The 115,343-nt window shown below is 68.6% G+C and carries 106 protein-coding genes, 1 tRNA gene and 3 pseudogenes (2 of these 110 running past the window's edge); 76 read left to right on the top strand and 34 right to left on the bottom strand.

Annotation, left to right across the window (positions count from 1 at the left end; all coding sequences use genetic code 11):
- The 7 genes from BO226_RS10205 to BO226_RS10175 all read left to right on the top strand — a co-directional run.
- Positions 1-1,771, top strand: the 3' portion of a protein-coding gene (locus tag BO226_RS10205; protein ID WP_071935151.1) for an ATP-binding cassette domain-containing protein. Its footprint begins 509 nt before the window's first position; only the last 1,771 of its 2,280 coding nucleotides appear in the window; the start codon falls outside the window, past its left edge; the stop codon is at positions 1,769-1,771.
- Positions 1,772-1,843: 72 nt separating this feature from the next.
- Positions 1,844-2,578, top strand: coding sequence for a bifunctional 1-(5-phosphoribosyl)-5-((5-phosphoribosylamino)methylideneamino)imidazole-4-carboxamide isomerase/phosphoribosylanthranilate isomerase PriA (gene priA, locus BO226_RS10200; RefSeq protein ID WP_006554069.1), 735 nt, complete (start codon positions 1,844-1,846; stop codon positions 2,576-2,578).
- Positions 2,579-2,581: 3 nt separating this feature from the next.
- Positions 2,582-3,424 carry an inositol monophosphatase family protein gene (locus BO226_RS10195; protein ID WP_024101214.1) on the top strand — a complete coding sequence of 281 codons (843 nt, stop codon included), beginning with the start codon at positions 2,582-2,584 and terminating at the stop codon, positions 3,422-3,424.
- Positions 3,421-4,194, top strand: coding sequence for an imidazole glycerol phosphate synthase subunit HisF (hisF, locus tag BO226_RS10190; protein ID WP_071935150.1), 774 nt, complete (start codon positions 3,421-3,423; stop codon positions 4,192-4,194). Before BO226_RS10195 ends, hisF begins: the two co-directional genes overlap by 4 nt.
- The gene (gene hisI / locus BO226_RS10185) at positions 4,191-4,553 is read left to right on the top strand and encodes a phosphoribosyl-AMP cyclohydrolase (RefSeq protein ID WP_024101212.1); all 363 of its coding nucleotides are present in this window, start codon (positions 4,191-4,193) and stop codon (positions 4,551-4,553) included. Before hisF ends, hisI begins: the two co-directional genes overlap by 4 nt.
- A 60-nt stretch (positions 4,554-4,613) precedes the next feature.
- Complete coding sequence (locus BO226_RS28060; protein ID WP_071935149.1) at positions 4,614-5,027, top strand: PE-PPE domain-containing protein; 414 nt, start codon at positions 4,614-4,616, stop codon at positions 5,025-5,027.
- A 56-nt stretch (positions 5,028-5,083) separates the two neighbouring features.
- The gene (locus BO226_RS10175) at positions 5,084-5,263 is read left to right on the top strand and encodes a tautomerase family protein (protein WP_016935788.1); all 180 of its coding nucleotides are present in this window, start codon (positions 5,084-5,086) and stop codon (positions 5,261-5,263) included.
- A gap of 292 nt (positions 5,264-5,555) precedes the next feature.
- Here the strand turns inward: BO226_RS10175 and BO226_RS10165 are convergent, their stop codons facing one another.
- Together BO226_RS10165 and BO226_RS10160 are read right to left on the bottom strand one after the other, a co-directional pair.
- A complete protein-coding gene (locus BO226_RS10165; RefSeq protein ID WP_071935148.1) occupies positions 5,556-6,797 on the bottom strand; it encodes an IS110 family transposase in 1,242 nt (413 codons plus the stop codon).
- A 285-nt stretch (positions 6,798-7,082) separates the two neighbouring features.
- Positions 7,083-7,568, bottom strand: a complete 486-nt coding sequence (locus BO226_RS10160; RefSeq protein ID WP_024101210.1) for a MarR family winged helix-turn-helix transcriptional regulator — start codon at positions 7,566-7,568, stop codon at positions 7,083-7,085.
- 110 nt (positions 7,569-7,678) lie between these two features.
- Here BO226_RS10160 and BO226_RS10155 point away from each other — a divergent pair, with 110 nt between their 5' ends.
- The 10 genes from BO226_RS10155 to BO226_RS10110 all read left to right on the top strand — a co-directional run bounded on the left by BO226_RS10155 (position 7,679) and on the right by BO226_RS10110 (position 18,260).
- Positions 7,679-8,467 carry a dioxygenase family protein gene (locus tag BO226_RS10155; protein WP_071935147.1) on the top strand — a complete coding sequence of 263 codons (789 nt, stop codon included), beginning with the start codon at positions 7,679-7,681 and terminating at the stop codon, positions 8,465-8,467.
- Between the two features lie 44 nt (positions 8,468-8,511).
- Positions 8,512-10,095 (top strand): anthranilate synthase component I, encoded by a 1,584-nt coding sequence (locus BO226_RS10150; RefSeq protein ID WP_198040630.1) that lies wholly within the window; start codon positions 8,512-8,514, stop codon positions 10,093-10,095.
- Positions 10,092-10,757: a TIGR02234 family membrane protein gene (locus BO226_RS10145; protein WP_071935145.1), complete on the top strand. Its 666-nt coding sequence runs from the start codon at positions 10,092-10,094 to the stop codon at positions 10,755-10,757. The genes BO226_RS10150 and BO226_RS10145 overlap by 4 nt, the downstream gene beginning before the upstream one ends.
- Positions 10,758-10,848: 91 nt before the next feature.
- The gene (gene trpC / locus BO226_RS10140; RefSeq protein WP_016696041.1) at positions 10,849-11,658 is read left to right on the top strand and encodes an indole-3-glycerol phosphate synthase TrpC; all 810 of its coding nucleotides are present in this window, start codon (positions 10,849-10,851) and stop codon (positions 11,656-11,658) included.
- A 112-nt stretch (positions 11,659-11,770) separates the two neighbouring features.
- Entirely contained in the window at positions 11,771-13,033 is a 1,263-nt protein-coding gene (trpB, locus tag BO226_RS10135) for a tryptophan synthase subunit beta (RefSeq protein ID WP_006554060.1), read from the top strand.
- Positions 13,030-13,833, top strand: coding sequence for a tryptophan synthase subunit alpha (gene trpA / locus BO226_RS10130; protein WP_071935144.1), 804 nt, complete (start codon positions 13,030-13,032; stop codon positions 13,831-13,833). The genes trpB and trpA overlap by 4 nt, the downstream gene beginning before the upstream one ends.
- The gene (gene lgt / locus BO226_RS10125) at positions 13,830-14,867 is read left to right on the top strand and encodes a prolipoprotein diacylglyceryl transferase (RefSeq protein ID WP_071935143.1); all 1,038 of its coding nucleotides are present in this window, start codon (positions 13,830-13,832) and stop codon (positions 14,865-14,867) included. The genes trpA and lgt overlap by 4 nt, the downstream gene beginning before the upstream one ends.
- Positions 14,864-15,814 (top strand): TM2 domain-containing protein, encoded by a 951-nt coding sequence (locus BO226_RS10120; RefSeq protein WP_071935142.1) that lies wholly within the window; start codon positions 14,864-14,866, stop codon positions 15,812-15,814. The genes lgt and BO226_RS10120 overlap by 4 nt, the downstream gene beginning before the upstream one ends.
- Positions 15,815-15,957: 143 nt before the next feature.
- On the top strand, positions 15,958-17,379 hold the full coding sequence (gene pyk / locus BO226_RS10115) for a pyruvate kinase (protein ID WP_006554056.1): 1,422 nt from the start codon (positions 15,958-15,960) through the stop codon (positions 17,377-17,379).
- Entirely contained in the window at positions 17,376-18,260 is an 885-nt protein-coding gene (locus tag BO226_RS10110; RefSeq protein WP_006554055.1) for an acyl-CoA thioesterase II, read from the top strand. Before pyk ends, BO226_RS10110 begins: the two co-directional genes overlap by 4 nt.
- Here the strand turns inward: BO226_RS10110 and BO226_RS10105 are convergent.
- Both BO226_RS10105 and BO226_RS10100 read right to left on the bottom strand, forming a co-directional pair.
- The gene (locus BO226_RS10105; RefSeq protein ID WP_006554054.1) at positions 18,227-18,724 is read right to left on the bottom strand and encodes a MarR family winged helix-turn-helix transcriptional regulator; all 498 of its coding nucleotides are present in this window, start codon (positions 18,722-18,724) and stop codon (positions 18,227-18,229) included. The genes BO226_RS10110 and BO226_RS10105 overlap by 34 nt on opposite strands.
- Entirely contained in the window at positions 18,721-19,338 is a 618-nt protein-coding gene (locus BO226_RS10100) for a DJ-1/PfpI family protein (protein ID WP_019289699.1), read from the bottom strand. Before BO226_RS10100 ends, BO226_RS10105 begins: the two co-directional genes overlap by 4 nt.
- Positions 19,339-19,689: 351 nt before the next feature.
- On the opposite strand from BO226_RS10100, the gene BO226_RS10095 reads away from it, so the two are divergent.
- The 4 genes from BO226_RS10095 (at position 19,690) to BO226_RS10080 (ending at position 23,334) form a co-directional block, all read left to right on the top strand.
- Positions 19,690-20,718 carry an isopenicillin N synthase family dioxygenase gene (locus BO226_RS10095; RefSeq protein WP_071936406.1) on the top strand — a complete coding sequence of 343 codons (1,029 nt, stop codon included), beginning with the start codon at positions 19,690-19,692 and terminating at the stop codon, positions 20,716-20,718.
- Positions 20,719-20,796: 78 nt separating this feature from the next.
- A complete protein-coding gene (locus BO226_RS10090) occupies positions 20,797-21,633 on the top strand; it encodes a MetQ/NlpA family ABC transporter substrate-binding protein (RefSeq protein WP_071935141.1) in 837 nt (278 codons plus the stop codon).
- Positions 21,633-22,652 (top strand): methionine ABC transporter ATP-binding protein, encoded by a 1,020-nt coding sequence (locus BO226_RS10085; protein ID WP_006554050.1) that lies wholly within the window; start codon positions 21,633-21,635, stop codon positions 22,650-22,652. Before BO226_RS10090 ends, BO226_RS10085 begins: the two co-directional genes overlap by 1 nt.
- A gap of 13 nt (positions 22,653-22,665) precedes the next feature.
- A complete protein-coding gene (locus tag BO226_RS10080) occupies positions 22,666-23,334 on the top strand; it encodes a methionine ABC transporter permease (protein WP_016696053.1) in 669 nt (222 codons plus the stop codon).
- A 36-nt stretch (positions 23,335-23,370) separates the two neighbouring features.
- Here the strand turns inward: BO226_RS10080 and BO226_RS10075 are convergent, their stop codons facing one another.
- Positions 23,371-24,402, bottom strand: a complete 1,032-nt coding sequence (locus BO226_RS10075; RefSeq protein ID WP_071935140.1) for an iron-siderophore ABC transporter substrate-binding protein — start codon at positions 24,400-24,402, stop codon at positions 23,371-23,373.
- Between the two features lie 332 nt (positions 24,403-24,734).
- Here BO226_RS10075 and BO226_RS10070 point away from each other — a divergent pair, with 332 nt between their 5' ends.
- From BO226_RS10070 to BO226_RS27690, 17 genes are all read left to right on the top strand, one after another.
- The gene (locus BO226_RS10070; protein WP_228044523.1) at positions 24,735-24,983 is read left to right on the top strand and encodes a hypothetical protein; all 249 of its coding nucleotides are present in this window, start codon (positions 24,735-24,737) and stop codon (positions 24,981-24,983) included.
- 80 nt (positions 24,984-25,063) lie between these two features.
- Positions 25,064-25,468, top strand: a complete 405-nt coding sequence (locus BO226_RS10065) for a response regulator transcription factor (protein ID WP_080678464.1) — start codon at positions 25,064-25,066, stop codon at positions 25,466-25,468.
- A 259-nt stretch (positions 25,469-25,727) separates the two neighbouring features.
- Positions 25,728-26,087, top strand: a complete 360-nt coding sequence (locus tag BO226_RS10060) for an NADH-quinone oxidoreductase subunit A (protein ID WP_016935086.1) — start codon at positions 25,728-25,730, stop codon at positions 26,085-26,087.
- A 101-nt stretch (positions 26,088-26,188) separates the two neighbouring features.
- On the top strand, positions 26,189-26,743 hold the full coding sequence (locus BO226_RS10055) for a NuoB/complex I 20 kDa subunit family protein (protein WP_006554043.1): 555 nt from the start codon (positions 26,189-26,191) through the stop codon (positions 26,741-26,743).
- Positions 26,740-27,456 carry an NADH-quinone oxidoreductase subunit C gene (locus BO226_RS10050; protein WP_071935137.1) on the top strand — a complete coding sequence of 239 codons (717 nt, stop codon included), beginning with the start codon at positions 26,740-26,742 and terminating at the stop codon, positions 27,454-27,456. Before BO226_RS10055 ends, BO226_RS10050 begins: the two co-directional genes overlap by 4 nt.
- On the top strand, positions 27,453-28,757 hold the full coding sequence (locus BO226_RS10045) for an NADH-quinone oxidoreductase subunit D (protein ID WP_071935136.1): 1,305 nt from the start codon (positions 27,453-27,455) through the stop codon (positions 28,755-28,757). Before BO226_RS10050 ends, BO226_RS10045 begins: the two co-directional genes overlap by 4 nt.
- The gene (gene nuoF, locus BO226_RS26655; protein ID WP_083543614.1) at positions 28,754-30,940 is read left to right on the top strand and encodes an NADH-quinone oxidoreductase subunit NuoF; all 2,187 of its coding nucleotides are present in this window, start codon (positions 28,754-28,756) and stop codon (positions 30,938-30,940) included. Before BO226_RS10045 ends, nuoF begins: the two co-directional genes overlap by 4 nt.
- The gene (locus tag BO226_RS10030) at positions 30,937-33,405 is read left to right on the top strand and encodes an NADH-quinone oxidoreductase subunit G (RefSeq protein WP_071935135.1); all 2,469 of its coding nucleotides are present in this window, start codon (positions 30,937-30,939) and stop codon (positions 33,403-33,405) included. Before nuoF ends, BO226_RS10030 begins: the two co-directional genes overlap by 4 nt.
- Positions 33,402-34,703 carry an NADH-quinone oxidoreductase subunit NuoH gene (gene nuoH / locus BO226_RS10025; RefSeq protein WP_071935134.1) on the top strand — a complete coding sequence of 434 codons (1,302 nt, stop codon included), beginning with the start codon at positions 33,402-33,404 and terminating at the stop codon, positions 34,701-34,703. Before BO226_RS10030 ends, nuoH begins: the two co-directional genes overlap by 4 nt.
- Complete coding sequence (gene nuoI, locus BO226_RS10020; protein WP_064061995.1) at positions 34,703-35,248, top strand: NADH-quinone oxidoreductase subunit NuoI; 546 nt, start codon at positions 34,703-34,705, stop codon at positions 35,246-35,248. Before nuoH ends, nuoI begins: the two co-directional genes overlap by 1 nt.
- Entirely contained in the window at positions 35,245-36,039 is a 795-nt protein-coding gene (locus BO226_RS10015) for an NADH-quinone oxidoreductase subunit J (protein WP_071935133.1), read from the top strand. Before nuoI ends, BO226_RS10015 begins: the two co-directional genes overlap by 4 nt.
- Positions 36,036-36,335, top strand: coding sequence for an NADH-quinone oxidoreductase subunit NuoK (gene nuoK, locus BO226_RS10010; protein ID WP_006554035.1), 300 nt, complete (start codon positions 36,036-36,038; stop codon positions 36,333-36,335). The genes BO226_RS10015 and nuoK overlap by 4 nt, the downstream gene beginning before the upstream one ends.
- 57 nt (positions 36,336-36,392) lie before the next feature.
- Entirely contained in the window at positions 36,393-38,285 is a 1,893-nt protein-coding gene (nuoL, locus tag BO226_RS10005; RefSeq protein WP_071935132.1) for an NADH-quinone oxidoreductase subunit L, read from the top strand.
- A 13-nt stretch (positions 38,286-38,298) separates the two neighbouring features.
- Positions 38,299-39,990, top strand: a complete 1,692-nt coding sequence (locus BO226_RS10000; protein ID WP_071935131.1) for an NADH-quinone oxidoreductase subunit M — start codon at positions 38,299-38,301, stop codon at positions 39,988-39,990.
- Positions 39,987-41,591 (top strand): NADH-quinone oxidoreductase subunit NuoN, encoded by a 1,605-nt coding sequence (gene nuoN, locus BO226_RS09995; RefSeq protein WP_071935130.1) that lies wholly within the window; start codon positions 39,987-39,989, stop codon positions 41,589-41,591. The genes BO226_RS10000 and nuoN overlap by 4 nt, the downstream gene beginning before the upstream one ends.
- A 67-nt stretch (positions 41,592-41,658) precedes the next feature.
- Positions 41,659-42,180, top strand: coding sequence for a peptide-methionine (S)-S-oxide reductase MsrA (gene msrA / locus BO226_RS09990; protein WP_071935129.1), 522 nt, complete (start codon positions 41,659-41,661; stop codon positions 42,178-42,180).
- Between the two features lie 79 nt (positions 42,181-42,259).
- Positions 42,260-42,406 (top strand): hypothetical protein, encoded by a 147-nt coding sequence (locus BO226_RS27690; protein ID WP_024101189.1) that lies wholly within the window; start codon positions 42,260-42,262, stop codon positions 42,404-42,406.
- 93 nt (positions 42,407-42,499) lie between these two features.
- Here the strand turns inward: BO226_RS27690 and BO226_RS09985 are convergent.
- The 3 genes and pseudogenes from BO226_RS09985 to BO226_RS09975 form a co-directional block, all read right to left on the bottom strand.
- A pseudogene (locus BO226_RS09985) lies at positions 42,500-43,374 on the bottom strand (cyclopropane mycolic acid synthase family methyltransferase).
- A 179-nt stretch (positions 43,375-43,553) separates the two neighbouring features.
- Positions 43,554-44,966, bottom strand: coding sequence for a WS/DGAT/MGAT family O-acyltransferase (locus tag BO226_RS09980; protein WP_232238099.1), 1,413 nt, complete (start codon positions 44,964-44,966; stop codon positions 43,554-43,556).
- Between the two features lie 363 nt (positions 44,967-45,329).
- Entirely contained in the window at positions 45,330-45,869 is a 540-nt protein-coding gene (locus tag BO226_RS09975) for a potassium channel family protein (protein WP_006554027.1), read from the bottom strand.
- Positions 45,870-45,998: 129 nt separating this feature from the next.
- Between BO226_RS09975 and ppsA the strand changes: the two genes are divergently transcribed.
- Entirely contained in the window at positions 45,999-48,284 is a 2,286-nt protein-coding gene (gene ppsA / locus BO226_RS09970) for a phosphoenolpyruvate synthase (RefSeq protein ID WP_071935127.1), read from the top strand.
- A gap of 37 nt (positions 48,285-48,321) precedes the next feature.
- On the opposite strand, the pseudogene BO226_RS09965 reads toward ppsA, so the two are convergent.
- Positions 48,322-49,129 (bottom strand): annotated as a pseudogene (locus BO226_RS09965) (universal stress protein).
- A 237-nt stretch (positions 49,130-49,366) separates the two neighbouring features.
- Here BO226_RS09965 and BO226_RS09960 point away from each other — a divergent pair.
- Positions 49,367-49,906: a flavodoxin domain-containing protein gene (locus BO226_RS09960; protein ID WP_006554024.1), complete on the top strand. Its 540-nt coding sequence runs from the start codon at positions 49,367-49,369 to the stop codon at positions 49,904-49,906.
- On the opposite strand, the gene BO226_RS09955 is transcribed toward BO226_RS09960, so the two are convergent.
- Positions 49,897-51,003 carry a DUF4389 domain-containing protein gene (locus BO226_RS09955; protein WP_071935126.1) on the bottom strand — a complete coding sequence of 369 codons (1,107 nt, stop codon included), beginning with the start codon at positions 51,001-51,003 and terminating at the stop codon, positions 49,897-49,899. The genes BO226_RS09960 and BO226_RS09955 overlap by 10 nt on opposite strands.
- 142 nt (positions 51,004-51,145) lie before the next feature.
- Positions 51,146-51,718 carry a hypothetical protein gene (locus BO226_RS09950; protein ID WP_041803385.1) on the bottom strand — a complete coding sequence of 191 codons (573 nt, stop codon included), beginning with the start codon at positions 51,716-51,718 and terminating at the stop codon, positions 51,146-51,148.
- Positions 51,719-51,855: 137 nt separating this feature from the next.
- Here BO226_RS09950 and BO226_RS09945 point away from each other — a divergent pair, with 137 nt between their 5' ends.
- The gene (locus BO226_RS09945; RefSeq protein ID WP_083543731.1) at positions 51,856-52,728 is read left to right on the top strand and encodes a hypothetical protein; all 873 of its coding nucleotides are present in this window, start codon (positions 51,856-51,858) and stop codon (positions 52,726-52,728) included.
- 12 nt (positions 52,729-52,740) lie between these two features.
- On the opposite strand, the gene lexA is transcribed toward BO226_RS09945, so the two are convergent.
- The 3 genes from lexA to BO226_RS09930 form a co-directional block, all read right to left on the bottom strand.
- On the bottom strand, positions 52,741-53,403 hold the full coding sequence (gene lexA, locus BO226_RS09940; RefSeq protein ID WP_041803384.1) for a transcriptional repressor LexA: 663 nt from the start codon (positions 53,401-53,403) through the stop codon (positions 52,741-52,743).
- Positions 53,404-53,417: 14 nt separating this feature from the next.
- Positions 53,418-53,951: a hypothetical protein gene (locus BO226_RS09935; RefSeq protein ID WP_071935125.1), complete on the bottom strand. Its 534-nt coding sequence runs from the start codon at positions 53,949-53,951 to the stop codon at positions 53,418-53,420.
- Positions 53,952-54,030: 79 nt separating this feature from the next.
- Positions 54,031-54,107: transfer RNA gene (locus BO226_RS09930), tRNA-Leu, on the bottom strand.
- 107 nt (positions 54,108-54,214) lie between these two features.
- Between BO226_RS09930 and BO226_RS09925 the strand changes: the two genes are divergently transcribed.
- Together BO226_RS09925 and BO226_RS09920 are read left to right on the top strand one after the other, a co-directional pair.
- The gene (locus BO226_RS09925; protein WP_006554018.1) at positions 54,215-54,829 is read left to right on the top strand and encodes an ANTAR domain-containing response regulator; all 615 of its coding nucleotides are present in this window, start codon (positions 54,215-54,217) and stop codon (positions 54,827-54,829) included.
- A gap of 185 nt (positions 54,830-55,014) precedes the next feature.
- Positions 55,015-56,346 carry an ABC transporter substrate-binding protein gene (locus tag BO226_RS09920; protein ID WP_071935124.1) on the top strand — a complete coding sequence of 444 codons (1,332 nt, stop codon included), beginning with the start codon at positions 55,015-55,017 and terminating at the stop codon, positions 56,344-56,346.
- Positions 56,347-56,386: 40 nt separating this feature from the next.
- Here the strand turns inward: BO226_RS09920 and BO226_RS09915 are convergent, their stop codons facing one another.
- Genes BO226_RS09915 through BO226_RS09900 form a run of 4 tightly spaced genes read right to left on the bottom strand, consistent with a single transcriptional unit; the run spans position 56,387 to position 60,598 of the window.
- Positions 56,387-57,211, bottom strand: a complete 825-nt coding sequence (locus tag BO226_RS09915; RefSeq protein ID WP_071935123.1) for an ABC transporter ATP-binding protein — start codon at positions 57,209-57,211, stop codon at positions 56,387-56,389.
- Entirely contained in the window at positions 57,208-58,242 is a 1,035-nt protein-coding gene (locus tag BO226_RS09910; protein WP_071935122.1) for an ABC transporter ATP-binding protein, read from the bottom strand. The genes BO226_RS09915 and BO226_RS09910 overlap by 4 nt, the downstream gene beginning before the upstream one ends.
- The gene (locus BO226_RS09905; protein ID WP_006554014.1) at positions 58,235-59,224 is read right to left on the bottom strand and encodes a branched-chain amino acid ABC transporter permease; all 990 of its coding nucleotides are present in this window, start codon (positions 59,222-59,224) and stop codon (positions 58,235-58,237) included. The genes BO226_RS09910 and BO226_RS09905 overlap by 8 nt, the downstream gene beginning before the upstream one ends.
- Before the next feature lie 3 nt (positions 59,225-59,227).
- Positions 59,228-60,598, bottom strand: a complete 1,371-nt coding sequence (locus BO226_RS09900) for a branched-chain amino acid ABC transporter permease (RefSeq protein ID WP_071935121.1) — start codon at positions 60,596-60,598, stop codon at positions 59,228-59,230.
- A gap of 255 nt (positions 60,599-60,853) precedes the next feature.
- Here BO226_RS09900 and polA point away from each other — a divergent pair, with 255 nt between their 5' ends.
- Complete coding sequence (gene polA, locus BO226_RS09895) at positions 60,854-63,577, top strand: DNA polymerase I (protein ID WP_071935120.1); 2,724 nt, start codon at positions 60,854-60,856, stop codon at positions 63,575-63,577.
- A gap of 93 nt (positions 63,578-63,670) precedes the next feature.
- Here polA and trxA read toward each other — a convergent pair whose 3' ends face one another.
- The 3 genes from trxA to BO226_RS09880 all read right to left on the bottom strand — a co-directional run bounded on the left by trxA (position 63,671) and on the right by BO226_RS09880 (position 65,965).
- Positions 63,671-64,042, bottom strand: a complete 372-nt coding sequence (gene trxA / locus BO226_RS09890; RefSeq protein WP_071935119.1) for a thioredoxin — start codon at positions 64,040-64,042, stop codon at positions 63,671-63,673.
- A gap of 163 nt (positions 64,043-64,205) precedes the next feature.
- Positions 64,206-65,213: a GlxA family transcriptional regulator gene (locus BO226_RS09885; protein ID WP_198040629.1), complete on the bottom strand. Its 1,008-nt coding sequence runs from the start codon at positions 65,211-65,213 to the stop codon at positions 64,206-64,208.
- 233 nt (positions 65,214-65,446) lie between these two features.
- Positions 65,447-65,965, bottom strand: coding sequence for a 2'-5' RNA ligase family protein (locus tag BO226_RS09880; protein WP_033097659.1), 519 nt, complete (start codon positions 65,963-65,965; stop codon positions 65,447-65,449).
- Between the two features lie 19 nt (positions 65,966-65,984).
- Here BO226_RS09880 and BO226_RS09875 point away from each other — a divergent pair, with 19 nt between their 5' ends.
- The 4 genes from BO226_RS09875 (at position 65,985) to BO226_RS09860 (ending at position 69,819) form a co-directional block, all read left to right on the top strand.
- Positions 65,985-67,070, top strand: coding sequence for an isocitrate/isopropylmalate dehydrogenase family protein (locus BO226_RS09875; protein ID WP_071935118.1), 1,086 nt, complete (start codon positions 65,985-65,987; stop codon positions 67,068-67,070).
- A 108-nt stretch (positions 67,071-67,178) separates the two neighbouring features.
- Entirely contained in the window at positions 67,179-68,051 is an 873-nt protein-coding gene (locus BO226_RS09870; RefSeq protein ID WP_170318567.1) for an ABC transporter substrate-binding protein, read from the top strand.
- A gap of 11 nt (positions 68,052-68,062) precedes the next feature.
- Complete coding sequence (locus BO226_RS09865) at positions 68,063-69,049, top strand: amino acid ABC transporter permease (RefSeq protein WP_006554006.1); 987 nt, start codon at positions 68,063-68,065, stop codon at positions 69,047-69,049.
- The gene (locus BO226_RS09860; protein WP_019289663.1) at positions 69,046-69,819 is read left to right on the top strand and encodes an amino acid ABC transporter ATP-binding protein; all 774 of its coding nucleotides are present in this window, start codon (positions 69,046-69,048) and stop codon (positions 69,817-69,819) included. The genes BO226_RS09865 and BO226_RS09860 overlap by 4 nt, the downstream gene beginning before the upstream one ends.
- 7 nt (positions 69,820-69,826) lie before the next feature.
- Here the strand turns inward: BO226_RS09860 and BO226_RS09855 are convergent, their stop codons facing one another.
- The gene (locus tag BO226_RS09855; RefSeq protein ID WP_071935117.1) at positions 69,827-70,735 is read right to left on the bottom strand and encodes a class I SAM-dependent methyltransferase; all 909 of its coding nucleotides are present in this window, start codon (positions 70,733-70,735) and stop codon (positions 69,827-69,829) included.
- Between the two features lie 219 nt (positions 70,736-70,954).
- On the opposite strand from BO226_RS09855, the gene rpsA reads away from it, so the two are divergent.
- Positions 70,955-72,415, top strand: coding sequence for a 30S ribosomal protein S1 (gene rpsA, locus BO226_RS09850; protein WP_071935116.1), 1,461 nt, complete (start codon positions 70,955-70,957; stop codon positions 72,413-72,415).
- A 177-nt stretch (positions 72,416-72,592) separates the two neighbouring features.
- Here rpsA and BO226_RS09845 read toward each other — a convergent pair whose 3' ends face one another.
- Positions 72,593-72,805, bottom strand: coding sequence for a hypothetical protein (locus BO226_RS09845; RefSeq protein WP_016934979.1), 213 nt, complete (start codon positions 72,803-72,805; stop codon positions 72,593-72,595).
- Between the two features lie 294 nt (positions 72,806-73,099).
- On the opposite strand from BO226_RS09845, the gene BO226_RS09840 reads away from it, so the two are divergent.
- The 8 genes from BO226_RS09840 (at position 73,100) to BO226_RS09805 (ending at position 84,500) form a co-directional block, all read left to right on the top strand.
- Positions 73,100-74,557 (top strand): MFS transporter, encoded by a 1,458-nt coding sequence (locus BO226_RS09840; protein ID WP_071935115.1) that lies wholly within the window; start codon positions 73,100-73,102, stop codon positions 74,555-74,557.
- 81 nt (positions 74,558-74,638) lie between these two features.
- Positions 74,639-78,061 carry a BTAD domain-containing putative transcriptional regulator gene (locus BO226_RS09835; RefSeq protein WP_083543613.1) on the top strand — a complete coding sequence of 1,141 codons (3,423 nt, stop codon included), beginning with the start codon at positions 74,639-74,641 and terminating at the stop codon, positions 78,059-78,061.
- Between the two features lie 112 nt (positions 78,062-78,173).
- Positions 78,174-79,562 (top strand): FAD-binding oxidoreductase, encoded by a 1,389-nt coding sequence (locus tag BO226_RS09830; protein ID WP_016691433.1) that lies wholly within the window; start codon positions 78,174-78,176, stop codon positions 79,560-79,562.
- Positions 79,563-79,609: 47 nt separating this feature from the next.
- A complete protein-coding gene (locus tag BO226_RS09825; RefSeq protein WP_071935114.1) occupies positions 79,610-80,443 on the top strand; it encodes a DUF5602 domain-containing protein in 834 nt (277 codons plus the stop codon).
- A 47-nt stretch (positions 80,444-80,490) separates the two neighbouring features.
- On the top strand, positions 80,491-81,708 hold the full coding sequence (coaE, locus tag BO226_RS09820) for a dephospho-CoA kinase (RefSeq protein WP_198040628.1): 1,218 nt from the start codon (positions 80,491-80,493) through the stop codon (positions 81,706-81,708).
- Positions 81,709-81,805: 97 nt separating this feature from the next.
- The gene (locus BO226_RS09815; protein WP_019289657.1) at positions 81,806-82,948 is read left to right on the top strand and encodes an LLM class flavin-dependent oxidoreductase; all 1,143 of its coding nucleotides are present in this window, start codon (positions 81,806-81,808) and stop codon (positions 82,946-82,948) included.
- Entirely contained in the window at positions 82,945-83,607 is a 663-nt protein-coding gene (locus tag BO226_RS09810) for an FMN reductase (protein WP_024101166.1), read from the top strand. The genes BO226_RS09815 and BO226_RS09810 overlap by 4 nt, the downstream gene beginning before the upstream one ends.
- Positions 83,608-83,810: 203 nt before the next feature.
- Positions 83,811-84,500, top strand: coding sequence for a TetR family transcriptional regulator (locus BO226_RS09805; protein ID WP_083543612.1), 690 nt, complete (start codon positions 83,811-83,813; stop codon positions 84,498-84,500).
- 26 nt (positions 84,501-84,526) lie between these two features.
- On the opposite strand, the gene BO226_RS27005 is transcribed toward BO226_RS09805, so the two are convergent.
- The gene (locus BO226_RS27005) at positions 84,527-84,703 is read right to left on the bottom strand and encodes a hypothetical protein (protein WP_019289654.1); all 177 of its coding nucleotides are present in this window, start codon (positions 84,701-84,703) and stop codon (positions 84,527-84,529) included.
- An 85-nt stretch (positions 84,704-84,788) separates the two neighbouring features.
- Positions 84,789-85,309 (bottom strand): annotated as a pseudogene (locus tag BO226_RS09795) (RNA polymerase sigma factor); the annotation flags it as partial.
- 340 nt (positions 85,310-85,649) lie between these two features.
- Here BO226_RS09795 and BO226_RS09790 point away from each other — a divergent pair.
- On the top strand, positions 85,650-86,060 hold the full coding sequence (locus BO226_RS09790) for a LuxR C-terminal-related transcriptional regulator (protein WP_232238098.1): 411 nt from the start codon (positions 85,650-85,652) through the stop codon (positions 86,058-86,060).
- Between the two features lie 3 nt (positions 86,061-86,063).
- On the opposite strand, the gene BO226_RS28055 is transcribed toward BO226_RS09790, so the two are convergent.
- The 3 genes from BO226_RS28055 to BO226_RS09780 form a co-directional block, all read right to left on the bottom strand.
- Complete coding sequence (locus BO226_RS28055) at positions 86,064-86,195, bottom strand: putative transporter small subunit (RefSeq protein ID WP_006553992.1); 132 nt, start codon at positions 86,193-86,195, stop codon at positions 86,064-86,066.
- Positions 86,192-87,982 carry a sodium:solute symporter family protein gene (locus BO226_RS09785; protein ID WP_071936400.1) on the bottom strand — a complete coding sequence of 597 codons (1,791 nt, stop codon included), beginning with the start codon at positions 87,980-87,982 and terminating at the stop codon, positions 86,192-86,194. Before BO226_RS09785 ends, BO226_RS28055 begins: the two co-directional genes overlap by 4 nt.
- 462 nt (positions 87,983-88,444) lie before the next feature.
- A complete protein-coding gene (locus BO226_RS09780) occupies positions 88,445-88,987 on the bottom strand; it encodes a DUF402 domain-containing protein (protein ID WP_071935110.1) in 543 nt (180 codons plus the stop codon).
- A gap of 45 nt (positions 88,988-89,032) precedes the next feature.
- Here BO226_RS09780 and uvrB point away from each other — a divergent pair, with 45 nt between their 5' ends.
- The 3 genes from uvrB (at position 89,033) to BO226_RS09765 (ending at position 92,719) form a co-directional block, all read left to right on the top strand.
- Positions 89,033-91,192 carry an excinuclease ABC subunit UvrB gene (gene uvrB, locus BO226_RS09775; RefSeq protein ID WP_016692792.1) on the top strand — a complete coding sequence of 720 codons (2,160 nt, stop codon included), beginning with the start codon at positions 89,033-89,035 and terminating at the stop codon, positions 91,190-91,192.
- A gap of 45 nt (positions 91,193-91,237) precedes the next feature.
- Entirely contained in the window at positions 91,238-92,110 is an 873-nt protein-coding gene (locus BO226_RS09770) for an SCO6745 family protein (RefSeq protein ID WP_039584007.1), read from the top strand.
- A gap of 156 nt (positions 92,111-92,266) precedes the next feature.
- Positions 92,267-92,719, top strand: a complete 453-nt coding sequence (locus BO226_RS09765; protein WP_006553987.1) for a universal stress protein — start codon at positions 92,267-92,269, stop codon at positions 92,717-92,719.
- A gap of 4 nt (positions 92,720-92,723) precedes the next feature.
- Here BO226_RS09765 and BO226_RS26645 read toward each other — a convergent pair whose 3' ends face one another.
- The 4 genes from BO226_RS26645 to BO226_RS09745 all read right to left on the bottom strand — a co-directional run bounded on the left by BO226_RS26645 (position 92,724) and on the right by BO226_RS09745 (position 98,646).
- Positions 92,724-93,143, bottom strand: coding sequence for a DUF732 domain-containing protein (locus tag BO226_RS26645; RefSeq protein ID WP_037216868.1), 420 nt, complete (start codon positions 93,141-93,143; stop codon positions 92,724-92,726).
- Positions 93,144-93,254: 111 nt separating this feature from the next.
- Positions 93,255-95,573 carry a HelD family protein gene (locus tag BO226_RS09755; protein ID WP_071935109.1) on the bottom strand — a complete coding sequence of 773 codons (2,319 nt, stop codon included), beginning with the start codon at positions 95,571-95,573 and terminating at the stop codon, positions 93,255-93,257.
- A 173-nt stretch (positions 95,574-95,746) separates the two neighbouring features.
- On the bottom strand, positions 95,747-96,790 hold the full coding sequence (locus tag BO226_RS09750; RefSeq protein WP_024101156.1) for a DoxX family protein: 1,044 nt from the start codon (positions 96,788-96,790) through the stop codon (positions 95,747-95,749).
- A 161-nt stretch (positions 96,791-96,951) separates the two neighbouring features.
- Positions 96,952-98,646, bottom strand: coding sequence for an alkaline phosphatase D family protein (locus BO226_RS09745; RefSeq protein WP_071935108.1), 1,695 nt, complete (start codon positions 98,644-98,646; stop codon positions 96,952-96,954).
- Between the two features lie 192 nt (positions 98,647-98,838).
- Between BO226_RS09745 and BO226_RS09740 the strand changes: the two genes are divergently transcribed.
- Entirely contained in the window at positions 98,839-99,090 is a 252-nt protein-coding gene (locus BO226_RS09740; protein WP_024101154.1) for a hypothetical protein, read from the top strand.
- Between the two features lie 87 nt (positions 99,091-99,177).
- Here BO226_RS09740 and BO226_RS09735 read toward each other — a convergent pair whose 3' ends face one another.
- Positions 99,178-99,867 (bottom strand): MBL fold metallo-hydrolase, encoded by a 690-nt coding sequence (locus BO226_RS09735; RefSeq protein WP_071935107.1) that lies wholly within the window; start codon positions 99,865-99,867, stop codon positions 99,178-99,180.
- Between the two features lie 131 nt (positions 99,868-99,998).
- Between BO226_RS09735 and uvrA the strand changes: the two genes are divergently transcribed.
- Positions 99,999-102,992, top strand: a complete 2,994-nt coding sequence (gene uvrA / locus BO226_RS09730; RefSeq protein ID WP_006553981.1) for an excinuclease ABC subunit UvrA — start codon at positions 99,999-100,001, stop codon at positions 102,990-102,992.
- Positions 102,993-103,088: 96 nt separating this feature from the next.
- On the opposite strand, the gene BO226_RS09725 is transcribed toward uvrA, so the two are convergent.
- Positions 103,089-103,454 carry a DUF1844 domain-containing protein gene (locus BO226_RS09725; protein ID WP_016692782.1) on the bottom strand — a complete coding sequence of 122 codons (366 nt, stop codon included), beginning with the start codon at positions 103,452-103,454 and terminating at the stop codon, positions 103,089-103,091.
- A 317-nt stretch (positions 103,455-103,771) separates the two neighbouring features.
- On the opposite strand from BO226_RS09725, the gene infC reads away from it, so the two are divergent.
- The 13 genes from infC to argF form a co-directional block, all read left to right on the top strand.
- The gene (infC, locus tag BO226_RS09720; RefSeq protein WP_033097706.1) at positions 103,772-104,494 is read left to right on the top strand and encodes a translation initiation factor IF-3; all 723 of its coding nucleotides are present in this window, start codon (positions 103,772-103,774) and stop codon (positions 104,492-104,494) included.
- 71 nt (positions 104,495-104,565) lie between these two features.
- Positions 104,566-104,760, top strand: a complete 195-nt coding sequence (gene rpmI / locus BO226_RS09715) for a 50S ribosomal protein L35 (RefSeq protein WP_006553978.1) — start codon at positions 104,566-104,568, stop codon at positions 104,758-104,760.
- Between the two features lie 67 nt (positions 104,761-104,827).
- Positions 104,828-105,208, top strand: coding sequence for a 50S ribosomal protein L20 (rplT, locus tag BO226_RS09710; RefSeq protein WP_006553977.1), 381 nt, complete (start codon positions 104,828-104,830; stop codon positions 105,206-105,208).
- A gap of 38 nt (positions 105,209-105,246) precedes the next feature.
- On the top strand, positions 105,247-106,059 hold the full coding sequence (locus tag BO226_RS09705) for a TrmH family RNA methyltransferase (protein WP_071935106.1): 813 nt from the start codon (positions 105,247-105,249) through the stop codon (positions 106,057-106,059).
- Between the two features lie 84 nt (positions 106,060-106,143).
- Positions 106,144-107,214 (top strand): phenylalanine--tRNA ligase subunit alpha, encoded by a 1,071-nt coding sequence (gene pheS / locus BO226_RS09700; protein WP_024101130.1) that lies wholly within the window; start codon positions 106,144-106,146, stop codon positions 107,212-107,214.
- A 59-nt stretch (positions 107,215-107,273) separates the two neighbouring features.
- A complete protein-coding gene (gene pheT, locus BO226_RS09695) occupies positions 107,274-109,760 on the top strand; it encodes a phenylalanine--tRNA ligase subunit beta (protein WP_071935105.1) in 2,487 nt (828 codons plus the stop codon).
- A 50-nt stretch (positions 109,761-109,810) separates the two neighbouring features.
- Positions 109,811-109,948: a hypothetical protein gene (locus BO226_RS27000; protein ID WP_198040627.1), complete on the top strand. Its 138-nt coding sequence runs from the start codon at positions 109,811-109,813 to the stop codon at positions 109,946-109,948.
- Positions 109,945-110,445, top strand: a complete 501-nt coding sequence (locus tag BO226_RS09690) for a PspA/IM30 family protein (RefSeq protein WP_071935104.1) — start codon at positions 109,945-109,947, stop codon at positions 110,443-110,445. The genes BO226_RS27000 and BO226_RS09690 overlap by 4 nt, the downstream gene beginning before the upstream one ends.
- A gap of 59 nt (positions 110,446-110,504) precedes the next feature.
- Entirely contained in the window at positions 110,505-111,578 is a 1,074-nt protein-coding gene (argC, locus tag BO226_RS09685) for an N-acetyl-gamma-glutamyl-phosphate reductase (RefSeq protein ID WP_071935103.1), read from the top strand.
- Positions 111,575-112,825: a bifunctional glutamate N-acetyltransferase/amino-acid acetyltransferase ArgJ gene (argJ, locus tag BO226_RS09680; protein ID WP_039584034.1), complete on the top strand. Its 1,251-nt coding sequence runs from the start codon at positions 111,575-111,577 to the stop codon at positions 112,823-112,825. The genes argC and argJ overlap by 4 nt, the downstream gene beginning before the upstream one ends.
- Entirely contained in the window at positions 112,822-113,760 is a 939-nt protein-coding gene (gene argB / locus BO226_RS09675) for an acetylglutamate kinase (protein ID WP_071935102.1), read from the top strand. The genes argJ and argB overlap by 4 nt, the downstream gene beginning before the upstream one ends.
- Positions 113,757-114,944, top strand: a complete 1,188-nt coding sequence (locus BO226_RS09670) for an acetylornithine transaminase (RefSeq protein ID WP_033097677.1) — start codon at positions 113,757-113,759, stop codon at positions 114,942-114,944. The genes argB and BO226_RS09670 overlap by 4 nt, the downstream gene beginning before the upstream one ends.
- A gap of 6 nt (positions 114,945-114,950) precedes the next feature.
- A protein-coding gene (gene argF / locus BO226_RS09665) for an ornithine carbamoyltransferase (RefSeq protein WP_071935101.1) crosses the window boundary here: on the top strand, positions 114,951-115,343 show its start. 537 nt of this gene lie beyond the right edge of the window; only the first 393 of its 930 coding nucleotides appear in the window; its start codon is at positions 114,951-114,953; the stop codon falls past the right edge of the window.

Genomic DNA, 115,343 nt, shown 5'->3' with positions numbered 1-115,343 from the left:
GTCCCTCGCCGAGGGCGCGATCCTGGTGCCCGGCTTCGGCAACGGCGGGTACTGGTACTCCCAGTACGCCGACATCGGTTCCTTCGACGCGGACACACCCCTGCGCGAGTGGAGACCCGCCGAGCGGGAGGCACTGCTCTACGGCGGCGAGGCCGCCGCGGCGCTGGGCCATAAACCGCCGGACGGCTACGAGGGTGTCGTCGAGAGGTTCGAGCGCATCCACCTGCACACCTCCGACAACCTCTCCGAACGCAAACAGGACGTCATCCGGCGCTTCACCCGCGCCGAGACGTGCCCGGACTGCGCCGGAGAACGACTGAACGCGGCCGCGCGGGCGGTCACCGTGCGCGGCCGCACGATCGGGGAGCTGTCCCGCCTCGAGATCACCGAACTGCTCGAGTTCGTGCGCACGATCGACGACGAGCGCGCCGCACCTGTGGTGTCCGCACTGGTGGGCCGGCTCGAGGCGATGGTGACGATCGGCCTCGGCTATCTCGTGCTCGCCCGGGCGACCACCACGCTCTCGGGCGGCGAATCGCAACGGATCAAGATGGTCCGGCACCTCGGGTCGAGCCTGACGGAGATGACCTATGTCGTCGACGAACCGACGGTCGGTCTGCATCCCGCCGATGTGGAGTCGATGATCGACCTCCTCGAACGTCTCCGCGACAGCGGCAACACCGTCCTCGTCGTCGAACACGACCCGGCCGTGATGGCCCGTGCCGACCAGGTGATCGAGATCGGTCCCGGTGCGGGCTCGTCCGGTGGTCGCCTCGTATTCCAGGGCACCTTCGACCGGTTGCGAACGGCCGACACTCTCACCGGCCGATCGCTGCGGCGCGACATCGGCCGCGGTCACCCCGCCCGTGAGGCGACCGGTCGTCTCGCGATCGTCGATGCGTGTCGCAACAACCTCCGCGACCTGACGGTGTGGATCCCCACCGGGGTGCTCACCGTGTTCACCGGCGTCGCCGGATCGGGAAAGTCCAGTCTCGCAGCCGAACTCGTCGACCAGTACGACGCCACGGTGATCGACCAGCGGCCGGTGAGCACCAATCGCCGCTCCACCCCGATCACCTACGCCGGCATCGCACCCGCCCTGCGGCGGATGTTCGCCGAACACAACGGTGTGCCGGCGAGCCTGTTCAGCGCGAACTCGGCGGGTGCGTGCCCGACCTGCACGGGGTCCGGTGTCGTGTACATCGACCTCGCCTTCATGGACGGACACGAGGTCGTCTGCGACACCTGCCATGGCCGCCGGTTCACCGCCGAGGTGCTCGGGCACACCGTGAACGGCCTGTCGATCGCCGATGTCGACGACCTCACTGTCGGTCGCGCCCTCGAGGAACTGCCGCACCCGGAGATCGCGCGCCGACTGAGTGCGCTCGCCGGGGTGGGTCTCGACTACCTCCGCCTCGGGCAGTCGCTCGACACGCTCTCGGGTGGCGAGTGCCAACGGGTGAAGATCGCCAAGGAACTCGGACGAGTGAAGACGCCGACCCTCTACGTCCTCGACGAGCCGACCACCGGCCTGCACGCCGAGGACGTCGGCACCCTCCTGCACGTCTTCGACGGCCTCGTCGACCGAGGGCACACGGTCGTCGTCATCGAGCACCACCTCGACGTGATGCGCCACGCCGACCACATCGTCGACCTCGGGCCGGGACCGGGACGGCACGGCGGCACCGTGCTGTACGAGGGGTCCGTCGACGAGTACACCGGCCGTCCGACCCCGACCTGCCGGGCCCTCGACGCAGCACGGTCGGCATGACGCACGGCGCTTTCCCGGCGTCCCGGCCACGCGTTTGGCGATGTCACAGGTACAGGCACTAATGTGTACGCAGTGAGCCTGGTCCTTTTGCCCGCAGTCGACGTCGTCAACGGTGAAGCAGTTCGCCTCGTTCAGGGAGAGGCGGGCAGCGAGACCGGCTACGGTTCGCCCCGCGACGCCGCCCTCGAATGGCAGAACGCCGGAGCCGAATGGGTGCACATGGTCGACCTCGACGCGGCGTTCGGTCGCGGCGACAACCGCGCCCTCCTCGCCGAGGTCATCGGCGAACTCGACGTGAAGGTCGAGCTGTCGGGCGGCATCCGCGACGACGAGACCCTCGCCGCCGCCCTCGCGACCGGCTGCGCCCGCGTCAACCTCGGCACCGCCGCGATCGAGAATCCCGAGTGGTGCTCGCGCGTCATCGGCGAGTTCGGCGACCGCATCGCCGTGGGCCTCGACGTCAAGCTCCTCGACGGCCAGTGGCGGCTGCGCGGCCGCGGCTGGGTCTCCGACGGCGGCGACCTGTGGGAGGTGCTCGAACGCCTCGAACGCGACGGCTGCTCGCGCTACGTCGTCACCGACGTCACCAAGGACGGCACCCTCTCCGGCCCCAATCTCGACCTGCTCCGCGAGGTGTGCGCGGCCACCGAATCGCCAGTCGTCGCCTCCGGTGGCGTCTCGACCGTCGACGACCTGCGTGCCATCGCGACGCTCGTCGACGAGGGTGTCGAAGGTGCCATCATCGGAAAGGCGCTGTACGCGGGCCGATTCACGCTGACCGAGGCGCTCGACGCCGTCTCGCGCTGACCGATGACCGATCCCGCAGACCTGAACCGGCTGCTCGCCGTCGCGAGCGGTGTACTCGACGAGGTCGCGGAACGGTTCGTCGCCGGGCACGGTGCGCCGCGTTCCGTCGACAAGGGGCCGAACGACTTCGCGACCGACCTCGATCTCGAACTCGAGCGGCGGATCTCCGGTGCCCTCGCCGAGCGCACCGGTATCCCCGTGCACGGTGAGGAGTTCGGCGGCCCGTCCGCGGGGGAGGGCACCGTCTGGTTGCTCGACCCGATCGACGGCACCATCAACTACTCCGCCGGGCTGCCGATGGCCGGGATCCTCCTCGCTCTCGTCGAGGACGGCGAACCGGTCCTCGGCCTCACGTGGCTGCCGCTGACGAATCAGCGCTTCGCGGGAATCGCCGACGGGCCGCTGCTCGTGAACGGCGAGCCCACCGAACCGCTGCAACCGGCGCGGCTCGAGGACGTGATGATCGCGGTCGGCAGTTTCGACATCGACAGTCGCGGTCGGGTGCCCGGCACCCGGCGTCTCGCCGTCATCACCGAGCTGAGCCGGCGCGTCGCCCGGCTGCGGATGCACGGCTCCACCGGTGCCGACCTCGCGTTCACCGCGGGAGGCGCGATCGGCGGTGCCGTCGTGTTCGGCCACCACCCCTGGGACAACGCCGCTGGTGTCGCACTCGTGCGGGCCGCCGGTGGCATCGCCACCGACTTCGCGGGCCGGCCCTGGCGGATCGGGTCCGGATCGGTGGTCGCTGCAGCGCCCGGAGTGCACGGCGAGATACTGAAGATTGTGCAGTCGGCGACGGAACGGTCCGTGGCCGAGCAGTTGGGTTCCGAAGGAGATCGAACATGACGCTGGCCGTGCGGGTCATCCCGTGCCTCGACGTGGACGCGGGGCGGGTGGTCAAGGGTGTCAACTTCGAGAACCTGCGCGATGCGGGTGATCCGGTGGAGCTCGCCGCCCTCTACAACGAACAGGGCGCCGACGAACTGACCTTCCTCGACGTCACCGCGTCGAGCGGTGACCGCGGCACCATGCTCGACGTCGTCACGCGCACCGCCGAGCAGGTGTTCATCCCGCTCACGGTCGGAGGCGGCGTCCGCACCGTCGAGGACGTCGATCGTCTGCTGCGCGCCGGCGCCGACAAGGTTTCGGTGAACACCGCGGCCATCGCCCGGCCCGAGGTGCTGCGCGAGATGTCCGAGCGGTTCGGCTCGCAGTGCATCGTGCTCTCGGTCGACGCCCGCACCGTGCCCGCAGGGCAGGAATCCACGCCGAGCGGCTGGGAGGTCACCACGCACGGTGGTCGTCGCGGGACGGGCATCGACGCGGTCGAGTGGGCCCGGCGCGGCGAGGAACTGGGCGTCGGCGAGATCCTGCTCAACTCGATGGACGCCGACGGCACCAAGAACGGTTTCGACCTGAAGATGATCGAGGCCGTGCGCAAGGATGTGCACGTGCCCGTGATCGCCTCCGGTGGTGCCGGAGCCGTCGAGCACTTCGCGCCCGCGGTGCAGGCCGGTGCCGACGCGGTGCTCGCCGCGAGCGTCTTCCACTTCCGGGAGCTGACCATCGGTCAGGTCAAGGACGCGATGCGCGTGGAAGGGATCACGGTCCGATGAGCGGCATCCTGAATCCGGCGATCGCCGCCCGGCTCGAGCGCAACGACGACGGTCTGTTCGCCGCCGTCGTGCAGGAGCGGGCCACCGGCGCCGTGCTGATGATGGCGTGGATGGACGACGAGGCGCTCGCCCGCACCCTCGCGACCCGCAAGGCCACCTACTACTCGCGGTCGCGGCAGCAGTACTGGGTCAAGGGCGAGACGTCCGGGCACACCCAGTACGTGCACGAGGTGCGTCTCGACTGCGACGGCGACACGGTGCTGCTCGTCGTCGACCAGGTCGGCGCCGCCTGCCACACCGGCACGCACACCTGCTTCGATACCGACGTCCTACTCGAGGCACCGCAGATCGCCGAGTAGCCGGTCGCCGAACTCCACCGGCAGGTCGCGCGGGCGCAGACGGAGTGCCCTGAGGCCGCGGTGCGCATCGTCGGTTTCTCGCAGGGCGCCGCTGTGGCCGGTGACGTCCTCGCCGACCTCGCGCACGCCTCCGACCGACCGGCCGATCTCTCCGGTCTGCTCATCGCCGATCCGCGGACGTCCGGGACCGGCGCGGAGGTCGTGGTGCCCGCCGCCCTGCCCGGTATCTCGCCGAGCGGGGCGCGAGCGGGCTTCGGGGACGTTCCGGTGGCCACCCTGTGCGCCGCCGGCGACGCCGTGTGCGACATGGTCGATCCGCTGTCGGATCCCACGGGCGCCGCGGGCCGCATCGAGGGCTATTGCGCTCTGCGCCAGCACTATTCGACGCCGGTGGTCGACGGTGTCCCGTTCGTCGATGCGATGGTTGCGCTCGTCGAGCATCCGCGGACGACGGAGGTCCGGATCGTACCGTGACGGACACGGCGCAGGACCGATCAGCGGGTCGTGCGACGGGCTGCAACAATGCCCGCATGCCTCTCATCCAGATCAGTCAGACGCCGGGCCTGTCCGACGAGCAGAAGGCCGAGGTGATCTCCGCGGTCACCCGCGCGTACGCCGAGGCCTCGGGCAAGAATCCGTCGTCGGTGTGGGTGACGATCACCGAGGTGCCCCGCGAGAACTGGGGCGTGGGCGGAACTCCGCTCGGCTGAACCGACTCGGTCCACCCGAGTCCGTCCTCGCGTACCCGTTTCTTATCCGATGAGACTAGTGTTCTCTGTATTGAGAGTGCTGTCTTCTGGCGACGGGGTGAAGGGGCGTGCGGTCGCGACATCGAGCCCCGATGCGGACGAACTCTTCTGTGCCGCAACGGCCTACATCGGGCAGTACGGCAGCGAGTTGGTGCAGGACTGCATCCGGATCCACGACGGGATCGGCGTGACCTACGAACACGCGCGGGAGGGTCGTCGAGCGGCAGCTCAGACATCCCATGGCGTATCTGTGTCAAGCAGCAACTGCTGACGGGGCGTGTGGCCAGGCAGTGATCTCGTCGTAGATCGTGCCGGTCTTCAGACATCCGTGGAGAATCCCGACGAGCCGGTTACCGAGCTGACGCAGCGCGGCATGATGGCCGACCTCCCGGGCTCGCAGCGCGTCGTAATAAGCCCGAGCACCCGGCGAGGTGTTCATCGAGCAGAACGCCCATTGATGACACGCATCGGCCAGGTGCTTGTTGCGGGCGTAGCGCGCCGACACCGTCTTCCTCTTGCCCGACGCTCGGGTGATCGGCGAGGTCCCGGCGTAGTTCTTGCGGGCCTTGGCATTACGGTATCGGTGCGGATCGTCGCCGAATTCTGCCAGCACCCGGGCGCCCAGCACGTCTCCCAGTCCGGGACAGCTGCGGACGATCTCAGCGGCCGGGTGCCGACGAAAACTGCGCTTGACCTCCTGCTCGAGCTCCTCGATCTGCTCGGCCAGATGCTCGAGCATGCGCGCTTGCCCGGCGACGACGACCGCGTAGGCATGTTCGATCGCAGCCGGCTGCCGCAGCGCCGGTGCCCGCAGCGCATCGCGGATGCGGGTGACCTTGGTGGTGCGGTCCCCGCGCCGATGCGCCCGGGCCAGTTCCGCGGTGATCTGCCCGGTGGTCAGTCGTGCTGCGCGATCCGGATCGGGAGCTTTGCGCAGCAATGCCAGGGTGTCCGGGGCGGCGAGGTTGTCGAACGCGGTCAATGCGGCCGGGAAGTACTCGCGAAGCGCCGACCGCATCCGCTGCAGGTGCCGGGTCCGGTCCCAGATCAGGCCTTGGTGGGCCCGGGCAAGCAGTTTCAGGGCTTCGACCTGCGGGGAGTCCCCGGCGATCTGGCGGTGATGACCCCGGTCCAGCCGGACGATCTCGGCGAGAACGTGAGCGTCGCCGGCGTCGGATTTGGCTCCTGAGGTGCCGTGCCGTTCCCGATATCGTGCCGCCGACATCGGGTTGATCGCATAGACCTGATAGCCACAGGCCAGCAGCGTCGACACCCACACCCCACGATCGGTTTCGATCCCGACCACGACCGCACCCTCGGGGAGGTCACTGCTGCCGGTGCTGTCAGGATCGAGATGTTCGGCCACCACCTCGTGCAATCGGGCCAGCCCCTCGACGCCCTCCGGCAGCCGTATCCGCGCCAACCGGCGGCCGACGTCGTCTTCGACCTCGATGTCGTGATGGCCTTCCGCCCAGTCATCGCCGATGAACAACATGGCGTGAACCTCCGAACAGGCTGCTATCCACTATTTTTCGGTCCGGTAGCGGAGGAAAGCAGTCGGCGACCTAATGGCTCGAGTACTCACCGACACGCCACAGCATCGGGGTACGTCATCCCATCAGCGATCACCGCTTCCCTCACGACCGGCGGGTACACGGTCTGAGTTCAGGCATCAGCCCGACTGCTCGGGGACGGGGCCACGCCTGGTCTTGAGAGTGTTATCCCACCGGTCGCCACCTACACCGAACCTTGCCACAGTCGTGGGGGTCGGTAGCTCCCATTAGGCCTTGCCGATACCGCCGGCGATACCTTCGTCGATCTGCTCGACCAGGGCGGAGCCCAGGCGCGCGAGCGCGCGGACCTGGTTGTCGTCGAGGCCGTCGAACACGAGCCTGCGCACCGCCTTCACGTGGCTCGGTGCCGCTTCGACTACTGTGTCGTAGCCGGCATCGGTGAGCACTGCGTACGAACCGCGACTGCCCGGAACGGGTTCGCGTCGAATCCAGCCGCGCTTCTCGAGGCGCGTGACGACGTGCGAGAGCCGCGACAGCGACGCGTTGGCCTCGGCGGCGAGGGCGTTGAGACGCAGTCGACGCTCGGGGTTCTCGGAGAGCAGTGCGAGGACGAAGTACTCGAAGTGCGTCATGTCGGAGTCGCGTTGCATCTGGGTGTCGAGCGCGGCCGGCAGGCGCGTGACAACGGAGACGAGCGCTCGCCAGGCGTTCTGCTGCGCCGCATCGAGCCACTGCGGGTCCTCGTTGCTCATGCCTGCTCCTCGCTCGTTCGGTTTCGCTGTCGCACCCGGTCGGGGAATGGGAATGGCCGCGCGACGGGTTCTCCTCTATGATACTTGAAGCTTCAACTTGAGGGGATGTCATGACCATCGATTCCGCGACCACGCCCGCCCTGTTCCTCAGTCACGGCGCCCCGCCGCTCGTCGACAGCGAACTGTGGGTCTCGCAGCTGCAGCGTTGGGCGGCCGACCTGCCGCGACCCACAGCGATCCTCGTGGTCTCGGCGCACTGGGAATCCGCTCCGCTGACCATCGGGTCGACGACCACCGGCACCCCGCTCGTGTACGACTTCGGCGGCTTCCCGCGCCGCTTCTACGAGGTGACCTACACCAGCCCCGGCGCGCCCGAACTGGCCCGGCAGGTCGCGGCACTGATGCCCGACGACGAACCGGTGGTGCAGCAGCCGAACCGAGGACTCGACCACGGTGCCTACGTACCGCTGACCGTCATGTACCCGGACGCCGACATCCCGGTGCTGCAGATCTCCCTGCCCACCCTCGACCCGGAACGGCTGTTGCACCTCGGCGCCCGGCTGCGTCCGCTGCGTGAGCAGGGCGTACTCATCATCGGGTCCGGGTTCACCACGCACGGTCTGCCCTTCCTGCGCGACCCGCGGCCCGAGGCCGCCGCGCCGGGCTGGTCGTCGGAGTTCGACCACTGGACCGCCGAGCAACTCGCGCGCGGCGACGTCGACGCTCTGCTGGACTTCCGGCACCGCGCACCGGGCATGCCCTACGCGCATCCGTCGGTCGAGCACTTCGCTCCGCTGTTCGTCACCCTCGGTGCCTCCGACGCCCCCGGCCGCGGCATCGACCAGGTCGTCGACGGCTTCTGGATGGGCCTGGCCAAGCGCTCGTTCCAGGTCGCCTGACGGCGGCTGCAGAGCCGGACGAGGTCCCTGGGATGATGGGGCGCATGTCCGGCGAGCCCACCACCATTCCCGCAGCCACCACCGACTCCTCGGGTGGCGGCCGTTCCGATTCGACGACCACCCGCGAGCAGTTCCGCCAGCTGGCCGCCGAGCACCGCGTGGTCCCGGTGACCCGCAAGGTGCTCGCGGACGCGGAGACCCCGCTGTCGGCCTACCGCAAGCTCGCGGCCGACCGCCCCGGAACCTTCCTGCTCGAGTCGGCGGAGAACGGCCGGTCGTGGTCGCGGTGGTCGTTCATCGGCGCCGGGAGCCCGGCCGCGCTGACCGTCGTCGATGGCGACGCTGCCTGGTACGGCAACGTCCCGGCCGGCGCGCCCACGGGTGGCAACCCCGTCGACGTCCTCGGCGAGACCCTCCAGTTGCTCCACACCGACCGCATCCACGGACTGCCGCCCCTGACCAGCGGCATGGTCGGTTATCTCGGCTACGACGTCGTCCGCCATCTCGAGAAGCTGCCGACGCTCGCCGAGGACGATCTGCAGATCCCCGAGATGGTGATGCTGCTGGCCACCGACCTCGCGGCCGTCGACCACCACGAGGGCATGATCTGGCTCATCGCCAACGCCGTGAACTGGGACGGCTCCGACGAGCGCGTCGACGAAGCCTACGACGACGCCGTCGCCCGCCTCGACCGGATGACCGCGGCCCTCGCCGCGCCCGCATCGGCCACCGTCGCGACCTACTCGCGGCCCGAACCCGACTACCGCCGCCAGCGCACCACCGAGTCGTTCTGCACGGACGTCCGCAAACTGATCGGCGACATCGAGGCCGGTGAGGCCTTCCAGGTGGTGCTCTCGCAGCGCTTCGAGATCGACTGCGACGCAGAGCCGATCGACGTCTACCGGATGCTCCGCGCGTCCAACCCCAGCCCGTACATGTTTCTGCTCCACATCCCCAGCCCGGACGGTGAGACGGCCTTCTCGATCGTCGGATCGAGCCCGGAGGCGCTCGTGACGGTTTCGGACGGGGTGGCCACCACCCATCCCATCGCAGGGACCCGGTGGCGCGGCGCGAACGAGGAGGAGGACATCCTGCTCGAGAAGGACCTCGTCCACGACGAGAAGGAGAACGCCGAGCACCTCATGCTCGTCGATCTCGGCCGCAACGACCTCGGCCGGGTGTGCACGCCGGGCACCGTCGAGGTGCACGACTACCGCCACATCGAGCGGTACAGCCACGTGATGCACCTCGTCTCCACGGTCACCGGGCGACTCGCGGAGGGCAAGCACGCCCTCGACGCCGTCACGGCGTGTTTCCCCGCCGGGACCCTGTCGGGGGCGCCGAAGGTGCGCGCGATGGAACTGATCGAGGAACTCGAACCCACCCGCCGCGGCATCTACGGCGGCATCGTCGGCTATCTCGATTTCGCGGGCGACGCCGACACCGCCATCGCGATCCGCTCCGCGCTCGTCAAGGACGGCGTCGCCTACGTGCAGGCGGGTGCCGGCATCGTCGCCGACTCCGATCCGGAGGCCGAGGACACCGAGGCCCGCAACAAGGCCATGTCCGCCCTCGCCGCAGTGGCCGCCGCGTCCACCCTCACCACCTACGGCGGTGACGCACGGTGACCGCGGAGACGCCGGACGCCGGCCCCACCACCGGACGCCGGCGCCGGCCGACCGTGAACGCCGCCCTGCTGCTCGGGGTCGGTGCGGCCCTGCTCTGGGCGTCGAGCCGAATGACATGGGTCACCGCGGTCTCGTCCGACGGACTCGGGATCGACCGCGTCGACGACCTCGAGGGTGGCCGCTGGGCGGCGGCACTGACCCCGCTCGCTCTCGTGCTGCTCGCGGCGGTCGCCGCCGTCTTCGCGGTGCGCGGACTCGCGCTGCGTCTCGTCTCGCTCGTGGTCGCGGCCGTCGCCGTCGCCGCCGCGATCCCCGCCGTCCGGTTGCTCACCGGCGACGCAGACCCCGAGACCGCGGCCGGTGTCGCTGCGCTGCCCGACCGCGCGACCGTGACCGCCGTCGAGACCTATCCGTTGCCCGCCGTCCTTGCGATCGTCGGCGCCGTCGCGGCCCTCGCCACGGCGGTGACGCTGTGGCGCACCCCGCGCGAGGCGGCCGGATTGTCGTCGAAGTACGACGCCCCGGCAGCACGTCGCGAGGCGGCCGCCCGGCGCGCCGAGAACGACGAACCCCTGTCCGAACGCGGTCTGTGGGACGCACTGGACGCAGGTGAGGATCCCACCGACGACGGTGGCGAGGGTGATACGGGCACCCGCCGGTGACCGCTGTAAACCACTTCACTACTCTTCTAGACAGATCCGATGAGCTTGATCACATCGGGATTGAGCAGGGTGGGAAAGGACTCGAGCCACGATGACAGTTCTCGATTCGATTCTCGAAGGAGTGCGAGCAGACGTCGCCGCCCGTGAGGCGGCCCTCGATCTCGCGTCCGTCAAGGCTGCCGCCGCAGCCGCGCCCCCACCGATCGACGCCAAGGCCGCGCTGCGCGAACCGGGTATCGCGGTCATCGCCGAAGTGAAGCGTGCCAGCCCCTCGAAGGGTGCTCTCGCCGACATCGCCGATCCCGCCGAGCTCGCAGCAGCGTACGAGTCCGGAGGCGCTCGCGCCATCAGCGTTCTCACCGAGGAACGCCGATTCCACGGCAGCCTCGCCGACCTCGACGCCGTCCGTCGCGCTGTCCGTATTCCCGTACTGCGCAAGGATTTCGTGGTCGGTCCCTACCAGATCCACGAGGCGCGGGCACACGGCGCCGACATCGTGCTCCTCATCGTCGCGGCCCTCGAGCAGACCGTCCTGACGGCGCTGATCGACCGCGTCGAGTCGCTCGGCATGACCGCGCTGGTCGAGGCGCACACCGAGGAGGAGGCCGACCGTGCCCTCGAGGCCGGCGCCACCGTCATCGGCATCAACGCCCGCAACCTCAAGACCCTCGAGGTCGACAAGACGACCTTCTCGCGCATCGCGCCGGGCCTGCCCAGCAACGTGCTCAAGATCGCCGAATCCGGTGTCCGCGGCCCGGCCGATCTGCTCGCGTACGCGGGTGCCGGCGCCGACGCGGTGCTCGTCGGAGAGGGACTGGTGACCAGTGGGGATCCGCGCCAGGCAGTCGCCGAACTGGTGACGGTGGGCACGCATCCGTCGTGCCCCAAGCCCGCACGCTGACCGTCCCGGCCGGTCCGGACCCCCACGTGATCCGCGTCGCGTGGTGGGGCAGACTGGACGCGTGACTGCAGACGATTCCGCACTTTCCGCCAAGGGCCGAGGGCTTCCCTCGATGAGCGAAGCCCTCGCCACTCCGACCGCGCACGAACCCGACGTCCGCGGCCATTTCGGAGTCTTCGGTGGCCGCTATGTGCCCGAGGCGCTCATGGCGGTGATCGAGGAGGTCACCGCTGCCTACGAGAAGGAGCGCGTCGATCCCGGCTTCCTGGCCGAACTCGACCGCCTGCAGCGCGACTACACCGGCCGCCCGTCCCCGGTCTACGAGGCCACCCGCCTGAGCGAACACGCCGGCGGAGCGCGCATCTTCCTCAAGCGCGAGGATCTCAACCACACCGGCTCGCACAAGATCAACAACGTGCTCGGGCAGGTGCTGCTCGCCAAGCGCATGGGCAAGACCCGCGTGATCGCCGAGACCGGCGCCGGCCAGCACGGCGTCGCCACCGCCACCGCATGCGCGCTGCTCGGTCTCGAATGCCGCGTCTACATGGGCGAGGTCGACACCGAACGGCAGGCCCTCAACGTCGCGCGCATGCGTCTGCTCGGCTCCGAGGTCATCGCCGCCAAGACCGGCTCGCGCACCCTCAAGGACGCGATCAACGAGGCGATGCGCGACTGGGTCACCAACGCCGACAACACCTACTACTGCTTCGGCACCGCCGCCGGCCCGCACCCCTTCCCGGCGATGGTCCGCGACTTCCAGCGCATCATCGGCCTCGAGGCCCGCGCACAGATCCGCGAACTCACCGGTCGCCTGCCCGACGCCGTCGTCGCCTGCGTCGGCGGCGGATCGAACGCGATCGGCATCTTCCACCCGTTCATCGACGACCCGTCCGTCAAGCTCGTCGGCTGCGAGGCCGGGGGAGACGGGGTGGAGACCGGACGGCACGCCGCCACCATCGGCGGCGGCACTCACGGTGCTCTGCACGGCGCGTTCTCGTACCTGTTGCAGAACGAGGACGGCCAGACCATCGAATCGCATTCGATCTCCGCGGGGCTCGACTATCCCGGCGTCGGCCCCGAACACGCCTGGCTCGCCGACACCGGCCGGGCCGAGTACCGCGCCGTCACCGACAGTGAGGCCATGGAGGCCTTCGCGTTGTTGTGCCGCACCGAGGGCATCATCCCCGCTATCGAGTCGGCCCACGCCGTCGCCGGTGCCGTCGAGCTCGGCCCCGAACTCGGCAAGGGCGCCATCGTCCTGGTCAACCTCTCCGGCCGCGGGGACAAGGACGTCGACACCGCCGCCAAGTGGTTCGGTTACCTGCCGACCGACGAGTCCGCCGACCGGACCGGCCCCGAAGGAGCAGCCCAGTGAGCGCCCCGCATGAACGCCTGACCGAGATCTTCGCGACCTGCCGCGCCGAGAACCGCGCCGCACTGGTCGGTTACCTGCCGGTCGGCTATCCCACCGTCGAGCGCTCCGTCGAGGCGATGAAGACGCTCGTCGAGGGCGGCTGCGATCTCATCGAGGTCGGCATCCCCTACAGCGACCCGGTCATGGACGGCACCACCATCCAGAACGCGGCGTTCGAAGCGATCGCCAACGGCGTCCGGGTCCGCGACGTCTTCCCGGCCGTCGAAGCGATCACCGCCGCCGGCGGCGCCGCGGTCGTGATGACCTACTGGAACCTCGTGCTCAAGTACGGTGTCGAGAACTTCGCGCGCGACCTCGCGACCGCGGGTGGACTCGGCATCATCACCCCCGACCTCGTCCCGGACGAGGCGGAAGAATGGATCGCCGCGGCCGACAAGTACGGACTCGGCAGGATCTTCCTGGTCGCACCGTCGTCGACCAACGAGCGCCTCGCGACCACCCTCGACAAGTGCCGTGGCTTCGTCTACGCCACCTCGACCATGGGTGTCACCGGCGCCCGCGACAGCGTCGACAACCGCGCGCCGGAGATCGTCGCCCGGGTGCGCACGCACTCCGACATCCCGGTCGGTGTCGGTCTCGGTGTGCGCAACGGTGCCCAGGCCGCGGAGATCGCGGGCTACGCCGACGGCGTGATCGTCGGTTCGGCGCTGGTCTCCGCCGTCGCCGAAGGGCCCGACGCGTTGCTCGCACTGACTCGGGATCTCGCGAAGGGCGTTCGCTCCGCTAACGTGCACTCGTGACATCTACTGCGTCCGTTCTGGCCTATCTGCCGAGTCCGCCGCAGGGCGTCTGGTATCTCGGACCGTTCGCCCTCCGCGCCTACGCCCTGTGCATCATCGTCGGGATCGTCGTGGCGATCTGGTGGGGCGACCGCCGCTGGGTCGCGCGCGGCGGACAGGCCGGCACCGTCCTCGACATCGCTGTGTGGGCGGTGCCCTTCGGCCTGATCGGTGGGCGGCTCTACCACGTCGCCACCGACTGGCAGAAGTACTTCGGAGACGGCAACGACCCGGTCGACGCCCTGAAGATCTGGGAGGGTGGCCTCGGCATCTGGGGTGCGGTCGCCTTCGGTGCGCTCGGTGCGTGGATCGGGTGCCGTCGGCGGGGGATCCCGCTGCCGGCCTTCGGGGACGCTCTCGCCCCGGCGATCCTGCTGGCGCAGGCCATCGGACGCCTCGGCAACTGGTTCAACCAGGAACTCTACGGTCGCGAGACCACGGTGGCGTGGGGACTCGAGATCTACGAACGGAGCAACGACGCAGGGCAGGTCGCGCCAGGATTGGTCGACGGCGTGTCCACCGGCGAGGTGGCCTTCGTCGTGCACCCGACCTTCCTCTACGAGCTGCTGTGGAACCTCGCCGTCGTGCTGCTGCTGGTGTTCGTCGACCGGAAGTTCACGATCGGCCACGGACGCCTGTTCGCCCTCTACGTGGCCGGGTACTGCGCGGGCCGGTTCTGGATCGAGCTCATGCGCACCGACGCGGCGACCCAGATCGCGGGTATCCGGATCAACTCGTTCACCTCGGGCATCGTGTTCGTGCTCGCGGTCGCCTACTTCGTCCTCGCCCGCAAGGGCCGCGAGGACCCCGCGTCGCTGAACCCCGCCGCCGCGGGCGCCGGGGGAGAGCCGGCCGCGCAGGGCGAGGGCGGGGCGGGCGCAGACGAGGCCGCGCCCACTTCGGAGTCGGCGGATGCGGAGTCGGACAGCTCGTCGTCCGCCGCCGGTAGAGTCGACGAAGCGACGTCCGGAGACAGCAAAGGGGATCACTCGTGACCAGACAGGACCCGGGAGCTTCGGGAGCATCCGATTCGGAGCCTGCCAAGCCGGAGCCCGACACGACGGAGCCTGCCCAGCCCGACCTGACCAAGCGGAGCGAGTCCGCCTCCGGCGCCGACACGCCGGAGCGGTCCTCGGAGAGCGAGCACACCCCGCCGCCCGATCTCGGACGCGCGTTCGACTACGACGCCACCGCGCAGGCCTCGTTGTCCGCTCAACCGCCCACCCTCGACTCCCTCGGTGGCGCCACCGGCACTCCGGGACCGGGATGGGACACCTACTCGGGTGTCGGCAACGGACCGGGCTGGGGGACCACGCCCAGCTACCCGCCGCCGGCCGAGCACGAGTCCGACTATCCGTCCCCGGGCGACTACCCCTACGGCGAGCATCAGGGCCGGCCCGAGACCGGCACCGGACCGGTCTACGGGACACCCGACCCGCACTACCCGATCGGGTCCCCGCAGCAGGACCCGTCGCAGGGCCGGTACACCGGTCCGCAGGGAACGCAGCAGCCGGGTTACGGTCCGCCGCCGCAGGGCGGGCAGGGTTACGGTCCGCCTCCGCAGGGCGGGCAGGGTTACGGACCGCCTCCGCAGAGCGGACAGGGATACGGTCCGCCGCCCGGCTACGGGGTGATGCCCGCCTACGGCTACCCCGACCCGTCGAACCCGTACGGTCACGACGCCGCAGCGCCCTTCGGACGCGATCCCTACACCGGCGAGCCGTACTCCGACAAGAGCAAGGTCACCGCAGGTGTGCTGGAGATCCTGCTCGGCGCCTTCGGTGCCGGACGCTTCTACCTCGACCAGCCGGGCACGGCGGTCGCGCAGATCGCCGTCACCTGGCTCACCTGCGGTATCGGGGGCATCTGGCCGCTGATCGACGGCATCCTCATGCTCACCGGCAAGGTCCGCGACAAGAACGGACGCCAGCTCCGTCCGTGACATCCCGACGACTCCGTCGCCTGTGACATCCCGACGTCTCCGTCGCCTGTGACATCCCGACGTCTCCGTCCCATCGGCACCCCGGCGACACGCACCGGGGTGCTGGGATGGAGGGTCGCAGGCTCGGAGGCTAGGCTCGAAGCGTGACCCGACGCACCAAGATCGTTTGCACTATGGGGCCGGCCACCGCCGACCCCGATGTCCTGCGGAATCTCGTCGACGCCGGAATGGACGTCGCCCGCCTGAATTTCAGCCACGGTGAACACGCCGACCACGAGGGCCACTACAACCGGGTCCGCGCTGCGTCGGAGGCCTCCGGGCACGCCGTCGGTATCCTCGCCGATCTCCAGGGGCCGAAGATCCGGCTCGGACGATTCGCCGAGGACCGCACCGTGTGGGAACACGGTGAAGTGGTCCGCATCACCGTCGACGACGTGGTCGGAGACCACGACCGCGTCTCGACCACCTACAAGGAACTCGCCCAGGACGCCGTCGCCGGCGACCGGTTGCTCGTCGACGACGGCAAGGTCGGTCTCGTCGTCGAGGCGGTCGAGGGCAACGACGTCGTCTGCCGCGTCATCGAGGGCGGACCCGTCAGCAACAACAAGGGTGTCTCCCTGCCGGGGATGAACGTCTCCGTTCCGGCCATGTCGGAGAAGGACATCGAGGATCTCGAGTTCGCACTGCGCCTCGGTGTCGACTTCATCGCCCTGTCGTTCGTGCGGTCGCCGGCCGACGTCGAACTCGTTCACGAGGTCATGGACCGTGTCGGGCGGCACGTGCCGGTGATCGCCAAGCTCGAGAAGCCCGAGGCCGTCGAGAATCTCGAGGCCGTGGTCCTCGCCTTCGACGCGGTCATGGTGGCGCGCGGCGACCTCGGCGTCGAACTTCCGCTCGAGCAAGTACCGCTCGTGCAGAAGCGCGCGATCCAGATAGCACGTGAGAACGCCAAGCCCGTCATCGTCGCGACGCAGATGCTCGAATCGATGATCGAGAACTCGCGTCCCACTCGCGCCGAGGCCTCCGACGTGGCCAACGCCGTGCTCGACGGCACCGACGCCGTGATGCTCTCGGGTGAGACCTCCGTCGGCAAGTTCCCCGTCGAAACGGTCCGCACGATGGCGCGCATTATTGCCGCCGTCGAGTCGGATTCGACGGAAGTGCCTGCGCTGACGCACGTTCCGCGCACCAAGCGCGGTGTCATCTCGTACGCCGCCCGCGACATCGGCGAGCGTCTCGACGCCAAGGCGCTCGTCGCATTCACCCAGTCGGGCGACACCGTGCGACGACTCGCGCGGCTGCACACCCCGCTGCCGCTGCTCGCGTTCACGCCCGTCCCGCACATCCGCAACCAGCTGGCGCTGACGTGGGGCACCGAGACCTTCTCGGTCGAGCCGGTCGACACCACCGACCAGATGGTCGAACAGGTCGACGCGGCGTTGCTGTCGCTGGGCCGGTACCAGCGCGGCGACCTCGTGGTGATCGTCGCCGGAGCGCCTCCGGGACGCTCGGGTTCGACCAACCTCATCCACGTGCACCGGTTGGGTGAGAAAGACACCCGGTGACACTGTCGGACACAACGGATCTCGACGTTCTCCTCGGCCTCCTCGATCTGGAGCAGGTCGAGGAGAACGTCTTCCGTGGTGGTCATCCCGAGCAGGTCGGCAGCCGCACCTTCGGCGGTCAGCTCGTCGCGCAGGCGCTCATTGCGGCCGGACGCACCGTGGGTGATCGTCCTGTGCACGCGATCAACGCCCATTTCATCCGGGGCGGCGACGTCAAGCGGCCCATCGACTACCACGTCGTCACCCACCGGGACGGCCGCGACTTCGCGAACCGGATGGTCACCGCCTACCAGGACGACCAGGAACTGTTCGTCATGCTCGCCGCCTTCCAGCGGTGGGGCAAAGGCCTCGAACACTCGGTGACCGTTCCCGATGTTCCCCTGCCCGAAGCGCTTCCGCCGATCGGCGAACGCCTGCGCGGCTTCGAGGAGCAGTTGCCGCATTTCGTCGGCGCGCTCAAGCCGATCGACATGCGGTACGCCAACGACCCCGCCTGGGTGTTGCGGGGAACGGGGGAGAAGCTCGGCCACAACCGCGTGTGGATGCGCGCCGACGGGCAACTGCCCGACGATCCGCTGCTCCACGTCGCCACGCTGGCCTACGCGTCCGACACGACCGTCCTCGATTCGATCCTCACCACGCACGGCCTGTCGTGGGGACTCGACCGGATCGTGGCGGCGACGGTCAACCATTCGATCTGGTTCCACCGTCCGCTCCGCTTCGACGAATGGCACCTGTACGCCACGGAATCCCCGGTAGCGGCCGGTTCCCGTGGTATGGCGACGGGACGCTACTTCACCATCGAGGGCGAACTCGTCGCGACCGTCGTGCAGGAAGGGCTCATCCGTCACTTCCCGCCGCGTCGTCCGTCGGGGAGCTGATCGGCCGATCGGTCGAGGGCGGCCGACAGCGCGCGCATGCCCTCCACGATCCGCGCCAGGTTCTCGGATCCGGTCTCCTCGCACAGTGCCCGCGCGGCGTCGGCGTGAGCGGGGCCGATGGCACGGATCGCGTCGTGACCGGCCGGTGTCATCGCGACGAGCTTGGCGCGACGGTGCGCCGGATTGGGCCGGTACTCCGCCAGGCCCTTGTCGACGAGGAGATCGGCGATGCGCTGCACGCTCTGCCGGGTGATGCCCATCTCGCGGGCGATCGCGGACACCGGCAGCGGAGCGGAGGAGACCGCGCCGAGGACCTGCCACCAGGCCGCGGTCAGGCCCACCGGACGCGCCAGGGTCTCGGCCAGCGCGAAAAACTGGCCGTTGAGCCGGAAGGCCGTCAGTGCGGCCGCGCTGAGCAGTTCGGCCTCCGCCGGGTGCTGCTCGGCCGCGTTCTGCTCCGTCACGAGCCGGAGGACATGAGCTCGTAGTAGCCGCGCGGGTCGCGCTCGCCGTAGAGGGCGTACCAGGCGTCGAGGACGCGCGGTTCGTACATGTCGAGCCGGGTGAAGATCGCGCGGGCGAAGTCGACCGGGGCGATGCCGCTCGCGGTGATGAGATCGCCGTCCGTGACCGCGGGTTCGTCCCGGTACAGATCGGCGCCACCGTATCCGACGCTCTGCAGGAATTCTGGAGCGTTGCTCGTGTGCGGCCGCTCGTCGAGCAGGCCGGCAGCCGCGAGCGCTCCGGTCGCGCCACAGATCGCGGCCACCGGAACGCCGGCGTCGAGGAATTGCCGGGTCTTGTCGACGAACGGGGCGTAGGCGTCGGTCGGCCAGATGTCGTTGCCCGCGAGGATCAGCATCGCGCTGTCCTCCGGCGTGATGTCTGCGAGCACGGCGTCGGGAAGGATGCGGAGTCCGCCCTTGGTCGTGACCGGTTCCGTCGTGGCTCCGACGGTACGGACGCGGTACCGGCCGGGGCTGCGCTGCCATTCGGGATCTGCGATATGTGGCGTGACGTATCCGATCTCCCAGTCCGCCAGGGTGTCGTACACGGCGACGTGAACTGTTTCGGTCATGACAGTATGCTGACAAAACGACAGCCTGCTGTCAATGGTGTCGCACTGCCGGTCGAGGATGATTTGCCGGGTGGTCCAGGCGGCGATTAGCCTTGATCAGGACCACGTCGTGGCGCCACTGTCGTCGAAGGTCGCACGCGACCTCATCGGAGGAGAACATGGGCAACACTCACGCGCAGACTGTGAGCACACGCGCTCGAAGCGCCGTGGCTCCTGCGTGTTGTCGTTGCCGCTGATCACCCCTGTCGGGGCTGCTCGCACTGCTCTCACGATTCCCCTGGGTCCGCTGTGACCGACGATCCGGCGGTGACCGGGAATTCCTCGCATCCGATGCGGTTCGAAAGGCACATCATGTCCGATTCGACAATATTGCCCGTCATCGATCTGTCCGATCTCGACGGCGACGACACCACACGCAACGCCCTGCTCGATCGCCTCCGGGAGGCCACCCACGAGATCGGGTTCTTCCATCTCGCCGGTCACGGGATAGAGCCCGCGCTCGCCGACGGGCTCGTCGCGGCGGCACGCGAATTCTTCGCCCTCCCCGAGGCGGACAAGCTCGCGATCGAGAATATCCGCTCGCCCCACTTCCGCGGCTACACCCGTGTCGGTGGCGAACGCACCCAGGGCTATGTCGACTGGCGCGAACAACTCGACATCGGCCCGGAACGCGATGCCGTCGCCGAGGTCGACCCCGACCGCCCCTGGGAGGTGCTGCACGGCCCCAATCTGTGGCCCGAGCAGGTCCCCCGACTACGCGAACTGGCCCTGCGGTGGGTCGACGAGGCCGGCAACGTCGGACGCCGACTGCTCGGTGCATGGGCCGAATCCCTCGGTGCCCCCGCCGATCACTTCGAGGACGCCTTCGCCGATCCCGACCCGCTGCTGAAGATCGCGCGGTATCCCGGGCACGACCGCTCGGTCACCGATCAAGGGGTCGGCAGCCACAAGGACGTCGGCGCGCTGACGTTGCTGTATCCCGAACCCGGCAGCACCGGCTTCCAGGTCGAACGCGACGGACGTTGGGTCGACATCGACCCGCTCCCAGGGCATTTCATCGTCAACATCGGAGAACTCCTCGAGGTCGCCACCGGCGGTTACCTCCAGGCGACCGTCCATCGTGTGCTGCCGCCCCCGGCGGGCACCGACCGCGTGTCGCTGCCCTTCTTCCTCAATCCCGGTCTCGACCGCGAACTCCCGGCGGTGGAGTTGCCCGCAGATCTGGCCGCGGCCGCCCGCGGCGTCGGCCCCGACGCACACGGCGGCACGCTGCACGCCGTCTACGGCCTCAACGCACTCAAGTCCCGCCTGCGGGCACATCCGAACGTGGCGGAGCGTTTTCACGCGGATCTCCTCGCCCGCTTCGCCGCACCCCGATAATCGATCTGTCCGTCCCCGTATTTCCAACGTCCCCGTATTTCCAACGTCCCCGCATTCCGAACGGAAGGTATCCACCCGATGTCACTGCGTCGTATCGTCGTCGCGTCCGCCGCGCTCACCCTCGCTGCGGGTCTCGCGGCCTGCTCGTCGTCCGAAGGTGACGACACCACCCTCCGGATCTCGGCGTCGTCCACCCCGCACGTCGAGATCCTCGACCAGATCGTGAGCACCGGGGCGCTGGGCGACTACAAGCTCGACATCGTCGAGATCACCGGGGAGGTCGATCCCAACGAACTGCTCGAGGCCGGTGACGTCGACGCGAACTTCTTCCAGCACGAGCCCTACCTGACGGACTGGCAGAAGCAGAAGGGTATCGACGACCTCGTCGCCGTCGCCGACGTGCACCTCGAGCCCATCGGCCTCTACTCGAACAAGATCGCCTCGCTCGACGAGCTGAAGGACGGCGACACTGTCGCCGTGCCGCGCGACACCACCAACTACGCCCGCGCGCTGTACCTGCTCGAATCGGCCGGTCTGCTCGAGATGGACGTGCCCTTCGAGGAGGCCGACCTGTCGGTGGTCACCGAATCGAACATCACCGCCAACCCGAAGAACCTGAACCTCGTCAGCATCGAGCGTCCGCAGCTCGCCCGTCAGCTCGACGACGCGCAGATCACCGCCGCCGTGATCAACTCCAATTACGCGCTCGAAGCCGGCCTGAACCCGGCCGAGGACGCCATCGTCACCGAAGAGGTCGAGAACAACCCCTTCTCCAACCTGCTCGTCGTGCGGGCCGAGAACGAGAACGACCCGGCAGTGACCGCGCTGGCCGAGGCCCTCGAGTCGCCCGAGACGGCTGCCTGGATCGAGGAGACCTACTCCGGCGCCGTGCTGCCGGTCCACTCGGCGAACTGATGATCGTCGTCGAGAACCTCGTCAAGACCTTCCCCGGAGCCGGGCGCTCCGGGGAGGTCGCGGCGTTGCGAGGGGTGTCGCTCGAGATCCCCGACGGCGAGATCTACGGCATCGTCGGCCCGTCCGGATCCGGCAAGTCCACCCTTCTGCGCTGTCTGAACCTGCTCGAGCGGCCTACCTCGGGACGGATCCTGCTCGGCGGGGACGACCTGTCGACCCTGTCCGGCGCGGAACTGCGAGCGGCGCGTCGCCGGATCGGGACGGTCTTCCAGCAGTTCAACCTACTGCACTCGCGCACCGTGATCCGGAACGTCGAATTCCCGCTCGAAGTGGCGGGGATCGACAAGGAACAGCGCCGCAAGCGGGCGCTCGAGCTGCTCGATCTCGTCGGCCTGGCCGGCAAGGGGGAGAGCTATCCCTCGCAGCTGTCCGGTGGACAGCAGCAGCGCGTGGGCATCGCCCGCGCACTCGCCGTCGAACCCGAGGTACTGCTGTGCGACGAGGCCACGAGCGCCCTGGACCCGGACACCACCGATCAGGTCCTCGATCTCGTCGCCGAGGTGAACAGACGACTGGGCGTCACGGTCGTGGTGATCACCCACGAACTCGGGGTGCTGCGCCGGATCTGCAGCTCGGCAGCTCGGCTCGCCGCCGGACAGGTGGTCGAGACGGGCCGGATCGTCGATCTCGTCGCCGATCCCGAGTCGGCGCTCGGGCATGCGCTCGTCCCGGTCGGCACCGACCCGTCGACGGGTTCGGGTGCCGACACGGCTCTGGTCACCGCGATCGGTGATGCCGCGCACGGACCGTGGCTCGCGGAGATGATCCGCGCGATCGACGCCGACATCGCTGTGGTCGGCGGCCGGGTCGAACAGGTCGGCAGCGTCACCGTGGGCCGGATGCGCCTTCGGTTCACGGCGGGTACCGATCGGGCACTCATCGAGGGGTTCGTGGCCGAACGCCCGTACCTGAGCCTGGCGTGGGGGACGGAAGCCGAATTGGAGGGACTCACGGAATGACGGTGCAGGCGCGATGAACAAACTGCAGTGGTACGACGCCTTCCCGGAGGTGTGGGAAGCCACCCTCGAGACGCTCTACATGGTTGCGGTGTCCTTCGTGCTCACCGTCGTCGGTGGTGTGCTGGTCGGAATCGTGTTGCAGTTGACGTCCCCGTCCGGACTGTGGCCGCGCAGGACGCTCAACACCGTCCTCGGCGTGATCGTCAACCTCTTCCGGTCGCTGCCCTTCCTCATCCTGCTGATCGCGCTGATCGGGTTCACCCGCTTCATCGTGGGTACCGCGATCGGGCCGACCGCGGCGATCGTGCCGTTGACCATCGGTGCCATCCCGTTCTTCGGCCGGATCGTCGAATCCGCTTTGCGGGAGGTGCCCCGGGGCCGGGTCGAGGCGGCCCAGGCGATGGGGGCCACCAACGCGCAGATCGTGCGCAAGGTGCTGCTGCCCGAAGCACTGTCCCCGCTGATCGCCGGTGCCACCCTCACCCTCGTGCTGCTGGTGGGCTATTCGGCCATGGCCGGTGTCATCGGTGGTGGCGGTCTCGGCGACTTCGCGATCGTCTACGGCTACCAGCGGTTCAACACGCCGGTGCTGTTGCTCGCGGTGGTCGTCCTCATCGTGATGGTGCAGATCATGCAGTCGATCGGTGATCTCATGGTCCGCAGGCTCGCGCACCGGCGGTGACGCCCGAGAGCCGGGCGCACCACCGGTGCGTCCGGCTCAGCGGTCGAGCTTCGCGATCGCCTCGTCGACGAGCGGGACGTAGCGGTCGATCGACCACGGCACGGTGAGCGGATTGATCATCGACGATCCCGTGACGAACGGCTGTTCCTCCGGCGCGACGAGCGAGCCGCGCGCGATCGCCGGAATTTGCTGGTAGACGGCCTGCGATTCGATCTCCGCGCGGTTCGCCGGGTCGGAATAGAACGTGAAGATCAGATCCGAGTCCTTCAGCAGTCCGGCGTTCTCGAGCCCGATGACCGCCGAGTCGGTGCCCTCGGTCTCCTCGAGCGTCTCCGCGACCGGGTCGACCGTCAGCCCGAGTCCGCGGACCATCGCCACGCGCTGCTCGTCGGGCATGAACACGCCCAGCGTGCTGGGGCCGGTGTTGTAGATATACGAGAACGTCACCCCGGCGTATTCGGGATGCTCCGCCGCGGTGCGTTCGAAGGTGTCATCGATCCCCGTGATCAGATCCAGCGACTCGTCGTGCCTGCCGAGTGCGGTGCCGATGGTCTCGATCTGGTCCTGCCAGGTGATCGTCCAGGGCAGTTCGGGGTAGGCGACGGTCGGGGCGATCGCCGACAGCAGGTCGTACTGCTCCTGCGTGATGCCCGACCACGGCGCGAGGATGACGTCCGGGGCGAGTCGGGCGATCGCCTCGACGTCCACCTCGGCGCCACCGGTGAACTGCTCGGGCAGCGGCTCGCCGCGTTCGGTCAGTTCCTCGTGGATCCAGGGCAGATATCCGGTTTCGTCGCTGCCCCAGGGATATTCCTCCATCCCCACTGGGGTGACACCCAGTGCGATCGCCGTCTCGGCCGAACCCATCCCGAGCGTGACGACCCTTTCGGGCTGCGCGTCGATCTCGGCGGTGCCCAGTGCGTGCTCGATCGCGACGGGTTCGAAGTCGCCCGTCGGAGAACCGTTCGAGTCGTCGCCACTGCCGGACGAGCAGGCGGTGAGTGCGACGGCGGCGACGAGCGCGACTACCGCGCGTGACCCGAGGCGGCGCGGGGACAGAAATTTCATGGATACCTCTCACTGATCGGACGGTTCGAGAGGTGAGCCTAACCTTCTGAAGGGGATGCCGGTTATCGGCAGATTTCCGGGCCGTCCACAACTTCGTGATGTCCCACAAAAAGATCACGAGACAGATGTCACATTTGATAGTATTCTGTTATCGAAACCGCTCACGTCCCGAGCGGGAAGGGGACGGCCGCACTCGGCCACCGCGGGGGTTCGCTCATCACCGACAATTCGTCGACCGGGAACGATGAGTGGATGCGGGGGTACCGGATGCGTCGTTCCGGGGAGGAACGGAGATGCTCATGGTTGCATCCACGGATAAGAGGTCCGATTCGATGCCACGCTCGAACCGGCGGATTCTCGCGATCATCGCGCTCACGGGAATGCTCACGATCGGATTCCTGGCTGCGGTGTTCACCGCGTCGTATCTGATAGGTGCCGCATTCGCCATGCTCACCGGCGCATGCATCGTGCTGGCGCACCTGATGATCGCGCCCGCCTCGATCATCCACGACGACGTAACGGAGACGGCGATCCGTCCCGAGATCCGCGAGCGGTGGCATCCGCTCGGTAGCGGATCCTGAGCTCGTCCCGGCCCGCCGACGTCGCGGCGCCGCCGCGACACGCGGGTTCCCCGGACGGGCGGGTGTGCTCGGTTAGCATCTTGCCCGTGACCGACTCGCTGCGCATCCTCGTCTACAGCGACGATGCGACCGTGCGGCAACAGGTTCGTGATGCCCTCGGTACCCGGCTGCACCCGGATCTGCCTCCACTCGACTACGTCGAGGTCGCGACACCGCCGGTCGTCGTCGAACGCATGCACGCCGGCGACATCGCCCTCGCCGTGCTCGACGGTGAGGCCGCCCCCGCGGGCGGCATGGGCCTCGCGAAACAACTCGAGGACGAACTCGACTCGTGCCCGCCGATCATCGTGTTGATCGCCCGGGCCGACGACGAATGGCTCGCCCGCTGGTCGGGTGCCGAGGTGGCGCTGCGTCATCCCGTCGACCCGATTCGGCTCGGCCGGCAGGTCCTCGCGCTGCTCACCCCTCGCTCCCGCCCCTCCTGACCCTTCCGACGCGCGACCGCCCGGCCACGAACTCGTATGTGGGGCCGGAAAATCTACCCTCCTTCCCGTTGTCGAGCAGCCCGACACGCCGCCCCGAATCGAGGGCGTGAAATCGCGACAAGTCCGACGCGAACAGCACTAGTGTGTGCCGTGACTCACAACCCTGGGCCGGGACGGAACCGCCCGGTGCACGGCGGGGGTGGGTTCGCGGGCGACGAGCAGACCCGCGGCCGGATTCGCGCAAGCAACCGGAGGTCGCATGAACGCTTACGTACCGATCCTGGTACTCGGTGGCATCGCGCTTGCCTTCGCGGTCTTCTCCGTCGCGGTGGCGAGCCTCGCGGGCCCGAGCCGATACAACCGCGCCAAGCTCGATGCGTACGAGTGCGGCATCGACCCCACACCCCAGCCGGTGGGAGGTGGCCGCTTCCCGGTGAAGTACTACCTCACCGCGATGCTGTTCATCATCTTCGACATCGAGATCGTCTTCCTGTACCCGTGGGCGGTCCATTTCGACGCGCTCGGCGTCTTCGGTCTGGCGGCGATGGCACTGTTCATGTTCAACGTCTTCGTCGCCTACGCCTACGAGTGGAAACGAGGAGGCCTGACATGGGACTGACGACCCGCGTGTACGACGGGATGTCCTGCAAGCGAACGGGTTACGAGAGCGGACGACAAACGACCGGGCGTCCGGTCCGATTCCGGGGAAGGTGACGGGCGATGGGCATCGAGGAGAAGGTCCCCAGCGGTTTTCTGCTCAGCACCGTCGAGACCCTGGCCGGTTTCGCGCGCAAGGGCTCCTTGTGGCCGGCGTCCTTCGGGCTCGCGTGCTGCGCCATCGAGATGATGGCCACCGCCGGTGGCCGCTACGACATCGCCCGCTTCGGTATGGAGGCCTTCCGGGCCTCCCCGCGACAGGCCGACGTCATGATCGTCGCCGGCCGAGTCAGCCAGAAGATGGCTCCCGCCCTGCGCCGCGTCTACGACCAGATGGTCGAACCGAAGTGGGTGCTCGCGATGGGCGTGTGCGCCTCGTCGGGCGGCATGTTCAACAACTACGCGATCGTTCAGGGGGTCGACCACGTCGTCCCCGTCGACATCTACCTTCCGGGCTGCCCGCCCCGGCCCGAGATGCTCCTGCACGCCATCCTCATGCTGCACGAGAAGATCGCGCAGATGCCCCTGGGTGTGAACCGGGCCGAGGCGATCCGCGCCGCCGAGGAAGCGGCCCTGGCCCAACGTCCCCTCATCGAACTGACGGTGCCGCCGCGATGACCGATCTCGAACGGACAGGATCCGACCACGACGACCGCGCCGACGAGGTGATCGCCGTCCGACGCGGCATGTTCGGGGTGCGTGGATCCGGTGACACCAGCGGCTACGGCCGCCTCGTGCGCCGGGTGACGCTGCCCGGCAGCACCGAGCGACCCTACGGCGGGTACCTCGACGACCTCGTCGACACGCTCGAGGACGTCCTCGACGAGCGATCCGGCGACACCGGCGTCGGCTATGCCCAGGCGGTCGAGAAGGTCGTCGCGCACCGCCACCAGCTGACCGTCTTCGTCCGCCGCGAACATCTGCCGCTCGTGGCCCGCACCCTGCGCGACCATGCGGACCTCCGCTTCGAGCTGTGCCTCGGGGTCAGCGGGGTGCATTACCCGCAGGAGACGGGCCGCGAACTGCACGCGGTGTATCCGCTCGTCTCGATCACCCACAACCGTCGGATACGGCTCGAGGTCGCGATCCCCGACAGCGACCCGTACGTCCCCTCGCTCTACCGCACCTACCCGACGAACGACTGGCACGAGCGCGAGACCTACGACTTCTTCGGAATCGTCTTCGACGGGCACCCCGCGCTCACCCGCATCGAGATGCCCGACGACTGGCACGGACATCCCCAACGCAAGGACTACCCTCTCGGCGGCATCCCGGTGGAATACAAGGGCGCCCGGGTCCCGCCACCCGACGAACGGAGGGCGTACACGTGACGAGCGAACCCGCGACCGAGACCGTCTTCGACGCCGTCGGACGCGACTGGGACGGCATCACCGCTGCCGTACGCGACGGCGGCGAGGACCACATCGTCGTCAACATGGGTCCCCAGCACCCATCCACCCACGGAGTGTTGCGCCTGATCCTCGAGATCGACGGCGAGACCGTCACGGAGGCCCGATGTGGAATCGGCTATCTGCACACCGGAATCGAGAAAAACCTCGAATTCCGCAACTGGACGCAGGGCGTCACCTTCGTCACTCGCATGGACTACCTCGCCCCGTTCCACAACGAGACGGCCTACTGCCTCGGCGTCGAGAAGCTGCTCGGCATCGAGGATCTCGTCCCCGAACGCGCGCAGGTCGTGCGGGTGATGCTCATGGAACTCAACCGCATCTCCTCGCACCTGGTGGCGCTGGCCACCGGTGGCATGGAACTCGGCGCGACCACCCCGATGCTGTTCGGTTTCCGCGAACGCGAACTGATCCTCGACGTCTTCGAGACGATCACCGGACTGCGGATGAACCACTCCTACATCCGGCCCGGCGGACTGTCCCAGGACTTGCCCGACGAAGCCGTGCCGATGATCCGCGACCTGCTCGCCCTCCTACCCGGCCGGCTCGCCGATCTCGAAGCCCTGTTCACCGACAACCCCATCTTCATCTCACGCACCCGCGACATCGGCTGCCTCGACCTCACCGGCTGCATGGCCCTCGGGATCACCGGACCGATCCTACGGTCCACCGGACTGCCCTACGACCTGCGCCGCGCCGAACCCTACTGCGGCTACGAGACCTACGAGTTCGACGTCGTCACCGCCGAGGGATCCGACTGCTACGCGCGCTATCTCGTCCGGATCGGGGAGATGCACGAATCGTTGAAGATCGTCGAACAGTGCCTCGACCGGCTCCGCCCCGGACCGGTGATGGTCCAGGACGGCAAGATCGCCTGGCCGTCGAAACTGCAGCTCGGACCGGACGGACTCGGCAACTCGCCCGACCACATCCGGCACATCATGGGCGAGTCGATGGAGGGTCTGATCCACCACTTCAAGCTCGTCACCGAAGGCATACGTGTCCCGGCGGGACAGGTCTACATCGGCGTCGAATCGCCACGCGGCGAACTCGGCGTCCACATGGTCAGCGACGGCGGCACACGCCCGTACCGCGTGCACTACCGCGACCCGTCGTTCACGAATCTGCAGGCCGTCGCGGCGATGTGCGAGGGCGGCATGGTCTCCGACGTGATCGCTGCCGTCGCCAGCATCGACCCGGTGATGGGGGGAGTGGACCGATGAGCACCGAATTCGTGCGGGCTGCGGGCGCGGAGACCACCGGCACCGCGGCCACGAGCGAGACCACCACCGCCGTGCCGATGACCGAACCGGCCGGAGGCGAACCCGTCCTCGTGCCGCTCGGGCCGCGACCCGACGAGGACACCTATCTCACCCCACCTGACGCACCGCGCCGCTATCCCGACGACGTGCGCGCCCGCCTCGACGCCGACGCCGACCGGATCATCGCGCGCTACCCGCAGCCACGATCAGCGCTGCTGCCGCTGCTGCACCTCGTGCAGGCGGAGGACGGTTACATCACGCCGGCCGGCATCGAGTTCTGCGCCCGGCGGCTCGGACTCACCGGCGCCGAGGTCGCCGCCGTCTCCACCTTCTACACCATGTACCGCCGCTCGCCGACCGGGCGCCACCACGTCGGAGTATGCACGAACGCGTTGTGCGCGACGATGGGCGGCGACGAGATCTTCTCCGCGCTGTGCACCCGGCTCGGTATCGGACACGACGAGACCACCGCCGACGGCGCGATCACCCTCGAACACATCGAATGCAACGCGGCGTGCGACTACGCCCCGGTGATGACCGTCGACTGGGAACTGTTCGACAACCGCACTATCGACTCCGCGATCGAACTCGTCGACGACCTGCTCGCCGGCGGCACCCCCGCACCGACGCGCGGCGCCCCGCTGCGCAGCTTCCGCGACACCGCACGCCTGCTCGCGGGGATCCCCGACGACCGGCCCGGTGCGCTCGAGGCCGCCGGTACCGCCGGGCCGGCCTCCCTCGCCGGGCTCGAGGTCGCCCGCAAGCACGACATGCGGGCACCCGAACCGCCGGAGAATGACGAGGCCGTCGTCGCCGTCGGGAAATCACCGACAGGTCTGACCCCCGTACTCACCCGTTATTGGGCCGAGGAACAGGCGTGGACCCTCGACGCCTACCGGCGGCACGGTGGATACGAAGCCCTGCCCATCGCGCTCGGCATGGACCCGGATGCGGTCATCGCCGCAGTCAAGGATTCCGGGATCCGCGGTCGCGGTGGCGCCGGATTCTCCACGGGCACCAAGTGGTCGTTCATCCCGCAGGGCGACGACAAGCCGCACTATCTCGTCGTCAACGCCGACGAATCCGAGCCGGGCACCTGCAAGGACATCCCGTTCATGCTGGCCACCCCGCATGCCCTCGTCGAAGGCGTGATTATCGCCGCCTACGCGATCCGCGCCCGGCACGCGTTCATCTACCTGCGGGGAGAAGCCGTCCCGGTCCTGCGGCGTCTGCACGCCGCGGTCGCGGAGGCCTACGAGGCCGGCTGTCTCGGACGCGACATCCTCGGCTCCGGATACGACCTCGAACTCGTCGTCCACGCCGGTGCGGGCGCGTACATCTGCGGTGAGGAGACGGCGCTGCTCGACTCCCTCGAGGGCCGCCGCGGCCAACCACGTCTGCGCCCACCCTTTCCCGCCGTCGCCGGCCTGTACGCGTGCCCGACTGTCGTCAACAACGTCGAATCCATCGCGAACGTCCCGCTCGTCATCCGCAACGGTGTGGACTGGTACCGCTCGATGGGCACCGAGAAATCACCGGGCTTCGCGATGTTCTCGCTCTCCGGGCACGTCACCACCCCCGGCCAGTACGAGGCCCCGCTCGGCATCACCCTGCGCGAGCTGCTCGGCTACGCCGGAGGTGTGCGCGCCGGCCACCGGCTCAAGTTCTGGACACCCGGTGGCTCGTCGACCCCGATCTTCACCGACGAACATCTCGACGTCCCCCTGGACTACGAGAACGTCGCCGCCGCCGGGTCGATGCTCGGGACCCGGGCCCTGCAGATCTTCGACGAGACCACCTGCGTCGTCCGCACGGTGCTGCGCTGGACGGAGTTCTACGCGCACGAATCGTGCGGCAAGTGCACCCCCTGCCGCGAGGGCACCTGGTGGCTCGTGCAGATCCTCGAGCGGCTCGAACACGGCCGGGGCACCGAAGCCGACCTGGAGAAGCTGCTCGACATCTCCGACAACATCCTCGGCCGGGCGTTCTGCGCCCTCGGGGACGGTGCGACCAGCCCGATCACGTCGTCGCTGAAGTACTTCCGCGACGAATACGTCACCCACCTCGAGCACGGCGGCTGCCCGTTCGACCCGCACCTGTCGACGCTCGCCGCCGACACCCCAGCGGAAGGAGGCGAGCGATGACCGCCGTGTCCGGTGCCGGTGCGGAGAAATCCGAGACCACCGACCTCGTGAACGTCACCATCGACGACACCGAGATCGCCGTGCCCAAGGGCACTCTCGTGATCCGCGCCGCCGAACTGATCGGGGTCCAGATCCCGCGGTTCTGCGACCACCCGCTGCTCGAACCGGTCGGCGCGTGCCGCCAGTGCCTCGTCGAGGTCGAGGGGCAGCGCAAACCGCTCGCCTCGTGCACCTCCGTGGTCACCGACGGGATGGTCGTGCGCACCCAGTTCACCTCACCGGTGGCCGACAAGGCCCAGCGCGGCGTGATGGAACTGCTGCTCATCAACCATCCGCTCGACTGCCCGGTATGCGACAAGGGCGGCGAGTGCCCGCTGCAGAACCAGGCGATGTCCAACGGACGCGCCGAGTCCCGCTTCGAGGACACCAAACGCACCTACCCGAAACCCATCGCGATCTCCTCGCAGGTGCTCCTCGACCGCGAACGGTGCGTGCTGTGCGCGCGGTGCACCCGCTTCGCCGATCAGGTCGCGGGCGACCGGTTCGTCGACATGCTCGACCGCGGGGCGCTGCAGCAGGTCGGCATCTACACCGAGGAACCGTTCGAGTCGTACTTCTCCGGCAACACCGTCCAGATCTGTCCGGTCGGCGCGCTCACCGGCGCCGCCTACCGGTTTCGCGCCCGCCCGTTCGATCTGGTCTCCACGCCGAGTGTGTGCGAACACTGCGCGAGCGGCTGCGCCCAGCGCACCGACCATCGTCGCGGAGCCGTGCTGCGCCGACTCGCCGGGGACGACCCCGAGGTCAACGAGGAATGGAACTGCGACAAGGGACGCTGGGCGTTCACCTACGCTACCGCCGACGATCGCCTCACCACGCCCCTCGTCCGCGACGATACCGGAGCGCTCGTCCCCGCCTCGTGGATCGAGGCGCTCGGCGTCGCCGCGCGCGGGCTGGCGGCGGCGCGCGGCAGGGCCGCAGTCCTCACCGGTGGCCGGCTCACCGTCGAGGACGCCTACGCGTACGCGAAGTTCGCGCGAACGGCGCTCGCCACCAACGACATCGACTTCCGCAGCCGAGACCTGTCGGATGAGGAGACGGACTTCCTCACCTCGCGGGTCGCCGGTCGGCGCCTCGACGTCACCTACCGCGACCTCGACCGCGCGCCGGCGGTGCTCCTCGTCGGATTCGAACCGGAGGAGGAGTCGCCGATCGTCTTCCTGCGGCTGCGCAAGGCGGTCCGGCGGAACAGGCTGCAGGTCTTCGCGGTCGCTCCGTTCGCCTCGCGCGGCGTCCACAAGCTGTCGGGGAGGGTCGAACAGTGCGTCCCGGGCGACGAGGCACGCGCACTCGACGCGATCCGCACCGGCGCATCCGCCGACGCCGCGGCCGCGCTCCGGACTCCCGGTGCGATCGTGCTGGTGGGGGAGCGGTCCGCAGCATCGCCCGGCGCCCTGTCCGCCGCCACGGCTCTCGCCGACGAAACCGGAGCCCGCCTCGCGTGGATCCCGCGCCGCGCCGGTGATCGCGGAGCACTCGAAGCCGGCGCCTTCCCGACCCTGCTGCCGGGCGGTCGCCCGATCGGCGACCCGCAGGCCCGGCACGACATCGAGTCGGCGTGGGGCCTCCCGGCCGACACCTTGCCGTCGGAGCCGGGCCGCGACACCACCGCCATCCTCACTGCGGCCGCCGAGGGTGATGTGGCTGCGCTCGTGGTCGCCGGCGTCGACCCCGCCGACCTGCCCGATCCCGATGCCGCCGCCGGTCTCGACGGTGCCGGCTTCGTCGTGAGTCTGGAAGTGCGACGCAGCGGGGTGACCGACCGCGCCGACGTCGTCTTCCCCGTCGCGCCGGTGGCCGAGAAGGCCGGGAGCTTCCTCGACTGGGAGGGACGCGAACGTGCCTTCCCGATCGCGCTCCGCGACACCGGAGCACTGCCCGACCACCGGGTGCTCGCGGCGATCGCCGACGCGATGGACCTCGACGCCGGCCTCGCCGATCCGGGTCCCCACGACGTCCAGACCCTGCGTCACGAACTCGCGGAACTCGGACGATGGACGGGCACCGTTCCCGAATCGCCGGGAGTGTCCCCGCGACCTCCACGACGTCCCGTTCTCGGGGAAGCGGTCCTCGCCACCTGGCGGATGCTGCTCGACGCGGGCCGATTGCAGGACGACGAACCGCACCTCGCCGGAACGGCGCACGAACCCGTCGCCCGTCTGTCGGCCGCGACAGCCGCGGAGATCGGCGCCGCCGACCATCATTCGCTCACCGTCTCCACCGAGCGCGGCTCGATCACTCTGCCGCTGGTGGTCGACGACCTGCCCGACCGCGTCGTCTGGCTGCCCACCGCCTCTCCGGGATCGATGGTGCACGTCGATCTCGGCGTCACCGCCGGTGATGTGGTGCGGATCCGGGCCGCCGCCACGACGGGTTCCGGATCGGCCGAGGAGGATCCGCGATGAGCGTTATCGCCCAACCCGTGGACCTGTCGATGTTCGGCATCGACCCCTGGTGGCTCGTCCTCGCGAAGGCCGTGGCGATCTTCGCGTTCCTCGTGCTGACCACCCTCGTGATGATCCTCGCCGAACGCAAGATCATGGCCTGGATGCAGATGCGGGTCGGACCCGACCGGGTGGGACCGAAGGGACTGTTCCAGACCGTCGCCGACGGCCTCAAGCTCGCGCTCAAGGAAGGCATCATCCCGACCGGGGTGGACAAGCCGATCTACATGCTCGCCCCGATCATCGCGACGGCCCCGGCGTTCATGGCGTTCGCGGTCATCCCCTTCGGGCCGGAGGTGTCGATCCTCGGGAACCGGACGCCGTTGCAGCTCACCGATCTTCCCGTCGCGGTGCTCTACGTCCTGGCGATCACCTCCGTCGGCGTCTACGGCATCGTGCTCGCCGGCTGGGCCTCGGGTTCGACCTATCCGCTGCTCGGTGGCCTCCGCTCGACCGCGCAGGTCATCTCCTACGAGATCGCGATGGGACTCGCGTTCGCCGCGGTCTTCCTGCAGGCGGGCACGATGTCGACCTCGGGCATCGTCGCCGCGCAGAACGACCTGTGGTTCGTCGTGCTGCTGCTGCCGTCCTTCCTGGTGTACTCGGTGTCGATGGTGGGGGAGACCAACCGGGCTCCCTTCGACCTGCCCGAGGCCGAGGGCGAACTCGTGGGCGGTTTCCACACGGAGTACTCGTCGCTGCGGTTCGCGATGTTCATGCTCGCGGAGTACGTCAACATGGTCACCGTCTCCGCGCTCGCGACCACCCTGTTCCTCGGCGGCTGGCACGCGCCGTGGCCGCTGACACTGTGGAGCGGCGCGAACTCGGGCTGGTGGCCGCTGCTGTGGTTCGTGATCAAGGTGTGGGTCGTGCTGTTCGTCTTCGTGTGGCTGCGCAGCACCCTGCCGCGACTGCGCTACGACCAGTTCATGGCCCTGGGCTGGAAACTGCTCATCCCCGTCTCGGTGGTGTGGGTGATGATCGTGGCCGCGCTGCGCATCCTCGACACCGACGACGTCCTGCCCGGCACCGCGAGCCTCATCGTCGCCGGCGTGCTGTCCACCGCCCTGCTGTTCGCCTACCTCACCCTGCAGGGGCGGCGGACCCGGCGCATCGCACAGGCGACGGAACCACCCGCCGGCGTCGACGAGGAGTTCGACGCCATGGCCGGGGGCTTCCCCGTGCCGCCACTACCTGCTCGGTCGAGCACCCGATCGAGTCCGCCGGCCCCGGCGGGTCGTCTCCCAGGAGGATCGTGATGGTCGAATTCCGCGGCCCGCTCGCCGGTTTCGGTGTGACGCTCACGACGATGTTCAAGAAGCCCAACACCGAGCAGTATCCGGAGCAGAAGAGACCCACCGCCCCCCGCTATCACGGACGCCACCAGCTCAACCGGTATCCGGACGGACTCGAGAAGTGCATCGGCTGCGAACTGTGCGCGTGGGCATGCCCCGCCGACGCCATCCACGTCGAGGGCGCCGACAACACCGATGAGGAGCGGTACTCGCCCGGCGAACGGTACGGGCGCGTCTACCAGATCAACTACCTGCGGTGCATCGGCTGCGGACTGTGCATCGAGGCGTGCCCGACCCGCGCGCTGACGATGACGAACGAGTACGAGATGGCCGCCGACAACCGCACCGACATGATCTACGAGAAGGACCGCCTGCTCGCCCCGCTCGAACCCGGAATGCAGCCACCGCCGCATCCCATGGCGCCCGGCGCCACCGACGAGGACTACTACCGGGGCACGATCCCCGTCCCGGAACACGCGTCCGCCGCCGACGGGGAGGAGAGCCGGTGACCACCGCCCTGCTCGCCGCCGAACTCACCACGACCTCCACCGGGGAGGCCGTGCAGTTCTGGATCCTCGGTGCCGTCGCGGTACTCGGGGCGCTCGGCGTCGTCGTCGCCCCGAAAGCCGTGTACTCGGCGCTGTTCCTCGCCATGACGATGATCGTGCTCGCCGTCTTCTACATCGCGCAGGACGCCGTGTTCCTCGGTGTGGTGCAGGTCGTCGTCTACACCGGCGCCGTGATGATGCTGTTCCTGTTCGTGCTCATGCTCGTCGGTATCGACTCCGCCGACTCCCTCGTCGAAACCATCAAGGGACAGCGCGTTCTCGCGATCGTCGTGGCGATCGGCTTCGCGGTGATGCTCATCGGTGGCATCGGGAACACCGCGGTCTCCGGCTTCGCGGGACTCGACGCCGCCAACGCCGGCGGCAACGTCGAGGGCCTGGCAGTGCTGCTGTTCATCGACTACGTCTGGGCGTTCGAACTCACCGGAGCGCTGCTCATCACCGCCACCGTCGGTGCGATGGTGCTCGCCCACCGGGAACGCCTGCAGCCGAAGCAGACCCAACGCGAACTCGCCGCACGCCGGTTCCGCGAAGGAGAGCGGGTCACACCGCTGCCGGCCGCGGGTGTCTACGCCCGCCACAACGCCGCCGACGTCCCGGCCCTGCTCCCGGACGGATCGTTCTCCGAACTGTCGGTCGGTGAGCTGCTCGGCCGCATCGGACGCGACTGGGACCACACCGAACTCGGCCTGCGCGAACCCGGCGGTGACGACGCGAGGAAGGATCGGCGATGAACCCCGAGAACTACCTCTACCTGTCGGCGCTGCTGTTCACCATCGGCGCAGTGGGAGTACTCCTGCGCCGCAACGCCATCGTCGTGTTCATGTGCGTCGAATTGATGCTCAACGCCGCCAACCTGGCCTTCGTCACCTTCGCGCGGATGCACGGCAACCTCCACGGACAGGTGTTCGCCTTCTTCACGATGGTCGTCGCGGCCGCCGAGGTCGTCGTCGGCCTCGCCATCATCGTGACCATCTTCCGGACGAGGCGATCCGCCTCCGTCGACAACGCCGACCTGCTCAAGTACTGACGATTCCACGAGGACGGTGAGTGTGAGAGCCCACGACGAACCGAGAGGACACGCGGCATGACGTCGTTCCTGAACTCGGCGCTGTGGACGATACCGGCGCTGCCCCTGGCCGGCGCGTTCGTACTGCTGCTCCTCGGGCGTCGCAGCGACCGCTGGGGACATCTGCTCGGATGCGCCACGGCGATCGCCTCCTTCGTCGTCGGCGCCGTCATGTTCGCCGGACTGCTCGGACTCGACGCGAACGCCCGGCTCGCACAGCAGACCGTGTTCACCTGGGTGCCGGTCGGAGAACTGCAGGTCGATCTCGGCCTCCGGCTCGACGCGCTGTCGATCTGCTTCGTACTGCTCATCACCGGCGTGGGCTCGCTGATCCACCTCTACTCGATCGGCTACATGGCGCACGATCCGGAACGCCGGAAGTTCTTCGCCTATCTCAACCTGTTCCTCGCGGCGATGCTGGTGCTCGTCCTCGCCGACAACTTCCTCGTCCTGTACCTCGGGTGGGAGGGCGTCGGTCTCGCCTCCTACCTGCTCATCGGCTTCTGGCAGTACAAGCCCACCGCCGCGACCGCCGCGAAGAAGGCGTTCGTCGTCAACCGCGTCGGCGACATGGGGTTGCTCATCGCTCTCATGATCATGTTCGCGACCTTCGGCAGCCTCGACTACGACACGGTCTTCGCCTCGGTCCCCGCCGCGACCGAAGGCACGGTGACGGCGATCGGCCTGTGTCTGCTCCTGGCCGCGTGCGCGAAATCCGCCCAGCTGCCACTGCAGTCGTGGCTCGGCGACGCCATGGAGGGCCCCACCCCCGTCTCCGCGCTCATCCACGCCGCGACCATGGTCACCGCCGGTGTCTACCTCGTGGTCCGCGCGAACGCGATCTTCGACGCCGCACCGGCCGCGCGACTCGCAGTGGTGATCGTCGGCGCAGCGACGCTGCTCTTCGGCGCGATCATCGGCTGCGCCAAGGACGACATCAAGAAGGCGCTCGCGGCATCGACGATGAGCCAGATCGGCTATATGGTGCTCGCCGCCGGTCTCGGTCCCGCCGGGTACGCCTTCGCGATCCTGCACCTGCTCACCCACGGCTTCTTCAAGGCCGGACTGTTCCTCGGCGCCGGCTCGGTGATGCACGCGATGAACGACGAGACCGACATGCGCCGCTACGGCGGACTGCGCGCGGTCATGCCGATCACCTTCGCCACCTTCGGGCTGGGGTACCTCGCCATCATCGGGATCCCGCCGTTCGCCGGCTTCTTCTCCAAGGACAAGATCATCGAGGTGGCCTTCGCCGCCGGCGGTGTCGAAGGCATCGTGCTCGGTGTCGTCGCGCTGCTCGGTGCGGGACTGACCGCCTTCTACATGACCCGCGTGATGATCCTGACCTTCTTCGGCGACCGGCGATGGGCGCCCGACGCCGTCCCGCACGAGTCGCCGGCCTCGATGACCTGGCCGATGATCGCTCTCGCCATGGGCTCGGTCGGTGCCGGCGGTCTGCTGGTGTTCGGTGGCGCGTTGCAGCACTGGCTCGAACCCGTCGTCGGCTACGACCATCACGAAGGTGGTTTGCCCGTCTGGCTCGTCACCACCGTCACGCTGGCGGTCGTGCTCGCCGGTGTCGCCGTCGCCTACCGGCAGTACGTGCGCGCACCGGTCCCGGCGACGGCACCCGAAGCGGTGTCGGCGCTGACCGTCGCCGCGCGTCGCGACCTCTACGGCGACGCCGTGAACGAAGCGGTGTTCATGCGTCCCGGTCAGGGTCTGGTGCGCGCCCTGGACGGCGTGGAATCCACCGGCATCGACGGCTCCGTCACCGGCGCCGCCACCGGGATCGGTGCGCTCTCGCGCGGACTGCGCCGGCTGCAGACCGGCTTCGTCCGTTCGTACGCGTTGTACATGTTCGCCGGCGCGACCGTCGTGGTCGGCGCGCTCGTCCTGATGACGCTGTGATGGGGGTGTACTGGTGACCACCGTTCCCTGGTTGACGATCCTGTGGGTGCTCCCGCTGCTCGGCGCCGCCGCGATCGCGGCCCTGCCCGCACGCCTCGGTTCCGCCACCCGGTCGATCGCCCTGACGGTGTCGATCGCCGTTCTGGTGGTCGCGGTGATCGTTGCCGTCGGATTCGACCGCGCGGGAGAGCGTTTCCAGTTCGTCGAATCGCACGACTGGATCCCCTCGTTCGGCGCCGGCTACCGGCTCGGCGTCGACGGCATCGCCCTGGTGCTGGTCCTGTTGACCGCCGCGCTCGTGCCGTTGCTCCTGGCCGCCGGATGGCACGATCACCGCGCCGCCGACGAGGAGGCCGGCGCGGCCCGCCCACGCTCCGCGCACACCTATGTGGCGCTGATCCTGCTCGTCGAGTCGATGGTGCTCGTGTCGTTCACCGCCCTCGACATCCTGCTGTTCTACGTCTTCTTCGAGGCGATGCTCGTCCCGATGTACTTCCTCATCGGCGGGTTCGGTTCGCCGGGGACACCGCGTGCCGACCGGGCACGAGCCGCCGTGAAGTTCCTGCTGTACAACCTGCTCGGCGGACTGGTGATGCTCGCCGCGTTGATCGGCCTGTACGTGGTCACCGCCCGATCCGGACTGGGGGAGACCGCGGGAGTGGGCACCTTCGACGTCCGGACCGTCACCGCCGCCGCCGTCGCCGGTGATCTCGACGCAACCCCCGCCGTGCTCGCCGCACTGTGTTTCGGTTTCCTCGTCGCCTTCGCGGTGAAGGCTCCACTGTGGCCGCTGCACGGGTGGCTACCCGACGCGGCGGTGCGGACCACGCCGGTCGCGGCGGTGCTCATGATGGCAGTGGTCGACAAAGTCGGCACCTTCGGCATGCTGCGCTACTGCCTGCAGCTCTTCCCCGACGCCTCGGTGACCTTCGCGCCGGTCGTGGTGACCCTCGCCGTCATCGGCATCGTCTACGGCGCGGTGCTCGCGATCGGTCAGAACGACGTGATGCGCCTGATCGCCTACACCTCCATCTCGCACTTCGGGTTCATCGTCCTCGGCATCTTCGCGCTGACCTCGCAGGGGCAGGCCGGCTCGACGCTGTACATGGTCAACCACGGGATCTCCACGGCCGCACTGTTCCTCATTGCCGGTTTCCTCGTCTCGCGGCGCGGAGACCGCACCATCGCCGCCTATGGCGGGGTGCAGAAGGTCGCTCCGGTCCTCGCCGGAACCTTCCTCGTCGCCGGACTGGCGACCCTGTCCCTGCCCGGGCTCGCGCCGTTCGTCAGCGAGTTCCTCGTCTTCGTCGGCACCTATCCGCGCTACCAGGTGGCTGCGGTGATCGCGACACTCGCGCTCGTGCTGTCCGCGCTCTACGTGCTGTGGCTCTACCAGCGCATGATGGGCGGACCCGTGCGCCTGCCCGGTGGAGACGACGGTGACGACGGGAACGGCGGTGCCGAACACGCCCGCAGGCTCTCCGATCTCGTGCCTCGTGAGGTCGCGGTGGTCGCGCCGCTGATCGCGTTGCTGCTCGTTCTGGGGATCTATCCGAAACCCGCGCTCGATGTCATCACCCCCGCGGTCGACGACACGCTCGTGTCGATCGACATCTCCCGGCCCGAACCGGTGGTGCCCGCCGAGCGACCCGTCGCCGAGAATGGTGTTCCCTCGCACGGTTCCGAGGAAGGTGAAGCCGAATGAAACCCTCCGAGGGCATCGTCGTTCTTGCCGCGTCGATTCCCGCCCCGGCGATCGACTACGGACGGATCGCACCGATCCTCATCGTCTTCGCCGCCGCCGTCGTCGGTGTGCTGGTCGAGTCGTTCGCGCCGGCCTCGGCACGCTACCTCGCCCACGTGCTCCTGACGACGGGTGCGCTCGTGGCGGCGTTCGTCGCCGTGGTGATGCTCGCGGGAACCCGTGCGACCACCCTGTCGGGGGCGGTCGTGATCGACGGACCGGCGCTGTTCCTGCAGGGATCGGTCCTGATCGTGGCGGTGCTGTCGGTTGCGCTCGTCGCGGAACGGAGTATCGAACAGGTTCGCGCGCAATCGGTTTCCCGCGCCGCGGTCGGTGCGCATCTCGACGCGTTCGCGCCCCAGGCGTCGGCGATTCCGGGTACCGCGGCCGAACGGCAGGCGTTCGCGGCGGGCGGCGCACGGACCGAGGTCTTCCCGCTCCTGCTGTTCGCGGTGGGCGGGATGCTCGTGTTCCCGGCCTCGAACGACCTGTTGACGATGTTCGTCGCGCTCGAAGTGCTGTCGCTGCCGCTGTACCTGCTGTGCGGTCTGGCGCGGCGCCGGCGGTTGCTCTCCCAGGAAGCAGCACTGAAGTACTTCCTGCTGGGCGCGTTCTCGTCGGCGTTCTTCCTGTACGGGGTGGCGATGCTCTACGGCTACGCCGGGACCGTCCACCTCGGCGGGATCGCCCTGGCCATCGACACCGGCGCGGGCAGCGAGACCACCGCGCTCGTCGGGGTGGGTCTGCTGGCGGTCGGGTTGCTCTTCAAGATCGGAGCGGTGCCCTTCCATTCGTGGACGCCGGACGTCTATCAGGGTGCGCCGACGCCCGTGACGGCGTTCATGGCCGCCGCGACGAAGATCGCCGCATTCGGCGCACTGCTGCGAGTGCTCTACGTCGCGGTTCCCGGTTCTGCCGACCAGTGGCGTCCGATCCTGTGGGCCGTTGCGATCGCGACGATGGTCGTCGGTGCGGTTCTGGCGGTGACGCAGAACGACATCAAGCGCATGCTCGCGTACTCGGCGATCAGCCATACCGGATTCGTGCTCACCGGTGTCGTGGCCGGCACCGCGTCCGGGGTGTCGTCGACGCTGTTCTATCTGCTCGTCTACGGGATCGGGACGGTCGGTGTGTTCGCCGTGGTGACGCTGGTACGCGACCCGGACGGCGAGGCGTGGGAGCTGTCGCGCTGGGCCGGTGTCGGGCGGCGCTCACCGTTGCTCGGCGGGGCGTTCGCGCTGTTCCTGCTGTCGCTGGCGGGCATTCCGCTCACCAGCGGGTTCATCGCGAAGTTCGCGGTCTTCGGTGCGGCGATCGAGGGCGGTGCGGCTCCGCTCGTGATCGTCGGTGTGCTGGTCAGTGCGGTCGCCGCCTACTTCTATGTGCGGGTGATCGTGCTGATGTTCTTCACCGACCCGACCGACGACGCTCCGCGGCTCGCGACCTCGACCGTGGCGACGAGCGCGGCGATCGCGTTCGCGGCGGTGGCGACGGTGCTGCTCGGCATCCTGCCGCAACCCGTCCTCGACCTCGCCGAGCGCGCGGCCGTGTTCGTGCTCTGACCACTAACGGGGTGCGGGCCGGGAATGTCGCGACCGTCGTATCGGTTCCACCTCCCGAGGAGGCGTAATGACCGATACACGCAAGGCGATTCTGGCAGGCGGATGCTTCTGGGGTATGGAGGAGCTGATCCGGAGACAGCCCGGGGTGGTGTCGACGCGGGTCGGCTACACCGGTGGGCAGAACGATCACCCTACCTACCGCAACCATCCGGGGCACGCGGAGTCCGTCGAGATCGTCTACGACCCCGCACGGACCGACTACCGGGCGCTGCTCGAGTTCTTCTTCCAGATCCACGATCCGACCACCCTGAACCGGCAGGGCAACGACGTCGGGGCGTCCTACCGTTCTGCGATCTTCTACCTCGACGACGAGCAGAAGCAGGTCGCGGTTGACACCATCGCCGACGTCGAGGCGTCGGGTCTGTGGCCCGGCACGGTGGTCACCGAGGTGACTCCCGCGAGCACCTTCTGGGAGGCCGAACCCGAGCACCAGGACTATCTCCAGCACTACCCGAACGGGTACACCTGCCACTTCCCGCGGCCGGACTGGAAGCTGCCGAACAGTCGCATCGCCGACGCGGCGAACTGAATCACGCGCACGGGTGGTTCCTTCCGCGGATCCGTATCGTGGAGGTACAGGTTGTGACGCCACTGCGGAGGAGTGCTCGATGGGAATGTTCGGCAAAGCTATGAAGAGCGCCGCCGTGGTCAAGGCGATCCAGGTCGCCCGACGCGAAGCGGCCAAGCCCGAGAATCAGCGCAAGGCCAAGGAGATGCTCGCCAAGCTGCAGCAGAAGCGCCGCGGCTCGCACTGATCTGCCCCTCGCTGATCCGTTGTCCACCCGGGCAGCGGATCGGCGTGCAGGCTCACCGGTTTCGTTGTGCCGCCGGTCCCTCGGGACCGAGCCTCAGCGGTGCTGCTGCTTCACGAGGGTGAACTGCTGGACGTCGATGAGGCGACGTCGGAAATTCGCGGCGCACCCGGTGAGGTACCTATGTATCGCTGGTAGACCTCCTCGGAGGCCATCCGCACCGCGTCGTTGCGCCGCGCCTCGAGGGCTCGCGCCCACAGGTCGAGCGTGCGAGCGTAATGAGGTTGCAGGGACTCGATGTTCTGCACCCAGAAGCTGTTGCGTTGTGCGCCGGTGATGACCAGATCCCGGTCGGGGAGCTGTCCTCCGGGGAAGATTTCCCTCATGATGAACCGCAGGAACAGTACGTCCTCGCGGGTGACCGGCCCCTTCATCGCCTCGAACTGGGCGCGGGAATGACCCACGATGGTGTGCAGCAGCATCCTGCCGTCGCTGGGCAGGATGCGCGAGGCGCGGTCGAAGAAAGTGTCGTACCGCTGTCGGCGGAAATGCTCGAACGCTCCGACGCTGACGATGCGGTCCACCGGCTCGTCGAACTCCTCCCAGCCTTGTAGACGCACTTCCGCGGTACGGCCTCCGGAGGACATGCCCGAGAGCAGACCGGACACGTGTTCGTACTGGTTGCGGCTCAACGTCAGACCGATGACGTGCACGTCGTATCGCTCCGCCGCCCGCATCATCGTCGAGCCCCAACCGCAACCGATATCCAGCAGCGTCATCCCGGGCCGGAGATCGCACTTACGGAGAGCAAGATCGACTTTCGCGATCCGAGCTTCCTCGAGGCTCATGTCGTCGCATTCGAAGTAGGCGCAACTGTACGTGCGCGTGGGGTCGAGGAACAGTTCGAAGAAGTCGTCGGACAGGTCGTAGTGGGTCTGGACCTTCTCGTAGAACGGCGTCAGTTGCTGCATTCGGACCTACTCTCCGCGAGGAGTGGGACGCGAGTTCCGGTGCGGGGCGTCGGTGCGTCCCGGCGATACGCCGCTATCGGTCGATAGTGCTCCGACAGAGCGCCTTCTCACACGGGAACGGCGATTCCTGGGGCAGATGTCCGACTCGGGCACCGGCGTGCTGCCGTTATTCCGTGGTGTCAGCCCGCACGGACGGATGTCTCGTCGGCGACCGGCACGATGTCGAACGCGTCCTCCAGCTCTCCGAGGGCGGTATCGAAGTGGTCGAGAAGAGGCTGCAGCTGCGGCAGGCTGCGACTGCACGAGGTCAGGCCGAAAGCGATCGCGTCGTCGGTGCTCGTGCACGTGATGTTCAGTGCCTGACCGTCGACCGGCACGGACAGTGGATACACCGCATCCACGCGAGCGCCGTTCCAGTACAACGGATCCGGAGCTCCCGGCACGTTCGAGACGATGACGTTGAAGGGCGGTCGCGGGAGTGCACGATTGCGGGTGAGGATCCCCACCGCCAGAGGCGCGACGCCGAGTGCACTGGCCGCCAACCGGGACAGGGAGGACATCCCCTGCATGGAGGCCTTGCCTTGCGTCGTCGATGCCGACACCCGGGCCAGCCGGTCGGCCGGATCGGCGAGATCCGTACCCATATCAACCATCAAGACACCGAGTTCGTTTCCGGCGCAATCTTTGTCGGGTCGTAGGCACACCGGGACCATGGCCACGAGCGACTTGCCGGGCAACGCCTCCTGCTCGGTCAGGAAGGCGCGCAGTGCTCCAGACGACATGGCCAGCACGACATCGTTGACGGTCGCGTCGGCCGCTCTCGACACAGCACGCAGGCGGGTCAGCGTCCACGAGCGCGCGGCAAACCGGCGCGTCCCCGAGATCGGCACGTTGATCATGGTGTTCGGCGCGGCGAGCGACAGCGATCCGCCACCGCCGCGCAGCGCCCTGTTCACGGTGCCGGCCAGCGCGGGCACGAAGCCGGTGACCTCGGACGTCGCCGTCCGCACCGCCTGCATCGCGGCTTCGGGAAGATCTAGCGCGGTCCCGGACGAGTGGGAGCGGCTCGGCGCGTCGAAGAGCGACCACGGTGCCGGCATGCCGGTCTGCTCGGAGTCCGGACTCAGGGCGCGGCGCAGCAACTTCATCGCGCCCACGCCGTCCGCGAGGGCATGGTGGATCTTCGTGTAAACGGCGAGCCGGCCGTCCGCGAGACCCTCGATGACATGCATCTGCCACAACGGCCGGCTCCGGTCGAGCAGCGTGCTGTGCAGCCGGGAGACGAGATCCCACAGTTCGTCGAGCCCGCCGGGCTGCGGCAACGCGTTGCGTCGTACGTGGTAGCTCAGGTCCAATTCCGAGTCCTCTTCCCACGCCCACTGGCCGAAGGTGCCCAGGGAGCGGACCGCGCGCTTACGCCACAGCGGGGCGACCTCACCGTTCTGTGTGGCGGCGGTGAACAGTGCCCCGAGATCCGCGGCGCTCGTACCGTCCTGGGGACTCAGAAGGATCAGTCCGCCCACATGCATCGGATGATCACGGGACTCCCCGAGAAGGAACATCGAATCGGTGGGCGACATGGGTGGACGCATCAGCACGTTTCCTCCGCCCGGTACGCCGGGCAGTTCGTGACGAGGCCCCCTGCTGCCCCGTCGACATGTGCGTCAAACCATGACCCCCATCACAGATTTATGACGCGACACAACTACTACGCGACACCGGGCCATATCGCCAAGTCCGGACGCCCGATTTCCCACCGAAGTCAGAATTGTTGTCCGATTTGCGAACTCCGAGGCGCTTTCGCGGTCCACATGACGCTGTCGACGACGGTTCCCCATTCAGCATCTCGGACCTCCGACATCTGCCAGTGGACGTCGAATCCTTTCAAGGATCACCCCGCGCGGCGGTTGGGGAATACCCGGACGCCGAATCGCGTAGGTCGATCCCGTGATCGGTCACTCCTCGTCCCCGCGATTGCGACGACGCCACTGCACGGCGGCCGTGAGCAATCGGATCCCGAGAGCCAGGAAGATCAGATTTGCGATCATCTGCACCGACACGACGGCTCGCGCGGTCTCGGTTACAGCGGAGATGTCCCCGAATCCCACCGTGGAGAAGACCGTCAGACAGAAGTACAGGGCATCGACGCGGGACAGTGGTTCGGTGAAGTTGTCCGGATGCGCCACGGACATGCGGAGGTAAAGGGTTGCGAAGACCACGAGATAGGCGGACACGATCGTGGTGAGTGCCTCGACGGCCTGGACCGCCGGGTACTCGGACGCGAGAATCCTGCGGATCTGCCACCAGCCGACCATCAGGACCGCAGTGCCACCACCGACGAGGGTCAGGACCTCGGACGTGCTGCGGACATGCTCGACCGGAATCACGAAGTAAACGCTGACCAGCACGAAGGCGGTGAGCGTCGGACGCGCTATCGCGGTCAGGATCAACCGTTTCCGCTCCCGCGGATCAGGTGTGCGCGGAGGATCGGCCACGGTCGTCCCCGTCCCGGAATGATGACCTTTGCCCCTACGGTATCGATCGGGCCGGGGCGACGATGGGAAGACCGAGTATCCGATCCGGCCCGGAAGGTCGACGCGGGCGGGGAGTGTGGGGAGTCGTCGATGACCGAACACGAACTGTGGGTCCGACCGATCGCGGAGGTGGGCGCCGCCGACGCGCCGACCGTCGGTGGCAAGTCCGCGAACCTCGGAGAGCTCACCCGCGCAGGCTTTCCGGTACCGCCGGCGTTCGCCGTCACCACCGCCGCCTATCTCGACGCGATGGACGCAGCCGGCATCCGATCCCGACTGGCCGCCGAGGCCGTGCCCGACCCCGATGTCGACGACGCCACCCTCATCCGTACCTCCGCGGAACTCGCCGCCCTGGTGACGGGTTCGACCGTCCCGGCCGGGATGCGCGCGGCGATCGTCTCCGCCTACGAGAGCCTCGGTCCCGACGCGCCGGTTGCAGTGCGGTCGTCGGCTCCCGCGGAGGACGCCTCCGACACATCGTTCGCCGGGATCCACGAGTCGTACACGAACGTCATCGGTCCGGACGCGGTGATCCGCGCGGTGCAGGCGTGCTGGGCCTCGTTGTGGTCCGAACGCGCCCGCACCTACCGAGGGTTGCGCGGGGTGACCGACGAGCCGTCCATCGCGGTGGTGGTCCAGGTGATGGTGAAGTCCGAATTGTCGGGCGTGGCCTTCACGGCCGACCCGCGCACGGGCGAACTCGATCGCATCGTCATCGAGGCAGCTCTCGGTCTCGGAGAGGTCGTCGTCGGCGGGCAGGTCGAACCCGACACCTATGTCGTCGCGAAGGACGGCCTCGAGGTGCTCGACGTGCATCTCGGTCATCAGGAGTTCCGCATCACCTCCACCGACAGCGGGGACAGTCGCGTCGCCGTCGATCCCACGCGCCGCACCCGAGTGCTCGACGACGATCAGCTGCTGCGCGTCGCGCGCCTGGCCGCCGGAGTCGAGGAGCACTACGGGCGCCCCCAGGACCTCGAGTTCGCGTTCGCGGACGACGAGTTGTGGATCGTGCAGACCCGCCCGATCACCACGCTCGATCAACCGGCGGCGCCCGCCCCGTCCGGAAACGGCGAGGCACGAGCGTTGCTGACCGGTCTCGGTGCCGGCCCCGGGACGGCGACCGGCCGAGTGCGGGTGCTCCACGAACTGGTCGACGGGAAGAAGCTGAGCGACGGCGAGATCATCGTGGCGCCGATGACCAGACCCGACTGGTTGCCGATTCTGCGCCGCGCCGGCGGCATCGTCACCGACGGTGGTGGTATCACCTGCCACGCGGCCATCGTCGGACGCGAACTCGGCAAGCCCGTCGTGGTCGGTGCACGTACCGCCACCAAGGATCTGAAGGACGGGCAACTGATCACCGTCGACGGCAACGCCGGTGTGGTGTTCGACGGCGCAGTCCACACGGCGGAACGGCCCGTCGCGACGGGATCCGCGTCTGCAGCGTCGGCCGTAGCCGCCGAAACCGTTACGGCCACAGCGGTCTACGTCAATCTCGCGACTCCGGATGCCGCGGAGGCGGTCGCCGCGACCGATGTCGACGGCGTCGGTCTGCTCCGTGCCGAGTTCATGATCACCGAAGCACTCGCGGGCGAACACCCTTCGCACATGATCGCGCAGGGACGCCGCGACGAGTACGTGGAGAAGATGGCGGGTGGCCTGGCGCGGATCGCGGCGGCATTCGCCCCGCGTCCGGTCGTATACCGTGCGATCGACTTGCGCAGCAACGAATTCGCCGATCTCGAGGGTGGGGAGGTCGAACCCCACGAAGAGAACCCGATGATCGGTTACCGCGGGTGCTTCCGGTACATCCGGGATCCGGAACTGTTCTCCTTGGATCTCGATGTGCTGCACGGGGTTCGGCGCACACACCCGAACGTGCATCTGATGATCCCGTTCGTGCGCACCCGCTGGGAGCTGCGGGACTGCCTCGCCCAACTCGACCGGCATCCGCTCGGTTCCGACCAGCGCATGCAGCGCTGGATCATGGCCGAGGTCCCGTCGGTCGTCTACTGGTTGCCGGAATACGCGAAGCTCGGCATCCACGGCGTGTCCATCGGAACCAACGACCTCACGCAGTTGATGCTCGGCGTGGACCGGGACTCGGAGGTGTGCAAGGACCTGTTCGACACCCTCGACCCCGCGGTGCTCGACGCGATCGACCACATCATCGAACGGGCCTCGGCCGCGGGACTGACGACGTCGTTGTGCGGTCAGGCCGTGTCGACGAGCACCGACCTCGCCGAGCATCTCGTGCGGCGCGGCATCACCTCCGTGTCGGTCGCGCCCGACGCCGCGGCGCAGACGAGACGGACGGTGGCGCGAGCGGAACAACGCATCCTGCTCGACCGCGCCCGGCGCGCCGGGGCATGACCGGCGGGGAACCGTCCTTCGTCAGGGGCGCCGCGCACTACGGGACGACCATCACGGGCCAGGTCACCGTGTACAGCAGCGCCCGTGTGGTGGATCCCAGCATCAGGTTCGGGAACCCGCCTCGACCACGACGGCCGAGAACGAGCAACTGCGCATCGGCAGCGTGCGATGCCAGATAGTGGGAGGGCTGGTCCAGCACCACCACCGGGTGCACCCGCACGTCGGGGAACTCCTCGCCGTGCCCGGCGAGACTCTCGGACAACAGTGCCCGCTCCTTGTTCTCCACGCTGTCCCACTCGATCCGGAATCGGAACGGACCGCGCACATCGAGGTCGGACCACGCGTGGGCTGCCACCACGTCGGTGCCGCGCAGCGAGGCCTCCTCGAACGCGGCGGACACCGCGCACACTGTGCTCCGAACCGTCGACGCCGACGACCACCGGACGCGTGACCACCGCTCGGCTGACCGAACCGAATCGCTCCCAGCCGAACCGGTTGTCCCCGGCCCCGACCACGACCATCGACGCCGACTTCGATCGGTCCACCAGTTCGAGCGACGGAGAATCGGTGCACAGGCGGGTCTCGATGTCGAGCTCATCCTCGGGCACCGCGCGGCGCGCGTATCCGGCGGCATCGAGGAGCATGTCGCGTCCCTCGGATCCCTCCTGCTCGAAGAATCCGGCGGGCATGCCGATCGGGACACCGAACGTGTTGCGGACCGACACGATGGTGACCAGCGACAACGGGAGCCGGCACCGTTCCGCCTCGCGAGCTGCCCAGACCACGGCCTGCAGGGACGCTCTCGATCCGTCCACTCCGGCGACGATGGGGTGGTGTGCTGTCATCACGATCACCTCGGTGCCTGTCCGAGCTGCGGGCACGGCCGTTTCGGGCCCTGCTTTTTCCGGGATCCTGCGGTTTCGGGACCCTGCCAGCACACGCTCGGACCGGTCGGTCGCACAAGAGTCGACGGTCCCGACCTGCCCGCAGGAAGTGACCGAAGACCCTCACGTGCCGTGCACGCCGCTTCTCACACTGGAGACTGCATCCGGCGCAATCACCCACTGCCGAAAGGCCCCGCCATGTCCGTCCTGATCGGCTACGCGACCGCTCGAGGGTCGACGCGGGGAATCGCCGAACGCATCGCTGCGGGACTGGAAAGCCGCGGTGCCGTCGAACTGCGCGCGCTCGGCGATGTCGCGTCGGTACGAACGTACGAGGCGCTGATCGTCGGAAGTGCGATCCACAACGGGCAGTGGCTCCCCGAGGCTTCCGATGCGATCTATCGGCTGGGCACCGAATCGGAAGGGCGACCGGTGTGGGCGTTCTCCGTCTCGTCGATCGGAGCGACCAGCACGATTCTCTCGCCCCGGGTGGCCGCATATCTGCGACGGGTCACGCCGGAACCTCGGGCGGTGCAGAACCTCCGTTCGATCACCGATGTGCGTGATCACCGTTTCTTCGCCGGTGCCATCGCTTCGGGCGACTGGGCCGGAATCGGGCGGATCGTCTTCCGGCTGATGGGCGGACACTACGGCGATGCCCGGGACTGGGTCGACGTCGACGCATGGACGGAGAGGATCCGGGAAGGCCTCATCGATATACCGCGTGATCAGGGCTGACCGGTGCCGGTCGGGCCGGCCGGGGGAGTGACGGAGACCTGCTCGATCGGCTCGCGCGCGCCCTGGTCCAGACGGAAGGGCGGGTATTCGTCGCGCATCAGTGCCGCATACGCCCACACACGGCACAGCCACCGGTTGATGCCCATGACGAAGTCGAACAGTGCGCGCGGATAACGACCGGTGAACAGGATCACGATCCCGGCCGCGAAGGTCGCCACGACGAACGCGATGTGCAGGAAGAACAGCACGAGGAAATGGGGGATCGCCAGCAGCCATTTCACCAGCCACAGCCACCGCGACAACGGTTCGTCGAGATCGCCGCGCAGATGCACCGGATAGGGCACCGCCGCCGGGTGCGAAGGTGCGGTGACCGGAGTGGCGCCGGTAGCGGGAGCGGACACCGGACCGGGCGGCGGAGGCCCGTGCCGACCGAGTCCGACCGCGCCGGCGAGCAGCAGAGGGACACCGACGGCGAGAAGAACCAGACCGAGGATCAGCAGGGCGAGCACGGCCGGTCCGAGCAGGCCGATGTGGATCCCGGCGCGCACGTCCACGCCGATCCCTGCGGATGCGTCGGCGTTCATCACCACCACGGTCCATGTGCCGTCGCGCAGATCCCATTCCACTTGCTGGGTGCCGGTCCCTTCCGCTGATGCGACCCAGAACTGTTGCGCGTAAGGAGCAGCCGGGGTGTCGCCCCCGGGAACGTCACGGTAGGTGACCTCGAACGGCTCGAACCGCAGATCGGTCACGACGGTGTGGGCGACCCCTGAGAGATAGGCCTCGACCTCCCCGACGGGAGCGATCCCGACGAACACCGCCGATGCGGGATCGAGTGCGGTGGCCTGCACCAGAAGCCGGCCGATGTCCTCACTGCGCAGACCCGTGGGGCTCTGATCGTCGGTGACGAGGTCGAGACGTTCGGAGACCAACGCGTGCGTCTGCGTCCGAAGGGTCCCCTCGGGACCGGTGATGAAACCGTCGGCGCGCTGGACGACGAAGAACCACCCCAGAATGAGCGCTCCGACCGCGGCAGCGCCTCCGAGGAGCACGAGCAGAATACCGACGACCAGCATGACCACTGTGCCGACGTTCATCGATCCGTCCTCCGCGCACCGTGACGATCACCGAGTCGCTACGGGAGGGTGCTCGTAGAACGATTGTGGCAGCTCGATCGGTCTTTGTCGGCGTCAATCGAGCATTACGGGGTATCGAGAACTTCCTCGGCCGATCGAGCGATCAGCGAAGACCGAAGGACGGACTCTCCTCGCGCCGCCGCGCGACGATGTCGTCGAACGCGTCGATCAGCCCCTCGGGATACCAGCGGGGACTCGTGTCGGCGGTGGTGGCGACGAGCAGCAACTGGTGTTCGCGTGCGTCCACGGCTACCCGGGCGAGCCGGGTGCGCCCCTCGTCGTCGAGCGCCGCGACCGTCGCGGCGAGATCGGCGACGAGCAACACGCGCGGGGGGTCGACGACCGGCGAATCGAGTTCGGCGACCACGTCGGTGATCTGATCGGTGGTGGTGGCCCAGCAACACGGCCCCGTGGGGAGCGAGGCGGAGCCACCGAGCCAGCGATGACGACGGTGCGGATCGATGACCACCAGGTCGTGGGTGCCGCCGGTCAGTGTCGTCATCGCGATCAGGTCGAGCGACACGCTGGGCGACGAGCGGCGCTCGTCGCGTCGGATCAGCAGGTGCCGTCCGGCGGACAGATCCCACGAGACGGGCGTGCCGTCGTTGTCGCGCCCGAACGGGATCGTCGTCCGGCACGCGATCACCCGGGAGCCCGGTCCGCGAGCGGGGCGCACCGGGACAGACGATCGGCACGGTCGACGAGTGGGCGGAGTGGCGGGCATCGACATGGTGGATCCGTTTCGTGTCGCTGGTTCCGGAGCGGTCCTCGGACGACCGAACTGTAGAGGCGGGCACCGACAGGAACGGCCGCGTGCAGGTCGCAGCCGTCACTGCTCGTCCGCTTCGGGGTAACCGCCCGATTGCGACAGCCCTCGCCGTAGCCGCCCTCACCGCCCTCGGCGGTCACATCGCCTCCGCAGCGCCCGTGCCGATCGTGGACGACACCGGCGCGATCGCTGCTCCGAGCAGTACCCAGATCTCGTTCGCGCACAACCCGACCGGTCTGCGCGCCGGCACTGCGAACGAGCACGAGTCCCGCGCCGACGTGTCGATCGTCAAGATGTATCCGGCCGAGTACGTTCTCACCTACGTCGATCCTGCGGATCACGCCGACGCGACGGAGATGATCCGGTCGTCGAACGACGCGATCGCGGACCGCCTGCACGCGGAATACCCCCAGGCGATCTCGTCGACCGCGGCGGAGTTCGGGCTCACCGACACCCACGTGCCCGGCTACTGGGGTGTGGGCACCACGTCGACGCACGACATGGTCACCTATCGCGAGACGAAGAAGCGCACTGATCCCGGTTCGCCGGTGCTCGCCGCGATGGCCACGGCCTACGACACCGCGGTCGACGGATATCCGCAGGACTACGGCACGGCGCTGATCGCCGGAGTGATCGGCACGAAGCGGGGTTGGAGCGACGACCGCTCGTTCCACGCCTCCGACTCGTTCGGTCCCGATTTCTCGGTCGCGGCGTCGACCTACGGATCGGCAGGGACGCTCTCGGAGCACGTCCTCGGCGCGTTCACCGAAAGGGTCCCACCCAGACCGGAGACCGGTCCTTCTCTGCAGGATTGCCCGCCGCTGTGCCGGCTCGCCGGCGATCCGCTTCTCGGGCCGCCCGCGCAGGATCTCCTCGACGGGTTGCCGCCGGTCGTCACCGATCCGATCTGCGGCTGATCCCGGTAGGCATCAGATGCGGCGCATAACGGACACGACGGTGCCCAGCACCACCGCCTCGTCGCCGTCGAGGACGGGATAGGCGGAATTCCGGGGTTCGAGGTGGACGTGGCCGCCTCGGCGCCGGTACACCTTGACCGTCGCCTCGCCGTCGATCATCGCCGCGACGATCTGACCGGAGTGGGCCTCGTGCTGCCGCCGAACCACCACTGTGTCGCCGTCGCAGATCGCCGCGTCGACCATCGAGTCGCCTCGCACGCGAAGCGCGAAGACCGTGCCGGAGCCGACCAGATCGCGGGGGAGGGTGAGCAGGTCGTCGGTGTGCTCCTCGGCGAGAATCGGTGCGCCCGCGGCGATGTCGCCGACGACCGGCACGGTCACGGTGTCGTCGGATGCGCGTTCACCGCCGGACGAGCCGAGGAAGGGGCGCACGTCGAGCTGGCGCGCCACAGCGGTGCCGCGACGGAGGAAACCCTTGTCCGCGAGGCTCTTCAGATGCTTCGAGACCGTCGACGTCGACCGCAGACCCACCGAATCGGCGATCTGCCGGGTGCTCGGCGACGATCCCTGCGCAACGATCCAGTCGCGGATCGCGGCCAGGATCTGCTGCTGGCGCAGCGGCAGGGACGCGGGGTCGAGGCCCCCGAACATGTCGAACTCGTCGTAACCGGTCACCCGGAGAATCGTAGCTACGCGATCTCCGCCAGGTCCGGGGGAGTACCTGCGGAGGAGCTCTGCCCGTTCTGCAGCTGTTCCATGGCCCGTCGCTCCCGCAGCGCCCGGATGAGCTGCCGCTCCTGCAACTCCGCCGGATCGGCGGACAGGCCGGGAATCGAGAATCCGACCAGGGCACCTGCCAGCAGCGCGAGCGCCACCCGCGCCGAGTCGCCCTCCCGGATGCCCAGGACGAGTTCCACGAACACGAGCGCTCCGACGGCGACGAACACCACTGCGATCAGGGCCAGGATCCGGCGGATCCTGGGCTTCGGACGCGATCCCGGCGCCAACGGCATCGACTGGGCCGCGAGCTGCCACAACCGGGCATCGACGCTCTCCCGCAGGGGGCGCTTCCGGAACTCGTCGCCGAGTCCGTTGTAGATGGCCAGATCGGCTGCGATCCGGGTCCGGAGGTTTCGACGGGACAGCTCGCGCGACAGACGTGCGGCCGCCCACGACACCACCCCGGTGACGAGTGCAACGACGACGGGAACCCAGATACTCACGCCGGAACATTACGACAGCGGAGCCGGAATCGGCGGGATGCGGAAGGCGTGCTCCGGCCGTGTGGCGCGAACCGAAAAGTGGTGCCCCCGGTGAGACTCGAACTCACACTGGACGGGTTTTGAATCCGTTTCCTCTGCCAATTGGGATACGGGGGCGTTGCGGACACCACTGTAGAGGATCGGGCGAAGCGGGCGCGCACCGGTACCCTTCTTACGTTCCACCCTGCACCGGGGACCGCCAGTACCGAGGGGAAGGCCCGACCATGACCTCCGCGCCGCACGACAGCACACCAACTCCTCGTCGGGTCGTCGTAGCGGAAGACGAGGCCCTGATCAGGCTCGATCTCGTCGAAATGCTGCGCGAGGAGGGCTACGAGGTGGTCGGTGAGGCCGGCGACGGACAGCGTGCCGTCGAACTCGCCGAGGAACTCCGGCCCGACCTGGTGATCATGGACGTCAAGATGCCGCGCCGCGACGGCATCGACGCCGCCTCGGAGATCGCACAGCGGCGCATCGCCCCTGTGGTCATTCTCACAGCCTTCAGTCAGCGCGAACTCGTCGAACGCGCCCGCGACGCAGGCGCCATGGCGTATCTCGTCAAGCCGTTCTCGAAGAGCGATCTCGTGCCCGCCATCGAGGTGGCCGTCAGCCGCTTCTCCGAGCTGCGCGAGCTCGAACGCGAGGTGCAAGGGCTCAACGAGCGATTCGAGACCCGCAAGCTCGTCGACCGGGCCAAGGGACTGCTCATGGAGAAGCATGCGATGACCGAACCGGAGGCGTTCCGCTGGATCCAGCGCGCCGCGATGGACCGCCGCACCACCATGAAGCAGGTCGCGGTGGTCGTCCTCGAGACCCTCGGAAGCGACACCGCCGGCTAGCCGCGCGAACCGGTTTCGAGTGCCCACGGCGCCCGACGCGTTACCGCCACATCAAATCTCCGCCCCGCAGATAACGGTCGTATCACAAGGATTTCGGCCGGGTTCGCGGGGTGCTTCCGACCGCTATGTTTCGACCACATCCGGAATCCGCCGGATGCGGTGTCAGGCGTTCGAAGGAGAGTTGAATGGCAAGACGGACTCTGGTCCGCGCCGTAGCGGTACTCGGTGCTGCGACGCTCGCCCTCACCGGGTGTGGTTCGGACAGCGACGATTCGGCATCCGGTACGTCGGCCGGTGACGAGGGGTCGGCGGCCGCGACGACCGTCGAGACCGACTGCGAACCACAGCAGGCCACAGCAGGGGCGACTCCCGCCACGGGACCGCTGAAGATCGGCACGATTCTCCCCGAGACCGGCAGTCTCGCCTTCCTCGGACCGCCCGAGGTCGCTGCCGTCCGGCTCGCCGTCGACGACATCAACGCCGCGGGCGGTGTTCTCGACCAGCCGGTCGAACTGTTCCCGGGCGATTCCGGGGACACGACGACCGACACCGCGAACACCACCGTCGATCGGCATCTCGCCAACGGCACCCAGGTGATCGTCGGCGCCGCCTCGTCGTCGGTCTCGCTCAAGGTGATCGACAAGATCGTCAGTGCCGGCGTGGTGCAGTTCTCGCCGGCGAACACCTCCGACCAGTTCGTCTGCTACGCCGACCGCGGGTTGTACTTCCGCACCGCCCCGACCGACGTGCTCCAGGCGCAGGCGCTCGCGCAGCTGATCGCCGAGGACGGGGCGCAGCGCGTGTCGATCCTGGCGCTGAACGATCCGTACGGCACCGGCCTCGCCGAGAACACCGTGACCAATCTCGTCGACGCCGGTATCCCGGAGGACCAGATCCAGAAGATCATCTACGATCCCAACGCGCAGTCGTTCAACGCGGAGGTCGACCAGGTGGCCAACTTCGCACCGGATGCTGTGGCACTGATCGGCTTCGAGGAGTCGGCGAAGATCATCACCCGCATGCACGAGGTGGGCATCGGCCCGTCCGACGGCATGGCGGTCTTCGGTGTCGACGGCAACATGGGGAACGCGCTGGGCGAGAACGTCGCCGAAGGACTGCTCGACGGCATGGCCGGCACCACGCCGCTGACCGACACCGGCGAGGAGTTCCAGCAGCGACTGCTCGGCGTCGATCCGGGCCTGATCGACTTCAACTACGCCGGAGAGTCCTACGACGCCGTGATCGTCTCGGCGCTGGCCGCGGAACAGGCAGGGTCGACCGCCGGGGTGGACATCGCCGCGAACATCAACTCGGTGACCCGCGACGGGGCGAAATGCACCAGCTACCAGCAGTGCCTCGACCTGCTCCGCGCGGATCAGGACATAGACTACGACGGTGCCACCGGCGAACTCACCTTCGTGGATGCGGGCGAACCCGGCGTGGGCTCGTACGGCCGACTCGTGTTCGGTCCCGACAACACCCTGACCACCGAGGACTACATCGTGGTGGGTGAGTGACCCGCCGGTCGTGAGCGAAGGGGTGATCGCCGGTAGGCGGTCACCCCTTCCGCTTCTCCCGGCTGCCGGCGAGAGTGCCGAGATACAGTTCGACGACCTTCGGGTCGTGCATGAGATTGCTGCCGGTGTCGGTGTACGCGTTGCGGCCCTGGTCGAGAACGTATCCGCGATCGCAGATCTGCAGGCAGCGACGAGCATTCTGCTCGACCATGATGATCGACACCCCCGCCGCGTTGATCTTCTTGCAGCGGATGAAGACCTCGTCCTGGAACATCGGCGACAGTCCCGCCGACGGCTCGTCGAGGAGCAGCACCGACGGCTCCATCATCAGCGCGCGGCCCATCGCGACCATCTGCCGCTCACCACCGGAGAGCGCTCCCGCCTTGACCTTCCGGCGCTCGGACAGCAACGGGAACAACGACGCCACCCGCTCGAACTGCTTCTCGAAGTCCTTCGGACGCAGATAGATCCCCATCTCGAGGTTCTCCTCGATGGTCAGTGAGGGAAACACGTTCTGCGTCTGCGGCACGTAGCCGATCCCCTTGCGCACCAGAATGTGTGCGGGCGCCGAGGTGATCTCGTCCCCGCCGAGCGTGACGGTGCCGCTGCGGACGGGGATGAGGCCGAACAACGCCTTGAGCAGGGTCGACTTGCCGGCTCCGTTCGGGCCGATGATGCCCACGATCTCACCGTCGCGCAGGTAGAAGTTGCAACCGCGCAGAATGTCGACCCCGGGGAAGTAACCGGCCACGAGATCGTCGGCGCGTAGGAGAGCTCCGGTCGCCAGGCGGGCATGTTCCTCCGGGGTCGCGGCACGTTCCGCCGGCGTCGTCCCGGTGAGTGCAGGAGTGATGTTGTCGCTCACGGCTTCTCCAGGGTCGTGGCCGTCGCGTCGGTCGACGCCGAATCGGGATCGGACAGGTCGCCTCCGGCCTCGAGGGTCTGCGCTTCCGCGTCAGCGAGGGCGTCGGCGAGTTCGGCGGTCGCGCCCACGGGATTGCCCTCGTCGTCGAATTCGAGTGCCTGGTCGTGGTGACTGCCGAGATAGGCGTCGACCACGGCCGGATCGGACGACAGGGCGTCCGGCGGTGCCTCCGCGATCACCGAACCCTGCGCCATCACCACGACCCAGTCGGAGATGTCGCGGATGACGTCCATGTCGTGCTCGACGAATACCACGGTCGTCCCGTCGTCGCGCAGGGTCTTGATGTGTCCCAGCAGATTCTGCGTGAGCGCCGGATTGACGCCGGCCATCGGCTCGTCGAGCATGACGACGGTCGGTTCGGTCATCAGCGCACGGGCCATCTCGAGCAGTTTGCGTTGGCCGCCGGACAGTGAACCGGCGAAGTCGTCGGCCTTCGCGGCCAGGCCGAAACGGTCGAGCAGTTCGTATGCGCGCGTGGTGATCTCGCGTTCCTGGCGGCGCCATGTCCACGGCAGCAGTGCGCCGGCCATGCGCTCGCCGGTCTGGTGCCGGGCGCCGAGACGGACGTTGTCGAGGACCGTCATCTTCGACAGCGCCTTGGTGAGCTGGAAGGTGCGCACGATCCCGCGCCGCGCCACCTGATGGGGGTGGAGCCGGCCGAGCGCGTCGCCGTCCATCGCCCAGATGCCGGTGTCGGGCCGGTCGAAGCCCGTGAGGAGATTGAACAGGGTGGTCTTGCCGGCGCCGTTCGGGCCGATCAGGCCGGTGATACACGAGCGCTGGATCTCGAGGTGGGCCACGTCCACGGCCTTGAGCCCTCCGAATGTGCGGCACAGATCGTCGACGACGAGGATCGGGTCGGGTTTGGCGGCGCCGGGGGCGCGGTCGACGCCGGCGAACAGTGCGGCGCGTTCGTCCGCGCCGAGGACCGTGCGCGGTGGTGTCGGGTCGGGTCGGATCGTGTCAGGCATCGAGTTGCACCTTCCGCTTGCTTCCCAGGATGCCTTGTGGCCTGAAGACCATCATCACCGCGATGAGGATGCCGAGCAGCACGTACCGCATCGCGCCGACCTGTTGTTCGGTGAGCGGGAGCAGCGGGTCGGGTCCGGCGATCGCCTGACGCAGGAAGGCATCCGGGAGGGTGAGCAGGAACCAGAACACCATGGCGCCGAGCACCGGTCCGAAGACCGTTCCCGCACCCCCGAGGATCAGCGCGCCGAACGCGAAGAAGGTCTGCGCGGTCGAGTAGAAGTCGGGGTTGATCGACTTGGTCTGCAGGGCGTTGAAGACGCCGCCGAGACCGCCGATCATGCCGCCGAGTACCAGGGCCTGCATCTTGTAGGCGAAGACGTTCTTGCCGAGCGCGCGGGCAGCGTCCTCGTCCTCACGCACCGCCTCGAGGACCCGCCCCCACGGACTGTGGGAGAGGAGGTAGACCAGCCCGCACAGCAACAGCACGAGCGTCCAGCCGACGACCATCGCCCACAGGTCGTCGCCGTAGAACCGCATACCGAGCAGGTTGTACTGGCGACTCGAATCGAACGGGCTCAGGGACGTGAACGGGTCGGCGAAACCCCACAGGCCGCGGGTCGATCCGGTCACCGAGTCGGACGCGGTCGAGCGGAACATCAGCCGCAGGATCTCCGCCGCGGCGATCGTCGCGATGGCGAGATAGTCGGCCCGCAACCGCAGGGTGGGGATGCCGAGGACGAGCGCGAGCAGACCTGCCAGTGCGAGGCCGACGAGGATGCCCACCCACAACGGCTGGTCGTAGGTGACGGTCATGATGCCCACGCCGTAACCGCCCAGGAGGGCGAAACCGATCTGCCCGAAGTTCAGCAGCCCTGCATAGCCGTAGTGCAGGTTCAGGCCGATCGCGAGCAGTGCGTAGAAGATCGCCGACGGGCCGATGAGCTGGGCGAAGGAAACCTGGAGTACCGACACGATATCCATGGGTCAACCGATCCTTGTCCGACTGCCGAGGATGCCCTGGGGGCGGATGACCAGGATGACGATGAGTACGAGCAGACCGCCGATGTACTTCAGGTCCGGGTTGATCACGAGGGTGGACAACTGGACCAGCAGTCCCACCACGACGCAGCCGACCAGTGCGCCGTAGGCGGTGCCGAGGCCGCCGAGGATGATGCCGGCGAACATCAGCAGGAGCAGCTTGAAGCCCATCTCCCACTGCACGCGCCCGCCGAGTTCCGACAGGCCGAACAGCACCCCGCCGAGCGCGGCGAGCCCGCCACCGAGACCCCACACGAAGCGGATGACGTGTTCGACGTCGATCCCCGACGATGCCGCGAGGTCGCGGTTGTCGGCCACCGCGCGCATCGCCTTGCCGATCCGGGTGCGCTGCAGCAGCAGGGCGACCCCGACGAGCACCACCAGGCTGATCACGATGCACGCGAGGTTGACCGGGGTGATCGCGATCGGCCCCCACACCAGTTGCTGCTGTGCCTGGTAGTCGTCGAACGGCTGGGTGCGGTCGGAGTAGAAGGCCAGGATGAGATAGCGCAACGAGATCGCGAGGCCGATCGACACCACCAGCTGGGCGATCAGGCCCGTGTGGCGGCGCCGGAGCGGAGCCCAGATGAGTGCGTTGTTGAGCAGGCCGATGATGACGCCGACGATCACCGCCAGGATCGTGGCCGGTATCAGCTGGACACCGAGGGTGACATTGAAGATCCACGCCGCGACCGCCCCGAGGGTGACCAGCTCGCCGTGGGCGAAGTTCGTCAGGCCGGTCGTGCCGAAGATCAGACTCAGGCCCACTCCGGCGATCGCGATGACCAAACCGAAACGCAGACCGTCGACGATCGTGCGCACCAGCGTCTCGCCCCACGCGACCGTCGAACCGCTACGCGCCTCCCCGAACGAGAAAATCACCGTGTTCGCCCGTCCCGGAGCGACATCGCGGGTCACCGAGGTCTGGACGGTGACGTCGTCGGGCAGGCTCTCGGTGTCGACCTCGAAGACGTACGTGCCCGGCGGAACGGTGAGTTCCCAGCGCCCACCGTCGGCGGACTCCGTCTCGGTGACCACCTCGCCGCTCTCGGTGGTCGCACGGACGACGACACCGTCGAGTCGTTCGCCGGCATTGTTGAGCGTTCCGCGGACGGTCACCCCCTCCGCGGATTCCTCGTCGGGTGCGGCCGGTGCCGTGTTCGCGGGCGGTGAGGGTGGGTCCGGCGGATCCTGGGCGGAGGAGAGGCCGGCGCCGACGAGGACGAACAGGACACTCGCGAGCGTGACGAGTGCGGCGCGGACCGATCGGCGGAGGGTCGAGGTCGGTCGTCGCCGACATCCCGAGGTAGGGGCCACGCAGGTCCTCCCGGTGGGTGCGCTGTCATCGAGCGCGGCACTGCGCCCGGGGCATCATCGTCAACCTCGATGACGCCGGACTACGGTGTCGTGACAGGGGACTCTAGCGGCTGGATCGCACGGCCACGGGAAAAATTGGATCACCCGGACGTTTCGGTCTCGTTTCTTCGGACAACGAGTGTTCGCACATTCCGGAGAGGTGCTGGTCGGGCGGTGTGGCCGACGCTGTCGTCCTCGGTCCCTAGACTGGCACGCGTGACCCGTGCATCCACTTCCGCGACGTCCACCGCGGCCACCGACGACCGCCCGACCCTGCTGCTCCTCGACGGCCATTCCCTCGCGTTCCGCGCGTTCTACGCGCTGCCCGCCGAGAACTTCAAGACCCACAGCGGGCAGACCACGAACGCGGTCTACGGGTTCACCTCCATGCTCATCAACCTGCTGCGCGACGAGCAGCCCACGCACGTCGCGGCGGCATTCGACGTCAGCCGCAAGACCTTCCGTGCCGAACTGTTCGCCGCCTACAAGGCCCAGCGCAGCGCCGCACCCGACGACTTCAAGGGGCAGATCGACCTCACCAAGGACGTCCTCGGCGCGATGGGGATCCCGGTGATGGCGATCGAGGGCTACGAGGCCGACGACATCATCGCCACGCTCGCGACGCAGGCGCACGCCCAGGGCTTCCGGGTGCTCGTGGTGACCGGCGACCGCGACGCGCTCCAACTCGTCAACGGCGACATCACGGTGCTGTATCCGCGGCGCGGCGTCTCCGACCTGACGCGCTTCACCCCCGACGCGGTGGAGGAGAAGTACGGACTCACCCCCCAGCAGTATCCGGACTTCGCGGCGCTGCGCGGCGACCCGAGCGACAACCTGCCCGGCATCCCCGGCGTGGGCGAGAAGACCGCCGCGAAATGGATCCGCGAGTACGGAAGCCTGAGCGGACTCGTCGACCGCGTCGACGAGGTGCGCGGCAAGACCGGCGACGCGCTGCGCGAGAACCTGTCCAACGTGTTGCTCAACCGCCAGCTCACCGAGATGGTGCGCGACGTGGCCGTGCCGTACACCCCCGAACAACTCGCCCTCGCCCCGTGGGACCGCGACCGCATCCACCGCCTGTTCGACGACCTCGAGTTCAAGGTGCTGCGCGACCGGCTGTTCGAGACGCTCTCGTCGGCCGAGCCCGAGGCCGAGGAGGGCTTCGAGGTGCGCGGCGGGATCGTCGAGCCGGGTGCCCTCGGCGACTGGCTCGCCGAGCACGCCCCGGCGGGTCGACGTCATGGTCTCGCCGTGGTGGGCACCGGCACTCCCTACGGAGGCGACGCGACCGCGATCGCCGTCGCCGGGGCCGACGGTGAGGGCGCCTATGTGAGCACGGTGTCGCTCACGCCCGAGGACGAGAACGCCCTCGCCGCATGGCTCGCGAACCCCGCCGTGGAGAAGGCCGTGCACGAGGCGAAGTTCGCCATCCACGCGCTGCGCGGACGCGGCTGGACGCTCGCCGGCATCACCAGCGACACCGCGCTCGCCGCCTATCTGGTGCGGCCCGGCCAGCGCTCGTTCAAGCTCGACGACCTGTCGCTGCGCTACCTCAAGCGTGAGCTGCGAGTGGAAGACACCGGCGCGCAACAACTCTCGTTGCTCGACGACGAGGACGCCGCCGACGCGCAGGCGGCCGAGGCGCAGATCCTCGCGGCGCGCGCCGTCGTCGACCTCGCCGCGGCCCTCGACACCGAACTCGGCGAGATCGAATCGGTGCGCCTGCTCACCGAGATGGAACTGCCCCTGCTCGAGGTCCTCGCAGAACTCGAGGCCACCGGCATCGCCGTCGACTCGGCGCACCTGCACGACCTGCAGTCCGAATTCGCGGCCCAGGTCGCCGCCGCCGCGAACGCCGCCTACGAGGTGATCGGCAAGCAGATCAACCTCGGCTCGCCGAAACAGTTGCAGGTGGTGCTGTTCGACGAGCTCGAGATGCCGAAGACGAAGAAGACCAAGACCGGCTACACCACCGACGCGGATGCCTTGCAGAACCTGTTCGACAAGACGGGCCATCCCTTCCTCGAACACCTGCTCGCGCACCGTGAGCACACCAAGATGAAGACCACCGTCGACGGACTCATCAAGTCCATCGCCGACGACGGTCGCATCCACACCACCTTCAACCAGACCGTCGCGGCGACGGGCCGGCTCTCGTCGACCGAGCCGAACCTGCAGAACATTCCGGTGCGGACCGAGGCCGGTCGCCGGATCCGCGACGGTTTCGTGGTGGGCGACGGATTCGACGTGCTGCTCACCGCCGACTACAGCCAGATCGAGATGCGCATCATGGCGCACCTGTCGGCCGACGAGGGGCTCATCGAGGCATTCCGTACGGGCGAGGACCTGCACACCTTCGTGGCGTCGCGGGCGTTCGGGCTGCCGCTCGAGGAGGTCACCCCGGAGCTGCGTCGCCGCGTCAAGGCGATGTCCTACGGTCTCGCCTACGGGTTGAGCGCCTACGGTCTCGCCCAGCAGCTGAAGATCTCCACCGACGAGGCCCGCGAGCAGATGGAGGCCTACTTCACCCGCTTCGGCGGCGTGCGCGACTACCTCTACAACGTGGTCGAGGAGGCCCGCAAGGTCGGCTACACGTCCACCCTCTACGGCCGCCGCCGGTACCTGCCCGACCTCAACAGCGACAACCGGCAGCGCCGGGAGATCGCCGAGCGCGCCGCGCTCAACGCCCCCATCCAGGGCACGGCCGCCGACATCATCAAGGTCGCGATGATCGACGTGCAGAAGGCACTCAGCGAGGCCGGACTGCGGTCGCGGATGCTGCTGCAGGTGCACGACGAACTCGTGCTCGAAGTGGTCGAGGCCGAGCGCGAACAGGTCGAGGCGCTCGTGCGCGACAAGATGGACTCCGTCATCGAATTGTCGGTGCCGCTCGAGGTCTCGGTCGGTTACGGCCGCAGCTGGGACGCCGCGGCGCACTGAGTCGCGGGGACACCGGCCGCAGGTACACACACCGTACGTACGACGGCGCCCGCCCCCGGATCACCGGGGACGGGCGCCGTCGACGCGACTGGGTCAGCCCTGCTCGGCGCGAGCCTCCGAGATCTGCTTGCGCACATCGTCCATGTCGAGGTTCTTGACCTGGGTGAGAAGGTCCTCAAGCATGGCGGGCTGCAATGCACCAGGCTGGCTATACACCACGATTCCTTCGCGGATAGCCATGATCGTGGGGATCGAGCGGATGTCCCAGTGTGCAGCGAGCGCCTGCTCGGCCTCGGTGTCGACCTTCGCGTGCACGACGTCGGGATGCTTGTCCGACGATGCCTCGAAGGTGGGCGCGAACTGCTTGCAGGGGCCGCACCAGTCGGCCCAGAAGTCCACGAGCACGATGTCATTGCTCGTGACGACCTCGTCGAAGTCCTGCTGGGTGAGAGCCTTGGTTGCCACGGAAATCCTTTCGGTCGGGCGTGTCGACGGGTCCAACATCCGGCCGCCGCTGTTTCTTCCCGTTCGTTCCCGCCGTCACGCGTCGTGACGGGGTTCCTTCCGCCACGCTACGTGACGTGTCCGATCCGGGGGTGTCGTCGGGAGGTGCCGATCGAGGGACGCGTCACACGCCGACCGGTTCGACGGACCGCCGGAAGGTCCGTCGGTAGGCCTGCGGAGTGGTCTGCCGCAGGCGCAGGAAATGCTGGCGCAGCACCGCAGCGGTGCCGAAACCGACGCGGTCGGCCACCACGTCGATCGGAAGGTCGGTCTCCTCGAGCAGGCGCTGCGCGGCCAGGACCCGCTGATCGCGGAGCCAGCGCGCGGGCGTGACCCCAACCTCGGCGACGAACCGCCGCGCGAAGGTCCGCGCCGACATGTGCGCATTCTGCGCCAGTGCGGCCACCGGGAGTTCCCGGTCGAGGTGCTCGCTCATCCAGTCGAGCAACGGCGCGAGCGACTCGTCCTTGCATTCGGGCAGTGGCATCGCGACGTACTGGGCCTGCCCACCGTCGCGGTGCGGTGGCACCACCATGCGCCGGGCGATCGTGTTGGCGACCTGGGCTCCCTGGGCGGAGCGGACGATGTGCAGGCACAGGTCGATGCCGGCCGCGGTGCCTGCGGCGGTGAGGACCGGATGGTCGTCGACGTAGAGCACGTCCCGGTCGACCTGCGCCGTCGGATAGGTCCGGGCGAGACGGTCGGCGTGCATCCAGTGGGTCGTGCAGCGACGCCTGTCGAGCAACCCGGCCGCACCGAGGATGAACGCCCCGGTGCACATGCTCGCCACGCGCGCGCCGCGGTCGACGGCGGCCCGCAGTTTCGCGAACAACGGTTCGAGGCGCCCGTCGTCGAGCGCGATGCCGTCGTTGTTCACCGCTGGCAGGAGAATCAGGTCGGCGTCGTCGAGGAGATCGAGCCTGTGAGGCACCTCGATGGTGTAGCCGAAGCGGGTGCGCACCGGATCGGAGGTCGCGGCGACGAGGTGGAAGTCGTAGGTCGGCAGGCCGTCGTCGGAGCGGTCGAAGCCGAACACCTCGCACGCCACGCCGAGTTCGAAGGTCTCGACGTAGGGGAGGACGGGGACGACCACCTTCTCGAGCCGGCCGGTGGTTCCAGGTGTTCCGGACACGCAACCCAGTGTGACACCGTGGTGGCAGAAAATCGATGTTCTCCGACGGCTCTGCCACTGTCGGGTGGGACCCCGGCGCGGCAGGCTCGAAGCATGATCCTGCTGGTCCTCGTACTTCTGGCGGTCTTTCTCCTCCTCGACGTGCTGGCCCTCACCGGACGCACGCCCGACACCCATATGGAAGTGACGCAGTTCGGCGACTACCGTTTCTGAACGGCGCACCGTCCCGCTGCTCAGGTGAGCAGCCACTCCCGCTTGGCCTCGCCGTCCCAGCGCCGCACTCCTGCACTCGACCCGGTCAGCTGCCGCTCCGGCGTCTGCGCCGCCAGGACCGCGGTACCGATGCGCGCGGCCGGCACCCGCCGTGCGAGGGTGACGTGCGGCGTCCACTCGCCCGGCCGGATGTGTGCGGGGATGCCGGGGCACTCCGAGAGCACCTCGAACACCCGCGCCTGGAGTTCGAGCAGTTCGATCGACGGCACGACCGTGCGGGCGAGCGTCGCGTACCGGCCACCGAAGATCACCACGCCACCGAGCCGGAGGGTGATCCGCCGGACCGTGATGGTGGCCCGCAGCGCGTCCTCGAGTTCGTCCGGCAGGGCATGGGCGACGAACAGCGTCACGTGCGGACGGTTGGATTCGGAACGGACGCGTCCCTGACTGTGCAGGCCGGCGTCGAGCAGCCGGGTCCATTCGTCGCGCACCGCCGTGTCGAGCGGGGCGTCGAGGAGGAGTTCCACCGACTGGACCACGGTAGGCAATGATGACCGGGTGACCGACGACACCGCAACGCTTCAGACCCATCGCATCGGACTTCTCGAGGGGGACGGCATCGGTCCCGAGATCGTGCCGGCGACCCGCAGGATCGTCGACACCGCCGTCGCGGCAGCCGGGGTCGCGGTCGACTGGGTGCCGCTGCCCGTCGGTGCCTCCGCGATCGAGACGTACGGCAGCCCGCTGCCGCAGGTCACCCTCGACACCCTCGCCGAGCTCGACGCGTGGATCCTCGGCCCGCACGACAGCGCCTCGTACCCACCCGAGTTCCGGGGTCAGCTCACTCCGGGCGGTCGGATCCGCAAGCACTTCGACCTGTACGCGAACATCCGGCCGGCGTGCGCACTGCCGGGAGCGGCGTCGGTGTCACCGAAGATGGATCTCGTCGTCGTCCGGGAGAACACCGAGGGTTTCTACGCCGACCGGAACATGGCCGTCGGCAGCGGCGAGTTCATGCCCACACCCGACATCGCACTCGCGGTCGGAGTGATCACCCGCGCCGCCTGTGAACGCATCGCGCACACCGCCTTCGACCTCGCGTCGCGTCGCCGCAAGCGCGTGACCATCGTGCACAAGGCCAACGTGCTCGCCAGCACGACCGGCCTGTTCCGGGACGTGTGTCAGGAAGTGGGCCGTCTCTACCCGAGCGTCACTGTCGACGACCAGCACGTCGACGCGATGGCCGCGCTGCTCGTCCGCCGTGGCGCCGAGTTCGACGTGATCGTGACGGAGAACATGTTCGGCGACATCCTGTCCGACCTCGCCGCCGAACTGTCCGGCTCGCTCGGTACCGCGGCGTCGATCAACGCGTCGCGCACCAAGGCCATGGCCCAGGCCGCGCACGGCGCCGCACCCGACATCGCCGGGCAGGGCCGCGCCAACCCGATCGCGCTGATCCTCTCCGCCGCCATGCTTCTCGACCGTGTCGGTGCACGCGCGGACATCGAATTCTCCGCGGCCGCCCGCGCCATCGAGGACGCCGTGCGCGCGACCGTCGCGGCGGGTGTCGCGACCGCCGACCTCGGTGGCACTGCGTCGACGGACGAGTTCACCGCCGCCGTCATCGCCCGCCTCGAAGCCTGAGCTTCGGGTTTGCATTCGGACCCCTCCCTGGTTGGATACTGTGCGACTGTGAATCGAGCAGTGCACACCCGCCGCGTGACCTCGTGGGGGCGTCGTCGTGTCCGGACCCTGAGCAGGCTGGCGGCGGGAGCGGCGGTGCTTGCCTTCGCGACCGGGTGCGTGGTGAACAGCGAATCGACCGTGCCGCCCGGCGACCGAGTCACCGTCGAGAAGGTCGACGCCATCGCGAGGCAGTTGCCTCCCGACATCGCCGACGGCGGCACCCTCGAGGTCGGGGTGAACGTCCCGTACGCCCCCAACGAGTTCAAGGACGACGACGGCACCATCGTCGGCTTCGGCGTCGAACTCGTCCACGCCCTCGGCGACGTCCTCGGACTCGAGGCGGTGCTCAACGAAGCCGACTTCGACCGGATCATCCCGGCCGTCCAGGCGGGCACCTTCGAGATGGGCTCGTCGTCGTTCACCGACACGAAGGAACGCGAGGAATCGGTCGACTTCGTCACCTACTACAGCGCCGGAGTGCAGTGGGCGCAGCGCACCGGCGAATCCGTCGACCCCGACAACGCGTGCGGACTGCGGGTGGCGGTACAGACCACCACCATCGAGGACCTCGAGGAGGTCCCCGCGAAGAGCGAGGAATGCGTCGCCCGCGGGCTGCCGCCCATCGACAAGGTCAAGTACGACAGCCAGGACGAGGCTGCCAATGCCCTCATCCTCGGCCGGGTGGACGCACTGTCCGCCGACTCGCCGGTCACGGCGTACGTCATCGCCCGCAGCGAGGAACGACTCGAACCGGCCGGTGAGGTCTTCGACGCCGCGCCCTACGGATTCGTCGTCGCGAAGGGGTCGCCGTTCGGTCCCGTACTGCAGCAGGCAGTGCAGTACCTCATCGATTCCGGTGCGTACGACGAGATCACCGCGCGCTGGGGCATGGAGGACGGCGCGATCACCGCCTCGCAGATCAACGGCGCGACGAGCTGAGAAAGGGAACCATGAGCGAGTCCACGTCCGCGAGATCCGCGGAACCGCGACCGGACGACCCGGAGCCGATACGCGCAGTACCCCTGCGACATCCCGGACGATGGATCTCCGGCGCGATCGTCCTGATCGCACTCGGGTTGTTCGCCTGGGGAGCGGCCACCAACGAGGCCTACCGCTGGGACATCTACGCCCGGTACCTGTTCGACGCCCGCATCACCGCAGCCGCGTGGAAGACCGTGCAGCTGACGGTGCTCGCCATGGCCATCGCCGTCGTCCTCGGCGTGGTGCTCGCGGTGATGCGTCTGTCCCCGAATCCCGTGCTGCGTTCCGTCGCGTGGCTGTACCTGTGGGTCTTCCGCGGTACCCCGGTGTACGTCCAACTCGTGCTGTGGGGACTGTTCCCGTCGATCTACAAGCAGATCGACCTCGGGATCCCGTTCGTCCACCAGTTCGTCCACATCGACGTGCAGGGTCTGAACGCGGCGTTCCTGTTCGCCGTCATCGGCCTGGCACTCAACGAGGCGGCCTACATGGCGGAGATCGTGCGCGCCGGCATCACCTCCGTGCCCGAGGGGCAGTTGGAGGCGTCCACGGCGCTCGGCATGTCGTGGTCGCAGACCATCCGCCGCACCGTCCTGCCGCAGGCGATGCGGGTCATCATCCCGCCGACCGGCAACGAGCTGATCAGCATGCTCAAGACCACCTCGCTGGTCGCCGCGGTGCCCTACAGCCTCGAGCTGTACGGCCGTGCCCGCGACATCTCGGGTGCGAACTTCCAGCCGATCCCGCTGCTGCTCGTCGCCGCGACCTGGTACCTGGCGATCACCAGCCTGCTCATGATCGGCCAGTACTACCTCGAGCGGCACTACTCGAAGGGCCTGAGCCGGCAGCTCACGGCCCGTCAGCTGCAGGCACTCGCCGACGCACAGAACGTACCGGTCGCCGAGGCCGGCAAGCCGACGCCGAAGCCCGGCGCACCGGGGGAGGAACACATATGACGTCCGTCGAGACGCCGATGGTGCGGGCCGACCGGGTCTGCAAGAGTTTCGGCGCCGTCAAGGTGCTCAAGGGCATCTCGCTCGAGGTGGGGCGCGGCCAGGTGACCTGCCTGATCGGTCCGTCCGGATCCGGCAAGTCGACCTTCCTGCGGTGCATCAACCACCTCGAACGCGTCGACGCCGGTCGCCTGTACGTCGACGGCGATCTCGTCGGTTACGCCGAACGGGGTTCGAAACTGTACGAACTGCACCCGCGGGCCGCCGCGAAGCAGCGCCGCGACATCGGCATGGTGTTCCAGCACTTCAACCTGTTCCCGCACCGCACCGTGCTCGAGAACATCATCGAGGCGCCGATCCTCGTGAAGAAGCTCAAGCGTGACGAGGCGGTGGAGAAGGCCCGGGACCTGCTCGCGCGGGTCGGGCTGGCCGACAAGGTCGACGCCTATCCCGCGCAGCTCTCGGGCGGCCAGCAGCAGCGCGTCGCGATCGCCCGCGCGCTCGCCATGGATCCCAAGCTCATGCTGTTCGACGAGCCCACCTCGGCCCTCGACCCCGAACTCGTCGGCGAGGTGCTCGCGGTGATGCGCGATCTCGCCGACGGCGGCATGACGATGGTCGTCGTCACGCACGAGATGGGCTTCGCGCGGGAGGTCGCCGATCAGCTCGTGTTCATGGACAGCGGCGTGGTCGTCGAGGCCGGTGATCCCCGCCAGGTGCTGGCCGACCCGAAGGAGAGCCGGACCCGGGAGTTTCTGTCCCGGCTGCTGTGAGTCGGGATCAGGTGGGTTTGCGGCTGCAGAAGATGGCGGTGCCCGGGAAGATCGAACCGCGCAGCGGGCTCCACTGTCCCCACTCGCGGTCGAGATGCTCGGGCCACTCGGGTTCGACGATGTCGTAGACCTCGAGGCCGGCGGCGACGAGTTCGCGCACCCGGTCGCCCACGGTGCGGTGGTGCTCGGCGTAGGTCGGCCGGCCCGTCGCGTCCACCTCGACGTAGGGGGTCCGGTCGAAATACGGGAACATCGCGACCAGGCCCTGTTCGCCCGGATCGTCGGGGAAGATCCACCGCATCGGGTGGTTCACGGAGAACACCCACCGTCCGCCGGGTCGCAGCACCCGCGCCACTTCGCGCATCACCCGGGCGGAATCGGCGACGAAGGGCACCGCGCCGAACGCCGAGCACACGATGTCGAAGCTTCCGTCGGCGAACGGCAGGTTCTCGGCGCCGGCCTGTACGAGCGGAACCGTCGGGCCGGAACCGGTCATCGCCGCGCGTCCGCGCTGCAGCATCCCCATGGAGATGTCCAGCCCGACCGCCCGGGCACCCTGCCCGGCGATCCAGCGGGCGCACGGCGCCGAACCGCACCCGAGTTCGAGGACGTCGCGTCCGGCAACCGGGCCGAGCAACTGCACATCGCCCTCGTGCAGGCCCTCCGGGCACCACACGAACTCCCCGGCGGCCGAGTCCACGCCCAGGAACTCGCCGTGCGTGCGGTGGTAGTCGTCGGTGTCGGCGTCCCACCAGACCCGGTTCGCGCGTTCGCTCTCGAGGGAGCCGAGGCGGGTCCGGGTGGGTCGGGTCTCGCCGAGGATCGTCTCGGCGTCCGCGTGCCGCGCGGCCTCGTCGTCGGTTCCCTCCGGGACGCCCGAAAGGTCTGGAAAAGGGGGGTTCGCGGAGCCCGGCATGGGTGTGAGCCTATCGGGTGCGGGGGAGCGGTCCCGATATCGGTTTGCCCGGGTCCCCTCGAAGCGCGTAGCCTGGTGATCGCGAGTGTCCGCAGTTCGGCCCCAGGCTCGAACGAGGAACTCGCCGTGACTCGCACATCGCCGTATCGCAGTGGGTGTTTCACGTGCCCGACCGAATTTGACCAACCGACTATCAACCCGTCCGGAGCAACTCAACACATGGCCTCCACCACCGTCACCTCGCCGCAGGTAGCCGTCAACGACATCGGCTCCGCCGAGGATTTCCTCGCCGCCATCGACGCCACGATCAAGTACTTCAACGATGGCGACATCGTCGAGGGCACCATCGTCAAGGTCGATCGCGACGAGGTGCTGCTCGACATCGGTTACAAGACCGAAGGCGTCATCCCGTCCCGCGAGCTCTCCATCAAGCACGATGTCGACCCCAACGAGGTCGTGTCGGTGGGCGATGAGGTCGAGGCTCTTGTTCTCACCAAGGAGGACAAGGAAGGCCGTCTGATCCTGTCCAAGAAGCGTGCTCAGTACGAGCGCGCCTGGGGCACGATCGAGGAGCTCAAGGAGAAGGACGAGGCCGTCAAGGGCACCGTCATCGAGGTCGTCAAGGGCGGCCTGATCCTCGACATCGGCCTGCGTGGCTTCCTGCCCGCGTCGCTCGTCGAGATGCGGCGCGTCCGCGACCTCCAGCCTTACGTCGGCAAGGAGATCGAGGCCAAGATCATCGAGCTCGACAAGAACCGCAACAACGTGGTCCTGTCGCGCCGCGCATGGCTCGAGCAGACCCAGTCCGAGGTTCGCAGCGAGTTCCTGCACCAGCTCCAGAAGGGCCAGGTCCGCAAGGGCGTCGTGTCCTCCATCGTCAATTTCGGCGCCTTCGTCGATCTCGGCGGTGTCGACGGCCTCGTGCACGTCTCCGAGCTGTCCTGGAAGCACATCGATCACCCGTCCGAGGTCGTCGAGGTCGGCACCGAGGTCACCGTCGAGGTTCTCGACGTCGATCTCGACCGCGAGCGCGTCTCCCTGTCGCTCAAGGCGACGCAGGAAGATCCGTGGCGTCAGTTCGCCCGCACCCACGCGATCGGTCAGATCGTGCCGGGTAAGGTCACCAAGCTCGTTCCGTTCGGCGCGTTCGTCCGCGTCGAGGAGGGCATCGAGGGCCTCGTCCACATTTCCGAGCTGGCCGAGCGCCACGTCGAGGTCCCGGACCAGGTCGTCGCTGTCGGCGACGACGCGATGGTCAAGGTCATCGACATCGACCTCGAGCGTCGTCGTATCTCGCTGTCGCTGAAGCAGGCGAACGAGGACTACACGGCCGAGTTCGACCCGTCGAAGTACGGCATGGCCGACAGCTACGACGAGCAGGGCAACTACATCTTCCCCGAGGGCTTCGATCCCGAGACCAACGAATGGCTCGAGGGCTACGAGAAGCAGCGTGAGGAGTGGGAGTCCCGCTACGCGGAGGCCGAGCGTCGCCACAAGATGCACACCGCTCAGATCGAGAAGATGGCTGCCGACGAGGCCGCCGAGGCTGCGGCCGGCGTGTCCGGTAGCAACTACTCCTCCGAGTCGGGTGCCGAGGCGGCTCCGGAGGCCACCGGTGGATCGCTCGCGAGCGACGCCCAGCTCGCCGCTCTGCGCGAGAAGCTGTCGGGTAACGCCTGATACAGCGCTTCGACGGACGACCCCGCACTGTTCGGTGCGGGGTCGTCCGCGCGTTCCGGGGGGTCATTGTTGCTGTGGCACAAGGGCTCCCGGGCCGCAACGGGACCGGCCCCCTCCGAATCGGAGGGGGCCGGTCTTCGTGTGTCGTCGATAGCAGGTGCTCAACTCACGGCGAGCTCATCCCACGGCGGGAGTGGCCCACTGCGCGGGTAGGGCCGTCGCTCGCTTGCGCATCGCGGCGTGGCTGTGGCGCGCGTTCGTCAGCAGCGCGGTGAACCAGTTCCGCCGGTGCTCGGCGAGGGCGGCAGCGACCTCGGGGATGAGGATGCAGTGAACACCGTTTTCCATGCCGAGGCGATGCCGACCTGTGGTTGAGGTGGAGGATCGCATGGCCTGCCTTCTCGAATGCTCCGGACGAGCCGGGACGGATGCTTCGCAACGACGATATCGGACAGTCGGTCGAATTCTCCGCATTTACCCCAGGTAGAAGGGGGTGTGTCCAGTTTCCGAGCGGCGTTGCGACCGCCTCGTGACCCCGCCGTGATCGATGTGTGATCCCCGGCGCCCCTCCGAGGGGAGACGTCGACGGTTCTCTCGGCCGTCCAAGAAGTACACCCGGTTCGTCCCAAGCGACGCGGCGCACCGTGTCCGAGGTCCACACACCTCGACACGGAAGGATTCTCGATGACCACACCGACCCCCGCGAGAAGTACCGCGACGAAACGGATCACGCTGCTGGTGGTGTGCGTGACGACGGCGATGCTCATGCTCGACATCGCCGTCGTCAACACCGCACTGCCGTCGATCGCCGTCGACCTCGACGCGGGCGTCAGTTCACTGCAGTGGGTGATCGACGCCTACACCCTCGCCCTGGCCACAGCCGTCCTCGGCGCCGGGTCGTGGGCCGATCGTCGCGGCCGCCGCCAAGTGTTCGTCGTCGGCCTCGTCTGGTTCACGGGCGCCTCGCTCCTGTGCGCCCTCGCACCGACGATCTGGGTCCTCGATCTCGCCCGGGCAGTGCAAGGCATCGGTGGGGCGGTCCTGTTCGCCTGCTCGCTCGCCCTCCTCGCCGACGTCTTCGACCGGGGGCCGGCACGGGCGTCGGCCCTGGCCGCCTACGGCGCGACCATCGGCGGCGCCTTCGCGGTCGGTCCGCTCGTCGGAGGTCTGCTCACCGAACTGCTGGACTGGCGCGCGATCTTCTTCGTCAACGTGCCGATCGGTCTCGTGACCCTGCTCCTGTCCCTGCGCTGGGTGCCCGAATCGCGGGATCCCCGCCCGCGCGGCGCCGATGTGCCGGGGCAGTTCCTGGCCGCGGTGGGACTGGCGGCGCTCGTGTTCGCCGTGCTGCGCGGCCACGAGATCGGGTGGTCCGATGCCCAGCCGGTGCTCGCGTTCGTCGTCGCTGCCGGTGCCCTCGTCGCCTTCGTCGTGCACGAGATGCGCACCGCCGAACCGATGTTGCCGCCACATCTGCTCGCCAACCGGGCCTTCGCCGGAGCGCAGGTCGCGGCCTTCGCCATCTCGGCGTCGTTGTTCGCGGTGTTCGTCTACACCACCCTGTACCTGCAGAACGTCCTGCTGTTGTCGCCGGTGCAGGCGGGGTTGGTGTACCTGCCCGCGACCGTCGCCATGTTCGTCGTCGCCGGTACGACGGCGAAACTCGATCGTGTCGTCCCCGCGTGGGTCTCGTTGTCGTGCTCGCTGGCGCTCGTCGCCGTCGGGTTGCTCATGATGACGGTCGCCGAGGCGGACAGCTCGAAGTATGTCCTGCTGCCGGGACTCGTGGTGGCCTGCGCGGCCGCGGGTGTCTTCAACCCGGTGATGAGCGGGATCGTCCTCGGGGAGAGCACCGCGGATCATTCCGGTCTCGCGGCCGGTATCAACGACGCGTTCCGTCAGACCGGCATCGCCGTCGGCGTCGCGGTGCTCGGGGTGTTCCTGCCCGCCGAGTCGCTGCTGCCCGGCGGGTCACCGCAGGACTTCGTGGCCGGCCTGCAGGGGGCGCTCGTGGCGGCGGCGGTCGTCGCGGCCCTCGGAGCGGTGGTGTGTGTGGCCTGCCTGCGCACCCGGCGGCAGACCGTACCTGCGTTCGGGGACACCGAGGGCGACACGGTCGAATTCCCGGCCGTGACGGGATGAGAAGTCGCCGCGCACCCGGCGAAAACTGTCCTTACACTGCAACGATCGCATAGTTCGGCCGGGGTCGAGGGGGCTCACCACATGATGTACCGACTGCTCGGACCGCTGGAGGTGGTTCGGGTCGCGTCGACGAGTGACCCGGCGGGGCCCTCGTCGGAGTCGCAGGTCGATCTGGGTCCGCGCAAGCAGCGAGCGGTCTTCGCCGTCCTGCTGCTCAACCGGGGGCGGGTGGTCTCCACCGACCGGCTGATCGACGCCCTGTGGCAGGACGACGCGCCCGCCAGCGCGATGGCGAGCATCCAGGCGTACATCTCCAATCTGCGCAGGGTGCTGAGAGGGGAGAGCGGTGCGGCCTCCCCGATCGTGCGCCAACCTCCCGGCTACGTCCTCGACATCCCGGCCGAGTCGGTCGACCTGGCCCGCTTCCTCGACGACGCCGAGGCCGCCCGTCGGCACGCCGAGAACGGGGAATGGGAGCTCGCACTCGACACCGCCGACCGTGCCCTCGACTCGGTGCGGGGGCATCTCCTCGAGGACCTGCGCGACGAACACTGGGTGGAGGTCGCGGCGGCATCCTTCGACGAGGTACGTACCGAATGCCGTGAGACCCGGATCACCGCGCTGCTCGCCCTCGGTCGCCTCGCTCCCGCCCTCGTCGACGCCACCGAACTGTGCAGCGAGTTCCCGTTCCGCGACCGCACCTGCTGGCTGCGCATGCTCGCCCTGCACCGAGCGGGGCGTTCGTCGGAAGCACTCGAACAGTTCCGCGTCCACGAGACGAGACTGGACGCCGAGCTGGGGCTGCGGCCCGGCACCGAACTCACCGACCTGCAGGGCGCGATCCTCCGGCACGAACCGGGACTCGCGGCGTGGCCCCGCACCCCGGGATGGACGGGCGCGGAGGAGGTTCCGGCACCGGCCGCGCCCGCCGTCCCCGCGCCCACCCCGGCGCCGGGCCCCGGACGCATCTTCGTCGGGCGCACCTCCGAGACCGGAACCCTCGACCGCATGCTCGACGAGGTCCGCTCCGGCGCGACCCGGTGGGTCGTCCTCACCGGACCCGCCGGCATCGGCAAGACCCGCCTCGCCGAGGAATGCGACGCCAGGACCGCCGCGATCGGCGGGACCACCGTGTGGGCGCGGTGTCTCGAGGACGACGGAGCGCCCGCCTGGTGGCCGATCCGGCGCATCCTGCGCGAACTCGGCGTCGACGCCGACACCACCCTGATCCCGCCCACCGGAGTGGAATCCGACGAAGCGCGCTTCGCGGTCTACGAGCGGATTCTGGGCGTCGTCGAAACGGCCGCGGCGCACACTCCCGCGCTCACGATCGTGCTCGACGACATCCAATGGGCCGACCCGACCTCCCTACGTTGCCTGCTGTACCTCGTGGGAGTCCTGCACAAGCGGGGCGTCTGGTTCGTGTGCACACTCCGCGACTCGGAGACGACCCCCACCGTCCAGCGCTTCGTGGACGCCGTGCTGCACGGTGAAGGCAACCGGCACGTCGACGTCCCGGCGCTCGCCGAATCCGAGGTCGCCGCCCTGGCGGGACATGTGAGCGGCGCACCGCTCGACGCCGACGAGGCCCGCCTGCTCGCCGAACGGACCGGCGGTAACCCGCTGTTCGTGTCCGAATACGCACGTCTTCCCCGGGACGAACGCCTCGACGGGGGCATCCCCATGGCGGTCCGCTCGGTCCTCGCGCGGCGGCTCGCCGCGGTGGAACCCGCCGTCCTGCAGGTGCTCCGAGTGGCCGCGGTCGTCGGCGACACCATCGAGATGGACATCCTCGCCGGTGCGACCCGCCTCGATCCCGACACCCTCGCCGACTACCTCGACGACGCCGCCGACGAACGCATCATCGTCGCCGATCCCGGATTGCGGGGGTACGCCTTTGCCCACGGACTGCTCCGCGACGAGGTCCTCGCGGCGATTCCCGCCATCCGCCGCCAACGCATGCACGCACGCGTCGCGGAGGTCCTGGCGGACTCCTCCGACCCGGATCGTGCCGGCAGACGAGCCCGGCACCTCATGGCGGCACTACCGCTCGTCGACCCTCGCATCGTGTTCGACGCCTGCGTCACCGCCGCCCGCGAGGCCACCGAGAGGTGGAACTCGGAGGAGGCGGCACGCTGGTGGGACGATGCCGTCCGGGCCTTCGACCTGCTGCCCGCCGCGGAACGATCCCCGGGCGACCGCGACGATCTGCTCGTCGCGCGCGTCGAGGCACTCGCCCGGGCGGGTCGCGGCCAGACCGTACTCGATGTCGTCGACGCCGGTCTGCTCGACGCGGTCCGCGACGGCCGCACGTCGACGGCCGGGCGCCTGGCTGCAGCGCTGCTGCGCGCGGCCGGCGCGTGGCCGTGGGTGTCCTACGGTAAGGATCCGGGACCGGTCCTCGACCGCCTCGCCGCACTCGAACCGTTCGTCGCGACCGACCGCGCGGCGCATGCCCGGGTGCTCGCGGCGCTCGCCGTGGGCAGTTGCTATCACCCCGATTCGTCCGTCCCCGACGGGATGAGCCGCACCGCGCTGGAGATCGCACGCGAACTCGCCGACCCGGACGTCGTCGCCGACGCGTTGCTGGGCCGCATCCTCCTCTACTCGGGGGTCGCGACACACAGTCACGAATCCGCCCGTCTCACCGACGAACTTCTCGCGCTTCCGCACCAGCAGGCGCGGTTCGACGAGGTGATCGCCCACGCCGTCGCGAGCATGACGCAGATGAACCTCGGGGACGTCGACGCCGCCACGTTCCACGTCCGCCGGGGCATCGCCGGCTGCGACCTGCTGCGTCTGCCTGTGCTGCGCGTACAGCTGCGATGGATGGAGGCGACCCTCGCGGCGTGGCACGGCGACTTCGCCGAGACCCGGCGCCACTACGACACCGCCACACAGTTCCACCTGCAGACCGAGCTGTACACGGCGGGCAGTTCCGATCTCGCCACCAATACCCTCGAGTGGGAGTACGGCACCCTCGCCGACGCGGATCCCGGCACCGTCGAACCGGACTCCTGGAGCATCGCCATCGTCGGCGCCCGCCGGGACACCGCGGCGGTGATCCGCGACATCGAACAGTGGGTAGCCAAGGGAGCACCCTTCACCTGGACGACGCTCGGTCACCGCACACTCATCGCGCGCGTCGTCGCCGACCTCGCCCTCGTCGACTACGCCGAGATGTTCCTCGAGCTCCTCGATCCGTTCACCGATCGCATCGCGACGGTGGGACAGGTCGGGGTGATCGGCTCGGTGGCGGAGGTCTGCGCGCGCCTGCACGCACTGCTCGGACGCACCGACGACGCCGCAGTGCTGCTGGACCGGGCCGAGGACCTCGCGACCCGCACATCGAGCCCACCGACACTGCTGCGGTGCCGTCTGCTGCGCGCCCAACTGCGCCCGGTCTCGCCCGAACGCAGCCGGGACATCGTCGCGATCGCCGACGAAGCCACCCGCACCGGCATGCTCGGCCTCGCCGCCCACGCCCGCTCGATCCCCACCTGACCGGTTCTTGGCGGACACTTGGACGACGCCCCCACGTCGCCGCAAGAAGCCGCCAAGCCGGTCCCGGCACTCTTTCGTCGCACCTCATCCCGTGCGACGAAAGGAAGTGCACATGAACCTCCGGACGCCCACCGTCGGCACCGACCCACTCGACGCCCTCCGCACCGCGGTCACCGGATCGATCTCCCTGCCGGGCGAACCCGGCTACGACGCCGCGACCCCGTGGAACGTGGCGGTCCCGGTCCGTCCCCGCGCGGTGATCGCGGTCGAGAACGCCCTCGACGTCAGCGCCACCGTCCGGTTCGCGGGCGAACACGGCCTGAAGGTGGCCGTACAGCGCACCGGGCACGGCGCCGTGCCCCTCGGCGACGATGTGCTGCTCGTGCACACCGGCCGCCTCACCGAATGCCTGATCGACCCCGACACTCGCACCGCCCGTCTCGGAGCCGGCCTGGTGTGGCAGCAGGTCGTCGACGCGGCCGCACCCCACGGTCTGGCCCCGCTCGCGGGATCGTCACCCCACGTCGGCGTCGCCGGTTTCCTGACCGGCGGGGGAATCGGACCGCTGGTCCGCACCTACGGACTGTCCTCCGACCACGTGCGCGCCTTCGATCTCGTCACCGGTGACGGAGACCTGCTCCGGGTGACTCCCGAGCAGCACGCCGAACTGTTCTGGGGCCTGCGCGGTGGCAAGGCGACCCTCGGCATCGTCACCGCGGTGGAGATCGACCTCATGCCCCTGCCGCACTTCTACGGTGGGGCGCTGTATTTCGACGGCGCCGACGCGGCCACGGTGGCGCACGCCTGGCTCGACCTGTGCGCCGACCTGCCCGAGCACAGTTCGACCTCGCTGGCCTTCCTGCAACTGCCGCCGCTGCCGGGAGTCCCGGAACCGCTGGCCGGCCGCGCGACCGTGGCCGTCCGCTTCGCGAGCGTCGCCGGCGAAGCCGAGTCCGAGGCGATCCTCGGTGCGCTGCGCACGGTCGCGGCGCCGATCCTCGACGGCATCGCCACCCTGCCGTACGCGGCACTGGGAGCGGTGCACGCCGACCCGGTCGACCCGATGCCGACCCACGAACACAGTGCGCTGACCCGCGAACTGACGCACGACGCGATCGACGCGTTGCTCTCGGTGGCGGGACCGGGCTCGCACTCGCCGCAGACCATCGTCGAGGTACGGCTCCTCGGCGGAGCCCTGGCACGCGAACCGCGGCATCGCAGCGCCTTCTGCCACCGCGACGCCGCTTTCACCCTCTTCGTCATCGGTGTGCTCGCGCCACCCTCGGCAGACGCCGTCGTCGCACACACCCACGTGATCGACCGGGCGCTGGCGCCGTGGACCACGGGCACCTCGCTGCCCAACTTCACGGCCACCTCGGATCCGGACCGCATCGCGCGCACCTACGACGACGACACCGCGCACTGGCTCGGCGCCCTCGCCGACGAGCACGACACCCACGGCGTGCTGCGCGTCGGGCAGGTCGTTCGCCGGCCCCGATGAGACCGACACCTCCCGCCCCGAGCCCCTCCACTCCCACAAGGCAGGCAATGCGAACTTCTCGATCGATCACCGCACTCGCCCTCTCCACCTGCGCCGTTCTCGCCCTGACGGGTTGCGGCGACGGATCCGTCCCGACCGCCGAGGGCGCAGAGACCGCGGGACACCATCACGGTGTCACCACCCTCTACGGACCGGAAAGCGAACTGGGGGAGGGCATCTCCCGCACCTACGTCGTCGTCGATCACGAGGGTAGGCCGCGTGAGGTCGGTATCCGGATGTCCGAGTCCGTGCTCACCGGCCTTCCCGACGGCCCGGACGCCGAGATGACGATGCTCATGCTGGATCTTCCCGCCGGCGCCCCGGACACCGGTTTCGACCACGTGATGCTGGACTGGAACCCGAACGGGCACGATCCGGAGATCCTCTACGGCGCGCCCCATTTCGACATGCACTTCTACACGACGGACGCCGACCGCGAGGTGGACCCGGGCGCGCCCGATTTCGCGGAGCGCGCGGCGCGGCTCCCCGACCCCGAATACGTTCCGGAGGGGTACATCCCACCGCCCGGTCCGCCGGTCGAGAACACTGTGCCGTTCATGGGCATGCACTGGACGGACGCTGCCGACGGCGTGATCCCCGGATCCTTCGAGTTCACCGAGGTGCTGCTCAACGGGTCGTGGGACGGGGAGTTCATCTTCATCGAGCCGATGATGACGCGGGAGTGGCTGGCGGCGAAGCCGTCCCTGCGGGAGGTCGTGAAACAACCGTCGTCGTACCAACGGACCGGCTACTACCCGACGGTGTACACCGTCGACTTCGACGAACAGGCGGGCGAATATGTCGTGGCGTTGTCGGGGCTGACGATGCGCGAGGCGTCGTAGGGACCGCGAAGGTGCCCCGGCGACGCGGTGATGCGAGACTGGGCAGCGTGCTGCGAATGGGGTTGACCGGAGGAATCGGCGCGGGCAAGTCGACCGTCGCCAAGGAGCTCGTCGAACTCGGGGCGGTGATCGTCGACTCCGATGTCGTCGCCCGGGAGATCGTCGCTCCCGGCTCCGAGGGACTCGCCGAGCTCGTCGACGCCTTCGGCGAGGACATCCTGCAGTCCGACGGCACCCTCGACCGCCCTGCCCTCGCGGCGAAGGCGTTCGCCAGCGACGATGCCCGCGCGGTTCTCAACGCCATCACCCATCCCCGGGTCGGGCGCCGTACCGCCGAGCTGGTCGCCGCTGCGCCCGACGACGCGGTGGTCGTGCAGGACATCCCGTTGCTCGTCGAGGGCGGGATGGCGCCGGCCTTCCACCTCGTCGCCGTCGTGCACGCCGACGAGACGGAGCGGATCCGGCGTCTCGTCGAACTGCGCGGCATGCCCGAGGCGGACGCCCGCGCGCGGATCGCGGCGCAGGCGACGGAGGAACAACGGCGCGAGGTCGCCGATGTGTGGCTCGACAACACCGGTGATCAGCAGGTGCTGGTCGAGCAGGTCCGGACGCTGTGGAACGATCGCCTGGTGCCGTTCGAGAGAAATCTGCGCACCGGTGTGGTGGTCGAGGCGGATCCGGTTCTCGTGCCCGCGCGCGAGGAATGGCATCGGCAGGCGCAGCGGCTCGTCGCCCGGCTGGCCCTCGCAGCCGGGGGCGCGGCGAAGCGTATCGACCACGTGGGCTCCACCGCGGTGCCCGGTCTGGCCGCCGTCGACGTCATCGACCTGCAGATCACCGTCGGCGATCTCGCGGCAGCCGATGCGCTCGCACCCGCCTTGGCTGCTGCGGGCTTCCCGCGCATCGACCATGTGGTGACCGACGATCCGAAACCGTCCTACGGGGCCGGGGGAGAGACCGACCCGGCGGTGTGGGAGATGCGGTTGCACGGCAGCGCCGATCCCGGCCGTCCGGCGCGGGTGGCGGTCCGGGTGGACGGCTGGCCCGCCCAGCAGTTCGCGTTGCTACTGCGCGACTGGCTGTCCGCGGTCGACACCGCGAAGCGCGAGTACGCCGACCTCAAGGCCGATGCCGCAGTCGGGGCGTCGCAGAAGACGGATCGTGCCGAGGCGGCGGCCACCTACGCAGCGCTCAAGGCGCCGTGGTTCGACCGGGCGCATCACCGCGCGTGGGAGTGGGCCGAGAGCACCGGCTGGTCGGCCTAGGGGGTCCGGATCCCGGGCGGAGACCCGCCCGGGAATCTTCCGGGCGACCCGCCCGTTAGAATAGTTGACAGTTCAACTACTTGACGGAGGTTCGACCGTGCAGTTCGGCATCTTCACCATCGGCGACGTCACGCGCGACCCCACGACGGGCCGGGTCCCCACCGAACATGAGCGCATCGTCGCGATGACGAAGATCGCGCTGAAGGCCGAGGAGGTGGGCCTGGACGTCTTCGCGTCCGGCGAGCACCACAATCCCCCCTTCGTCCCGTCCTCGCCGACGACGATGCTCGGCTGGATCGCCGCGAGGACCGAGAAGCTCATCCTCTCGACCGCGACCACCCTCATCACCACCAACGACCCGGTGAAGATCGCCGAGGACTTCGCGATGCTCCAGCACCTGTCCGGCGGCCGCGTCGACCTCATGATGGGACGCGGGAACACCGGACCGGTCTACCCGTGGTTCGGCAAGGACATCCGGCAGGGCATCCCGCTCGCCATCGAGAACTACCACCTGCTGCGACGGCTCTGGCGCGAACGCGTCGTCGACTGGGAGGGCAAGTTCCGCACACCGCTGCACGGCTACACCTCCACCCCGTGGCCGCTCGACGACACCCCGCCCTTCGTCTGGCACGGTTCCATCCGTTCGTCCGAGATCGCGGAACAGGCCGCCTTCTACGGCGACGGCTTCTTCCACAACAACATCTTCTGGAACAAGGAACACATCCAGCAGATGATCGCTCTCTACCGGCAGCGGTTCGAGCAGTACGGTCACGGTGCCGCAGACCAGGCCGTCGTCGGGCTCGGTGGCCAGGTGTTCATGGCGGAGACCGAGGCCGAGGCGAAACGGATCTTCCGTCCCTATTTCGACAACGCCCCCGTCTACGGCCACGGCCCGTCGCTCGAGGATTTCTCGACGATGACACCGCTGACCGTCGGCACACCCGAGCAGGTCGTCGAACGCACGCTCGGTTTCGCCGACTACGCCGGCGACTATCAGCGTCAGCTGTTCCTCATGGACCACGCCGGCCTGCCGCTCGACGTCGTGCTCGAGCAGATCGAGATCCTCGGCCGGGAGGTCGTGCCGGTACTGCGAGCGGAATTCGAACGCCGCCGCCCCGCCCACGTGCCGTCCGACCCGCCCACACACAGCACGCTCGCCGCGCAGGGAGCCGACTCGGCGCACCGTCAGGTGATCCCGGCCCGCGTCGACCTCGTGCCGGAAGAGGTGGACGCCCGATGACCCGCCGTATCGTCGTCGTCAGCGGTGGCCTGGCCGAGCCGTCCACCACCCGTCTGCTCGCCGACCGCATCGCCGAGGCCACTCGTGTCGCGGTCGGCACGCGCGGAGACGACGCGGAAACCGAGGTCATCGAATTACGCAGCCTCGCGATGGATCTGGCCACCACCTTCACCGCCGGTGTCCCTACCGCAGCGGTCGCACGAGCCCGTGAACAACTCGCGACCGCCGACGGTCTGATCGCGGTGAGCCCGGTTTTCGCCGCCGGTTACTCGGGTCTGTTCAAGATGTTCTTCGACGCGCTCGATCCGGACACGCTCACCGGTGTGCCCACGTTGCTCGCCGCGACCGCGGGTAGCGCCCGACACTCACTGGTCCTCGACCATGCGATGCGCCCGCTGCTGAGCTATCTGCGTGCGCTCGTCGTGCCCACCGGCGTCTTCGCCACCACCGACGACTTCGGAACAGGCGAGGCGGCCACGGCACTGAAGGGGCGGATCGGCAGGGCGGCGGACGAACTCGCCGAGCAGATCACCCGCAGCACGGGATCACCCCGCGGGTTCTCGGACGCCGTGCCCGCCGGACGGCCGCGCGTGTCGGGAAACGCGGTCCGCACGGACGGGCCGTCCTTCCGGGAACTGCTCGGACGTCACCTGGGGTGAGCCCCGACGTCGCGGACCGGTTCGGTCGTCCGCCGGCGGATGCGCGCTGAGCAGGTTCGCGGCGAGAGCGAAGCTCGGCCGCCGGGCCGTTCGCCCGGTGCAGCCCGCCGAGAACGAATCGGCGACTTGTCGTTCCCTGAAGCGACACCTATAGTTCCTTAAGTTATGGGGTCTAACTCAAGGTGACCGGAGGAACGAGCGGGGTGGCCGGCGTCCGCAGACGTGTACGCAAGATCGACATGGAGGACATCATCCGTGTCGGTCGAGCGATCGGGCTGCGACAGTTGAGCCTCAACGCTGTCGCCGCGGAACTCGGCGTCTCCACAACGGCGCTGTACCGCCACGTGGACGGTCGCTGGGGACTCGAACTCGTCGTGGGGGAGAGTCTGCTCGGCGATCTCGTTCTGCATGACGATTCGGAGCACGACATCGAACGGCACCTGCTGTCGTTCGGTCTGCAGCTACGCGCGTTCGTCCTTGCCCATGCGGGCCTGGGAACCTACATGCAGACCCTCTTCCCGCGTGGGGAAGCGGGGCAGCGGCTGATGGTGAGCGAGGTCGAGGCTCTCGTGCGCCGCGGGTACACACCCGACGTCGCGGTCGCACTGGCGAGTGCGGTGGCGAGCGCCGCGATCAACTTCGCGGTCGCCGAGGAAGCGCAGCTCGAGCGTATCTCGGGGCTCCGGCAGCAACGCGACGACGTCGCCGAACGGCTGAGCGCCGACGAACGCTTGGGTGAGGCCCATCGCGACCTTCCGGAATTCGACCACGAAGGATTCTCGACGATGGTCCTCACGGCGACGATCCGAGGTCTACTGGCGGTCGGTCCGGTCGGGCGACCACTGCACGAGGTGGTCGCCGATCTCGGATCGACCGGGATGGGACTGCGATGATGCGGGCCGGATCTCTGCAGGGCCGGCTACCTCGAGTCGGGATCGGTTGCGTCGACGACGAATTCCGGCTTCGGCAGCTCGTCGTTGCCGTGATCATCGAGTTGTTCGATCGGCAGGTCGTCGATGGCGGGGTGCTCGATATCGTTCTCATCGATTCCCTCGACGGGGGCAACGAAATCGGTTCGCTCTGCGTCATTGCTCATCCTTCCGGGTTGTCCTCGGCGGTTCGGTGCCCTCCGTGTCGGCGTACCCGACCGTCGGTCGGAGGGCAACCTCTTCGGCGCCGAGCAGTGCCGGACTCAGTAGATCGGCGAGTTGCATACGGGCACGCCTGATCCGGCTCTTCACCGTCTGCACACCCACGCCCTGGTGCGTTGCGATCTCGGCGTAACCGAGCTGCGCATACTCACGCAACACGATGACAACCCGAAACTGTTCGGGGAGAAGGAGAAAAGCTCGCCGGACCACATCACCGTCGACCACGCTCTCGGCGAGAGGCGTTTCCCCGGAGACGTATTCGCCCCGAGCCGTTCGTCGAGGACCTCACCACGTCGCGTCCGCACGACAGCGAGCGCCGCATTGCTCGCGATGCGATACAACCACGTTCCGGATGCTGCTGTGCCACGGAATCTGCCGAGATTCTGCCACGCCGCGATCAGCGCATCCTGCAGTGCATCCTCGGCGTCGTGCCGGTTTCCTGTGATCCGGACGCAGACCGCCCACACGCGTTCCCGTGACGGTGCGACGAGTTCGGCGAACGCTGCCCGATCGCCTGCCCGGCACCGCTCGATCAACTCGGCTTCGTCCATCGAGCCCCCTCGCCATCCCGAGCAGTCACATTGCCCCACATGCGCATTCGAGACTCGGTTCGACGGGCGGCGGAGTTACGAACGTTTCGCGGCCCGAAGTGGTCGACGCCGTCGGGGGCAGCGTCGACCACCCGTCGACAATACCGCGAGATCAGTTCTCGCCCAAGCCTATCTCCTCGGAGCGGACGAACTTCACGTACTGGGTGGCCAAGCGCTGTGACATCGTACGAAGCGAGTCGTTCTCGGGAGCCTCGTTCCCCACCGGCCGCAGCCCGAGAGTTCGGCCACGTACCGCTCGTGGACCATCGACCGTCTCCGCGAGCGCAGCCTCGAAGTCCCGGTGCTCGTGCTCACGACCTTCGGCGACGACGAACTCGTGCTCGCGGCCCTACGTGCCGGAGCCCGGGGATATCTCCTCGAGGACGTCACGCTCGAGCAACTCGCCCGTGCGGTACGGACCCTCGAGGAGGGTGGCACGCTCGTCGCCCCCTCGATCACCGACCGGTTGCTGCGCGCGATCCGCTCCGCTCCACAGCCCGACGACACCCCGGTCGTGCAGGAGTTGACCGAACGTGAACTCGAGGTGCTGCGGTTGATGGCCGAGGGCTTCGGCAACCGCATGATCGCCGACGTGCTGTTCCTGGCCGAGGGCACCGTGAAGAACCACGTGTCGTCGATCCTGCTCGAGCTCGGCGCCCGGGACCGCACGAATGCGGTCCTCCGAGCCGTGCGGGAGGGAATCCTGCGGTGACGGTCAGATCAGATCCTCGCCGTCCCGTCGGGCCTGCAGCCACTCCTTGAAGAAACCGCGGCAGAGCGCCGCCAGCACACCGGCGACGAGTACGGGCCAGATCAGGACGTAGACGGTCAGTGCGAGCGTGCTCATCGGTTCTCCTTCTCCGGAGTGGTCGCCGCGGCGTCCGTCTCGGACCCAGGGGTTTTCGCCGAGGCAGGGACGTTCGCCGAGGCAGGGACGTTCGGGGAGTCAGGGGCGTTCGGGGAGTCAGGGTCGGTTTCGGGTGTCACGTCGTCCGCAGCCACGTCGAAGTCACCGACACGCTGCGCGATGACCTCGAAGTCGAAGTTCTCGTCGGAGTTCACGGACATCGCCCAGCACACGACCGTGCTGACCGCGTAGGCGACGAGCGAGGCGCTGAGCACGGCGTAGTCGTGGACCGAGCCGAGCGCGAAGGGCGCCACGACCCCCGCGGCGACGACACCGATGACGCGTGCGGCCCGGAGTCCGAAGAAGCCGAATGCCATCAGACCCGCGATCACGCCGACACCGACGACCGATGCGATGTCCACCGTCCAGGCGAGCACCCCGTCCATCGGGAACCACCCGAAACGCACCGGCAGGAACGCTGCCAGGGCGACGAGCACCGACGTCGTGAACGCCTTGTTGGTGACCTTGTGCCAGTAGAAGCTCGCGATGACGGGGAAGACCAGCGCACCCCAGAGCGCGCCGACGAACACGAGCAGGTCGAGGATGCTCAATCTCATGCTCGCGAACGCCACGGCGGCTGCGGTCGCGACGACCATCGTGGCGCGCCCGATGAAGAGCATCCGCTTGGGATCGGCATTGCGGGTGCCGCCGGCGATGTTCTGGCCGTAGATGTCGGCCATGACGATCGACGACAGCGCCGACAGGTCGGAATCGGCCGTGGACGACAGCGCACCGATGATCATGACGAAGAACACGACGACCAGAGCCGTGGGCAGGAAGGACGCCACCATCTGCGGCACGATGTTGTTGACGTCGCCGTCCATCGGGTCGATGCCCAGGTACAGCGCGAGCACACCGAACATGCCGACGCCGATGACGGTGGCGCCGTAGCCGATCGTCGCGGTGACGAAGGTGGGCTTGATGAGATCCTCCCGCACCGCGAACAGGCGCTGCGCGATCGTCTGGTTGCCGATGGCGTACGCGAGCACGGCGGCGATGTACGGTGCGCCCTGGTTCAGGAAGGCATCGCTGGAGAAGAAGTCGCTCTGCTGGTCGGTGAGGTTCCCGGAACCACCGTCGAACGCGTCGGGGAAGCCGGTGATGAAGAAGACCGCCGGGATGATGACAACGACCGCACCGAGCATCGCCACGACCTGCATGAAGTCGGTGAGCACGGACGCTCGGAAGCCGGACCACAGGGTGTAGAGCAGCACACCGGCGGCGATGAAGACGACACCCTGGACGAAGCCGAACGGCGAGATCAGCGAGATGAGCACACCGCCGGCGATGAAGTTGGACATCAGGCTGATGAGGCTGCCGACGAGATTCGAACCGGCCAGCATGAGCTGGCTCGACCGCCCGTGCCGGGCGAACATGACCTCGGCGAGGGTGTGTGCTTTCGGGGCGACCGCGCGGATGCGCTTCCCGAAGGGGTAGATGAACAGGATCATCAACGCGCCCCACAGCCCGTAGTGGATCGGGCCGGAGATGCCGTAGGTGTATCCGGAGGTCGCCGAGGCGTACAGCGAGGACGCCCAGATCCAGGTGGCGGTCATGCTGGCCGCCGACACCCCGAAACCGACCTTGTTGCCGGCGGTCATGTAGCCGTCGGCGTTCTCGTCCTTCTTCCCGATTCGGGCGGAGACGAGAAGCGTTCCGCCGTAGAAGATTACGAGCAGGGCAACGATCGTCGCGGCGCTGAACCGAACGAGCTCGGTGCCGTTCACTGCGACCTCCTTCGTGTTCGCGTCACGTCCGCGGTCGTCGGAGCGCAGTGGAACGCAGGGCGCGCTGCACGCGTCCTGTCTGTCGGTTCCGCTGCGGCGTCGGTCCGATCCACCGCCGGACGGTGGGCATGCGTCGGGCGCCCGATCGGCCACGGGCCGGCGGGCGCGGCATACCGCTCCAGCAGGGCACGCCCGGATCCGGGCGTGTGCCGACGAAGTGATCGGCGGCGTTCTCGTCGGCGCTCGTGGGCTGCACGGGCGCGCGCCGCCGGCGCGAGGGGTGTCCTCGGTCGGGTGATGTGCACGCGGAGGGGCGATCCGGGCCGGCCCCGATGGTCGCCTTCTCGGTGCACTGCTTCGCCGGCCGGGGCAGATTACCATGTCCTTTGCGGCAGTAACTTTTTCGCTCCTGCGCCCCCGCTGTCTGCGCAGGTGACGGCACCTGCGCAGCGGTGGTGCGCGTCAGCGCCAGGAGACGGGCGCGCCCCGCTCCCGCAGCCACGCGTCGAGGTCGTGGCCGTGCGCGGCGATGCCGTCCACCGCCCGCAGTGCCGTGTCGATCGCCGTCTCGGCCGCCGCCGCGTCGATCATCCCGGCGGTGACCGCGACCACCAGTTCGTCGATGTCCTCGACCGTCGTGTCGCGGCCCGTGCGGACGATCAGGTCGAGATAGTGGTCGTGGGAGTACCAGACGTCGCCCTCGCGCCGAAACTCACCGACGTCGACGTACCGGTCCTGGTCGCGTTCGTTGCCCGGCGTGAAATGGAAGATCGAGGCCCGCAGACGCAGGTCCGGCAGCAACCACGATTCGAGATAGTGGAACTGCGGGTGGTCGGACGATCGCGCCATGTACAGCCCCCACTCCTCGACGCGGTACTCGTCGACAGCCCGCGCGAAGCCCTTGGGGTCGATGTTGGTCTTCGTGGCGACGTCGAAGATCTCGGTCTTCACGGGATGCGGGGTCGCGGACACGGGATGCACGCTAGCGTGCGAACCGCGCCGCATGCAGGATCGCGATGCGTGTCGGTGGGAGCGCTTACTCTGGATTCCATGGCGTTCGCAAGTGAGCATCCCGTCGTCGCACACTCCGAGTTCCGGCCGGTGGGTGAGATCGAGCGCACCGAGGCCCGTTTCGAGGTCGTCAGCGAGTACGAACCGGCGGGCGATCAGCCCGCCGCCATCGACGAGCTCGAGCGCCGGCTGAAGTCGGGGGAGAAGGACGTCGTCCTGCTCGGTGCCACCGGTACCGGCAAGTCCGCCACCACCGCGTGGCTCATCGAACGCGTCCAGCGACCCACCCTCGTGATGGCGCCCAACAAGACCCTGGCCGCGCAGCTCGCCAACGAGCTGCGAGACATGTTGCCCAACAACGCAGTCGAGTACTTCGTCTCGTACTACGACTACTACCAGCCCGAGGCGTACATCGCGCAGACCGACACCTACATCGAGAAGGACTCGTCGATCAACGACGACGTCGAGCGGCTGCGGCACTCCGCCACCTCGTCGCTGCTGTCCCGCCGCGACGTCGTGGTGGTCGCGTCCGTCTCGTGCATCTACGGTCTCGGTACCCCGCAGTCCTATCTCGACCGGTCCATCCAGCTCGAGGTCGGTGTGGAGGTGCCGCGCGACGCGCTGCTGCGCCTGCTCGTCGACGTCCAGTACGCCCGCAACGACATGGCGTTCACCCGCGGATCGTTCCGCGTCAAGGGCGACACCGTCGACATCATCCCCGCCTACGAGGAACTCGCCGTGCGGATCGAGTTCTTCGGCGACGAGATCGACGCGCTGTACTACCTGCACCCACTCACCGGCGACGTCGTGCGCAAGGTCGACTCCCTGCGCATCTTCCCGGCCACCCACTACGTCGCCGGTCCCGAGCGCATGGAACGCGCCGTCGCGAGTATCGAGGCCGAGCTCGAGGAGCGCCTGGCCGATCTGGAGAACCGCGGCAAGCTGCTCGAGGCGCAGCGTCTGCGCATGCGCACCCAGTACGACATCGAGATGATCCGGCAGGTCGGCTTCTGCTCCGGCATCGAGAACTACTCCCGCCACATCGACGGACGCCCCGCCGGATCCGCGCCCGCGACGCTCATCGACTACTTCCCGGAGGACTTCCTCCTGGTCATCGACGAGTCGCACGTCACCGTGCCGCAGATCGGCGCGATGTACGAGGGCGACATGTCGCGCAAGCGCAACCTCGTCGACTTCGGTTTCCGTCTCCCGTCGGCGGTCGACAACCGGCCACTGACCTGGGAGGAGTTCGCCGCCCGCATCGGGCAGACGGTCTACCTGTCGGCCACCCCCGGCCCGTACGAGCTCGGACAGACCGGCGGCGAGTTCGTCGAGCAGGTCATCCGGCCCACCGGCCTCGTCGACCCGCAGGTCGTCGTCAAGCCCACCAAGGGACAAATCGACGATCTCGTGCACGAGATCCGCGAACGTGCCGAGCGCGACGAACGCGTCCTCGTCACCACCCTCACCAAGAAGATGGCCGAGGACCTCACCGACTACCTGCTCGAACTCGGTATCCGGGTGCGCTATCTGCACTCCGACATCGACACCCTGCGCCGCGTCGAACTGCTGCGACAACTGCGCCTGGGCGAATACGACGTGCTCGTCGGCATCAACCTGCTCCGCGAGGGTCTCGACCTCCCCGAGGTGTCGTTGGTGGCGATCCTCGACGCCGACAAGGAAGGCTTCCTGCGGTCGACGACCTCGCTGATCCAGACCATCGGCCGCGCGGCCCGCAACGTCTCGGGCGAAGTGCACATGTACGCCGACAAGATCACCGACTCGATGGCGCGGGCCATCGAGGAGACCGAACGGCGGCGCGAGAAGCAGATCGCCTACAACACCGAACACGGTCTCGATCCGAAACCGCTGCGCAAGAAGATCGCCGACATCCTCGACCAGGTCTATCAGGAGGCCGAGGACACCGAGGCCGTCGAGGTGGGCGGCTCCGGCCGCAACGCTTCGCGTGGTCGCCGAGCCCAGGGCGAGTCCGGACGGGCCGTCAGCTCCGGTGTCGTGGAAGGTCGCGACACCTCGACGATGCCGCGCGCCGAGCTCGCCGATCTCGTGCAGCAGCTCACCGACCAGATGATGCAGGCCGCCCGCGACCTGCAGTTCGAGCTGGCCGCACGGCTTCGCGACGAGATCTCCGATCTGAAGAAGGAGCTGCGCGGCATGGACGCCGCGGGTCTGAAGTAGTCGCCCGGCCCGATCGGCGCCGGAGATTCGGTAGGGTCCACTCCCATGGATCCCTCTTCCGCCGGGCGTGCTGCCCGCGCACTCGAACTGCTGCACTTGGTCGTCTACTTCGCGCCGGACATCGCGGGCGAACTCGCCGCGCTCGGTGTCGACGGACCGGCTGCGCAGTACTTCGGTGGACGCGCGGCACCCCTGGGTGCCGTCGGCCCCGGGGTCGTGACAGCGACGTTCTGCAGCTTCTCGCCCCGCCTGGTGGCATCGGCCGTCCCGGCAGTGTGGGAGACGGCCGAGCCGGCCACGATCATCGCGGCGCGGTTGCGGGCTTTGGACGCACTCCATCGACGGGTCCTCGGGCAGGACGTACTCGGCTCCGCGGAGATGAACGAGGCGGCGGACCTCGCGGCCACCGCGGCGCGGGCGATTCCCGGCCCGGACGGTCGCCCGCTCTACGCCGCCTACGCCGACCTGCCCTGGCCCGAGGAGGCGCACCTGCGCCTGTGGCACGCCCTGACCCTGCTGCGCGAGTATCGCGGCGACGGTCATATCGCGGCGCTGCAGACGGCAGGGCTTTCGGGGCTCGATGCGCTCGTCACCCATACGGCGACCGGTATCGGGTTCGCGACCGATCCGGCCCGGAAGCTGCGGGGCTGGTCGCGGGACGAGTGGGCGGACGCCGAGAAGGGATTGCGCGGGCGCGGCCTGCTCGACAAGCGCGGCGAGCTCACCGGTGAGGGCTTCGAGGTCCGCGAACTCGTCGAGGATCTCACCGACGACCTGGCGGTCGCGCCGTGGACTGCGCTCGGTGAGGAGGGGGTGGAACGTTTGCTCGACCTCGCGTTGCCGTGGCGCGACGCCTTCGTCGACGCCGAGGTATTCCCTGCCGGCCTGTTCGGCCCGCGTTACGGTGACGCGCGGTAACATCAAACCTGATTGTGGGATGAGACCCAAACGTCCCACCCGGGCCGCCCATCCCGCTACTGTCGACGCAGCGTATGGCGGGGGAGCGTGCGTGTCCTCCGTCGACGACGGCATCGGCGGCCCGCGTCGATGGACCACACACTCGATGGAGGATGAATGAGCGCCTACCGGACCATAGTCGTCGGAACCGATGGTTCCGAATCGTCGTATCGGGCCGTGGAGAAGGCAGCTGCTCTGGCCGGCGACGCAGGCGCCCAACTGGTGATCGCCTGCGCCTACTACCCGGCCGACCCCAAGGACACCGCACAGGCCGCCGACGCGCTGCGCGACGAGGCGTACCAGGTCACCGGCTCGGCACCGACCTACGAGATCCTGCGCACCGCACGGGAGAAGGCAACCGTCGCCGGCGCCCGCAAGATCACCGAGCGGCCCATCGTCGGTGCACCTGTCGAATCGCTCCTCACGCTCGTCGAGGAGGTCGAAGCCGATCTCATCGTCATCGGCAATCGCGGCCTCAACACGCTGACCGGGCGGCTGCTCGGCTCCGTCCCCTCGGACGTCGCCCGCAAGGCCCTGTGCGACGTGCTGGTAGTGCACACGGTCCGCTGACGGATCAGCAGTACTCCTCGCGGGCGGTTTCGAGATAGCGCGCGGCGGCGTCGTCCGCCGACATGCGCGAACCCGAGGCGCCCGCGGCGTAGGCGGCGATCGGCCGGAGCGTGACGAGGACGTCGTGCTCCGGCACGCCCGCGCGCAACTGGTCGCACACCCCTCGCACCACCGCCAGCACCGTGTCGTCCGTGACGTCGGCGACCAGGCCGGACGCCTCCAGTGCCTCCTTCACCCGCAGAAAACGCGCGTCGGGCGGCGTCGACGAGGTAGGGGATACCGACGTCGTGGACGTCGCGGCCTGCGCCTCGTCCTGGGTCGGCGTGACCGATCCGCACGCGGCGGAGACGAAGAACCCGCTCAGCGCCGCGATCGCAGCGCACCCCGCTCGACGTATCCGGTGGTGCGCTGCCCGATAGGCCACGTGTTCGTTCCCTCCGCGGATGATCCGTCCCATCTCCTTGCCCCGAAGGACGGTACCGTCCGGTGGCCGGTCCCGGGGTCCGCTCGGCGGTGTCGGCCGAACCGTGTCGGTTCAGCAGCGTGCCGGTCCGGCGATACCGGCCAGCACCTCCGGCAACGCCTCCGAGTGCACCACCCCGAGACGCTGGGTGGCGCGGGTCAATGCCACGTACAGGTCGTTCATCCCGCGTGAGGAATCGGTGAGAATCTCCGCAGGTTCGACGAGCAGCACCGCGTCGAACTCGAGTCCCTTGACCTCCTTGACGGTCGCGACCGTGACCGACTCGGACGCGAGATGCTCCCACGCACCCACGAGTCGCGCCGGGGCGAGCACGGCAGTCGTACCCGGGCCGGTCTCCGCCTCGAGAGCTGCCTGCACGGTGGCGAGCACCGCGTCCGCCTCGACGTGCTGCGACCACGGCTCGAAACCGGACTCGCGCACCGACTGCGGCGGCACCTGGTCGGGATCGATCTCCGCGAGCACCGCGTGCGCGATCCGCATGATCTCCGCCGGCGTGCGGTAGTTGACCGTCAGTTCGGTCTTCTTCCACCGGTTCGCGACATACGGTTCGAGAATCTGCTGCCACGACTCGGTTCCCGCCGGATCCCCGGTCTGCGCGGTGTCGCCCACCAGGGTCATCCAGCGATTCGGGATGCGGCGCATGATAGTTCGCCACGCCATCGCCGACAACTCCTGCGCCTCGTCGACGATCACATGACCGTACGTCCAGGTGCGATCGCCGGCCGCCCGCTCCGCCGTGGTCTCGTGACGACGGTGGTTCTGCCGTTCGGCGAGCTGGGTGGCGTCGATCAGGTCGTACGCCATGAGCAGCTCGGGATCGAGGTCGTCCTCGAGATCCTGCGGTGCCGAACCGGTGAGGATGTCGAGTGCGCCCTGCGCGTCGGCGATCTGCTTGCGCCAGCGCCGCTTCGCGCGTTCGCGTTCGGCGGCGTCGTCCACCCCGAGCAGTTCGGCGAGCTCGTCGAGCAGTGGAGCGTCGGCGGCGCTGAAGTGTCCCGGTGCATCGGGACGGTGCAGCGCATCGATCTGCTCGTCGGTCAGGGCCGGAGCCGCCGACGCGATCCGGGCGCGGGAGGCCAGCAGATCCGAGAGCACCTGCTGGGGGGACAGTTCCGGCCACAGCGCGTCGATCGCACCGACGATGTCGGGATCCGAACGCATCTCGGACCGGATGTCGTGGATGTCCTCCCGGCTCAACAGGTTCGCGCCACCGAGCGGGTTCGATCCGATGATCCCGGCCAACTGGTCGGCGAGGGCATCGATCACACCGTTCACGAAGATCGGCCGGGCCAGGTTGTGCGGCCGACGGGACGACCGGGCGCGACCCCGCGCACGGGTCACGATCGTGCGGTCGAGGGTGAGCGCGTAGGTGTCGAAACTCAGCTGCACGGGGGATCGGGGCACCTCCTGCCGGTCGCGGACCGCCTTCTCGAGCACCTTCACCATGTCCAGGGAGCCCTTCAGTTCGCCGGCCATCGGATCGTCCTCGATCGTCGGCGTGACCCCCGGATACAGATCCCCGACCGTCGACAGCAGCACGCCGGTCTCACCGAGCGAGGGCAGCACCTGACCGATGTAGTCGAGGAAGCGGCTGTTCGGGCCCACGATCAGCACGCCGCTCTTGGCCAGTTGCTTGCGGTAGGTGTAGAGCAGGTAGGCCGCGCGGTGCAGCGCGACCGCGGTCTTGCCGGTGCCCGGACCACCCTGGACGACGAGCACACTGCGATGCTCGGACCGGATGACCGCGTCCTGCTCGGCCTGGATCGTCGCCACGATGTCGTGCATCTGCCCGGTGCGCGCGGCGTTCAGCGCGGCGAGCAGCGCCGATTCTCCGGCCACGCCACCGGCCGGTGGGGTGTCGGCGTGCTCGAGCGCCGCGTCGAGGTCGAGGTACTCGTCGTGCAGTGCGGTGACGGTGCGGCCGCGGCTGCGGAGGTGGCGGCGCAGCACGACACCGTCGGGCGCGGCAGGGGTCGCGAGGTAGAACGGGCGGGCCTGCGGCGCGCGCCAGTCGAGCAGCAGCGACTCGTAGTCGTTGTCCTCGTCGAGGATGCCGAGGCGGCCGATGTAACGGGCCTCGACGCCGTCCTCCGGGAGGGATCCGGAGGTCTCCGTCCCGTCGTCCCGGACGTCGATGCGGCCGAAGCACAAGCCGTGTTCGGCGGCGTCGTACTTCGCGATGTCCTCGGTGTACATGTGGGTGTACGCCTCGCGTTCGCTGCGCGCCTGTGGGGTGCCTCCGGTCTCGCGCAGCACGCGGGCCAGCCGGGTCTTCGCGTAGGCGCGCAGACCGTCGAGATGCGTGTAGAGCATCGCCACGTAGGCCTGCTCGCGATCGAGCTCCGGATGGGACGCGCCATCAACCGGCACAGGGACTCCTCGGGGATAGACAGGACGAGATCGCTCGCCGCCGCAGGGGTGACGCGTCGACGAAAGTGCCCGAGAAGTCTAGTCGCCGCAGGAGAAAAACGGGCAGAAAGCCTGATCACAGCAGTGCGGGCGTGCGATTCCCTCGCACGCCCGCACCACGGTGCCGTACCGGACTACTTCTTCTTCTCGATGCTCTTCTCGAGCGCCTTCAGGTTCTTCGCGAGCTTCTTCTCCGCCTTCGTGCCCTGCTTGCGCGCGGCCTCGGCACGCAGACGGGCCTTCTCCGCGGCGACGTGAGCCCGAGCGTTCAGGATCGCGGACTGCTCCTCGGCGAGCTTGGCCCATTCCGAGCTGCGATCGACCGTGGTGTCCCACAGCTTCGAGCCACGCTTGCGGGCGACGTCGGCGAGCTCAGGGGTGCGCTCGCGCGCCAGCCCGAGCAGTTCGGTGCCGCGTTCACGGGCGCCCTCGGCGAGTTCGGGGGCGCGCTCACGCGCGACACCGAGGATCTCGGCGCTGCGATCGCGCGCCCGTTCGGTCAGCACCGGGCCGCGGTCGCGGGCGACCTCGAGCAGTCCGCTGCTCCGCTCGCGTGCGGCCTCTGCGAGTTCGGGTGCACGTTCCTTGGCGATCTCGAGGATGTGTCCACCCTGCTCGCCGGCTTCCTCCGTCAGCGTCTTGACCCGCTCGGCGACGGTGTGCAGCGTTTCGGCCGTGTGACCGTCCGAGGAGTGGCCCGGCAGTGCAGCGGCCACCGACTTCTGCGCGGCACGCGCGGCGCGACGGCTCCGCCAGCCCAGCGACGGCTTGCCCTCGGTGTCCACGGCGGCGATGAGCAGACCGCCGATCAGGCTCACGTTCTTGATGAGCTGGGTGCGCTGCTGGGCGCGGGCCTCGGGGTCCTCGACGTTCCAGAAGTCATGGCCCGCGACGGTCGTCGGCACGAGGCTGCCGATCAGCGCGAGAGCGGACAGACGAGGTGCTTTCCCGAGAGCGAACAGGGTCCCGGCGCCGATCTGCACTGCGGCGTTGATCTGGACGAGAGTCTCGGGATTGCTGGGAAGCCGGTCGGTGATCGACGCCGGCAAGGCGTTCACAGCCTGATCGAGCCCGGGCTGCGCGGCACCTGCTTTCGGCTCGGGCTTCCGCAGGGCGTCGATACCCCCGGCGATGAAGATGGACGCGAGCATGGGCCGCGCAATTCTCCGGACGAGCATGTGGTTCCTCCCGTGGTCGGCTGTGTTTCCAAACCCTGACACAGGTACCCCAAGCGTCACGGGAATATGCACGAAGCAGGGCCGAAGGGCACGAAACGATATTTCGGACCGTACGGAAACTCGAAAAACCGGAATTTGGTCGTCGACGAGCGCCCCCGTCATCACCTCGACGGCCGACTCGCCGCGCGGGACGTCGGAATCTCGGGCGGCCGCTCCTCAGTAGTGAGCGGCAGATCCGTGACGGTCTCGAACAGGTGCGGACCCGAAGCGGTGTCGACGCTGCGCTCGATGGTCAGGTGCGCGACGCGTCCTCGCGTCCGCAGGGTGGCGATCTGGTTCCCGAAGCTCGGACCTGCCATCTTCGACCACGAGAACGACGTCTCGGGAACGGCCGTCACCGGACCGAGCAGCAACCGCACGACGCGCTCCGCCTTGCGTCCCCATGCGGCGCGGAAGGCGACCCGGACAGCTGCGGGGACGTGGTTGTGCAGGGGCGAACAAGTCAGTTGGTACACCGTGCCGGCGGTCGGCGTCGCGAATCGGACGCGGGCGGCGTAGGCATGGTGCACGTCGCCCGAAAGGACACAGATTGTCGCGGGCGCGCAGCCGGACGTTTCGGCGCGACGCCCGGCAGCGACATCCAGCAACAAACGGGCGAGTCGCTCGAACGAATCGCGGAAGGCCGCCCAGTGTTCGAGATCGGCGGCGCGCCGGAGCTTCTCGGCCCACCGCGCCCATCGGTCACCGCGCGCACCGGACGCGAGCTTCTCGTCCCACGCCTCGAGGTCGTGCATCGTGCGGGGGAGGAGCCACGGCAGCGACGTGCCGATCAGGAGGTGGTCGTAGTCGCCGTCGGTCTGCTCCTCGATCCAGTCGAATTCCGGATCGGACACCATGTCGCGCCGGTCGGGCGCGAGCACCCGCCCGCACCGCGAATCGATCACCAGCAGACGCACCGGTCCGAAATCGCGGCGATACGACCATCTCACTCCCGGACTGCCGTCGGCTTCCTCGTCGGCGCCGGACGCGAACGCACGCAAGATCGGTTCGGCGTCCCCGGCACAGTTCCGCACCCGGTCGTAGAGCGGGTCCTCGTCCAGCTCCGAGGGAGCGAGGTTACCGAGATGCTGATAGATCCAGTACGACGCCAACGCCCCGACGATGCGTTCCTCCCACCACGCGGAGGCCTCCATCTCCCTGCGCCACGAATAGGAGGTGTTCCAGTCGTCGTGCACGTCGTGATCGTCGAAGATCATCGAGGTCGGCACGTTCGACAACAGCCATCGGACGTTGTCCTCGGACCACGACCGGCTGTACAGCCAGGTGTACTCCTCGAAGTCGCGTACCTGGGCTCCGGGCGGTTCCGACAGATCGTGACGCTCACCGACCCGTCGCTTCATCTCCTCCGACAGCTCGTCGGCGTAGACCTGATCTCCCAGCAGCAACAGCGCGTCGGGCCATTCGTCGACCGGTAGGGAACGCATGCGCTGCGCGTAGGCGACGAGAGCGTCCTTTCCGAGGACGGCTGTCGGTTCCGCGCTCTCCGAGGCCACCCGGCACGACCCGAAGGCGAGCACTAAATCCTCGGGGTCGTCTCCCGCGGTCCTGATCAGCGGCGATGCAACACCGACGGGCGGCCACACGACCCGGCCGTCGAGATCCACCTCGTAGGGCGTCACCGATCCGGGTTCGAGGTCTCGGACGGTGACGAGCGCGTAATGGTGCCCCGCGACGGTCCACGTGTGTTCGGAACTGCCGAGCACATGCACCGTGCACGGCTCGGACGTCTCCACCCAGATCGTGGCGTCCGTATCGCCGATGTGCCTGAGCACCGGCCCCAGTACGAGATCCGCCACAGTGTCAGGCCTCCGTGCTCGTGCGAGCTCGTCCTGATTTCGAGCGTACTCGCGGCAGTGGAGCACAGGAGGATTCCGGCGAACTCCGATCCTCGTTCGGCCTCCGCGCCTCTGCGACGGGGCGCACGCTGGAACGGACGCAGCACAAGCGGCCCGCTCGGGTCGTTGCCGCGTGCTGGAAGGGGCCCGGACATGACCGACGCGGAGAATCCGACCCGCTGGGATCGGCTCGACGACGAAGAGAAACGGCAGGCGAGGGAGAAGGCCGAGGAGATCGACCGCATGTACGAACCGGGAGCGCGGCCGACCACGGTCGTGCCGGGCACGAACGGGATGGTCTCGGGAACGGCCTTCGCGGATATGGCGGGCGAGCGCTCGAGGGACGAGCCCGCCGGAGCGGGCAAGGGCGAAGGGTCGGCCGACAGGGACGGTGCCCCCGACTAGACGTCGTGCGAGCACGCTCGGGTGTCACAGATCCGGCCGTCGCAGGCTAGGCCTCGTACCGAGTGCCGTCCGGCCCGAGGCGGACCGTCACCAGCCCCGCTCGCGCCACTCGCCGAGATGCGGACGTTCGGCTCCGAGGGTCGAGTCCTTGCCGTGTCCGGGGTAGAAGATCGTCTCGTCGTCGAAGCGGTCGAAGATCTTGGACTCGACGTCGCCGAGGAGCGATCGGAAGGCGTCGTCGTTCGAGGTCTTGCCGACGCCGCCGGGGAACAGTGAATCGCCGGTGAAGATGTGCGTACGACCCGTGCCCCGTTCCGTGAGGACCAACGCAACCGACCCCGGAGTGTGTCCTGAGAGGTGGATCACCTCGAGATTCAGCTCACCGATCTGCACGGTGTCGCCCTCGGCCAGGATCCGGTCGGGCGTCACCGGCAGGGGATCGGCGTCGAGTTCGTGTGCGGCGGTAGGCGCACCGGTCTCCGCGGCGACCCGCTCGAGACCCTGCCAGTGATCCCAGTGCTGATGGGTGGTGACGATGAGCTCGAGCTCCGGCGCGTTGTCGCGGAGGAACTGCACGAGACGGTCGGGTTCGTTTGCGGCGTCGATGAAGACGGACTTGCCGGTGGCGTCGTCGGTGACGAGATAGGTGTTGTTGTTCATCTCGCCGACGGCAAGTTTGACGATGCTCGCTCCGGGAATCCTTCGGCGTTGCGCGGGTCCGCCGGGAGTGACGTCGCCGGTGTAGGTGTCTTCGATGATCACGGGCTGCTGCGTCATGCAGCCAAACCTACCTTCGGGTGCGCGCGTGAGCCTGAGGCGCGCGGTTGTTCGTCACGGAAACGTGTCGGTACCCGCGCCTACCATGGCTGAGGGCCGAATTCCGGCCTTGTCTACAGGAAGGATGTGGCGTGGCAGACCGCCTGATCGTGCGTGGAGCCCGGGAACACAACCTGCGTGGTGTCGACCTGGACCTGCCGCGCGACAGTCTGATCGTGTTCACCGGGCTGTCGGGTTCGGGCAAGTCGAGCCTCGCGTTCGACACCATCTTCGCCGAGGGGCAGCGGCGCTACGTCGAGTCGTTGTCGGCCTACGCCCGCCAGTTCCTCGGTCAGATGGACAAGCCGGACGTCGACTTCATCGAGGGCCTGTCGCCTGCGGTGTCGATCGACCAGAAGTCCACCAACCGCAACCCGCGGTCCACCGTGGGCACCATCACCGAGGTCTACGACTACCTGCGTCTGCTGTACGCCCGGGCCGGCACTCCGCACTGCCCGGTCTGTGGCGAGCAGATCTCCCGGCAGACGCCGCAGCAGATCGTCGACCAGGTGCTGGAGATGGAGGCCGGGGCCCGTTTCCAGGTCCTCGCGCCCGTCGTGCGCACCCGGAAGGGCGAGTTCGTCGACCTCTTCGAGCAGCTGACCGTCCAGGGCTACTCCCGCGTGCGTGTCGACGGGGTCGTCCACCCGCTGTCCGATCCGCCGAAGCTGAAGAAACAGGAGAAGCACGACATCGAGGTCGTCGTCGACCGCCTCGCCGTCAAGCCCAGCGCGCAGCAGCGACTCACCGACTCCATCGAGACCGCGCTGCGGCTCGCCGAGGGTGTCGTCGTGCTCGACTTCGTCGATCGTGAGGAGGATGCCCCCGATCGCGAGCGTCGGTTCTCCGAGAACCTGGCGTGCCCGAACGCGCACCCGCTGTCGATCGACGAACTCGAGCCGCGGTCGTTCTCCTTCAACTCGCCCTACGGTGCGTGCCCCGAGTGTGCGGGTCTCGGTGTGCGCAAGGAGGTCGATCCCGATCTCGTCGTGCCCGACCCGGATTTGAGCCTGGCCGACGGCGCGATCGCGCCCTGGTCGATGGGCCAGAGCGCCGAATACTTCGGCCGACTGCTGTCCGGCCTGGCCGACGCCCTCGAATTCGACATCGACACCCCGTGGCGGAAGCTGCCCGTCAAGGTGCGCAAGGCCGTGCTGGAGGGCAGCACCGAGCAGGTGCACGTGCGCTACAAGAACCGCTACGGCCGCGTCCGTTCGTACTACGCCGAGTTCGAGGGCGTCATGCCGTTCCTGCACCGCCGTCTCGAGCAGTCCGAGTCCGAGCAGGCGAAGGAACGTTACGAGGGCTACATGCGGGAGATCCCGTGCCCGGCCTGCGCCGGTGCCCGCCTTCGTCCCGAGATTCTGGCCGTGACGGTCAGCGCGGGCGACTTCGGTGCGATGTCCATCGCCGAGGTGAGCGACCTGTCGATCGCCGAGTGCGCACGCTTCCTCGACGGTCTCGTCCTCGGCGCCCGCGAGGCCGCCATCGCTGGGCAGGTCCTCAAGGAGATCCAGGCCCGGCTCGGCTTCCTGCTCGACGTCGGACTCGACTACCTCACCCTCTCGCGCGCCGCGGGCACCCTCTCCGGTGGTGAGGCACAGCGCATCCGTCTCGCCACGCAGATCGGATCCGGTCTCGTCGGCGTTCTGTACGTGCTCGACGAGCCGTCGATCGGTCTGCATCAGCGCGACAACCGTCGTCTCATCGACACCCTCACGCGACTGCGCGATCTGGGCAACACGCTCATCGTCGTCGAGCACGACGAGGACACCGTCCGTGCCTCCGACTGGGTCGTCGACATCGGACCGCGCGCGGGCGAGCACGGCGGGACGGTCGTCCACAGCGGCACTTACAAGGAGCTGCTCGACAACCCGGAATCGCTCACCGGCGCCTATCTGTCCGGACGCGAGGAGATCGAGATCCCCGCGCTCCGGCGGCCGATCGACAAGGGCCGGCAGGTCACCGTCGTCGGCGCCCGCGAGAACAATCTGCGCGAGATCGACGTGGCGTTCCCACTCGGCGTCCTCACCTGCGTCACTGGTGTCTCCGGCTCCGGGAAGTCGACACTCGTCAACGACATTCTCGCGACGGTGATGGCCAACAAGCTCAACGGCGCGCGGCAGGTTCCCGGACGGCACACCCGCATCAACGGACTCGACCAGCTCGACAAGCTCGTGCAGGTCGACCAGTCGCCGATCGGCCGCACCCCGCGCTCGAACCCCGCGACCTACACGGGTGTATTCGACAAGATCCGCAGCCTGTTCGCCTCCACCACCGAGGCGAAGGTGCGCGGCTACCAGCCGGGTCGGTTCTCGTTCAACGTCAAGGGCGGGCGGTGCGAGGCGTGCTCGGGCGACGGCACGTTGAAGATCGAGATGAACTTCCTGCCCGACGTGTACGTGCCGTGCGAGGTGTGCCACGGCGCCCGCTACAACCGCGAAACGCTCGAGGTGCATTACAAGGGCAAGACCATCGCCGAGGTGCTCGACATGTCGATCGAGGAGGCGGCGGAGTTCTTCCGGCCGGTCACCTCCATCCACCGCTACCTCAACACGCTGGCGGAGGTCGGTCTCGGTTACGTGCGCCTGGGCCAGCCGGCGACGACCCTGTCCGGCGGTGAGGCGCAGCGCGTCAAGCTCGCCGCCGAACTGCAGAAGCGTTCCAACGGGCGCACCGCGTACATCCTCGACGAGCCCACCACGGGCCTGCACTTCGAGGACATCCGCAAGCTGCTCGGGGTCATCAACGGTCTGGTCGACAAGGGCAACACCGTGATCGTCATCGAGCACAACCTCGATGTCATCAAGACCGCCGACTGGATCATCGACATGGGTCCCGAGGGCGGTTCCGGTGGCGGCACGGTGGTCGCGGAGGGCACTCCGGAAGAGGTGGTCACGGTGGAGGAGAGCTACACCGGACGCTTCCTTGCGGAGATCCTCGACGGGCGGATCACTGCACCTGCTTCCGCGCCGGTACGCAAGCGCGCGACGAAGGCGACCAAGGCGACCGCGACCAAGACTGCCGCTACGAAGTCGGCCACGAAGGCGAAGACCGCCAAGAAGAAGGTGGCGGCCGCGAGCTGACGAATCGAGCCGCCCGCCTCGGAAGAGGCGGGCGGCTCGATCTCGTGGCTCGTGAAGCAGCCGGGGAGCGTGAAGTGGGCGGGACTCCGGTTCGGCTCAGTAGACCGGGCCGGTGTACTTCTCGCCCGGGCCCTTGCCGGGCTCGTCGGGCACCGCCGACGCCTCGCGGAAGGCGCGCTGCAGTGCCTGCAGTCCTTCGCGCAGCGGGCCGGCGTGCGGACCGAGATATTCCACCGACGAGGTGATCAGGCCGGCGAGTGCGGTAATCACGCGGCGGGCCTCGTCGAGGTCACGTCGCGCGCTGCTGTCGGGATCCTCGTCGGCGAGACCGAGCTTCTCGGCAGCCGAACTCATGAGCATCACGGCTGCGCGGCTGATCACCTCGACGGCCGGGATGTCGGCGAGTTCGCGCACATCCTCCGCCGCAGCGTCCTGATCGGGGGTTTCGGGAGCATCCGTCATAGCGTCGAGCATAGGGTCGCGCCGCTCGGCGCCGACCGTGCGGGTGCGGCGCCGACGCGCCGATTCGTCGTCGACGTGGCTTTTTGTTAGACTTGATCCCACGACCGCCCGCGGTGATCCTCCGTGGGCAGCAAAGTGGAGTCCGACTCCCACCTCTGGCGGCACATCGATGCAGCTGAGAGGTCCGGTCCTCCGGGTGTAGAAGCCCGGATGTCCGCCCTGCATCGGGCGGTGCGGATCACGCAGCGTGAGCTGGGTGCCGTCGACCGGTCGGTATCGGACCCCGCGTGGAGCCTCGGCGCCACAGCGGGGTCTTCTTGTCGAGGAGTAGGGCCACGTGCTGCGGTGCGGTCAAACCGACCACACCGCTCTACCTAGGAGGCCCCATCAGCGCTGAGACCCGCATCAACGAACGCATCCGAGTTCCCGAAGTCCGGCTCGTCGGACCCGGCGGTGAACAGGTCGGAATCGTGCGTGTTGAAGATGCCCTCCGCCTGGCAATCGAAGCCGACCTCGACCTTGTCGAGGTGGCGCCCGACGCCCGGCCGCCGGTCTGCAAAATCATGGACTACGGCAAGTTCAAGTACGAAGCCGCGCAGAAGGCGCGCGAATCGCGCAAGAACCAGCAGCAGACCGTGATCAAGGAGCAGAAGCTCCGTCCGAAGATCGACGACCACGACTACGAGACCAAGAAGCGCAACGTCGTGCGCTTCCTCGAGGCCGGTTCGAAGGTCAAGGTCACGATCATGTTCCGCGGCCGCGAGCAGTCGCGCCCCGAACTCGGATACCGGTTGCTGCAGCGCCTCGGCGCCGATGTCGCCGACCTCGGCTTCATCGAGACCAGTCCGAAGCAGGACGGCCGGAACATGACCATGGTGCTGGCCCCGCACAAGGGTGCGAAGACCCGCGCGAAGGCTCAGGAAGCCGCGCAGGCCGCACCGGCGCAGGCCGCACCGCGCCCGGCAGCCTCCGCTGCCCCGACCACGGAGTCCGCGCCGTCCGCGCCGGCTCCCGGGACGGGCGACGCCCCGAGCAACTAGCCCGCTCAGGCAGCACATCCGGTGCTGTCCGTGAGCACCGATGTACGCACACGACAAGAACTGAGGACTCCATGCCCAAGTCGAAGACCCACAGCGGCACCGCGAAGCGATTCAAGGTGTCCGGTAGCGGAAAGGTCCTGCGCCAGAAGGCGGGTCGCCGCCACCTGCTCGAGCACAAGTCCTCGCGGGTGACGCGTCGCCTCGACGGCAAGGCCGTCGTCGCCGATGCCGACGCTCCGCGCGTCAAGCGCATGCTCGGGCTCTGAGCCTCTCCGACCGATCCATCCGGGGACACCTCGTTCGTCCCCCGAACTCTGACAGGACACATAACCAGTGGCACGCGTGAAGAGGGCCGTCAACGCCCAGAAGAAGCGTCGTTCGATTCTCGAGGCCTCGAAGGGCTACCGCGGACAGCGCTCGCGTCTGTACCGCAAGGCCAAGGAGCAGCAGCTTCACTCGCTGACCTACGCCTACCGCGACCGTCGCGCCCGCAAGGGTGATTTCCGCAAGCTGTGGATCAGCCGCATCAACGCTGCTGCCCGCGCCAACGACATCACCTACAACCGCTTCATCCAGGGCCTTAAGGCCGCCGGTGTCGAGGTGGACCGCAAGATCCTCGCCGAGCTCGCCGTCTCCGACGCCGAAGCCTTCGCCGGCCTCGTGGCCGTCGCCAAGGCTGCCCTTCCGGCCGACGTCAACGCTCCGGCTGCCTGAGTGCTGCCCTGAGCTACGACAACCTCCAGGAACGACCCGTGGACACGCTCACCGAGCGCACACCACGGGTCGTTTCTGCTGTGAAACTGCTCCGGACCGCCGAGCGTCGCAAGACCGGGCGGTTCCTCGCCGAGGGTGAGAACTCCGTCACCGAGGCGCTCGCCGCTGCACGCGTGCACGAACTATTCGTCACCGAGGCGGCCGCCGGCCGGTACGCGACGGTCGTCGACGAAGCACGCCACAAGGGTGTGCGCGTGGGGATCGTCACCGAGCGGGCCGCCGCCCGGCTGTCCGACACCGTCACCCCGCCCGGCCTCGTCGCCGTGTGCGACACCCTCGACGTGCCGCTCGCCGAAGCGGTGACCTTGCGGTCGCGGCTGCTCGCCGTGCCCGTCGCGGTCGCCGAACCCGGCAACGCCGGCACCCTCATCCGCGTCTCCGACGCCGTCGGCGCCGACGCCGTGGTCCTCGCCGGCGACAGTGTCGACCCGCACAACGGCAAGTGCGTGCGCTCCTCGGCCGGCAGCATCTTCCACCTGCCGGTCGCGCGCGAACGCGACACCGACCGGGTACTGGCCACGCTCGCCGAGGCCGGCGTGCAGATCCTCGCGACGGCCGCCGACGGGGAGATCGACCTCGACGACGCCGACGAATTGCTCGCCGCGCCCACCGCGTGGCTGTTCGGCAACGAGGCCCACGGACTCGATCCGCAGGTCGCCGCCCGCGCCGACCACCGCGTCCGCATCCCCATCCGCGGACGCGCCGAATCGCTCAACCTCGCCACCGCCGCCTCGATCTGCCTGTATGCGAGCGCGCGGGTGCAACATCGGGCCGCTCGGCCCATCACATAGGATTTCCCGGGTGCGCCGCGGCCTCCGGCCCGGACCGCACCCACCGAGATCACCCGTTCGTCCGAAGAAGGAGATGCACCGGTCGTGGCCAAGAAAGAGGGCGGGACCCCGCCGGCAGTCGATCCGAGCGCCCTGACCGAGGACGCGCTCACCGCCGCCGAGAAGTCCGCGATCGACGCGTTCGCCGCTGCGACCGACCTCGACGAACTCGCCCAGGCGAAGATCGACCACCTCGGCGACAAGGCGCCCATCTCCCTCGCCAAGCGCGCCCTCGGCTCGCTGCCCGGCAACGAGCGCGCCGACGCCGGCAAGCGGGTCAACGCCCACCGCACCACCGTGCAGGCCGCCTTCGACGACCGCAAGGCCGTGCTGCAGGCCGAACGCGACGCCGCGGTCCTCGTCGCCGAAGCCGTCGACGTCACCCTTCCCGCGACCCGCCGCGCGCTCGGCGCCCGCCACCCGATCTCGATCATCTCCGACGAGGTCGCCGACGTCTTCGTCGCGATGGGCTGGGAGGTCGCCGAAGGCCCCGAGGTCGAGACCGAGCATTTCAACTTCGACGCCCTGAACTTTCTGCCCGACCATCCGGCGCGCACGATGCAGGACACCTTCCACATCGCCCCGGAGGGTTCGCGGCAGGTGCTGCGCACCCACACCTCGCCCGTGCAGGTCCGCACCATGCTGCACCGCGACATCCCGATCTACGTCGTGTGCCCCGGCCGCACCTTCCGCACCGACGAACTCGACGCCACCCACACCCCGGTCTTCTCGCAGGTCGAGGGTCTCGCCGTCGACAAGGGCCTGACCATGGCGCACCTGCGCGGCACCCTCGACGCATTCGCGCGGGCGCTGTTCGGGCCGGAGACCCGCACCCGGATGCGCCCGAACTACTTCCCGTTCACCGAACCGTCCGCCGAGGTGGACGTGTGGTTCCCGAACAAGAAGGGCGGCGCCGGCTGGGTCGAGTGGGGCGGCTGCGGCATGGTCAACCCCAATGTGCTCCGGGCCTCGGGCATCGACCCCGACGTGTACACCGGGTTCGCGTTCGGAATGGGCCTCGAACGCACCCTGCAGTTCCGCAACGGCATCCCCGACATGCGCGACATCGTCGAGGGCGACGTGCGCTTCACCCTGCCGTTCGGCGTGCAGGGCTGACAGCCCGCTCCCGACACCGACTCCACCGACCGACGACCGAACGAAAGAGCTGAGCACAAGTGCGAGTAGCGCAGTCCTGGCTGACCGAGATCCTGCAGCGCGCCACCCCGGAGTGGAACGTCACCGCCGAGGAACTCGACGCGGGATTCGTCCGGGTCGGACTCGAGGTCGAGGACATCGAGACCCTCGGCCGCATCGACAACCTCGTCGTCGGACGGGTCGTGGAGATCACCGAGCTCACCGAATTCAAGAAGCCCATCCGTTTCTGCAAGGTTGACGTCGGTGAGGAGGAACCGCGCGGCATCGTGTGCGGTGCCCGCAACTTCGCCGAGGGCGACCTCATCATCGCCGCCCTGCCCGGCGCCGTGCTTCCCGGCGACTTCGCCATCGCATCGCGCAAGACCTACGGGCACATCTCCGACGGCATGATCTGCTCGCTGTCCGAGCTGGGCATCGGCAAGGACCACTCCGGCATCCTCGTGCTCGAGCCCGGCACGGCCGAACCCGGCACCGACGCCAACGATCTGCTCGGTCTCGGCGACACCGTCGTCGAACTGAACATCACCCCCGACCGCGGATACTGCTTCTCCGTCCGCGGCCTCACCCGCGAACTCGCGTGCGGCTTCGACCTCGAATTCGCCGATCCCGCGGCCGTGCCGGCACTGCCGTCCGACGGCGGGGAGGCCTACCCGATCCGGCTCGAGTCCGAGACGAAGGCCACCCGGTTTGCCGCACGCCGCGTCACCGGCATCGACCCGAAGGCCGTCACCCCGTGGTGGATGCAGCGCCGCCTGCACACCGCCGGTGTCCGCCCGATCTCCCCGGCCGTCGACGTGACCAACTACGTCATGCTCGAACTCGGCCAGCCGCTGCACGCCTTCGACGCCGCCACCCTGCAGGGTGAGCTGGTCGTGCGACGTGCCCGGGCAGGGGAGAAGCTCACCACCCTCGACGGTGTCGAGCGCGATCTCGATCCGGAGGACGTCGTCATCACCGACGACTCCGGGGTGATCTCCCTCGCCGGCATCATGGGCGGCGCGACCACCGAGGTCGGCGACAGCACCACCGACGTGCTGCTCGAGGCCGCCGCCTGGGATCCGCTCGCCGTCTTCCGCGGCAACCGTCGGCACAAGGTCAGCAGCGAGGCCGGCAAGCGTTTCGAGCGCACCGTCGATCCGGCCCTGGCCCGCGCCGCGCTCGACCGGGCCGCGAGCCTGCTCGTCGAGATCGCCGGCGGCCGCGTGGAGTCGACCCTCACCGACATCGTCGTGCCCACCGAGAGTCCGACGATCCGCATGGACATCGACCTGCCCGACCGCATGGCCGGGGTGAGCTACCCGAACGGCACCGCTGCCCGCCGTCTCACGCAGATCGGATGCGCGGTCGAGGTCGGTGTCGGCGAGGACGGCCACGGCCAGCTCGTCGTCACCCCGCCGACCTGGCGCCCCGACCTGCGCCAGCCTGCCGACCTGGTCGAGGAGGTGCTGCGCCTCGAAGGCCTCGAGCAGATCCCGTCGGTGCTGCCCACCGCTCCCGCCGGCCGCGGTCTCACGGCCACGCAGAAGCGCCGCCGCGCCGTCTCCCGCGCGCTCGCCCACGACGGCTATGTCGAGGTCCTGGCTCCGGTGTTCCTGCCGGCCGGCGTGTTCGATACCTGGAAGCTCGACGCCGACGACCCGCGCCGGGTGACCACCAAGGTGCTCAACCCCCTCGAAGCCGATCGTCCGGAGCTGGCCACCACGCTGCTGCCGGGCCTGCTCGAGATCCTCGGCCGCAACGTCTCGCGCGGCCAGCGCGACCTGTCGCTCTACGCAATCGCGCAGGTCGTGCATCCCACTTCCGAGACCAAGCCGGTCGACGCGCTCCCGGTCGACCGTCGTCCCACCGACGACGAGATCGCCCTGCTCGAAGGGTCGCTGCCGAAGCAGCCGGTCCACGTCGGTGGTGTGCTCGCCGGTTTGCGCGAACCGGCCGGGCCGTGGGGCACGGGACGCGCCGCCGATGCCTTCGATGCCTTCGCCGCCGCGGAGACCGTGGCGCGTGCCGCCGGGGTGCGCCTCGAGCGCCGCGCCGCGCAGTACCTGCCCTGGCATCCCGGCCGCTGCGCCGAACTGCTCGTCGACGGGGTCGTCGTCGGCCACGCCGGTGAACTGCATCCCGCGGTGATCGAACGGGCCGGTCTGCCCGCACGCACGTGCGCCTTCGAACTCGACCTCGACGCGTTACCGATCGTGGAATCGCTTCCGGCGCCGGTGGTCTCGCCGTTCCCAGCGGTCCTGCAGGACGTCGCGGTCGTGGTCGACGCGAATGTGCCGGCCGCCGACGTCGAGAGCGCCCTGCGCTCGGGTGGCGGCGAGCTGCTCGAGGACATCCGTCTGTTCGACGTCTATCAGGGCGCCCAGCTGGGGGAGAACCGCAAGTCCCTCGCGTTCGCGCTGCGCTTCCGCGCCCTCGATCGCACCCTCACCGAGGACGAGGCCAGCGCCGCCCGCGAGGCAGCGGTGGCCGCCGCGGCCACCGCGGTCGGTGCCGAACTACGCGCCTGAGCCGCCCGCGTCCCCGCCCGGAGCGGGTCGCCTTCCTGCAGTACCGTCCGGTGCTCGACAACCGGCGGTTGCGTGAGGAACTCGGTGTGCCCCTGCGGTACACGAGCCGGGAGGCCCTCGAGGCGTATCTGCAGGTTCGCGCCGAAGAGGACTCAGTGGCAGCCGGGCGACGTAGCCTGGAGGCATGAGCAAGGACGAAGCCGGCCGGGTGCCGTCTCCCGAGGAGCCCGACAAACCGGAGCAGCCCGTCCCCGACGTGACCCCGGCCGGGCCGGAGACGCCGACGGTGCCGGATATTCCCCCGGCCCCGGACATCCCGGACGTGCCGCCGATCGACCCGGAGCCGAGCCCCGATCCCGACGTGACCCCACGCGAGGAAGACGTCCACGACGCTCAGGTCCACGACGCCGAGATCGTCGAACCGGGTGTCGTCGACATCGGATCCGTCGACGACCCGGTCCGCGCACCGACGATCGAGGAGATCACCGGATACACCGCGGACGGGGTGCCGACCTTCGAATCGGTGCGTGAGAAGATCGAACAGCGTTCGGCGACCGCGCTCGGCGCGGAGGAACTCGCGCACGCGACGGGTGCGGGTCGCACGCTCGAGGAGCAGTACGAGGAGCGCAAGGCGGCCGCTGCCGACCGGCTCGCGGAGATCCGGCGGTCGTTGCGGTCGGAGTGAATCCTCCGAAAGGGACACCCCCTATGAAATGATTTGCATGAGGGTGCATAATCATTCGTATGGGTACTTCACCGGACTTCACCGCCACCTCCGAGTCGCCGCTACGGGTCGCCGTGGCCGGCGCCAGCGGCTACGCGGGCGGCGAGATCCTGCGCCTGCTCCTCGGCCACCCCGCCTACCAGGACGGCTCGCTCGTCATCGGCGCGCTCACCGCCGGGGGTAACGCGGGCGCCACCCTGCGCGAGTTCCATCCCCATCTGCTGCCGCTCGCCGACCGCGTGCTCGGCGCCACCGACATCGACACCCTGCTCGGGCACGACGTCGTCTTCCTCGGCCTGCCGCACGGCCACTCCGCCGTGATCGCCGAGCAGCTGCCCGAGACGACCGTCGTCATCGACTGTGGCGCCGACTTCCGGCTCGAGAACGCCGCCGACTGGCAGCGCTGGTACGGCAGCGACCACGCCGGCACCTGGCCCTACGGCATGCCCGAGCTGCCCGGCAAGCGCGACGCCCTCGTCGGCGCCACCCGCATCGCGGTCCCCGGTTGCTACCCGACCTCCGCCTTGCTCGCACTCGCACCGGCCGTCGTCGCCGGCATCGTCGAACCCGTCGTGAACGTCGTGGCCGTCTCCGGCACCTCCGGCGCCGGGAAGTCCCCGAAGGTCGACCTGCTCGGCTCCGAGGTCATGGGCTCGGTCCGCGCCTACAGCGTCGGCGGCGCCCACCGGCACACCCCGGAGATCAAGCAGAACCTCTCCGCTCTTGCCGACACCGACGTGAAGGTCTCGTTCACCCCGATCCTCGCGCCCATGCCGCGCGGCATCCTCGCGACCTGCACCGCACCGACCACGGTGACCGCCGCCGAGGCCCGCGCCGTCTACGAGAAGGCCTACGCCGACGAACCGTTCGTGCAGCTGCTGCCGGAAGGCGCACTACCCGCCACCGGCGCGGTGGTCGGCTCGAACGCCGTCCAGATCGCCGTCACCGTCGACACCGACGCCGGACTGCTCGTCGTCGTCGCCGCGCTCGACAACCTCACCAAGGGCACCGCCGGTGCCGCCGTGCAATCGATGAACCTGGCACTCGGCCTGCCCGAGACCGCCGGCCTGTCCACCGTGGGAGTGGCTCCGTGACCGAGAACAAGTACGCAGACGACGTCTACACCGGCGCCACCGAGATCGCCGGGGGACGCCTGATCCGCACCCAGGGTGTCACCAGTCCCGCCGGCTTCCGGGCCGCCGGCATCCCCGCCGGCATCAAAGTCTCGGGCAGACAGGACCTCGCGCTCGTGGTCAACGAGGGCCCCGAACTCACCGCCGCCGGTGTGTTCACCACCAACAAGGTCAAGGCCGCCCCCGTCCTGTGGTCCCAGCAGGTGCTGAAGTCCGGCAGCCTGCGCGCGGTGATCCTCAACTCCGGCGGCGCCAACGCGTGCACCGGCGCCGGTGGTTTCCAGGACACCCACGCCACCGCCGAGGCCGTCGCCGACGCCCTGAGCAACTGGGGCACCGAGACCGGTGCCGGTGAGGTCGCCGTGTGCTCGACCGGCCTGATCGGCGACCGTCTGCCGATGGACAAGGTGCTCTCCGGGGTGCAGGAGATCGTCCACGAACTCGCCGGAGGCATCTCCGGTGGCACCGACGCCGCCTACGCGATCATGACCACCGACACCGTGCCCAAGCAGGCCGCCCTGCACCACGCCGACAAGTGGAACGTCGGCGGCATGGCCAAGGGCGCCGGCATGCTCGCCCCCGCCCTGGCGACGATGCTGTGCGTGGTCACCACCGACGCCGTCGCGACCGCCGATCAGCTCGACACCGCGCTGCGCCACGCGTCCCGGCTCACCTTCGACCGCCTCGACGTCGACGGCGCGACCTCCACCAACGACACCGTGCTGCTGCTGGCCTCCGGCGCGAGCGGGATCACCCCGAGCCAGGACGAGCTCAACGCCGCCGTCCTCGCCGTGTGCGACGACCTCGCCGAGCAGATGATGGCCGACGCCGAGGGCGTCACCAAGCGGGTCACCGTCACCGTCCGCGGCGCCGCCAGCGAGGCCGACGCCCTGATCGGTGCCCGCACCGTCGCCCGCGACAGCCTCGTCAAGACCGCACTGTTCGGCTCCGACCCCAACTGGGGCCGCGTGCTCGCCGCCATCGGCATCGCCCCGATCGAACTCGACCCCGACAAGATCTCCGTGTCGTTCAACGGCAACCCGGTGTGCATCGACGGTGTCGGTGCGCCCGGCGCCCGCGAGGTCGACCTGTCCGCCGCCGACATCGCACTCGACATCGACCTCGGCCTCGGCAACGCGCAGGTGTCCATCCGCACCACCGACCTCTCGCACGCCTACGTCGAAGAGAACTCGGCGTACTCGTCGTGACCGGAACGAACACAGGAGACGACGTGACCGACGCACTGATCGCCGACCTCACCTCGCACCAGAAGGCGTTCGTCCTCGCCGAGGCCCTGCCGTGGCTGCAGAAGTTCCGCGACAAGATCGTCGTCGTCAAGTACGGCGGCAACGCCATGATCGACGACACCCTCAAGACCGCCTTCGCCGCCGACATGGCGTTCCTGCGCACCGTCGGCATCCACCCCGTCGTCGTGCACGGCGGCGGCCCGCAGATCAACGCCATGCTCGAGCGACTCGGCCTCGCAGGTGAATTCCGCGGCGGCTTCCGTGTCACCACCCCCGAGGTCATGGACGTCGTGCGGATGGTGCTCTTCGGGCAGGTCGGACGCGAACTCGTCGGCCTGATCAACAGCCACGGGCCCTACGCCGTCGGTACCTCCGGTGAGGACGCCGGACTGTTCACCGCAACCCGCCGCACGGTCGTCGTCGACGGCGAGGCCACCGACATCGGCCTCGTCGGCGACGTCACCAGCGTCGACCCCGGCGCGGTGCTCGACCTCATCGCCGCCGGGCGCATCCCCGTCGTCTCCACGATCGCGCCCGACGCCGACGGCGTGGTGCACAACATCAACGCCGACACCGCCGCGGCCGCCCTCGCCGAAGCGCTCGGCGCGGAGAAGCTGGTCGTGCTCACCGACGTCGAAGGCCTCTACACCGACTGGCCCGACCGCAGCTCGCTCACCTCGCGGATCGACGCCGACGCGCTTACCGCGCTGCTGCCGTCGCTCGACTCCGGCATGGTCCCGAAGATGGAGGCGTGCCTGCGCGCCGTGCAGGGGGGAGTGCCCACCGCGCACGTCATCGACGGGCGCCAGCCGCACTCCGTGCTCCTCGAACTGTTCACCGAAGAAGGCATCGGCACCATGGTGGTGCCGTCCTCCGAGAAGGAAGGCCCCGCATGACCGGCACGTCCGACCTCCAGCAGCGCTGGGCGGGTTCGCTGATGAACAACTACGGCGTGCCCAAGGTCGCGCTGGTCGCGGGCGACGGTGCCGTGCTCACCGACGCCGACGGCAAGCAGTACCTCGACCTGCTCGGCGGCATCGCCGTCAACAGCCTCGGCCACCGCCACCCGGCGATCATCGAGGCCGTCACCGCCCAGCTGAACCAGCTCGGCCACGTGTCGAACCTGTACGCCTCGCCGCCGGTGCTCGAACTCGCCGAGAAGCTCCTCGATCGCTTCGGTCACGAGGGCCGCGCCTTCTTCTGCAATTCCGGCACCGAGGCCAACGAGGCGGCCTTCAAGATCGCCCGGCTCACCGGACGGCCGAGGATCGTCGCGTGCGAGAAGGCCTTCCACGGCCGCACCATGGGCGCCCTCGCCCTGACCGGCCAGCCCGACAAGCGCGCCCCCTTCGAACCGATGCCCGCCGGCGTCGAGTTCGTGCCCTACGGCGACCTCGACGCCCTCGAGGCCGCGGTGGACGAGAACACCGCCGCCGTCTTCCTCGAACCGATCATGGGCGAATCCGGCGTCGTCGTCCCGCCCGAGGGTTATCTCGCCGGCGCGCGTCGCATCACCACCGAACGCGGCGCCCTGCTCGTGCTCGACGAAGTCCAGACCGGTATCGCCCGCACCGGTACCTTCTTCGCCCACCAGGCAGCGGGCATCACCCCCGATGTGATGACCCTCGCCAAGGGCCTCGGCGGCGGACTGCCCATCGGTGCGGTCCTCGCCACCGGTCCGGCCGCCGAGCTGTTCCGGCCCGGCAAGCACGGCACCACCTTCGGTGGCAACCCGGTGTGCGCCGCGGCCGCCCTCGCGGTACTGCGCACGATCGACGAGCAGAACCTGCTCGACCACGTGAACACCGTCGGGAAGACCCTCGCCGCCGGCATCGAGGAACTCGGGCACCCGCTCGTCTCGCACGTGCGCGGCTCCGGGCTGCTCCTCGGTGTCGTCCTCACCGCCGCGAAGGCGCCGGCCGTCGAGACCGCCGCCCGCGAGGCCGGTTTCCTCGTCAACGCCGCCGCACCGGACGTGATCCGCCTCGCGCCCCCGCTGATCCTCACCGAACAGCAGGCCGAGAGCTTCGTGACGGCGCTGCCCGCCGTCCTCGACACCGCCGACCGGGAAGGGAACTGACGACCCGTGCTCCGCCATTTCCTGCGCGACGACGACCTCACCCCGGCCGAACAGACCGAGGTGCTCGAACTCGCCGCCGAACTGAAGAAGGCGCCGCTGTCCCGCCGCCCCCTCGAAGGGCCCCTCAGCGTCGCCGTGCTGTTCGACAAGACCTCCACCCGCACCCGCTTCTCCTTCGACGCCGGCATCGCCCAACTCGGCGGGCACGCCGTCGTCGTCGACACCGGCTCCACCCAGATCGGGAAGGGTGAGACCCTCGAGGACACCGCCCGGATGTTCTCCCGGTTCACCGAAGCGGTCGTGTGGCGCACCTACGGCCAGGACCGCATCGAGACGCTCGCCGAGCACTCGACCGTGCCCGTCGTCAACGCGCTCACCGACACTTTCCACCCCTGCCAG

This window comes from Rhodococcus sp. 2G (assembly GCF_001886355.1).
GTDB classification, from domain to species: domain Bacteria; phylum Actinomycetota; class Actinomycetes; order Mycobacteriales; family Mycobacteriaceae; genus Rhodococcus; species Rhodococcus pyridinivorans.
This window is presented reverse-complemented; position numbering and strand designations above follow the sequence as displayed.

Bases quoted from the DNA above. Each gene is read 5' to 3' on its own strand.
- BO226_RS09670 (WP_033097677.1), top strand. From the start codon at position 113,757: ATGACCGGCACGTCCGACCTCCAGCAGCGCTGGGCGGGTTCGCTGATG.
- msrA (WP_071935129.1), top strand. From the start codon at position 41,659: ATGACCGATACACGCAAGGCGATTCTGGCAGGCGGATGCTTCTGGGGT.
- BO226_RS09725 (WP_016692782.1), bottom strand. From the start codon at position 103,454: ATGACGGATGCTCCCGAAACCCCCGATCAGGACGCTGCGGCGGAGGAT.
- trpC (WP_016696041.1), top strand. From the start codon at position 10,849: ATGACAGTTCTCGATTCGATTCTCGAAGGAGTGCGAGCAGACGTCGCC.
- BO226_RS09765 (WP_006553987.1), top strand. From the start codon at position 92,267: ATGAGCGCCTACCGGACCATAGTCGTCGGAACCGATGGTTCCGAATCG.
- nuoF (WP_083543614.1), top strand. From the start codon at position 28,754: ATGAGCACCGAATTCGTGCGGGCTGCGGGCGCGGAGACCACCGGCACC.
- BO226_RS09840 (WP_071935115.1), top strand. From the start codon at position 73,100: ATGACCACACCGACCCCCGCGAGAAGTACCGCGACGAAACGGATCACG.
- BO226_RS10160 (WP_024101210.1), bottom strand. From the start codon at position 7,568: ATGAGCAACGAGGACCCGCAGTGGCTCGATGCGGCGCAGCAGAACGCC.
- BO226_RS09735 (WP_071935107.1), bottom strand. From the start codon at position 99,867: ATGACGCAGCAGCCCGTGATCATCGAAGACACCTACACCGGCGACGTC.
- rpmI (WP_006553978.1), top strand. From the start codon at position 104,566: ATGCCCAAGTCGAAGACCCACAGCGGCACCGCGAAGCGATTCAAGGTG.
- BO226_RS28055 (WP_006553992.1), bottom strand. From the start codon at position 86,195: ATGAGCACGCTCGCACTGACCGTCTACGTCCTGATCTGGCCCGTACTC.
- BO226_RS09740 (WP_024101154.1), top strand. From the start codon at position 98,839: ATGACCGACGCGGAGAATCCGACCCGCTGGGATCGGCTCGACGACGAA.
- nuoH (WP_071935134.1), top strand. From the start codon at position 33,402: ATGAGCGTTATCGCCCAACCCGTGGACCTGTCGATGTTCGGCATCGAC.
- rpsA (WP_071935116.1), top strand. From the start codon at position 70,955: ATGGCCTCCACCACCGTCACCTCGCCGCAGGTAGCCGTCAACGACATC.
- BO226_RS09925 (WP_006554018.1), top strand. From the start codon at position 54,215: ATGACCTCCGCGCCGCACGACAGCACACCAACTCCTCGTCGGGTCGTC.
- BO226_RS10060 (WP_016935086.1), top strand. From the start codon at position 25,728: ATGAACGCTTACGTACCGATCCTGGTACTCGGTGGCATCGCGCTTGCC.
- BO226_RS10080 (WP_016696053.1), top strand. From the start codon at position 22,666: ATGAACAAACTGCAGTGGTACGACGCCTTCCCGGAGGTGTGGGAAGCC.
- BO226_RS09810 (WP_024101166.1), top strand. From the start codon at position 82,945: ATGACCCGCCGTATCGTCGTCGTCAGCGGTGGCCTGGCCGAGCCGTCC.
- BO226_RS27690 (WP_024101189.1), top strand. From the start codon at position 42,260: ATGGGAATGTTCGGCAAAGCTATGAAGAGCGCCGCCGTGGTCAAGGCG.
- BO226_RS09955 (WP_071935126.1), bottom strand. From the start codon at position 51,003: ATGAACGTCGGCACAGTGGTCATGCTGGTCGTCGGTATTCTGCTCGTG.
- BO226_RS09770 (WP_039584007.1), top strand. From the start codon at position 91,238: ATGGATCCCTCTTCCGCCGGGCGTGCTGCCCGCGCACTCGAACTGCTG.
- hisF (WP_071935150.1), top strand. From the start codon at position 3,421: ATGACGCTGGCCGTGCGGGTCATCCCGTGCCTCGACGTGGACGCGGGG.
- nuoK (WP_006554035.1), top strand. From the start codon at position 36,036: ATGAACCCCGAGAACTACCTCTACCTGTCGGCGCTGCTGTTCACCATC.
- BO226_RS09830 (WP_016691433.1), top strand. From the start codon at position 78,174: ATGAACCTCCGGACGCCCACCGTCGGCACCGACCCACTCGACGCCCTC.
- BO226_RS10070 (WP_228044523.1), top strand. From the start codon at position 24,735: ATGCCACGCTCGAACCGGCGGATTCTCGCGATCATCGCGCTCACGGGA.
- BO226_RS09780 (WP_071935110.1), bottom strand. From the start codon at position 88,987: ATGCGGCGCGGTTCGCACGCTAGCGTGCATCCCGTGTCCGCGACCCCG.
- BO226_RS09845 (WP_016934979.1), bottom strand. From the start codon at position 72,805: ATGCGATCCTCCACCTCAACCACAGGTCGGCATCGCCTCGGCATGGAA.
- BO226_RS09905 (WP_006554014.1), bottom strand. From the start codon at position 59,224: ATGGATATCGTGTCGGTACTCCAGGTTTCCTTCGCCCAGCTCATCGGC.
- BO226_RS10030 (WP_071935135.1), top strand. From the start codon at position 30,937: ATGACCGCCGTGTCCGGTGCCGGTGCGGAGAAATCCGAGACCACCGAC.
- BO226_RS10085 (WP_006554050.1), top strand. From the start codon at position 21,633: ATGATCGTCGTCGAGAACCTCGTCAAGACCTTCCCCGGAGCCGGGCGC.
- BO226_RS09855 (WP_071935117.1), bottom strand. From the start codon at position 70,735: ATGCCGGGCTCCGCGAACCCCCCTTTTCCAGACCTTTCGGGCGTCCCG.
- BO226_RS09865 (WP_006554006.1), top strand. From the start codon at position 68,063: ATGAGCGAGTCCACGTCCGCGAGATCCGCGGAACCGCGACCGGACGAC.
- BO226_RS09920 (WP_071935124.1), top strand. From the start codon at position 55,015: ATGGCAAGACGGACTCTGGTCCGCGCCGTAGCGGTACTCGGTGCTGCG.
- BO226_RS10095 (WP_071936406.1), top strand. From the start codon at position 19,690: ATGTCCGATTCGACAATATTGCCCGTCATCGATCTGTCCGATCTCGAC.
- BO226_RS09750 (WP_024101156.1), bottom strand. From the start codon at position 96,790: ATGCTCGTCCGGAGAATTGCGCGGCCCATGCTCGCGTCCATCTTCATC.
- BO226_RS10150 (WP_198040630.1), top strand. From the start codon at position 8,512: ATGTCCGGCGAGCCCACCACCATTCCCGCAGCCACCACCGACTCCTCG.
- uvrB (WP_016692792.1), top strand. From the start codon at position 89,033: ATGGCGTTCGCAAGTGAGCATCCCGTCGTCGCACACTCCGAGTTCCGG.
- BO226_RS09825 (WP_071935114.1), top strand. From the start codon at position 79,610: ATGCGAACTTCTCGATCGATCACCGCACTCGCCCTCTCCACCTGCGCC.
- BO226_RS09690 (WP_071935104.1), top strand. From the start codon at position 109,945: ATGAGCAAGGACGAAGCCGGCCGGGTGCCGTCTCCCGAGGAGCCCGAC.
- BO226_RS10100 (WP_019289699.1), bottom strand. From the start codon at position 19,338: ATGACCGAAACAGTTCACGTCGCCGTGTACGACACCCTGGCGGACTGG.
- BO226_RS10075 (WP_071935140.1), bottom strand. From the start codon at position 24,402: ATGAAATTTCTGTCCCCGCGCCGCCTCGGGTCACGCGCGGTAGTCGCG.
- BO226_RS10090 (WP_071935141.1), top strand. From the start codon at position 20,797: ATGTCACTGCGTCGTATCGTCGTCGCGTCCGCCGCGCTCACCCTCGCT.
- BO226_RS09960 (WP_006554024.1), top strand. From the start codon at position 49,367: ATGTCCGTCCTGATCGGCTACGCGACCGCTCGAGGGTCGACGCGGGGA.
- BO226_RS10155 (WP_071935147.1), top strand. From the start codon at position 7,679: ATGACCATCGATTCCGCGACCACGCCCGCCCTGTTCCTCAGTCACGGC.
- BO226_RS10165 (WP_071935148.1), bottom strand. From the start codon at position 6,797: ATGTTGTTCATCGGCGATGACTGGGCGGAAGGCCATCACGACATCGAG.
- BO226_RS10050 (WP_071935137.1), top strand. From the start codon at position 26,740: ATGACCGATCTCGAACGGACAGGATCCGACCACGACGACCGCGCCGAC.
- nuoI (WP_064061995.1), top strand. From the start codon at position 34,703: ATGGTCGAATTCCGCGGCCCGCTCGCCGGTTTCGGTGTGACGCTCACG.
- ppsA (WP_071935127.1), top strand. From the start codon at position 45,999: ATGACCGAACACGAACTGTGGGTCCGACCGATCGCGGAGGTGGGCGCC.
- nuoN (WP_071935130.1), top strand. From the start codon at position 39,987: ATGAAACCCTCCGAGGGCATCGTCGTTCTTGCCGCGTCGATTCCCGCC.
- BO226_RS10175 (WP_016935788.1), top strand. From the start codon at position 5,084: ATGCCTCTCATCCAGATCAGTCAGACGCCGGGCCTGTCCGACGAGCAG.
- hisI (WP_024101212.1), top strand. From the start codon at position 4,191: ATGAGCGGCATCCTGAATCCGGCGATCGCCGCCCGGCTCGAGCGCAAC.
- trpB (WP_006554060.1), top strand. From the start codon at position 11,771: ATGAGCGAAGCCCTCGCCACTCCGACCGCGCACGAACCCGACGTCCGC.
- BO226_RS10195 (WP_024101214.1), top strand. From the start codon at position 2,582: ATGACCGATCCCGCAGACCTGAACCGGCTGCTCGCCGTCGCGAGCGGT.
- BO226_RS10055 (WP_006554043.1), top strand. From the start codon at position 26,189: ATGGGCATCGAGGAGAAGGTCCCCAGCGGTTTTCTGCTCAGCACCGTC.
- nuoL (WP_071935132.1), top strand. From the start codon at position 36,393: ATGACGTCGTTCCTGAACTCGGCGCTGTGGACGATACCGGCGCTGCCC.
- BO226_RS09980 (WP_232238099.1), bottom strand. From the start codon at position 44,966: ATGCGTCCACCCATGTCGCCCACCGATTCGATGTTCCTTCTCGGGGAG.
- BO226_RS09860 (WP_019289663.1), top strand. From the start codon at position 69,046: ATGACGTCCGTCGAGACGCCGATGGTGCGGGCCGACCGGGTCTGCAAG.
- BO226_RS09910 (WP_071935122.1), bottom strand. From the start codon at position 58,242: ATGCCTGACACGATCCGACCCGACCCGACACCACCGCGCACGGTCCTC.
- BO226_RS09835 (WP_083543613.1), top strand. From the start codon at position 74,639: ATGATGTACCGACTGCTCGGACCGCTGGAGGTGGTTCGGGTCGCGTCG.
- BO226_RS27005 (WP_019289654.1), bottom strand. From the start codon at position 84,703: ATGAGCAATGACGCAGAGCGAACCGATTTCGTTGCCCCCGTCGAGGGA.
- argC (WP_071935103.1), top strand. From the start codon at position 110,505: ATGGGTACTTCACCGGACTTCACCGCCACCTCCGAGTCGCCGCTACGG.